Below are 115,343 nucleotides of genomic sequence, written 5' to 3'. Positions count from 1 at the left end.
GAAGATCCAGGGCCAGCCCCACGCCTGGGTGAGGAGACCACCCAGCAGGACGCCGCCCGCCCCTCCCGCACCGGAGACCGCGCCCCAGACCCCCAGCGCTCGGCCCCTCCCGGGTCCGGGTGGGAACAGATCCATCGCCAGGGCGAGCGCGGCCGGGGCGATGGCCGCGGCCCCGAGGCCCTGAAGGGCACGCGCCGCGACCAGCACGCTCGCGGATGCGGCCAGTCCCGCTGCCAGCGACGCCGCCGCGAACAACGCGAGGCCGAAGACCAGCACCCGACGGCGGCCGAGGAGATCGGCCGCCCGGCCGCCCGCGAGGAGCAGCGCCCCGAACGCCAGGCCGTAGGCGTTGACCACCCAGGTGGTCCCGCCGTCCGAGAGCCCCACCCCGGCGCGGATCTGCGGGAGCGCCACGTTCACGATGGAAGTGGCGAGCATGACGGTGAACTGGGCCGCGGCCAGCGCCGCGAGCGTGGCTCCCGGCCGGGGAGCCCGAGCTGCTGCCCGGTCCGTCTGCGCGTGTGCAACGTTCATGCCGCACAGACTGGCTTCGGGTGGTGTCCACTCTCCAGGCCCGACGGGGGCGGGCGCTGTCCACTCCTGTCCGCACCTGTCCACCCGGTCCCGCCGGGGCCGCGCCCCTGCCCCTGCTACCGGGAGCCGTGCAGCTCCTGCTGCCACAGCGCTTCGCAGAGCAGGTCCAGGCCCTGACGCAGGTGGCGGCGATAGGTGCCGTACGGGAGGCCGAGGCGGCGGGCGGCGGCTTCCTGAGTGGGCGCACCGGAGAAGTAGCCCGCCGTCAGGGCCTCGCGGGCGCGCACTCCGCGCGGGTCACGGGCGAGGTCGTCGACGGCCTGGCGCAGCAGGGCACGCAACTCCCCGACAGGATCACCGAAGTCGGCCGCGAGACGCGTGCGCAGCAGGGCGCAGGCCGCGAAGGCGCCCGCGTCGCGCCAGTGGGCCAGCGCTTCACGCACGGCCTGGTCGAACGTGGTACGCGAGACGGGCGACGGTCCGGCCGGCACGGGCGCCTCGGGGGCCGATATGAAGCTCTGGAGCCATGTCTCCACGGGTATCCGGCGCCAGTCGACGCCGAACAGCCCGTAGGTGTGTTCACCGACCCGCGGGCGCGCCCCGGTGTCGCTGAGGGTGCCCTCGACCCGCTCGGCCCAGGTCTCCGCGTCACGGAAGACGGCGAAGCCGTAGGCACGGCCGCGGGCGCGGGTCGCCTCCGCCTGGGCCCGGGAGCTGCTCAGGTCGATGACGCGCGAGGGAACCTGGTACCGCTCGGGGTAGATCGAGAAGCGGCTGACGCCGATGTGCTCGCCGGGGCTCACCGGCGCGGTGGCATCGGTGTACTGCCACGCGGCGGCAACGACGGGATCGGTGGCCAGGTCCCGGGGGTCGGGAGGGGCCGGCAGCGCCAGTCGGGCCGTGAACGCCACGATCCGGCCCGTGTCCACGAGACGGTAGACGCTGAAGGCCTGTGGCTGGCGCTGCGCCCAATAGCGGACCAGCTCCGCGGAAGCCGCTCCCTCGGTCTCCTCTGCCATGCGCAGCACGGCAGGGATGTCGTCCGGGTGCAGAGGGCGGTCGTGCACCTCGTCCTCACGGGACCAGGAACGCAGTCGGGCCAGGGTCTCGCCCTCCCGGAAGAGGTAGAAGAGCTCGTCGGTGACGGTCCACACCCGCTCCTCGGGTGCTTCGCGCAGCAGGCGCAGGTACTCGTCCGCCAGGCGCTGGCGCATCGCCTCGAAGGCGTTGGGCGCTCGCCAGCGCAGGTCGGCGGCCAGCGTCTCGCGTGCGGCGTCGTGCGGGTGGAGCCCCCGGTGCGTGGACTCCATGAAGGGCAGCTCCCGCAGCCAGGAGAAGAGCAGATGGGCATCCTCTCCGGGCAGCACCGCGGCGAGCAGCTCCTCGGACGTCGAGTGGGCCTGCGCCGCCACCTCCAGGGCGCGGCGGTGGACCGCAGTGGGCACCTCCCCGATCAGACCCGCCAGCAGGGTGCGCAGGACGTCCGCCGTGGGGGCCCAGATCTCCTCCCTGCCGCAGCCCGCTGATCCTGCCGCGGCCGCGAGGGACAGGGCCAGCGGATTGCCTCCGGCGAAGCGGAGCACCCGGTCCCGCAGCTCGGGCCGGATCTGCGCCGCCACCAGCAGGCTCCGGGCCTGCTCCTCGGAGAACGGCTCCAGTTCGGTCACGTGCAGGAGCCGGGACCAGGCCGGGTCGGCGGTCCACTGCGGCTGGGGGGCACGCCGGCCGGCCAGGACCACCAGGGTGTCGTCCGCGGCGCGGGGCAGGAAGTGGTGCCACAGCCAGCTCTCCAGCCACTGGCAGTGTTCGAACGAGTCCACGAACAGGACCGTGCCCGCAGCGTCCAGGAACGGGCCGGCGGCCTGCTCGAAGTCGGCCGGGTCCCGGCTGACGAACCGACCGTCGAGTTCGACGAGCTGCCGGCCGGCCGTACGGGCGTGGTCCGCCAGGCGCCGCAGCAGCGTCGACTTCCCGATGCCGCCCGGCCCGCATACGTAGAACGTGAACGGCGCCTGCGGATCGCCGGCCAAGGCCTCCCCGAAGCGCCCGAGTTCCTCGTCCCGGCCGATGAAGGCCCGTACGCGCGCTCTGCTCAGTCTTTCTCCAACGGACACCATGGCGGCTGAGGTCCTCCTTGTGCACCACCCGGATCCGACCGGGCGAACGGAAATCCTAGGGGAGGGGGGCCTTCAGTGAGCAAGGCTCGTCTCGAAGGCCCGCCCGTGTCACTTGACGAGACCGAGGTTCTCGTCGTCGAGCTGACCGGTGATCAGGAGAGTGGTCTCCTCCACGCGTTGGAAGCGGCCGTCGGGGGCGAGTTCGGCGAAGAGGTAGACCTCGGTGCGCGAGGTGTGGCCGTCGTGGTGGCCGAGGGTGACGGTGTGGCGGTCGGCGTAGCGCCGTCCGTCGCGGAGTTCGTCGTGGACCTCGATGTGTCCGCTGCGGATCAGGGAGCGCAGGCGTGTGATGTGCTGCGCGAAGGAAGTCCGGTCGCTCCACACGCCGTTGGTGCGCTGGCGGTAGTCGGGGGCGAAGTGCCGGTCGAGGGCTTCGGCGAGGTCGAGGTCCGGGCTGAACAGCAGGTCGGTGATGGCTCGGGTGATGTCGGTCGATGTCATGGTCGTCTTCACCTGGGGAGAGTAGGGGTATGCGAAGGCCGGGGGAGCGGCGGCCGTCGGTCGTGGCCGTCCGCCTCAGCGGACGGGGGTGAAGTCCAGCGACAGGGAGACGGGGCCCCGGGTGTACAGGCCGGCCTCCCGGTATCGGAAGCCGGGGCTGTAGCGGACCTGGTCGAGCCGGGGCAGGAGCATGGCGGCGACGGTCTCGATCTCGGCGCGCGCGAACGCGGCGCCGACGCACTGGTGGAGTCCGGTACCGAAGGCCAGGTGCTGGGCGGCCGCGGTGAAGGAGCGGGCGGTGCCCAGGTCCGGGCGGTGGATGTCGAAGGCGTCCGGGGCGGTGAAGGCCTCGGGGTCGCGGTTGGCCGCGCCGATCATGCAGAAGACGGTGGCACCTGCCGGGACGGTGGTGCCGGCGAACACGGAGTCCTTCTCGGCCTGGCGGGGGATGAGCTGGACCGGCGGGGTGTAGCGCAGGGTCTCGGCGATCGCGGCGGCCAGCAGTTCCGGGTTCCGGCGGACCTGCGCCAACTGCTCGGGATGGTCGATCAGGTGCTTGAAGAGCAGGGCGAGCGTCTTGTCCGCGGGCTCGGTGGAGGCGGCCAGAACGTTGATGATCAGTGCGGTCACGTCGCGGTCGCTCATGGCGATTCCGTCGAACTCGGCGGTGCACAGCTTCGATATCAGGTCCTCGCCGGGTCTGCGGCGCCGTTGTTCGATGACGGGGAGGAGATAGGCCTCCAACTGCTCGGCGCAGTCCATGCAGTGCCGGCGGCGCTCGGGGGTGAGGGCCAGACTGGTGATGAACTCGGCCACCCCGCTGTGCCAGGCGGCCACTTGCTGCCAGTCCCGTCTGTCCAGACCGAGGACGTCGAGCGTCACGTGGACGGCGAGGGGCTTGCCGAAGTCGTTGACCAGGTCCATCCGGCCCCGGGCAAGGAACGGGCCCATGAGTGCGGCGGCGTTCGCATGGATGGCGCGTATCTGGTCCTGAAGGGCCTGGCCGGTGAAACCCCGTACGACGATCTTTCGCTTGGCGGTGTGTTCGGCCCCGGTCATCTGGGCGAGGACCGGCCCCCGCATGACCGGCTCGGCGCGCACCTGCAGCGTCTCGGTGGTGAATGCCTCATGGTCGGTCAGTACCCGTTTCACGTCCTCGTGGCGGGAGAGGAAGTAGCTGTCGATCGCCGGCTCGTAGTGCACCGGGGCCTGCTCCCTCAGCTGCGCGAAGTAGCGGTGGGGGGCAGCGGCGAACTCCTCGGACAGGACGCTGAAGTGGGGGTGGACCACGGGCATGCGAAGACCTTTCGAAGGGCACAGTGCGCGCAACGGGCAAGAGCCGGAGGGCCCTTGCGTTCGCGCGGGAGCAGCAGGCAGACCCGCCCGGCATGCAGGACGAGAGAACGACGGTGCGGGTTCCGCTCGTGAGCCCGCTGCCTGAGTGAGGCCTGATGAAGCCCTATGCATCACCAGTGCATGAACTCGGTGACTTCTCCGTGGGCAACGTACGCATGGTCCGAAGAGGTGACAGGAAGTGGGGGAGGGCGCTCAGCGTCATGCCGGCTGCTCCGATCCACAAGGTGCTTGCTGCTCCGAACACAGAGCCCGAGGCTCCGCCCAAGAGGGCACCGAGAGGGATGCCGCCCCAGGACACGCATCGCGCTGTTGCGCTCACACGGCCCAGAAGCCGGTCCGGTGTCAGGGCCTGTTGGACGCTTGACTGGGCTACGACGCGGACGACTCCGCCCAGTGAGAGAGCCGCGAGTCCGACCGCAGCCACGTACAGGCTCCAGCCGGGCCGCGCCAACGGCATGAGGGCGGTCAGTGGGCAGGTGGCCAGGGATGCGATCCAGATGACCGGACCTTGCCCGACCCGCTTCGCGACGCCGGCTGCCGACAGCGCACCCAGCAGGGCGCCACAGCCCATTCCCGACAGGATGAGGCCGATGCCGGAGGTCTGCAGGCCCATCTCCCGCTCCAGAAAGACCAGCAGCATGGTTTGATACATGACCAGGAACAGGTTGAATGCCGCGTCCCCCGCCATGATCGCGCGCAGGGTGGGGTGAGAAAGGGTGAATTCCAACCCGTCCTTGATCTCTCGGCCAAGTTGCGGGTGTTCACTCGACTCCGGCCTCTGTTCGCGCCTGCGGATCGCGCTCGCGAGCAGTCCGGACAATGCCATCCCGGCCGAACTCGCCAGAAGCGTTGCAGGGGCTCCGACCATGCCGACCAGCGGCCCTGCCACCGTCGGCCCGCTGATGCTGGTCACCGAGCGCACGGCCGACAGTTTCGCATTCCCCTCCACGAGATTGCCGCGTCCGACCAGGTGTGGGAGATAGCTGACGTACGCGACGTCGAAGAAGACGGTCAGCACTCCGTGGACCAAGGCAACGGCGTAGAGCCACCACAGGGTGAGAAGGCCGGCCCACGACGCCGCGGGTATCGTCAGGAGGACCAGCGCGCGAGCGAGATCGGCACTGATCATGACCGCTCGCTTCCGCATGCGGTCCACCCATGCACCGGCCGGCAGACCGACCAAGAGCGATCCTGCCGTGGTCATGGCGGTGAGCAAACCGACCTGGAACTCCCCGGCGTTCAATGCCGCGATGGCAACCATGGGAAGGGCCAGAAAGGTGATGCGGTCGCCGAGTTGACCGAGCGCGGTAGCGGCGAACAGCCGCCCGAAGTCCCGATCTCGTAAGAGGTCGATCCGAGGGGCTTGTGACATGTGGGACTCCCGCTGTCGTATGTGAGGTGCCGCTCCCGTGGCTTCAACCGCTACGGAGGGTCGACTCCGAACTCGTAGACCACCTCTCGGCGTGCGTCCGGAATGACGATGTCGGCCGTTTCCACCGGTCGGCCGTCCGTGTCGTAGATGGTCCGTTCGATCTGGAGCACGAGGTCCCCCACGCTGATCCCCAGGAGGTTCGCCTCCGCCTGTGTGGCGCGAGCCGGGCGGGGGGCCTCGACCACCCTCGAGACGAGCACGCCGATCGAGCGCATGCGCTCGACCACGCCCTTTCCTGCCAAGGGGCCCCTTTCGGGCAGCAGGATCGGGGTTCCGTCCGTGATGGCCATCGGTTCCCAGGATGCGGAAAGCTGGACGGGCTGCCCGTCGGCGAGGAACTCGTAGTGCGTGTTGACGCAGGGGTCTCCGGTGCTGACGGCGAGCCGCTCGGCGATCGCCTCGGGGGCTGGGGCGCGTATCCGGCTGTGCGCGTCCCATGCGTCGGCCCTGCCGCGCTCCCGCGTGGCGGGGCGGGGGGAAGAAGACCCCTCCCGGCGTTCGCGGTGCTGCGAGCGGACCAGGCGCAGTCGCTCGCGCGGCCTGCGGACATAGGTGCCCGAGCCGGCACGTCCTTCGAGGAGACCGTCGATGATCAAACGGTCCATGGCCCTTTGCATGACATTGCGTCCGACCCCGTACTCCTCGGCGAGTCGCGCCCGGGACGGCACGCGCTCCCCGACTTCCCACTCTCCCGCCAGGATCCGCGCGCGCAGCACGTCGGCCATTGCGAGGTAAGGCGCCTCTCTGGGCACGGGGGATCCTCCGGATGTTCCGCTCTTCGGCAGCTGGTCGTTCCCAGGGGGTTGTCGGCAAGTTACCGGACCGGCGGAAAGCTGCTGGAGTAGAAATGCGCCCGCGTGCGGCCCGGTCGGGGCCGTCGTCTCGAGATCCGGTCGAGTGGGCCCGGTTGATGACGGTGCGTTGGGTGGTGATTTGACCGATCTGTCCTGGGGTGTCGGCGCTCGGGGCCCTGTTCCCGGCAACCAGTGATCGTCGCTCTCTGGTGACGGGACGCTCCTGCGTGTAGCGTCAGCGGCAGCTGTCGTGGTTCGCAGTCCCTGCCCGCGCCCTGGCGTGGGCGTTTTGCTGTGCAGTGCCGGACCAGGGCGATCACCTCCGGGGCCGCGCGGTGCGGCCCCGACATCGACTGAGAGGCAAGACCATGGCAAGCGGAACCGTGAAGTGGTTCAACTCCGAAAAGGGATTCGGCTTCATCGCGCAGGACGGCGGCGGCCCCGACGTCTTCGCCCACTACTCCAACATCAACTCCAGCGGCTACCGCGAGCTCCAGGAGGGCCAGGCCGTGACGTTCGACATCACGCAGGGCCAGAAGGGCCCGCAGGCGGAGAACATCACCGCTGCCTGATCCGCGCAGCCGTTTCCACCGCCCCCGGAGCGTGCGCTCCGGGGGCGGCCTGGCTCTGCGGCCGTGTCCCTGCCGGCAAGAGGGTTGTCTCCTCCCGCGGCCGTAGACCCTGTCGGGGTCCGGCGCGGTGCCACCCGGCGAGACGCCGCACGCGCATCTGCGGCGACGGGGAATGGCCGAACTCTTACGGAATCCGACTGCCGTTCGCCTGGTGTATGCGCCGCGGTCACGCCAGGCTCCCTCTCCGGTACCCCGTGCACGATGTCCTGGGGGCGCTCACGCACTTCTCCACCGAAGCAGAGGTCCCTCCCGCCATGGCAGAACTCAACCGCCGCCGCTTCCTCCAGCTCACCGGCGGCGCCGCCGCCCTGACCATGCTCAACGAGAGCATCGCGCGCGCCGCCGCCATCCCCGCGCAGGGGACGACCGGCACCATCGCCGACGTCGAGCACATCGTGGTCCTGATGCAGGAGAATCGTTCCTTCGACCACTACTTCGGTGCGCTGCGCGGCGTCCGCGGTTTCGGCGACCCGCGCCCGGTGACCCTGCCCAGCGGCAAGTCCGTCTGGCACCAGACCGACAACGCGGGCAAGGAGACGCTGCCGTTCCGGCCGCCGTCCGACGACCTCGGCATGGAGTACCTCCAGGGCCTCAACCACGACTGGGCGGGCGGCCAGAGCGCCTTCAACAAGGGCAAGTACGACAACTGGGTGCCGGCCAAGACGCCGGCCACCATGGCCCACCTGACGCGCGAGGACATCCCGTTCCACTACGCCCTCGCCGACGCGTTCACCATCTGCGACGCCTACCACTGCTCGTTCATCGGCTCGACCGACCCCAACCGCTACTACCTCTGGTCGGGCCACACCGGGAACGACGGCAAGGGCGGCGGCCCGGTCCTCAACAACGCCGAGGCCGGCTACGGCTGGACCACCTACCCCGAACGCCTGGAGGCGGCCGGCATCTCCTGGAAGGTCTACCAGGACGTCGGCGACGGCCTCGACGCCGCCGGCTCCTGGGGCTGGATCAACGACGCCTTCCGCGGCAACTACGGCGACAACTCGCTGCTCTACTTCAACAACTACCGGAGCGCCCAGCCCGGCAACCCGCTGTACGACAAGGCCCGCACCGGAACCGACGCCAGGACCGGCGAGGGCTACTTCGACAAGCTGCGCGCCGACGTCACCGCCGGCACCCTGCCCCAGATCTCCTGGATCGCCGCCCCCGAGGCCTTCAGCGAGCACTCCAACTGGCCGGCCAACTTCGGCGCCTGGTACATCGCGCAGGTGCTGGACGCGCTGACCTCCAACCCCGACGTGTGGGCCCGCACCGCCCTGTTCATCACCTACGACGAGAACGACGGCTTCTTCGACCACGTCGTCCCGCCGTACGCCCCCGCGGACGCCAACCAGGGCCTGTCGACCGTGCCGACCGCGCTCGACGTCTTCCCCGGCAAGGCCGGCTACGTCGCCGGACCGTACGGTCTGGGCCCCCGCGTCCCGATGCTCGTGGTCTCACCGTGGAGCACCGGCGGCTACTCCTGCTCCGAGACCTTCGACCACACCTCCGTCATCCGGTTCATGGAGAAGCGCTTCGGCGTGCAGGAGCCCAACATCTCGCCCTGGCGCCGTGCCGTCTGCGGTGACCTGACCTCAGCCTTCGACTTCGCCCGCACGGACACCGGCGCGGTCCGGCTGCCCGACACCGGCCGCTGGGAGCCGCAGGACCGCGAGCGCCACCCCGACTTCCGGGCCACCCCGCCGGCCGTGGCGGCCATGCCGCGCCAGGAGAAGGGCCTGTGCCCCACGCGTCCGCTCAAGTACGCCCCGTACGTGGACGGCACCGCACTCACCGGCGAGGGCAAGTTCCGGCTCACGTTCAGCGGCGGCCCGGACCTGGGCGCGCAGTTCTACGTCACCTCCGGCAACCGGACCGACGCCCCCTGGACGTACACCACCGAGGCCGGCAAGTCGATCGCGGACGCCTGGAACACCCGCTACTCGGCCGGGGTCACCGACCTGACCGTCCACGGCCCCAACGGCTTCCTGCGCGGCTTCCGCAACCCCGGAACCACCCCCGGCCCCGAGGTCACGGCCCGCCACAACGCCACCACCGGGAACCTGGACCTCACCCTCACCAACGCGGGGGCGTCGACCGCGACGCTCACGGTCACCAACGCCTACGGCGGCGGGCCGAAGCGGCTCACGGTCGCCAAGGGCGCCACCGTCACGTACAGCGTGCCCCTGAAGAACACGCGACGCTGGTACGACGTGACGGTCACCGCATCCGAATCCCCGGACTTCCGCCGCCGCTTCGCCGGCAAGGTCGAAACCGGCGTGGCCGGCCTCTCGGACCCGGCCATCCTGACGGACCAGTCCTCCTGACCCGAGCCCCGTCTGCCGGAGCGGGCCCTCACGGGGCCCGCTCCGGCGTCGGGACGGGACGGGACAGTGAAGGAGGAGTTCGGCGCTTCGCTCGAGGGGGGAGCCCCCGCTCACGGTGACCGCCGGGAGCGCCGGGCCCCCGCCGGGTCCTACGGGGCCTTGCCGCTGTCGCACAGCGCCTGCCGGTACAGCGTCGACAGGGCGTCGTCGATGGGGTGGGGCTGCGGCCTCCCCGCGGAGTCCCGCTCGTTCCACCTGGCGAGGTTGACGGCGACGGACAGCTGGAGCTTGCCGTCCGCGCGGGTCAAGGACATCGTTCCGGCGCCCCAGACCGTACCGTCGTGGCCCCAGAAGGTGCCGCAGTCCGCGATGACGATCTTGTGCAGGCCGAGGCCGTACTCGATCGTCGTTCCGTCCAGGGCGCGGACGGGCACCGTGCGCTGCATCTGCGCCAGCGAGGACCGGCCGACGGTCCTGCCGTCGAGGAGCATGCGGTAGAAGCGGTTGAGGTCCTCCATGGTCGACACCAGGGCGGCGCCCGTCCCCGTCCAGGACATGTCGTAGACGCTGTAGTCGCGCGGCGGGTCGATCAGCCCGTACAGGGACTCGTACATGCGCGGGTGCGGTCCGTCGATGCGCGGGCCGACCGGGAAGGCGGTGTGCCGCAGCCCGGCGCGGTCGATGACGTTCCGGGTGATGCACTCCTCGGCCGTGACACCGGTCACCCGCTCCAGGAGCCGGCCGAGGAGGAGGTAGTTGGTGTTGGAGTACACGCCGGTGGGGCCGCCGGGCTCGCCCGCGGGCGGCGCCGCGAGTCCCAGCTCGATCAGCTCCTCCGGGCTGAACCGCCGGAACCGGTTGTCGTCGAGACTGGCGGGCGAGTCGGCCCGCAGGGACGGGAAGGCGTAGGGGATGTAGTCGGGGATGCCGCTGGTGTGGTTGAGGAGCATCCGTACCGTGATCTTCCTGCCGCGCTCGCCCGGTACCAGCCGGGGCAGGTAGCCGCCGATCGGCGCGTCGAGCCGGATCCGGCCCCGCTCGACCTGCTGCATGACCGCGGCGGCGGTGAAGGTCTTGGTGATGCTGCCGACGCGGTGCCGCATGTCCGCGCTGACGGGGCGCCCCGTCGTGGTGTCGGCGACCCCGGAGGCACCGCGCCAGGTCCGGCCGGCGGCGCGCACCTCGCCGAACACCCCCGGTACGCCGGCGCGGTGGACACCGTCCATGGCGGATTCCAGCCCGGCGGGGTCGGGGCCGGCCGTCGCGGACCGCGGCCCGTGAGGGGTGGGGGCTGCCGTAGCCGTGCCGGCGGGAAGGGTGGGGCTCATCCGGCCAGGGCCCGGCGCAGGACGGCTCCGAGTTCGGCGTTCTGCCGGTGCGAGACCTCGGCGGACAGGATCGCCTGTGACCCGTGGAAGGTGCCGGGCCACTGGTGCAGCTCGACCGACACGCCCGCCTGGAGCAGGCGCAGCCCGTAGGCGAGGCCCTCGTCGCGGTTCGGGTCGAACTCCGCGGTGGAGATGTAGGCCGGGGGCAGGCCGGACAGGTCGGTGGCCCGTGCCGGGGCGGCGTACGGGGTCGGGAGCTGGTCGGCCAGGTAGTGCCGCCACCCCGTGGTGGCCTTGTCGCGGTGGAACCAGGGGGTGTCGGTGAAGTTCCGCGCCGACCACGTGTCCTGGCGGTCGTCGAGACCGGGCTGGTTGAGCAGCTGGAAGCGGACCGGCGGCCCCTGCTCGTCGCGGGCGCGCAGCGCCACGGCGGCGGCGATGTTCGCGCCGGCGCTGTGGCCGCCGACCGCGAGGCGGGCCGGGTCGACACCGAGGTCGGCGGCGTGCTCGGCCGCCCAGGCGAGGACGGCGCAGGCGTCGTCCAGGGCCGCCGGGAAGGGGTGTTCGGGGGCGAGGCGGTAGCCCACCGATATCACCACCGCGCCGGAGCCGGCGGCGATCCGGGAGGCCCACGGGTGCTCGGTGTCCAGGTCGCCCATGAGGAATCCGCCGCCGTGCAGCCAGATGACGGCGCCGTGGGCCCGGTGCGGGCGGTAGATCCGTACCGGAACGCCGGGGTCGGCGGGCACGGTGCGGTCCTCGACCTCCATGCCGGAGGTGTCCGGCGCCGGCACCGAGGCCGCCAGTCCTGCGAAGCTCTTGCGGGCGGCGACCGGGTCGCTCAAGTCCGTCTTGGGGAACAGCGGTACGAATGGCACGAGTTCGGGGTCCATGAGGACCATCCTCACGGGCCGCGCGGGTCGGGGTCGCCCGCCGTCCGTCGCGCTTTGCGCGGCGATCGCGCGCCGATCGGCGCACGTTCGTCTCCTTCCGTCCTTCTATGCTTCTGCCATGGAGGCACTGGCCGTACGGCTGTCGGGACTCGATCCGTACGTCGACGGCGCGCTCCGCATCGTCGCGTTCTACGACACGCTGATGCGCCGCCGGGTGGACCTCCCGGCGCTGGCCCGGGCCTCGGCCGGCCTGGCCGAGTGCGTCGCCGGCATACGGCTCCACGGCACGGAGCGGGCGATCCGCGTCGCGTCCGACGGCACCGCGACCTCCGCCCCGCCCGCGCGCGCATCCGGCACGGCGGTGGTCCTCCTGGACGAGGAGGAGATCGGTACGGTGTGGCTGGAGCGGCCCGGCCCGGCCAACCAGCTCGACGAGGTGCTGCTGGACCGGCTCGCCCTCGCCGTCGCGGCGGCCGTCGAACGGTACGGTCCGGCCCGGACGACCATGGCGGACCCCGCGCTCGTCGAGCTGGTGATCAGCGCCGACGGCGACGAGGCGGCCAGGGCCCGGGCGCTGCGGCTCCTGGGTTTCGCCGCCGGCCTGCCGGTCCGGGTCCTCGCCGTACGGTCGCCGCGGCTGCCGCTCGACCAGGTGGGCGGGCTCGTCTGCCCGGACCGTACGGTGAAGGCCGCGCGGATCGGCGGCGTGGGGGTCGTGCTGGCCGCCGCCGTCGACCCGGACCGGCTCCCGGCGGGCGTGCGCGCGGGGATCGGCGCCGCCGAGAGCCCCGACCGGTCGTGGCGGGAGGCCCGTACCGCCCTCCGCTTCGCCACACTGCGCGAACCCGTCGTCCACTACGCAGACCTGGGCGCGCTGGCGCTCCTGGCGCAGGTGCCCCGGGGCGCATTGCGGGAGAACCCCGATGTCGCCGCGCTCGCCCGCGTGGCCGGCAACCCCGAGGACCTGGACACCCTGGACGCCTACTGCGCCGCCGGGTCCCTGCGCCGGGCTGCCGAGCTGCTCCACCTGCACCACAGCAGCGTCGCCCGCCGGATCGAGCAGATCGGCACGGCACTGGGCATCGACCTCACCGGCCCCGCGGGGCTGAAGCGGGCCGGACTCGCCCTCGCCGCATGGCGCCTGCTCGACGACGAGGCGCCGCTGTGAACGGTGGCATGTCCCTGGCGGGTGAAGGCGACGGGCGGGCACGGCGGTCGGCGGTGTCCCGAGGGCACCACCTGGCATGCCCGGAAGTCGCGTTACAGAATGTCCGATTATCGATCCCCATCGGGGAACACAGCGCGCCTTCCCGTCAGTTCACCGAAGCGAACCGGGGCGAGCCCGCACGACTCGTCCTGGACCGGTAGACCACTGGCAAGGAGAAACCGTGCGCATACTCTTCACCGGACCGGCCGCGGCCGGTCACCTCTTCCCGATGATCCCTACGGCACAGGCACTGCGCGCCGCCGGCCACGAGGTGCTGTTCGCGAGCTCGCAGCCGCTCAACCAGCTGCGCCAGGCAGGTTTTCCGATCGTCGAGATCGGCGACGGCCGCACCATCCGGGACGTGTTCGAGCAGTCCACCGGCGAGGAGGTGCGCTACGTCGCCCCCGACATGACCCAGGACCAGATTCTCGACAGGGCCGCCCACGGCTTCGCGCTCGTCTCCCGCACCACCGTGGACGGACTGCTGGACGTTGCCGACAACTGGGGCGCGGACCTGCTGGTCTACGACTCCTTCCAGGCATCCGCCCCGCTGGTCGCGGCCAAGCTCAAGATCCCGTCGGTGATCCAGAACTTCGGCGTCACGTCCGGCCTCGACATGGTCGGCCGGCTCGCCGCCAACTTCACCGAGGCGTACGAGACGTACCAGGTGGCCGGCCCCGCCGAGCCCACCGCGCTGAACATCGTCCCGGCCTCCCTCGGCGGTGACCCGGGCGGCCTGCGGATGCGCTACGTGCCCTACAACGGCGGCGGGACCGTCCCCGCCGAGCTGCTCCGCCGCGGCACCCGCCCGCGCGTCGCCGTCACCCTGGGCACCGTGCTGACCGAGATGGACGGCGTCCGCGCCATCGTCCGCCTGATCGAGGCCGCCGCTTCGGTGGACGCCGAGTTCCTGCTGGCCGTCGGCGACGCCGACCTCACTCCGCTCGGCACCCTCCCGGACAACGTCCGCCCGCTGCCCTGGGTCCCGCTCGCCGAGCTGCTGACCGCCTCCGACGCGCTGATCCACCACGGCGGCTCGGGCACCCTGCTCACCGCCCTGCAGGCCGGCCTGCCCCAGCTCCTGCTCCCTCAGGGCGCCGACCACTTCACCAACGCCGACGCCCTCACCTCGACCGGCGCCGCTCTGCGTTCCGCCTCCGACGACGTCGATGCCCTGCTCCTCACCCGACTGATCACCGACCCGGCGCTGCGCGAGGCCGCCACCCGCCTCCAGGCGGAGAACGCCGCGCTGCCGACCCCGGCCGAAACGGTCCCCGCCCTCGAGGCCCTGGCCACCTCGTAGAGCGCGGCACGGCCGCCGGTGGCGGCGCGGTCCCGTCGCCCCGCCACCGGCCGTTGTGCGTGCCGTCCATCGTCCGGCGACCCGGTGGCGGCCCCGCCTCCACCCTGGGCGCAGGCTTCCGGTGGTGATCCGACAAGATGGTTCCCGTGCAGCACATCGAGTTCTTCACGTACACCTCCTCCCGGCTGTGGGGTATCCGCGTCGACGGGTCCGACCTGCGTGTCCATGCCGCAGAGGCCACCCGCCCCCTGTGGCTGCAAGAGAAGAGCCACTACGAGAGGACGCCGGAGGACACGGAGAACTTCCTGTTCCACCAGTACGCCGGTTTGGCGGAGTCCGACGTGCGCGATCCTGTTCCCCACTTCCTCGGCGACGCCGCACCGGAGCTCCGGCACACACCGACGGACGCAACGGCGGTACTCGGCTGCCCCTGCGGCTTCTGGGAATGCTGGCCCCTGTTCACCCGCATCACCGCCACCCCTGAGACCGTCGCCTGGTCCGACTTCCGCCAACCCCATCGCCCGGCCTGGGGAGACCTCGCCATGGGACCGTTCGTCTTCCCCAGACCCGCCTACGAGAACGCCCTCGCGCGCACCGTCCACCACGCCGAGGACCCCCTCACGGCCCTGCCTCCCTCCGACGTGGCCGGCGGGGAGTGAGTACGGTCCGCACGGGGCCGGGGGAACGGCGTTGAACGGTGCGGGTGTTAGCTTCTTCCCGTGGTGGAACACCAGGACGAGACCAGGGCGGCCTACGACGGGGTCGTCGAGCTCTATGCGTCGTTGTTCGCCGATCGGCTGGAGACGCGGCCCTTCGCGCGGGCCATGGTCGGGACCTTCGCCGAGCTGGTGCGCGGGACGGGGAACTTGCGGGTTGCCGACGCCGGGTGCGGGCCCGGACATCTGACGGCCGTGTTGCACGAACTGGGTCTGGACGCCTTCGGGCTCGACATCTCCCCGGCCATGATCGACCACGCCCGGCGGGCCCATCCGGCGCTGCGGTTCGACGAGGCGCGGATGGACGTCATGCCGGTCGAGGACTGCGCACTCGGCGGCGTGCTGGCCCACTACTCGATGATCCATACGCCGCCTGGGGATGTGCCCGCTCTGCTCGCCGAGCAGGTGCGTGTCCTTGCGCCAGGGGGCCTGCTCCTGGTCTCGTTCTTCGCGACCGACGGACCGGAGCCGGTCCGCTTCGACCACAAGGTGACGCCCGCCTACAGCTGGCCGGTGGACCGCTTCGCCGAGTTGCTGGCCGGGGCCGGGCTCGCAACGTTCGCCCGGCTGCTCCACGACCCGGCCTCCGAGCGGGGCTTCCTCGACGCCCACTTGCTGGCCCGCCGCCAGTAGAGGGTGCCCGCGGTCTTGGCGGCGGCTGCTGCGGGCGTCGCTGTTGCCGCGCAGCAGGCCGGTCAGGCGGCGCGGCAGAGCTCCGCCGGGCCGGCCGGTGCTGCGGCGCGGGGCACGGTGGGGTGTACCGGACGGGCGGTGCGGGCGGTGGCCGCGGCCTGCGAGCGGTTCCGTGCGAAGACGACGAGGCGCAGCACCGCGAACCGGGCGACTCCGGCGATTGCGGAGGCGGACAGGTAGACGGCCTGCTCGAGCAGCGCACCGGGCGCCGCCACCAGCTGGTGCAGGACGAGCATCGCCAGGCAGGTCCCCGCATACGCGGCCGCCGCGGAACCGGCCGACTGGGCATGCTGGCGCCAGGTCGCGCGCCCGCCCGCGCCGAAGGAGAAGCGGGCGTGCAGCTCGGTGGTGAGCAGTGTGGAAACCACCGTGATCAGGGCGTTGGCCAGGCCCCAGGGAATCCGGACGGCGAGGGCCGCCACCGCGAAGCTGGAGGCGAGTCCCACTCCGCCGCCACAGAGCACGAAGCGCGCGAAGGCGGTGACGGCGCCGGGTGCCGCCTGCTGCCGGCTCTGCAGTGTCTCCATGGTCCGCCCCCTTCGATCGCTCCCTTTGCGAAACGCGTACCTCCGGCCTGCGAGGCCTTCGGGTCCTTTGTTTCTCATGCATGAAACGCTACGTTGCATTCACTGATCGGGCAACTTAATTATTGCGAGTAATTGGCATCATTGCAGGTCGAAGCGGAGAAATCGTTGCAATCGCTGTGAATCTAATGCAACAGCACCTAGCCTGCACGTTGCAATGGAATGAGGGTGAACGCTATGCCCGATGGCGCGGCCTGCGGCGGCGTCGACGCAGCACGCGACCACCACCGGCCCGCGCGTTGCGATGAGTACGGGCTCTTCCGCCGGTCTACCCTGCAGATCCATCGCCTGGGAGGAGTGGCAGATGACCGACACGAGGACGCTAGACCTCGGACCACAAGCCCGGATCGTGGCCCGGCTGGCGGTGGCCGTCCCGGACACCGGGCTCGCCGACCCGACGCCCTGTCCCGAGTACGCGGTCGGCGATCTGCTGGGTCATCTCGCGGGCCTCGCCGTCGCGTTCCGCGACGCCGCCCGCAAGGACCTGGGCCCCACGACGGATACGGCCCCCGGCTCGGCCTCGCCCGCCCTGCCCGCACGCTGGCGGGAGGAACTGCCCAGGGCCCTCGGCGAACTGGCCGAAGCCTGGAAGGATCCGGCCGCCTGGACCGGCATGACCCGCGCCGGCGGCGTGGACCTGCCCGGCGAAATCGCGGGCACGGTGGCTGCCGACGAACTGGTGCTGCACGGATGGGACCTGGCTCGGGCCACCGGTCAGCAATACGCACCCGATCAGGCCGCGCTGCGCGCCTCGCACGCGCTGCTGCTGGCGGCTGCAGAGGACGGGGACCGGGGCGAGGGGATCTTCGGGCCGGTGGTGCCCGTACCCGACGACGCCCCGCTGTTGGACCGGGCCGTCGGCCTGAGCGGGCGTGATCCGGGCTGGACGCTGCCGGCGTCCCCGTGACGTGGGCGATCAGCCGTCCATCCGGAGCGCATCCTGTCCCGGCGAGCGTCATCGGTCCCCGGGCGGAGCCGCTGCCCGCGTGGGGTGGGCCGTACGCGGGGTGGACAGCGCCACCTCCGCCCACACCTGCTTGCCGCCGCTGAGCGGCACCGAGCCCCACGACGCCGTCGTCGCCTCGACGATGAGGATTCCACGGCCCCCGGTCGACGACCAGTCCACGTTCGCAGGCCTGACCGGGCTGCGGGGCGAAGCGTCGTTCACGGCGATCCGCAGCCGGTCCGCGGACAGCGTCAGATCCAGCCGCACCTCTCCCTGCGTATGGGCGATCGCATTGGTGACCAGCTCGGACACCACCAGCAGGGCGACGTCGACCTCCTTCGCCACGCCCCACGAGCGCAGCGTGCGCGCGGTGAAACGGCGAGCGTGGTGGACGGCGTCGGGGAGGCGCCAGACGGTCCAGTGCGTCCGCATCGGCCGGATACGGGTGCCGTCGTAGCGCAGGAGCAGCAACGCCACGTCGTCGTCCCGCCGGTTGACCCGCGCGACCAGCTCGTCGGCCACCATTCCCGGGTCGGACGGGTCCGCCGAGGCCAGCACGTCGCACACCCGGCGCATGCCCTCCTCCAGACGGACGTTGGACGACTCGACCATGCCGTCCGTCAGCAGGGCGAGCATGGTCCCCGGGACCAAGCCGATTTCCGTCATGGGGAATTCGGTGTCCGTGACCACTCCCAGTGGCGGTCCTCCTTCGACCGGCACTTCCTGGGTGCTGCCGTTCGGTTTGCGCAGGACCGGCTGCAGGTGCCCGGCGCGGACGAACCAGGCGATGCCCTCCTCCATGTCCAGGTCCACGTACAGGCAGGTGGCGAACAGGTCCGTCTCCATGCCGACGAGCAGGCGGTTGGCCCGGGCGATGACCACATCGGGCGGGTGGCGCTCCACCGCGTAGGCCCTCACGGCCGTGCGGATCTGGCCCATGATGGTCGCAGCTCCGGCGCTGTGCCCCTGCACATCGCCGATGACGAGCGCCACGTGGCCGTCGCCGAGCGGGATGACGTCGTACCAGTCGCCGCCCACTTCGAGCCCCGCGGTCGCGGGCAGATAGCGGGCGACGGCCACCCCGCCGGGCAGCGAGGGGAGCTTGCGCGGCAGCAGGCTGCGCTGGAGCATCGTGGCGAGTTCGTGGCCGGCGTTCAGCGCGTGCGCGCGCATCAGCGCCTGCCCCACGAGCCCCGCGGTGGCGGTCAGCAGCGACCGCTCCTCCGGTCCGAACCGGTGCTCGCCGTCCCATCCCACGAGGCAGACGCCGACCATCCGGCCGTCCGCCGGCAGTGGCAGGACCGCGAGCCCGCCGGGCCCGATCCCCGCAAGAGCGGGTTCGAGGTCCGCACCCGGCGGCCACAGGCTCACATGGCCCTCTCGCAGTACGGTCTGCAGCGTGGGCAGGTCGTGCATCGAGGCGTCCGGCCATTCGGACCGCCATTCCGAACGCCACATGTCCGGCCACACCTGCGGCTCGGGAGGGTCGAGGACGGTGACCACGAGCCGGTCGGCCTCCAGCTCGGCGACCGCCACCCGGCTCGCGTCCAGCGGGCCGCGCAGGGCGTTGACGACGATGTGGCTGACGTCCCTGATGGTCGTCGCGCCGGCCAGCGTGGCGGACAGCCGTTGCACGATGGAGACCTCGTCGGCACTGGGACGCAGGTAGGAGGCGTCGGCCACCACGCCGAGGACCCGCAGGGGGGTGCCGTCGTCGTCCGTCATCACCCGGCACCGCAGGCCCAGCCAGCGCAGTTCACCTCCCGGTCGGCGGATGCGGAAGGCCAGCTGCTGCGGACCGGACGTCAGCCTGTCGGGCTCCACGACGGCCATCAGCGCAGGGATGTCGTCCGGCACGGCACTCGCGAGCAGTGTCTCCACCCTGCCGTCGAACTGGTCGGGCGGGATCCCGAGCAGCTCGAGTACGCGCGCGTGCGCCTCCATGCGGCCGGAGTCGAGTTCCAGGATGAACGCGCCGCCCCGCAGCGGCACCAACGCGTGTCCCCGCACGGGGCGCGGGGCCGTGCGCCCGGGGGCGTGGGCGGCCACCGACGCGAGTCCGGCGGCGACCTGGTCGGCGTACAGCTCCAGCAGGTTCCGGCGGTCGTCGCTGAACCCGTCAGGGACGTTGCCGGCGACGATCAGGCAGCCCAGCTCCTTGGCGCCGTGCCCGAGGGGCAGGGCGCCGAGCGAGAGCCTGGCGGGAGAAGCCCTGACGGAGTCGTCCCGCACCCGTCCGGGGAAGTGGTGCGGGTCCTCCTCCACGTATGCGGCGAGTTCCTTCGGGTTCAGCCACAGCGGGCGGCCCGAGCGGTATGCCTCGGCAGCCGGGGAGTGCCCGTCCACGGAGAGGACCGCCGGCAGCCCGTACAGCATGGAGCGGTTCCCGGTCATCTCGGCCAGATGGAGTTCCTCGCGGCCGTCGGCGAGCACGTAGACAGCGGCCAGCTCGGCCCCGCAGAACGCAAAGCGCTGCCTCGTCACGGTCTGTAACGCCTTCCTGCGAGGGCAGCCGCGGCCGACCGCCCTCCCTCCATGCTGTCGCGCCGCGCACCGTCACGGCGAGTCGGGAGTCGCAGGGCCCCGGCGAGGCCGATGGGGCCCTTGGCCGGTGGGCACTGCCGGCGGCGGGCGGATACGGCCATGGGCGGGGACCTGCGGCGTGCCGGGCACGCCGGCCGCCGGACAAGCCGGACGAGTAGGAGCGGGTAGGCCACCCGGGCGATGACGACCGGGACCGGCACCGCCTCGGACGGGATGCCGACGCAGGTCCCCACCACGTCCCCGTGGACTGATGCGTTCCGGTGGCGAGCGAGTCCGCAAAACACCGCATCCCCGTTCCGTATTCCCGGACAGGGAGTTCCGGGTGGACCAGTGAGCCATCCACGAGGATTCGTGAGGAATGCACCTAGGTGGCGGCTCCGAATGCCCGTAACGTATTTCTCGTAAGCGACACCCAAACGGGAGGTAATTCCATGATCTCGACCGTCAAGGCCAACGTCGTCACCGCTGTGGTCCACAACCGCGCCGTCGTGCACAACCGTGCCGTCGTGCACAACCGCGCGGTCGTCCACAACCGTTCGGTCGCCAAGTGACGATGACCTTCTGAGGTCTTCCGACCACGGTCCCGGGTTCTCCCGGGACCGTGGCACTTTGCACCAGGAGTCAGTTTCTATGGGGGCTGATATGTCGGCGGACGACACCGCTTTGGAAATCATGGGCGTTGAAATATACGACCTCGAGCAGAATCTGTGCTTTCTTGCCACCCCGAACGGTGGGCAGTTCTACATTTCCGCCCCCACCTCCGAATTCCGTGCATGGTTGGCGCGCTGCGACGGAACCAGGTCCCGCAGCGAACTGCTGGCGGGAATGACCTCCGATTACGCCGAAGTGGTCGACGTGCTGCTGCACGACGGCTGCCTGCGCCCGGCCGGGGCCACCCTGGACGCCGAGCGGGCGGCGCGACTGGCGCGCACCACGGTCCTCGTCACCGGCTCGCCGGAACTCACCGCCCCGCTCGCCCACGCGCTGAGCACCACCGGCTACGTACGTGTCGGGCCGGCCCCGGAAGACCTTTCCGTCGTCGATGTCCGCGACACCGTGCTCGTCGCCGCCTTCTCCCACCCCGCCCACAAAGAACTGAGCCGTATCGACGAGCTGTGCGCCCGCTCCGGCCTGCGCTGGCTGCCGCTGCGCCATGAACGCGGCCGGGCCGTCCTCGGTCCCGCCATCACGCCCGGTACCACGGCGGATTTCGCGGACGTACTGGACCGCCGGCTCAGCGCGGCACAGGACCCGCGGGTCGTCGAGGCCATGCGGGCCGCTCCGGAGCCGGACGGCCACCGGCTGCGCGACGGCGACGTCCGCTGGACGTCCGCCCAGCTCGGCACGTACCTGGAGCGCTGGGTCACGGGCGAGGCCACCGTCGACGAGGTCGAGCTCGATCCGCGCCGGCTCGACCGGATCGAGCGCACCGTCCTGCCGGTTCCGACGCGGCCGCGCCCCGTGGTGCGCGGCGACGCCGAGGCGGACCTGCTCGTCGACGACCAGGTCGGCGTGGTGACCGGCGTCCAGGAGCTCGCCCCCTTGCCGGGCATGCCGACGCAGCTGCGGGTGTGCGCGGTGGACGTCGCCGACATGCGGCGCGTCGCGGACTGGCCCAACGACCGGCAGGCGTTCGGCACGTCCTGGTCCGATTTCGACGCCGCCCGCCGCAGCGCGGTCGGCGAGGCGGTCGAACGCTACTGCGGCAGCCGGCTGCCCGAGGAGCGGCTCCGCTACGGCAGCCACGCCCAGCTGCGCAGGGCCGGGGTGCCCGCGCTCGACCCGCGCCGGCTGCACCTGTATTCGCAGCAGCAGTACCGCAGCGAGGGCTTCCCCTTCGCGCCGCTCACCGTGGACGCGGAGTGCGCCTGGGTCGAGGGCCGCTCGTGGACGACCGGCGAGCCGGTGTGGGTGCCCGCCTTCCTGGTCGCCCACGGAGAGCACGACCCGGTCGCCTACTCCGATCCGCTGGTGGCCGGGGTGGCGTGCGGCGTCAGCGAGGAGCACGCCGTCACCTCCGGGCTGGAAGAGGTCATCGAGCGGGACACCACCATGCTGTGGTGGGCCAACGCCGCCCGCCTTCCCCGCCTGCCGATGACCGACCGGATCCGCGAGCTGGTCGCGGACGCTCTGGACGCCTACGACATCAGCCTGATCCACCTGGACAACGAGTTCGACGTCCCCGTACTCGCCGCGGTCGTACGGGACCGGGCCGCCGGGTGGCTCGGCATCGGCTTCGCCACCCGGCCCGACCCGCAGGAGGCGGCGCAGAAGGCGCTCGCCGAGGGGTTCACCCTGCACCACACCTGCCGCTTCCTCGACGACGACAAGATGCTGGCGGACGGCCTGGCGGAACTGCCGCACCTGGGCAACCTCAAGCCGTACCGCGCCGACCGGCGCTATCTCGACTCCTACCGCCCGGACTTCAGCGATGTCCGCGACCTGCTGTGCCAGCAGCAGGTCCACCTCGATCCGCGGGCGGGGGAGCGGGTCGCACCCTGGGTACTGGACCTCCCCACCCGCACCTGGGACGGACTGCCCGCACTCGCGCAGCGGAGCGTCGAGGCGTACCGCGAACGGGTCGAGGCCCGCGGCTTCGAGGTGATCAGTGTCGACCTGACGACCTGTGACGCCGAAGCGGCAGGGTTCAGTGCCGCCCACACGATCGTGCCCGGCCTCGTGTCGAACTTCCCCGCCGGCATGCCCATGTGGGGCGACGGCAGGATCGGCCGCGCGGGCGTCCGGCTCGGCTGGCGGCCGCAGCCGTTGGCCGAGGAGGAGTTCAACGTCTTTCCACTACCCCACGCGTGAGGGATACCGATGGCTGTCATCGACACACTCGGCCTGCCGAACACCAAAGGCCGTAAGCCTCTGATCGTCGCGCAGGTCGTCGATGCTCTGGGCACCGGGCTCTTCCTCCCGTTCGCCGTCGTGTACTTCCACGCCGCCAAGGGCATCCCCCTGACCACGGTCGGCCTGATGCTGTCCGTCGGGGCGCTGCTCTCGCTGCCCGCGGGACCGCTGGGGGGCCCGCTGATCGACCGGATCGGGCCGCGCCGCGTGCTGATCGCGAGCAACCTGATCCGTGTACTGACCTTCACCGGCTACGTGTTCACCGATACTCCCTGGCAGCTGGTCGTGCTGGTCACGGTCACCCTGTGGGGCGACAGCCTGTTCCGGCCCGCGGTCTCCGCGCTGGTGGCGCAGGTGGCCGACGAGGGGCACAGGGCACGCTGGTACGCGATGGACCGGTCCCTGCGCAACGTCGGCATCGGCGCCGGCGGGCTGGTGGGCAGCACGCTCGTCGGCTGGGGCGGCACCTCGGGCTACACCGCCGTGGTCGCGCTGAACGCGGTGTCGTTCCTCGTTGCGGCCGGGCTGGTCGCGACCTGGCGCCGGACCACCGTGCTGCCGCCCGCGAGCGACGGCGGCGCGGCCCCGGCCGCGGACGCTCCGGGACAGCGGCGCGACGGGTACCGGGAGGTGCTCGCCGACCGGGCCTTCCTCGGGGTCCTGGCCACCGTGTGCGTGTTCGCGCTGTGCGACCTCGCTCTGACGATGCTGCTGAGCGCCTACGTGATCGAGGCGCGCGGGCTCCCGGCGTGGCAGCCCGGGATGCTGTTCGCGATCAACACGGTCATGGTGATGCTGGCGCAGACCGCAGTGGCCAGGGCGGTCGAGCGGTACCGGCGGACCAGGGTGCTGCAGGTGGCGTCCGTCCTGTGGATGGTGTCCTTCGCGCTGTTCGCGGCGGTGTCCGGCGAGCACGTCGAACTGGCCTTCGGCGGGCTGATCCTGGGCATGGTCGTCTTCACGGTCGCCGAGCTGCTCCAGGCCCCGACCAGCAGTGCGCTGACGGTGTCGATCGCCGCAGGGCATCTTCGCGGCCGCTACCTGGGGTTGGAGGAGCTGATGTGGAGCCTGGCCCGGGTGATGGCGCCGACGGTGTTCACCTGGCTGCTGGCGCGGGGGGCGGGCCTGCCGTGGTTCGCGCTCTGCCTGTGTTGCCTCGCGGCGGTCGTGGTGCTCCAGCGACTCCACCGTGTGCTGCCCGCGTACGTCCAGCGGGAGACCGTCCGTGGCTGAGCGCGCGGCCGAGGTCCGCCGCCCGGAGGAGTTCCGCGACGTCTACCACCGGGTCTACCACGAGCCGCCCTACCACGAGGACGCGGCGGCAGCAGACGGCTTCGCCCGGCAGCTGGCCGATCACGCGGCGCTGCCCGGCTTCTCCGTCACCACCGTCCTCGACGGCGGGGTGCTCGGCGGATTCGCCTACGGTGTGCACCGCGAGGAGGGATGGTGGCATCCGCGCGCCGCCGCGCCCGCGCCGCGGTGGCTGCGCCGGCCGCTGTTCTACGTCTACGAGCTCGCGGTCGTCACGGAGTTGCGCGGCCGCGGGCACGGGCGTGAGCTGCTGGACCTGCTGCTGGCCGACCGCACCGAGCCGTTCGCCGTACTGGCCGCCTCGAGCAGGGCGTCGGCGCGCGAGCTGTACCGGCGGTGGGGCTGGAAGAAGGTCGGCGAACTCGCGGGGCCACCGCACGGTGTGGACCTCCTGGCACTCCCTTTGACGCCGTAGCGATGACCGGGGCGCGCCGCTCCCCGGTCTCGCGGTGCGGCGGCCGATGATCAACCGGCATCCCGGTATTCCGGCGTCCACCCCGATGCCCCGGACACCAACCCCCCGCCGGTGATGCGCGTACGGGAAAGCCGATCCGCGAGCGCGACCTGACACAGGCAGCGGATGATTCGACGTCCGAAACACGTCGCGTGCAAGGGTGTTCGGTATGCCCACGACGCCCGGGTCGCGGCCGTCCGGCGGCCGGCCTCCCACAGTGTCCGCCGCCTGCCCGTATACGGGCGGTGCCCACTGGCGTTTTCGTACGCGCACGCTGTCGCTGCATCGTCTCAATTGATCGGGGGATTCGAATGAGTGTCGATGTGATGGTTTACGATGATCTTTCCCTTTCTCGATTCGCGCTCACGGCACTGCTGGAACAGCAGCCGGACATCAGGGTCGTGGGATCCGTCGACAACAGGTATGCCGCACTCGAGTTCGCCGAGATGAATCGGCCCGATGTCGTGATCATCAGTTTCGAAGGCAGGGACGAGGAAACCGTCGACATCGCCGAGAAGATCGCCATCCTTCCGAAGGTCCGCACGCTGTTGGTCGCCACTGCGTGTGTCCGATCGGCCGTCCGCAGGGCCTTCTCCGGGGACATCGGCGGAATGGTGCGGCGCAGTGTCCCGCCGCAGCGCCTCGTCGAGGCCATCCATCTGGTCCACGAGGGTGAGCGAGCCTTCGACGCCGAGCTCGCGGTCGCGGCCGTGGCCAACGGGGACTGCCCGCTGACCCCCCGGCAGTTGTCCGTGCTCGAGCGTCTCGACGGCGGTGACACGGTGGAGGAGATCGCCGCACGGCTGTCCCTGTCCGAAGGGACGGTGCGCAACTACATCTCGTCCATCGTGGTGAAACTGGGTGCGCGCAACCGCATTGACGCGTTGCGCATGGCCCGGAACCTGGAATGGATCTGAACCGCGCCCACGGGTCGCACGACCAGCCGCCCTCGCTCAGGAACGACCACATGTCAGGCACGGCGGCACTGAAATTGCACACGCATCGCACAAGGACGGCTCGCATGCCCAACTCCATCCATCCCGGCGGCGGTCGGCTGCCCCGTCAGGTGGCCGACAGCCATGTCGACGCCCTCGTCGAACTCGACCCGATCGCCGGCACCTTCCTCGGCGTCGCCGAGAGCTCCGGCCGGCTCCCCGACTTCTCGCCGGACGGCCAGGAAGAGGTGACCCGGCTCGCCCGTACGACCCTGCGGCAGCTCGCTGCCGCGGAGGCCGCTCCCGGTGCGGACGACGTCGCCGAACGCCGCTGCGCCCGGCTGCTGCGTGAGCGGCTCACCGCCGAACTCGAGGTGCACGAGGCGGGCGAGGGCCTGCGTACGGTCAGCAACCTCGACTCACCTCTGCACCAGGTCCGCGACGTCCTCACGCTCACCCCCACGGACACGGACGAGGACTGGGCGGCGATCGCGCGACGGCTGCGGGCCGTGCCGGACGCCCTGGCGGGCTACCGGGCCTCTCTGGACGCCGGCCTCGCCCGCGGGCTGCCCGCAGGGCCGCGGCAGGTCTCGGCGGTCATCGGCCAGTTGACCGAGTGGATCGGTACGGACCGCAGCTGGTTCGCGGAGTTCACCGACCCCGGCCCCGAACGGCTGCGGGGCGAGCTCACCACGGCCGCCACCGTGGCCACCGGCGGCCTGGCGGAACTGCGCGACTGGTTCCGCGACACCTATGCCCCGGCCGTCGAGGGCGCGCCCGACGTCGTCGGCCGGGAGCGCTACGTCCGCCTCGCCCGTCACCACAACGGCGCCCATCTCGACCTGGACGAGGCCTACGCGTACGGCTGGAGCGAGTTCCACCGGCTGCTCGCCGAGATGCGCACCGAGGCCGAAAGGGTCTTGCCGGGCGCCGGCACCCCCTGGGAGGCGCTGGCATGGTGCGACCGGCACGGCGAGGCCGTCGAGGGGGTCGAGGAGACCCGGCAGTGGCTTCAGTCACTGATGGACGAGACCATCGACACGCTGAACGGCACGCACTTCGAACTGGCCGAGCGGGTACGCCGAGTCGAGTCGCGCATCGCCCCGCCGGGAAGTGCCGCAGCCCCCTACTACACCGAGCCGTCGCTGGACTTCTCCCGGCCCGGCCGCACCTGGCTGCCGACGATGGGGGAGACCCGCTTCCCGGTCTACGACCTGGTCACCACCTGGTACCACGAGGGCGTACCCGGTCATCATCTCCAGCTGGCCCAGTGGGCGCACGTCGCCGACGACCTCTCCCGCTACCAGACCACCGTGGGTCTCGTGAACGCCAATGCCGAGGGCTGGGCCCTGTACGCCGAGCGCCTCATGGACGAGCTGGGCTTCCTGTCCAACGCCGAACGGCGGCTGGGCTACCTGGACGCGCAGATGATGCGGGCCATCCGTGTCGTCATCGACATCGGGATGCACCTGGAGCTGGAGATCCCGAAGGACTCCCCGTTCCACCCGGGCGAGCGCTGGACGCCGGCGCTGGCGCAGGAGTTCCTCGGCCGTCACACCAGCCGACCGGCGGACTACGTCGAGAGCGAGGTCACCCGCTATCTGGGCATGGCGGGCCAGGCCGTCGGCTACAAGCTCGGCGAGCGGGTGTGGCTCATGGGCCGCGAGGCGGCACGGGCCCGGCACGGCGCGGACTTCGACCTCAAGGCCTGGCACATGGCCGCGCTGTCGCAGGGCTCGCTGGGCCTGGACGACCTGCTGAGCGAGATTTCAGCGCTCTGAGGGAGGCGGGTACCGCCCCGACCTGCCGTCGGGATCCCCCTGCGCCAGGCGCCCTCCCCGCCGCTTCCCGAGGGGGCCGGGGGCCCGTGGTCCGGTTCGCGGGGAAGGAGCGGTGCCGGGTTCTTCAGAGCCGGACGATGACGAGCGCGGTGTCGTCGGTGGCGCCCACAGCGGGGAGCAGGTCGAGGAGGAGTGCGTCGGCGAGCGGCTCGGGGTCGGTTCCGAGGTGGCGCGTGAGGGCGTCGGCGAGGCGGGCAAGGCCGGTGTCGATGTCCTCGCGGCGGCGTTCGATCAGGCCGTCGCTGTAGAGGACCAGGGTGTCACCCTCGGTGAAGGGGGTGGTGGCCTGGGGGCGGGCGACGTGGTCGGGGCGGGCGCCGAGCGGGGGGTCGGTGGCCTGGTCGAGGAATTCGACGGTGCCGTCGGTGCGGAGCAGGGCGGGCGGGGGATGGCCGGCGCAGCTGTAGGTGATGATGTGGGTGTCCCAGTCGATGCAGGTCTCCACGACGGTGGTGTTCTCGGCGCCTTCGACGGAGCGTGCGTACAGACCGAGGACTTCCAGGGCTTGGGCCGGGCCTTCGGCGACGCGGGAGACGGCGCTGAGGGCGCTGCGGAGCAGCCCCATGACGCAGGCGGCGTGCAGGCCGTGGCCCACGACGTCGCCGACGGCGACGCCGATGCGGTCGCCGGGCAGGTCGACGAGGTCGTACCAGTCGCCGCAGACGTTGAGCGTGCCCATTGCGGGCTGGTAGCGCACGGCGGCCCGGTGGTGGCCGACGGGCCCGGGGGCGGGCAGCATCGCGTCCTGCAGGGCGAGGGCGACCTCGCGCTCGCGGGCGTGGGCCTCGCGGAGCCGTTCGTTGAGCGCCTGGAGTTCCCTGGCCCGGGTGTACAGCTCGGCCTCCAGCACCTGGGGACGGCTGCTGCCTCGCGCGCCGCGGGCCTTGATGAGCTCGGTGACCTCCTCGACGCGGTGCACCAGCACCGCCACCCGGCCGTCCGGTCCGAGCACCGGTGCATTGACGGGGCTCCAGTACCGTTCCTCCCACTCACCCGGCCGTTCCGCCGACTCCACGTCGTAGCGCTGCAGCGCCATCGTGTCCCGCTCGCCGGTGGCGATCACCCGCTGGAGTGAGGCCTGCAGGTTCCGCGAGCCGTTGGCGGTGGGGTCGCCGGGATTGTCGGGGAAGACGTCGAACAGGTACCGGCCCACCAGCTGCTCGCGCGTCCGGCCCGCCATCCGCAGGAATTCCTCGTTCACGTCTGCGTACACCAGTTCGGGCGTCAGTAGTGCGACCATGCCGGGCAGTGCCTGGAACACCGCCGCGTAGTCGATTTCCGCCTCCGCCATGGTCGGCCCGCCTCAGTGCTCGATGCCGTCTCTGATCCCCACGATAGAAGCCGCGTGAGGCGAGCGCGGGAATCCGTTGGGCAGGACGGGGGAGGACCGAAGCGGATCGAGCAGGAGCGGAGGTGCCCGAGGACCCGTGGCCCGTCAGGTGCGGCCCGGTGCCGGCTCCGGGGCCGGCTCCGGCTCCGAGGGGAGCGCTGCCGCGCGGTGGGGGAGCAGCAGCGGGGTCGCCAGGAGGAGTACGCCGGCCAGGCCGATGGCCGTACGCGGGCCGAGCAGGACGCCCAGCACGCCCCAGCCCGCCGTCAGGAGCGCGGTCGTGCCCTTGGCCGTCACCGCCCAGGCGGACAGCGTGCGGGCGACCCGGTCGGTCGCGGTGCGCTCCAGGCGGTACGTGGCGTGGACGGGGTTGAAGACCCCGCAGCAGAAGATGAGCCCGAGTTCGACGCCCATCACCAGCAGCAGCCCTCCGGTGCCCGGTCCCACGAAGGCGAGGCCGACGGGCCAGATCGCGCGCAGTGTCCCGGCCACGGTCAGGACCCGGTGCTGTCCGAACCGGGTGACGAGAGGTCGGGCCAGCTGCGCACCGAGCAGCCCGCCGATCGACGGTACGGCGAAGGCGAGGCCGTACTGCCAGGGTGCGAATCCGAGCCGGCCGAGCATCAGGACGGCCAGCAGCGGCTGGGCGGCCATCACCAGGCCGTTGAACAAGGCGGTGTTGAAGAACAGCCGTCGCAGCGTCGCATCGGCGAGGAGGTACCGCCAGCCGTCGAGCAGGTCCCGGGCCCGCATGCGCGGGGCCTCCCGGCGCTCGGGCTGCGGCTCGGGCCCGCCCGTCGCGCGGATGCCCAGGGCCGAGAGCAGGTAGCTGACCGCGTCTGCCGCCACTGTCGCCACCGGGCCGAGGAGCCCGATCGCCGCGCCGCCCAGCGGCGGTCCGACGATCGTGGTCGTCCAGGCCGTGGACTCGAACCGGGCGTTGGCGACGAGCAGGTCCTCGGTCGGCAGCAGCGTCTTCAGGTACGCGCCGGAGGCGGCACGGAAGGTGATGTCGGCCGCCGCGACGACGACCGACACCAGCAGGAGCTGCATGAAGCCGAGCACGCCGAGCGCGAACGCGGCGGGGACCGTCAGCAGCACCGCGCACCGCACCAGGTCCATCGAGACCATCACCGGCCGCTTGCGGCGGAACTCCACCCACGGGCCGAGCGGCACCGCCACGGCCGCGCCCACCGCAGCCCCTGCGGAGGAGAGCGCGGCGACCTCGGCCGGCCCGGCGTGCAGCACCTGGACGGCGATCAGGGGGAACGCGCCGAAGGCGAGCCACGTGCCGAGCGCGCTGGTCGCGTACGCCCCCCAGAGCCACCCGAAAGGCCGCCCCAGACTCCGTCCGCTCCTCATGTCCTCATGTCCGATGCCCCTCGCCCGCACAACCGATCCGTGATCGGAAGCATCAAACCGAGTACCACGACCAGGGATCAAACAACCGCTGGAGCCACGGCCACAACCCATGGTTGTGGCCGTAGGGTAGCGGCATGGACCTCGACGCAGTCCGGACCTTCGTCGCCGCCGCCGATGCGGGGCAGTTCCAGGAGGCGGCCGCCGACCTGGCGGTCACCCAGCAGGCCGTCTCCAAGCGCATCGCCACGCTGGAGCGCAACCTCGGGGTGCGGCTGTTCACCCGTACCCCGCGCGGCGCCGAGCTCACCATCGACGGGCAGGCGTTCCTGCCCCACGCCCGCGAACTGCTGCGCGTCGCCGAGCGCGCCACCGCGTCCGTGCGCACCGGCCGCCGTCCGCTGCGCGTCGACATCATCGCCTCGCGCGGCGCCGCGTCGGGCCTGATGCGAGGCTTCCACCACGCGCACCCCGAGATCGACCTCGACGTGCTCATGCTGCTCGACATCCAGACCGCCGTCGCCGCCATCCGGTCCGGTGAGATCGACGCCTCGTTCCGCGCCGTCGCCGCGCCCGGCCGTCCCCTCCCCGAAGACATCGAGTCCGTCCGGGTCCTCGACGAGCCGCTCCAGCTCCTCACCGGCCCCGCCCACGTGCTGGCGGGCGCCCGGTCGGTGCCCCTCGACCAGCTCGCCGGCCACCGGATCTGGATGCCCGGCATCGTCCCCGGTTCCGAGTGGGCCGCCTACTACGACGTCCTCGTCGCCGAGTTCGGCCTCACCATCGAGGCGACCGGCCCCAACTTCGGCTCCGACGCGCTCCTCGACACGGTCGCCGACACCCCGGCCCTGGCCACCTTCATGGGCGAACACACCCGCCTCGTCTGGCCCGCGGACCACGGCCTGCGCCGTATCCCGGTGACCGACCCGACACCCGTCTACCCGCACTCGCTCCTGTGGCACCGCGACAACCCCCACCCGGCACTGGCCACCCTCCGCGCCCACCTCGCCACCACGGCGGCCGGCCACGACGCCGCCGGGACCTGGGTGCCGAGCTGGGTGATTCCGCGCTGAACGCAGCAGATCATCCGGCTACCGCTCCAGGAGTCCGGCACGCAGTTACGGCGCGAGCGAGGCGAGGAAGCCGTCGAGCAGGGTGACCTGTACGTCCTCGGGGAACCGGTCGGGGTCGAACAGGGCCTGGACGACCAGTCCGTGGGTGAACGCGACGGCGGCGGCGGCGAGTCGGTCGGGGTCGGCCGCCGAGGGGAGCTCGCCGAGGTCGCGCGCGGCCTCGAGGTGCGGGCGGATCGTCGAGCGCAGCCGGGTGTAGCGATCGGCCTGCTCCGTGGTCAGCCCGTGGTCCGCGAGGGAGAGGTCCCAGGAGCTGACCCAGATGCGGTTGCGGGCGATGTCGCCCGGGGTCAGCGGCAGGATGTCCAGGAGCATGGCGCGCACGGTGGCGAGGCCCGCGGCGGGACGGGCGCGGCGCGGTCGCTCCGCGGTGCGTTTCTCCAGCAGGTCCAGGGCGTGCGTGATCAGGGCCCGTTTGGTCGGGAAGTAGTGCATGAGCATCCCGGTCGAGACCCCCATCGCAGCGGCGACGGCGCGCAGGGTCAGTCCGCCGAACCCCTTGTCGGCGAGTACGTGCCACACCGCCTCGGATACGTCCTTGCGGCGGGCTTCACGGTCTCCAGGTGCGGGCGGCATACTGCCATCCTACGTACCGAACGCTTGTTACGCACCAGAGAGTGAGGCTTCCATGTTCACCCTGCCGCTCGGCGACCACGCTCAACTCCGGCCCCTGGAGCCCTGGCAGGCCCCCGAGTTCCTCGCCCACATCGACCGCGCCCGGGCCTCCGTGGACCCGTGGATACCCTGGGCCACGTTCAGCACCGACCTCGACTCGGCCACGGCCACCCTCCAGCGGTATGCCGACCGCCTGGCGTCGGACACCGGCCGCATCCACGGGATCTGGCTGGACGGCACGCTGGTCGGCGGCGTCATGTTCACCCGCTTCGACAGCGCCTCCGGGGTGTGCGAGGTCGGCTGCTGGCTGGAGCCGGCCGGGGAGGGGCGGGGCCTGGTCACCGGGGCCTGCCGTTCGCTGATCGACTGGGCCTTCCGGGAACGCGGTATGAGCCGCGTCGAATGGTGGGCGACGCCGGGCAACACCCGCAGCACCGATGTCGCACGCCGGCTGGGCATGACCCGCGAGGGCGTGCTGCGCCAGCGCTATCCGTACCGAGGCGTGCGGCACGACAGCGAGGTCTGGTCGGTCCTCTCCGAGGAATGGCTGCCGCTCGGGGAAGCGGCGGAGTCCGGGGTCCGGGCCGAGCTCGACCGGCTGATGGGCGTGTTCGTCGGTGCCTTCACCAACACCGGCGAGCGCCGGCCGGACCTCGGCGTCATCCGCGACGTGTTCATTCCGCAGGGCAGGATCATCGCGAACGTCGGGGACGAGCCCGTGATCTACGACCTCGACGCGTTCATCGAGCCACGGCAGAAGATGCTCACCGACGGGACGCTGACGGAGTTCTCCGAATGGGAGGTCGCCGAGCGGACCGAGATCTTCGGATCGATCGCGCACCGGTTCAGCGAATACCGCAAGTCCGGCTTCCACGACGGCACGTGGTTCGAGGGCTCGGGCCACAAGACCACCCAGTTCGTCCGGACCCCGTCAGGATGGAAGATGTCCTCGCTGGCCTGGGACGACGCACCCGCCACCGCCGCCGAATGAGCAGCCCCCGCATGCCCCGAGCCGAGCGGCTGCGGGGCAGTTCCGGTTCGTGTCGTCCGATCCTCATGGTGAGGGTGTGAGTGGGGCCAGTGCTTCGGGCCGTACGGCGTCGGCGGCGACCGAGCCGGCCAGCAGTCCGTTCAGGTCATGGGGCTGTGCGTGTTCGCCGGTCGGGGCTGCTGCTGCGATCCGGTCCAGCCGGAAACCGCGGCCGGCCCGGCGTGTGCGGCACCAGGCGATGAGGTACCAGCGGCCGCGCGCGGTGAGCAGTCCGGCCGGTTCCACGACGCGGTCGCTCTCGTGTCCTGCTGCGTCGGTGTAGGACAGCCGCAGCACCATGTTGCCGGCGATGGCCTGTTCCACCGCGGTACGGATCGCGCAGTCGCCGTGCGTCGGCAGGGTGACGAGCCGGGCGGCGAGTCCTCGGGCCGTTGCCGAGGCGGGGCCGGTCATCGAGGCCATGATCTTCTGGGCCGCCGTGCGGGCCGCGCCGGAGTAGGGGGTGGAGGCGTCGGCCGCGGCGAGCGCGGCGGTCAGCGCCGAGGCTTCATCGGCAGTGAGGTGGATCGGGGGCAGGGTCATCGCCGGATCGATCGACCAGCCGCCGCCCCGCCCGGGTAGGGAGCGAACCGGTACACCGGTCTCCATCAGGGTCTGAAGGTCGCGCTGTACCGTGCGCGTGCTGACGTCGAACCGGGTGGCGAGCGCCGCGACCGTCAGCGGTCGCGGCGCCGCCGCGCGCAACTCCTCAACCAGCGCATACAGCCGGGCAGTACGGTTCATGCCGCCGACGCTACCGTCACGAGGAGGCCAGGAAGTCCCGCTGTCTGTGCAGTTCGCGCTCGGTGACGGTCAGGGGGAACAGGGTGAAGCCGTGCATCGCGCCCGCGACGACGCCGAGCTGCACGGGCGCACCCGCCGCCTGCCACCGTGCGGCCAGGAACATCGAGTCGTCCAGCAGGGGATCCTCGGCGCCGACGACGATCCGGGCGGGCGGCAGCCCGGCCAGGTCCGCGAACAGGGGCGAGACCTCCGGACTGCGGCGCTCTTCCTCGCCCATCCCCGGCGTGAACAGCTCGTAGCCGCCGCGAAGCGCGTCGGTGTTGCTCAGCAGCGGTCGTGAACCGAACCTGCGCTGGCTCGGTGTCATCGACAGGTCGTAGGGACCGAAGAGGAGGTTGGCCGCCCGGAACGCGGCGGTGATGCCGTGCCGGTCGCGAAGGCGCAGCAGCGTCACGACGCTGAGATGGGCACCGGCCGATTCGCCGCCGATCAGCAGCCGTTCGGTACCGAACTCGGACGCGGCGTGTTCCACCAGCCATCGCGCAGCGGCCTCGCAGTCGTCGGGCCCGGCGGGGAACGGGTGCTCCGGGGCGAGGCGGTAGTCCACGCTCACCACGGCCAGCCGTGCCTGCTCGGCGAGCCACCAGAGCCGCTCGTCCTGTCCGTCCGCGGACCCGAACGCCCAGCCGCCTCCGTGGATGTGCAGGTACACGCCGTCGACCTGGTCGGGCACGAAGGCTCGTACCTTCACACCATCCTGAACGACGCGGTCTTGGCCGTGCGGCAGTCTCACCGGTGGTGTGTCGCCGCCGAGCCGGTTGCGCCGCAGGAGCGCCAGCGTGGCTGCGCTCGGCGCTCGCCCGCGAGCCGGACGGCCCGCGGCGGCAGCCTCGAAATGCTCGTTGAACGCCAAGGTCTCGTGGAGGCAGTCCTCATCTGTGATCTTCATGCGCCGACGGTCGCAGCTGCCCGCGACAACGTCCTGTCACCCTTTCCCCGTGAGCTGCGTCACGCCCCTGCCGTCCGGGTGCCACCGGGCCCGACCGGGCCCGAACCGTGGTCGTATGGCGCGAATGCCCTGGTTAAGATCATGGCTTTCGTCCAACGAGGGGAAACCATGCGGAAGATAGTTGCGGGTACGGCTCTGGTGCTGGCCGCCGGGCTGCTGACCGGATGTGGTGGCAGCGGGGGCAAGTCCGAGGACGCGAAGGGCTCGACGGCCCCGGACAAGCCCGCCGCCACCGCGAGCAGCAGCCCGTCGGGATCCGGCAAGCCGGCGTCGGGCGGCGAGGTCAGCCACGAGGTCACCCTGGAGGTGCTGGGCTCAGGACCGGCGCAGGTCTACTACAACCTGGCGTCCAACAAGGGCGAACAGGTGACGCTGCCGTGGAAGAAGACGGAGACGATCACCTTCACCACCGAAGCGGAGAAGCGCATCGGCACGACGGTCTCCGTGGTCCCGGGCTCGGTGCAGGCCGCCGACGGCATGCTCAAGCCGGCATCGTGCGTCATCACCGTCGACGGCAAGAAGGTCGCGGACAACCAGGACGGCAAGGCGCCCATGTGCAGCTACCGCCTGAAGTGACCGCGGCCGGACTTTCCGCGGACCGGAGAGCCACCACCATGTGACGTGAGCCACGGGAACCCTCCCTGCTCGGGCGGACAACTGCTGATGTGAACTACTCATTGCACTCCCGGATACGCGCCGGGGAACCGGAAGCGTTCCGGGAGATCTTCCGCGATCACGCGCAGCTGGTTCACCGGCATGCCGTACGGGTCACAGGGGACTGGGCCGTCGCCGAGGACATCGTCTCGCTGACCTTCATGGAGGCCTGGCGGCTGCGCGCGAAGCTGCGCGACGAGGGGGACAGCCCGCGCCCCTGGCTCATGGGCATCGCCGTGAACGTCCTGCGCAACACGACGCGGGCCGCCCGTCGGCACCAGCGTGCCCTCGGGCGGCTGCCCGCCAAGGAGACGGTTCCGGACTTCGCCGACGAGCTCGTCGCCCGCCTCGCCGACGCCGACCAGCTGGCCGCCGCGCAGCGCGCGCTGAGCAAGCTGCGGCGCAGCGAGCGGGAGGTCTTCACGCTCTGCGTCTGGTCCGGGCTCGGCTACGCGGAGGCCGCCGCCGCGCTCGGGGTGCCCGTCGGCACGGTCCGGTCCCGGCTGTCCCGCGCCCGGACGCGGCTGCGCAGGCTCGCAGAGGAGGAACTGGGAAGAACCGGGGAACCCACCCCCCGCTCCGGACAAGTACAGGGCGGCCGCACTCCTGCGGCCCGGTCGACAGAGTCGCACGAGGAGGAAACCCGATGATCCGCAGGACATGGCGGCGAGACGAGTCGCTGGACCACGCGGAGCTGGGCCGGCTGCTGCCGCCCCCGGGGAGCCCGGAACTGCCGCTCGACCGTCAGCGCCTTCTCGAGGAGCACCTGATGAACGAGTTCCAGAGTTCCGCCCCGGACACCGCCCCCGGAACCCCGTCCCGCCGCCCGGTGCGCCGGGCCCTCGTGGTCGGCGTACCGGTCACGGCCGCCGCGCTGGCCGCGGTGGTCGCCTTCAACACCGTCGCGGGCTCCGCCGGTCCCGGCCGGGCGGCGCCGGTCGAGGCGCCGGTGGTCGCCGTGGAGGCGGCCAGCGCGGAGCAGGTGGCCACCACCGTGCGGCAGATCGCCGCCGCCGCTTCGGCGGGGCGGCTGCCGGAGCCGGGGCCCGGCCAGTACGTGTACGTCAAGAGCCAGGTCTCGTACCTCGCCCTTTCGCACGACGTCGACGAGAACGAGTCCAAGACCTGGGTGCAGCCGCTGCACACGCGGGAGGTCTGGAAGTCCCCCGACGGCACGAAGGGCTGGCTGGACGAGCCCGGGCAGCAGCCGAAGGGCGGGATCACGCTGGACAAGGACGGCCCGCTGGCCAAGCCGAAGAACGGCCAGGACGTAGCGGGCGAGGCGCCGAACGTCTCGTACGACTGGCTGAAGGCGCAGAACGCCGACCCGGACTCCCTGCTGAAGGCGGCGTACGCGGCGGTCGGCGAGAGCGGGGACCGCGACCAGCAGGCGTTCCGGGAGATCGGCTCCATGCTGCACGAGCAACTGGTCCCCGCGCCCATCGCCGCAGCCCTCTACCAGGCCGCCGCCAAGATTCCGGGCGTGGTCGTCGTCCAGCACTCCCAGGACGCGGCAGGGCGTGACGGCATTGCCCTGGCCCGGCTCGACGAGCGGCGCGGTGAGCGCACCGAGTGGGTCTTCGACCGCTCGACGTACGCCTACCTCGGCAGCCGGGGCGTGCAGGTCAGGGAGACGGACGGGATCAAGGCGGGCACGGTGGTCGAGCGCACGGCGGTGTTGGAGCGGGCCGTGGTGGACGGGCCGAAGAAGCGGCCCGGCGCCACGCAAGGCACCGCCTGACGCGTCCGGTCCGCCCCTCGCGGGACGGCCCCGGCCGCCTCCGCTCTCGCAGCGGAGGCGGTGCCCGGTGGCCGGGTGAGCGGGCGGCGACCGGGCCCCCGGTCGGGGCCGATCAGGTTCCACCGCCCCGACCGGGTGGCGGGTCCCCTCACCCGTGGCAGCCCCGGTGGGCAGGTGTCGGCGACTCATCGGCGGTGCGTGCGGTCCTGCCCGGCGCGTCGCCCCCGAGCCTCGGCCATGCGGTTCCCGCGTTCGGTATAGGTAGCGGCATGGGAGTCAACAGCTACGACGAATGGTCTCCTCTGCGCGAGGTGATCGTCGGGTTGCCGGCCGGCTACGCCGAACACGAGCTGGATCTGTCGTTCCGGCTGTTCTTCGAGGCGTTCGACGAGTTCCCCGATCGACACACCCTGGAGATCGCCGCCCGCTACACGGAAGAACTCTGCGAGGACGTCGAGGAGCTTGCCGGCGCACTGGCCGATGCCGGGGTGGACGTGCACCGCCCCCGGGCCAGGCCCGCGCCCGTAGAGGTCCGTACGCCCTGGTGGCGCAGCACGACCACGCCCGCTCTCAACATCCGCGACCAGGCGCTCATCATGGGGAACGAGATCGTCGAGACCGCGCCCCAAGTCCGTGCCCGCTACTTCGAGAACGAGCTCCTCAAACCGCTCTTCGCACACTACTTCGACCGCGGGGCGCGCTGGACGGCGATGCCCCGGCCGAGCATGTCCGACCGCTCCTTCGACCTCTCCCACGCCCGCACCCGGGACCCCGGCCTCGTCCCCACCGACGACGATCTCGCCGCCGACGACGCGGGCGCAGGGGTGGAGATGATGCTCGATGCCGCGCAGTGCCTGCGATTCGGCCGCGACATCCTGGTGAACGTCGCCACCGCCCACCACGCTCTCGGCGCGCGGTGGCTCCAACGCCACTTCGGCGACGTCTTCCGCTTCCACGTCATGCACCGCCTGGACAACAACCACATCGACACCCAGCTCCTCCCGCTCCGGCCCGGCACCCTCCTGCTGCGCGGCCCCCAGGTCCTGGATCACCTCCCGGCACCGCTGCACAGCTGGGACAGGATCTACGCCCCTGAACCCGACTTCGGCGAGTTCCCCGACTACGGCCCGCTCGACCTGACGCTGACCGGCCCGTACATAGACATGAACGTCCTGTCCGTCGACGAACGCACCGTGATCGCCAACTCCCAGGCGCCCAGGCTGGTGAAGACGCTGGAGGCGCACGGTTTCAACGTCATCCCCGTACGCCACCGCCACCGGCGCCTGTTCGGCGGCGGCTTCCACTGCTTCACGCTCGACACCGTCCGAGCGGGATCCGGACCTGAGGACCACTTCGGGTAGGCGCCCGGATCTCCGCCCACCGGCGCGAAACGCCTCCTTGACGCGGGGCGCCTGGGATAGTGTCCATGTCTTGCGTAACCGCGTGCTGACGGTGAGTGCGCAGCGACGGGCCCGGGGGCGAGGGGACATGGCAGAGGCGGCGGCACGGGCCGCGCGGCGGAGTGCGGCGCCGCGCAGCGGACGCGAGCCCGCGGGGCAGGCGGTCCTCACCGAGTACTTCGCCATCGGCGACAGCCTGGTGGCCTTCGTCATGCGGCCGGAGTCCGACCACCCGGAAGTGGTCGAGTTGCCCATCGGCCGCCGGCGTGTCGCGGCGCTCGTGCACGACTCGGTGGTCGCTCCCGGGCCCGACGACAGGCCCCTCGGGGCCGCCGAGGAATGGGCACGGGCCGCCGGCGCACTCGTCGAGCCCGCGCTGCGTTTCAGCCGCCCGGGAGAGGTCCTCTGGTTCGTCGGCCACGACGTCCTCCACCTGCTGCCCCTCCACGCAGCCCCCCTGCCGGGAGGCGAATGGCTGCTGGACCGCAACCCGGTGTGCTACGCCCCCAGCGCCACGGTGATGCGACACTGCCGCAGCAAGGTCCGCGGCCACGGCCGTGGCGCCCTGGTCGTGGGGGACCCCGGAGGGAACCTGCCCCATGCCGGGGAAGAGGCCAGGGCCGTGGGGAGCGTCCTGGGCACCGTTCCGCTGATCGGTGCCCGGGCGGACCGGGAGAAGGTGCTCGCCCACCTCGAGCGTGAGGATCCCGCGCTGCTGCACTTCGCCTGCCACGGATACTTCGACGCGACCGACCCGATGTCCTCCGGGATCGAACTCGGGGCCGGCGACGGCGCCCGGCTGACGGTCCGGGACCTGCTGACCGTACGACTGCACTCCGATCTCGTCACCCTCAGCGCCTGCCGCACCGGACTGCACCGGCTCGCGCCGGGCGACGAACTGATCGGCCTCTCCCGGGCCCTGCTCCACGCCGGCGCCCGCGCCGCCGTACTGACCCTGTGGAACGTGTCCGACTTCTCCACCCGTCTGCTCATGGAGCGGTTCTACACGGCGCTGCGGACGGCCGCCGTTCCTCCGGAGCCCACCGCTCCCCACCGCTCCCCGGCCGAAGCCCTGCGGGAGGCGCAGCTGTACGTGAAGTCGCTGACCGCGCAGGCCGTCATCGACGGGATCGACGAGGAGCTGGCCCGGACGACCGACGATCCGGAGCGACAACTGACCGCGCTGCGCGCACGGGCCCGGATGCAGCTCGCCGCTGGGGACCCGGCGCAGGCCCTCACCAGCCACCAGGCGGCGCTGGACCTCCTGACGGCCCTGCCGCACCCGGCGGATCCGTCCCTGGCCGCCCGGCTCTCCGAGCAGGCCGCCCTCCTGCGCGTCCGTGCCCGCGTCCGCGCTCGCGCCGCGCCCGACTACGGACGGTGCCCCTTCGCCCACCCCTACCACTGGGCGCCGTTCGTCCTGCACGGCGACTGGTCCTGACTCCTGCTCCGGCTGCAGAGGTTCCCGATGATCCAACTGACCGACAGAATCCGGCCGCTGGCCGTCCTCGCCCCGGACAGCGACCGTGCCGCGGCCCTGGCCGCGCTGGATGCCGCCGGGGCGCGATGGGCCGTACTCGACCACCGCGGACGCTACTTCGGGACGCTCAGCCGGACCCAGCTGGCCGGCCTGCCCGACGCGGCCACGGTGAGCGTCCTCGCGGACCGGGCGCAAGCCTCGCCCCGTCTCCACATCGACGAGCCGTCGCAACTGCACGCCCTCTCCGTCCGGGAGGCGGAAGCCCTCGCCCTGCTGGCCGCCGTCGACACGGAGGGCCTGGTCCTCTTGCAAGGCGGCCACCCGGTGGGCTTCGTCCCGTGGGACGACCTCGCGGATGTGCTCCCGCTCGCGATCGACGAGCCCGAACGGTCCGGCGGACTCGGCGGTACCCCGATCACACCGGTCCGCTGCTACGTCTGCCGGCACTGCGATCCACCGGTGCGCCGGCTGCCCCGGTCGGGACGGGAACTCCCGGTGTGCCCCCTGGACCTGAGACACGGACTGATGGAGCGTGAGGTCCCCCGGTGCTGACGACGATCCTGGCCCAGGGACCTTCGGTGTTCGACCGCAGGACCCTCCTCTCCGCCTTCCTGCCGGCCGTCGTCTTCTGGGGTCTCACCGCGGTCGTGGTGCTCGACGTCGCGGTGGGACGGCGGGCCGCGCTCCACAGCTGGCAGGCCGCGGGCGGTGTCGCCCAGGGGCTCGCTCTGGCGGCGTTCCTCGTGTGGTCCGCCCTGTGGGCCTTCCTGACCGCCGCCATGAGCACCCGGTCCATCCGCTTCCTCGAAGGCTACGGCCCGCGGCGGGGCGCGGCGGCGCCGGTGCGCGCCGGACTCCGGAACCGGCACGTCGCCGCGGTGGACGCGCTGGAAAGGGCCGACACCCGACTCGAGATGCGCCACGTGGCCCTGCTGGAGGCCGGCCGCCTGCTGGTGCCGCCGAGTCCCGGGGAGGACGGCGACGGTCCCCCCGGGGCCGACGGGGAGCTGGACCGGCTGCTGAGCCGGGCGGAGCCGGCCGTGGCCGACCTTCGCGACGAAGACGTCCGGGACCTGCCGGGCCGGCTGCGTGCATGGTGGCTTTGGTCGGCCGCCCAGCCGTCCGCCCCCGGTGCGGGCGGAGCGCAGCAGGAGCGCCAGCGGCGGCTGGACTCCGTCCTGCGGGCCTTCGCCGACCGGGTCGCCCGGGCGGAGCGGGCGGTCGAAGCGGAGCGCGCCGAGCTTCTGGCGCAGCTCGCCGTCTACCCCGCCGACCGGTCGCTGATCATGCCCACCCGTCTCGGCAACGTCGTCCGTGCCGCCGAGGGCTACGGAGCCGAGCGGTACGGAGTGGACACCGTGCTCGTGTGGCCCAGGCTGCATCCGCTGCTGCCGGACGCCGCCGTGAAGGCGGAGACGGACGCGCGCACCGTCCTGGACCTGCTGCTGAACGTGTGCCTGTCCGTCGTGCTGTTCGGGCTGCCGCTCTCGGCGCTGCTCGCGTTCGGTGGCGCCCACCCGCTGCCGTGGTGGACACCGCTCCTGCCGCTGCTCGCTGCGGTGGCGATGCACTGCGCGCCGGCCGTCCTGCTCGCTGCCGCCGCGTTCGCGCTACGGGCCCCGGGCCTGCCGGCGAGCTGGTCCGACGGCCGGGCCGGCGTGGGGCTCCAGCTGGCGCTGACGGGCTTCGCGGTGGTGGCGCTGCTGTCCGCGGCCACGTATCGCGCGGCGGTGGAAAGCGCCGTCGCCTGGGGCGAACAGCTGAAGTCCGCGGTGGACCTCTACCGGTGGCACCTGCTGGACCAGCTGAACGTACGGCGCCCGGCCGACCCGGAACAAGAGCGGCTCATCTGGGGCGAGGTGACCGGGGTACTGCACCGCGGCTACCCGCCGGACGCGGCCCTGGTCGGCTACGCGGGTGCAGGCCAGGCGTCCGCCGCCGGTTCCGCGGCGCCCCGGATGTTCCCCGTGCCCGTCCGGCCGCTGCCCGCCTTCCACCCGGTCGGGCCCGGCGACGTCCAGCCGCGATGGATCTGGCAGGACCTGCCGGACGAGCGGTGCGCGGCAGCCGCCGAGGACATCGTGGGGCGGTCCCCGCTGCAGCCCCTGGAGCCCGGCCGCCCGGTCCCCGCCCGACTGCTCCTCGGCCCGGACGCCCCGGGCACGACCGGCCCGCTGACGGAGGTGGGGATCGCCATCGCCGGGCCGGACGCGCTCGGCGGCACACTGCGGCCGGGCGACCGGGTCGACCTCACGCTCTTCTCCGCCGACCACGGCATCGCCTCGGAGTTCCCCGGGGTCCTCGTACTGCGCTACGTGCCCGGACCCGCCGCCGCTCCGCCGGACCCCACACCCCCGGACACGCTCGTGGTGGCGGTCGAACCCGTCCTCGCCGCAGCCCTGATGAGAGCCGCCCGGAACACCACCGCCGTGGCCACCAGACCGCTGCCGCCCACCCGACCAGCCCTCACCGCACGGAGCACCGGAGGCGCGGCGACGTGACCCGGCCACCCCGGTTCGAACAGTGCCTGAAGGATCTCCTCGCCGACCCGCGCTCCGACGAGCGGGCACTGCGGCGGTGCCTGCGCCGGCTGCCGCCGGTCGGCATCGCCGAGACCGTGGTCCTGCGCGAGACCGGACTCCGGCTCATCAACGACGTGTCGGTCGAGGCGACCTGGCCGCTCGGCCGGCTGCGCAGGCTCGCCATGACCCTCGCCGAGAGGGGCGATCCGGTGACACGGGCAGGACTGTTCGTGGTCGGGCGGGAGATCGAGCTCGCCGGAGCCGCCCCTGCCGGGACGCCTGCGCAGGTCCTGAACTACCGCGGCTGCGTGCTGGCCGAGTACGAACAACTCCACCCGGCCGTCGACCACTTCTCCGCCGCGCTCGGCGCCGACCCCGGCTTCGTACCGGCCCTGGTCAACCGTGCGCTCAGCGCCATGGAACTCGGCAGGACGCTCGACGCCCGGTCGGACGCCGCCGAGGCGTTGGAACGGGGCCGCGACTACCCGCCGGCCCGGTTCGCCGACCGGCTGGTGCGTACCCTGCTCCCCTTGGCGGAACGCAGTCCACTGCCCGTCAGCCTGCTGGCCGCCGAACACGGCGTGCTCGACTTGCTCCGCACCTACGACCGTGCTGCGCGCCCGCTCGAACCACGCGACGCCTCCCCATGGGACGAGGAGGCCATCACACCGCCTCCGAGGCCGCCGGCCTCCGCGGACGCGGCGGAGCACAACCACTACGGAGTCGTCAACGGCCGGATCGGCCGGTACACCGAGGCGATCCACGCCTTCGAATCGGCGCTGGCACGGGATCCGCATTTCGCCCGGGCCAGGTTCAACTTGGCGAAGGCCCACCAGATGGCCGGTGACCACGAGCGGGCCCTGGCGGAACTCCGGGGCAAGAACCTGCCGCGCCGCGAGGCCTGTACCGTCCGGGCCCGGTCGCTGAGGGCCCTGTGGCGCATCGACGAGGCCCGGGCCCAGGACGCGAAGGCGGACGGCCTGGAACGCCGGCAGCGCCGCACGTCCGCCCCACCCGGCCTCCCCGACCTCTCGGACCTCCTCCGGGCCGTGGCCCGGGAGCCGGTGGGCCTGGAACCGTGGAGCCCCGAACGCATCCGGTCGGCGCTCGCACAGCTGACCCGGATGTCCGCCCGGGGACGCCACGGCGAGGCCATGCAGCTCCTGGTCCGCATGGCGCAGCGGCCGGCACCGACGCCGGGGCTCCAGGCCCGACTGCACGAGCGGCAGGCGGTCGCCCTCGCGGGGCTCGGCCGGGCGGCCCGCGCCCGCGAACAGTACTCCGCGGCCCTCGCACTGCTGCCCGAGGGCTGCGACGAGGACCTCCGTTCGCGCTGCTTCGAGGGCCGGGCGGCCTGCGCCGCGGACGGCGCCGGGAAAGCGGGGAAAACCGGGACGGCGGGGAAGACCGGGAAGGGTGGAAAGGCCCGCACGGACGACCTGCACGCGGCGCTGACCTCGGCCCTGCGCGCGTCGGACCGGGCGGCCGAGGCGCGGCTGAGGAGCCTGCTGGGACGCGCTGCGCAGGCGAGTGGACACCCGCATGCGGCAGCAGCGTGGTACCGCTCCGTGCTGGTGCCCGCCCGCGAGGCCGAGGACTGGCAGACCGAGCTCGACGCCCTGCGCCGCTGCGCCGAACTGGCGGACCGACTGGGCCACGCCGACCGGTCGCGCACGTACGGGGACGAGCTGAGCCGCGCCCGGCACAGGGCCGGCGACCTCGCCCTGTGCGTGGACGAAGACCCGGAGGCCGTGGTCCAGGCGTCCCGGCGGACCCTGCTCGCCTGCGCGCCCGCCCGTCCGGCCGCCGTGGGAAGCAGCAGCCGGGAACTCGAAAGGCTCCTCGACCACGCGGACGGGCTGCGCGGTGCGCAACGGCGCCCCGCCGACGCTCTGGCCTGCTACTACCCGGCGCTGGCCGTGTGTCTGCAACGCGAGGACCCGGGCGAGACGGAGAGGTGCCTCACCGGGATGGGCACGGCCTACGAGGGCCTGGCGGGCGAGGCCGCACTCCGGGCGCTCACCGAACTGGCCCGGGCGCTCGGGGAGGACGGCCGGGCCGACACCCTCCGGAGCGCCTCGGGAACCCTCTCCGACGCCGCCGGGGTCATGACCGACGGCGAGGCGGGCGAACTGACGGAATGCGCCCGGGCGGCGTTCCGGTGGGCACTGGCCCTGGGGAGCCGCCGCGGAGACCAGGTCGCACAGGCCGCTGCCGTGAGCAACCTCGCCATGACCGAAGCGCGCCTCGGGAACCTCGACACGGCGTCCCGGTACGAGCGTTGGGCCTTGGACGTGCATCTGCGGGCCGGGGCCGACGACCGTGCCCGCATCGGCCTGGGGCACCTGGTGAGGATCGCGGAACGGCTCGGTGACGAAGAGGGTGCTGCCCGACTGCGTCGCCGGCGGGAGGAGTTGGACCAGCGTGGCGAGCTCTGATCCGGGCCGCGGGCCCCACCCGTACATTGTGGACCGGCTGACGGCCGTCGTCGGCGAGCACTCCGACGCGCAGGACGCCGTCGCCGAACTCCGGACCCTCCTTCGAGAGCTTCCCGCCGACTCTGCCGAGGCCCTGACCGAACAGTTCGCCGAGCTGGCCCGGCTCACGCATGACTCCGCGGACGACCGGCCCGCCACGGACACGCTGCTGGCTCTCCTGGACGCCGCCGCTGCCGTCACCGGGTCCCGTGCCGCACGCTTCACAGCGGAGCTGGAGCGTGGTCTGTACCTCCTGCGCGCCGGAATGCCGGGGGGCTCCCTCCCCAGGCTGGCCGCCGCGCTGGAGCTGGCGCAGACCCCGCAGGAACGGTGCCGCGCCGTCTTCCACAGCGCCGTGGCCCGGATGGAGCTGGGAAACGCGGCAGACGCGGAAGCCGGGTTCCGCACGGCCCTGCACCTGGCGACCGAGGCCGGCGACATCGAGGGACTCGTGCAGGCGGCCAACCGGCTGGCGGTGCTCGCGGTCTGGCGCAACGCGCCCGGCGAAGCGGACGGGATCGTGAGCGCCGCCCGATCGCACGCCGAGCGGGTGAACCGTCCCGACCTGGTGCTCTACCTGGTGATGGTTTCGGGGGTGCGGTTCGCGGGCCGCGGGGAATTCGACAGGGCCGAGCAGGAGTACGTGCGCCTCGCCGAACTGGCGTCAGCCCCGGGGGCCGGCACGGACACCGACCAACGCCACCAGGCCGTGGCGGCCTCCCTCGCGGGCCGGATCACCCTGCGGCTGCGACGCGGGGAGCCGGCCGAGGCCGCCCGGCTGGCCCCGCGACTGCGTGCCCTGCTCGACCGACTCAACGTGGGCGAACGGGTCAGGGACTTGGTCACGCTCAGCCTGGTGAGCCTGCAACTGGGCAACCTGGACGAAGCGATGGAGGACGCCGTGCGAGCCGTGGGGCTCTCCGAGGGGGAACGGCTGCGCCCCGAGCAGGCAGAGGCCCTGGGCCAGCTCTCCAGCGTGTACCTGATGAGAGGAGCGTTCGAGCCGGCGCACCGCACGTGCCTCGCCGCGCTGCGCCTCATCGAGGACAGCCGCACGACCGTGGGCGATGCGCAGGCACGGGTGGCCTTCGTGGAGGACCGGTCGGAGCTGTACCAGCAGGCGGTGCGGCTCTGCCTGATTCTGGCGAAGACCCACCGCGACCCGGCCTACCGCACCGAAGCGCTCACCTGGGTGGAGCGCATCAAGTCGCGCACGCTCGGCGAGCTGCTGGGCCTCGGCAGCCTGGCCGCCCCCGCAGGCATCCCGGCGGACATGCGGGAATCGGAGCAGGTACTGCTGCGGCGGATCCGGAGGCACGAGTCGGCCGGCGGCATGTCCCGTGACGAGTACCACGAGGCGTGGCGGCGGCTGGAGACGCTGTGGAAGGCGATGGAGGACGAGGCACCCGAGTACGTCGCGCTGCGCCGCGGGCTCACCGCGAGCCCCGACCAGATCCGGGACCTGCTCGGCGCCGTCGCCCGCCTGCCCGCTCCCCGTACGGCCGGGACCGGAGCCGCCGTCGGGTCCCGCTGCGCGGCGGAACGGACACAGACCCCGCCCGGGTTGCACGAAGCCGCACGCGAGGTCGACCTCGAGCTGCCGGAAGGCGGGCACCGGCGGGTGTCGATCCTCGCCGGGACGCAAACGGACAGCCGCCGCCGACTGCTCGACCGCATCACGCGACCCGCCCCGGTCGGCGACCGGCTGGTCGACCTGGTGCACAACCTCGCGGCGGTGGACACCGCCTGGTGGCCGCTGTACGGGGATGCCCTGGACGGCGGTCGCGTGCCGCAGGCGCAGCAGCTGGGAGAGCGGCTGCGGCGCTGCGTGGCACAGTGGGGTTCGGACGACCAGCGCCGGGCTGCCGAGCACTGGTGGAACGATCGGCTGGTGTCCCTGCTGTGCCGCACGCTCACTCCCGTGCAGCCGGACGATCCTTCCTGGGCGGCCGTGGGTCCGGCCCTGCGGAAGGACCGTACGGCCGCCGATGCCTGCCGCGCCCTCCACGCCCGCGGTCTGCTGCCCGGGGAACCCGCTGTCGACGAACGGCTCGCCCGGGAGGAGGACTGGCTGGCCGGGCATTTCTTCGAGGCTCTGGCCCACAGGGTCCGCGCCGCCTCCCGGAGCGGCCCCCCGGGAGCCGCGCTGGCCCGCTTCCGGCTCGGCCTGCGCGCGGCGGTGCTGCTCGTGCCGGGCGACCCCCGCCTGCTCGCCGCGGGCGCCGCGTTCGTCGACGAGTTCCCCGAGTACCGCTACATCTGACCCTGCCCCGGAGAACGCGCCGGGGGCGGCAGGTCTCGTCACGGGGGAGGTGCGGTGGCGTACCCCCTCTGACCAGGTGTTGTCACACACCGGCCCGTTCCCTGCTTTATCTGCCGGAGGCGGGCACTTCAGCACCGCCGTAGTGGAGGAGTGCAGCAGATGGATCCCGCCCTGATCGTCTCGGCAGTGCCCCTGGTGCTCGGTTTCTCGGTGAGACTGCTCCGCCCTTGGATCACGGCGCGCTCGGACATCCGGAAGGCCGAGCTGGCCCAGGACGGGCTCTCGGAGCGGCTGCGTTCGCTGCCGCCGGGGAGCCGCCTGGTGGAGAAGGACGGCGACCGGCAGGTCGAGATCGTGGTCGGCGGGCAAGGCCGGACGGAGCGGAGCGAACGGACGTGACCGAACTGCCGGTGACCGCCACGACGGCCGGACTCCATTCGGCCGGACGCCGGTCGGGCGAAGGCCCCGATGCGTTACCGCGGGACGACTTCGATGCCCTGTACGTCCAGGAGATGCGTGCGGTGACCGTGCACCTGATCTACCGGGGTGCGACGCCCTACGAGGCCGCCGATGCGGCGCACGAGGCCTTCATCGCCCTCCTTCCGGACCGATGGCGGACCATCGAGTATCCGGCGGCGTACCTCAGGAAGGTTGCATGGACGAACTATCTCCGCCAGGCCCATCACCGGGAGTCGCCCACGGATCCGGTCCCCGACCGCCCCGGGGGAACCTGCCCGATCGGTGAGGTCATGCTGACCGAGGCCCAGCGACGCATCGTGCACGCGATCCAGCAGCTGTCGCCGGCACAGCGGGAGGTCCTGGCATGGCGACTGGACGAGTTCGAGTACGCGGAGATCGCGGATTTCACGGGCAAGACCGAGGAGGCCCTGCGTACGAATGCCAAGCGAGGCAGGGCAAGGCTGAAGGACCTCCTGCTCGTCGCGGAAGCCGGCCGGAACGAGGGAGGTGCTTCGAATGAGTGACCAGTGGGACGACCACGGTGAGGCCGACGGCCTCCTCGACGCGCTTCTCTTCGCCCACACGAGGAGGCTGCGCGATGCGATCGGCGACGCCCTCGACGTCGACTCCGGACTGGCGAACCTCCGGCCCCTGAGGGAGCCCGTGCGGCAGACGGGGGAGAACTCGGGGGGAGGGGAGAGCGCGGCAGTCCGGGCGGCGCCCGCGAGGCGTACGAACATCGCCGGCGAGGGCACCGCGGTGGAGCGGCTCGTTGCCACCCTGCGCCACGAGAAGCGTCAGGTCGCCGGGCTGCGCGAGAGGTTCCAGGCCGTCGGACCGACCGGGTTCAGCGCCGTCCGGTCCAGGCACATCTCGAACAGCCTGCTCACCTACGGCTCCTACCTCGGAGGTCTCGCAGAGGATTTCGGAAGCCGTAGGGGGTCGATGGACAGGGACACGGTCCTGCACGGCCTCACCACGCACCAGCAGCGCCTCGGTGGAATCCGGGTGCAGTTCGCGGGCGCGGCCGCCGGTACGGATCAGCAGACACAGGGGGAGTGGAAGGTCTTGGTGCTCCTCGTGGAGGAGCGTGCGGACGTCCTGCTGGACCTGCGCGGGACCATCGAGTGGCTCTTCGAGGACTCCGACTCCCTGCAGGAGGTGAACTCCTGATCCCGAGCCGGCGTCATGCACCCCGCCCCGGCGGGTGGACCGTGAGGGTTCCCTCCGGGGTGCGGGTGATGTGGGTGCCGAAGGCACGGCTGGTGCGGGCGAGGACCTCGTGGACCCGCTCGGCGTCCTTGCGCGAGGCGTGCCGCAGGCGCATCCGGTGGGCCTGCAGGGGAACGAGGCGGGCGTGGTCGAGCCGCCCCGTCTCCGGCTCCAGCGAGACGAAGTACAGCAGCCGCAGATCGTCCCTGTACTGCTCGTGGCCGCCGATGCCCTCGTAGTCGTCGATCAGGTCGCCGCAGCCGTACAGGACCGGATGCCCCCGGTACACCTCGAGCGGACGCGGATGGTGCGAGGAGTGCCCGTGGACGGCGTCCGCCCCGCCGTCCACGAGTGCGTGGGCGAACCGGATCTGGTCGCCCGGGACGGCGTAGCCCCAGTTGGAACCCCAATGGATCGAGACGACCACGAGGTCGCCGGAGCGTTTCACCTGCCGGATGCGGCCGACCACCTCGGCCGCGGCCGCATCGGATGCCTCGTCGCAGAAGTCGATCCCGCTCCGCTGCGCAGTGGCCGCCCAGGTGTGGGGGATGCCGCTCGACGCCATGCCCAGGGAGAAGACCAGCAGGCGCCGGTGCCCGGGGAGGGGGACGGCCGCGGGCCGCCGCGCCTCGTCGAGGTCGCGGCCCGCTCCCGCCGTCCGCAGCCCTGCCGCGGCGAGCGCGTCGAGGGTCTCGGCGAGCCCTTTCCGGCCGTAGTCCAGGACATGGTTGTTGGCGAGGACGCAGACGTCGGGACGGGCGGCGGCCAGGCAGGGCAGGTTGGCGGGGTGCATCCGGTAGTGGACCGCTTTGCCGGGGGCGATGTCGTCGCTCTGGGTGACGGACGTCTCCAGGTTGAGGATCCGGGCGTTCGGCGCGGCCGTGTCGAGGACGGCCAGCGCTTCTCCCCAGGGCCAGGAGAAGGCTGCCGGACGCGGGATCGTGCCGTTCGCCGCCTGCGCCAGCTCGACGTACGTGCGGGCGTCGGTGACGTAGGCCTCCGGCAGGGACGCGTCGCCGGGGTGCGGAAGGATCTGGTCGACGCCGCGGCCGAGCATGACGTCCCCGGCGAGGAACACCTGCACGAGTTCACCGCCCATGCCTCCAGGCTAGCGAGCTCGTGCAGGTGGCCGGCGAGCCGCCGTTCCGGCGACTGCCGGCCCGGCCGCCCCGGCACGCAGGGCTCAGGGCCCCTCCGTCGACTCGGCGATGCGCTTGATGCGCGCAAGGCGCCTGTCCCAGTCGGCGGCGAGTGCGGCCATCCAGCGGGCCGTCGCGTCCAGCGCCGCGGGACGTACCGCGTACCGGACCTCGCGTCCGACCCGGCTGCCCGACACCAGACCGGCGGCGTCCAGCACGGCGAGGTGCTTGACCACGGCCTGGCGCGAGACGGGAAGCCGGTCCGCGAGCGCCGTCGCGGAGGCCTCGCCCTGCGCCGCGAGCAGATCGAGCAGTCGCCGTCGCGTGGGGTCGGCCAGGGCGGCGAGGACGTCGTCGACGGCCTCCGCCCCGCCGCGGTCTTCGTCCGTCACGCGGAGGACTGCTCGGTGCGCTTCTTGAGGGCGTCGAGCACCTGGGGCCAGCCTCCGGTGTTGTCCTTCACGGCCTTGGCGCGCAGGTCCTCGGGCCCGGCCAGGGACGCGAATCCGCTCTCGACGACGCGGAGCCTCGTCTTGTCGCCTTCCGCGGTCAGCGTGAACTCCACGAGGGTGCTGTTGTCCTCGCGCAGCTCCTCTCCCGGGAACGCGCTGGCCCAGCGGTACGCCAGGTAGGTCTGGGGCTCGACCTTCTCCACGCGCACCGGGAAATCGCCGTACTCGGGGTTCCGCGCCACGAGGGACTCTCCTTCCCGCGCCTGGGTGCCGGACGCGCTCGCCGGGTCGGCGACCCAGAAGCCGGGCTCCGCCACCAGTGGCCAGACCCGGTCCACGGGTGCGTCGATCAGGGTTTCGCGTTCGATCCGGTCTTCGCTCATGACGGAACTCCTTCATCCGCGATCCAATGGTGCAACTCCAGGGTTGCACGTCAGTCTTTCAGGTGCAACCCGGAGGTTGCGTCTGGGGCCTCGCGTCGGGGAGCGCCCCGCCGCCTACGCGGGATCGTCCCCGCTGCGGCCCGGCTCGGAGAATTCCGCCTTCCCGGGGAGGAGGGCGACCGCCGCGGCCGCCGTGACCAGCACGGCTGCGCCCACGTAGAACGCGGCCGAGACGGCGGCGGTGACCGCAGCCTTGAGAACCGGGACCAGGTCGGCGGGGATCCCGGCGGGCAGGGGTGACCCCTGCTGTGTCGCCGCCACCGTCTTCCCGATGGACCGCTCGACCTGGTCGAAGCGGTCGGCAGGGATACGGCCGTCCCGTTCGAGGAGCTGACTCAGCCGCGCGCCCTGGAGGTTCGCCACGGTCGCGCCCATGACCGCCAGGCCCAGCGCTGCACTGATCTCCCGGGCGGTCTGCAACACCCCCGCCGCGGTGCCCCGCATCCGCGTGGCGGTGCCGCTCAGTGCAGTGACCCAGGCCGGGCTGACGCACAGCCCCATCCCGATGCCCATCACGCAGTAGAAGGGCGCCAGCCAGCCGTAGTCCTGCCGATGCACCTGCGCCGCCGCACCGAGCAGAGCCCCCACGCACAGCACCATGCCGATTCCCAGGGGGACGCGCGGCCCCAGGCGGTCGTACAGCCTTCCGCCGAGGGGCGCGCACACAGCCGTGGGGAGGGTGAGCGGCAGTACGGCGAGGCCGGCTTCGAACGGGGACATTCCCACGACGTCCTGCAGCCAGATGACCCCGAACACGGCGAATCCCACGAACGCGAAACGCACCGTCGAGATGACGGCCGCTCCCACCGAGAACTCCCTGTTCGCGAACAGCTCGAGGTGTACGAGCGGATCCGGACGCCGCCGTTCGCGTACCACCAGGAGCGTCATCAGAACGGCTCCGGTGGCGAGCAGTGAGACGACGGTCGCCGAGGACCATCCCCAGTACCGTGCCTGCATGAGCGGGAGGACCACGCACACCAGGCCGCCGATCAACAGGGGTGCGCTCGCCCAGTCGACCCGCTCGCGCCGGGGTGGCCCGCTCGTGAGCAGGAAATGAGCGAGGAGCAGCGCGCCGATGCCCAGGGGCGGGTTCACGAAGAAGATCGCGCGCCAGGAGAACGCCGTCGTCAACGCGCCCCCGATCAGCGGAGCCGTGCCGTACAGCAAGGTGGAGACGCTGGAGGCGATGCCCATGGCCTGGCCCCGCTCCCCGCGTCCGAATTCCTTGATGATGAGCACCTGGGAGGCGGGCCGGAGGATCGCTGCACCGGCACCCTGGGCGGCGCGCGCGGCGATGAGCCAGGCGTCGGACTGGGCCAGACCCGCCCCGATCGAGGCGACGACGAACACTACGGTTCCGAAGCGGAAGGCGCGTTCGGGCCCGAAGACGTCGCCGATCCGCCCGCCGAGCGGGCTCATGCAGGCGAAACTGAGCAGATACGCATTGATGATCCACTGCGCTCCGGTGGTCGAAGCGTCCAGATCCCGCTGGATGGTGGGGAGGGCGACCAGTACCACCAGTGCATCGATCGCGATCATCGACGAAGCGCAGGTCATCACGCCCAGGACCCACCAACGGTGACGCTCGCTCATGAACTGCTGTCGCCGCTTCACGCGTTCCCTTCCGGTGGGTTCCGAGCGACGGGGACCAGAGCCTGGAGGGAGTTCGGCCTGCTTCGAGAAGGGCACAACGGTAACAAGACGGGCTGACTCCGCCCGTCCGGACACTCTGACGAAGGGGCGTCGGCTGCCTCTCGAGAGACCTTCAGGCATCCCCGCCGGGCCCTCGTCGCGGCCAGTCGGGGGCGGGGTCCTCGGTGAGGAGCGGCCGGAGGGCGCCGATAACCGATCCGATGCAGACGTCGCGCAGCTGGTTGCGGGTGCAGGTCTCGTGGGTGAGCCAGTCGACGCAGAGGATCTGGACGAAGACCAGCCAGCTCTTCAGGACGCCGTTCACGGCCTCGCGGGCGCTCTCGTCCACGAGGAGGAGGGCGGTCAACAGTCGCGCACGGAGCGCGTCGAGCTCGTTCGTCATGATCGTCTGGATGACCGGGTCGCCCGCGAGGACCCGGTTCGCAGCGAGGACGGCGTTGCGGTTCGCCACGAAGTAGTCGAGGTGGACGTCCATGCCCTGGATGAGCTGTTCCACGAGGGAGTCGGCGGGGGCGAGCCGTGTCTCGGCGAGCAACTGGTCCGCCGCCTGCTGGTACACGGCTGCGAAGAGGGCGTGCTTGCTGGGGAAGTGACGGTAGAGCAGGGCCCGTGAGACGCCGGCTTCTTCGGCGACGTCCTCCATCAGTACGTCGGCGTACGGGTGGACGGCGAAGAGCCGTGCGCCGACGGCGAGGAGCTGGGCGCGGCGGTCGTCGGGGGCGAGTCGCTGGCGGGGAGACATGGACACAGTTTAGTTGACATGTGTCTACTACTGCCTCAAGGTGTTAGTAGACACATGTCAACTAGGCTCCACCAAAGACGGGTCGGAGGGACCATGGTCAGGGCTCTGCGCGTACTCACACGGTCGATGGGCTGGGCCTGCGTGGCGATCGGCCTGCTCCACGTGGCCCTCGGCAACGCCGCTGTCCCCGGCGCCGGTTCCGCCGGCGCAACGGTCGACAGCTGGGGCAGGTTCATGGGGGCCGCCTTCGTCGGCTACGGACTGGCCTGGCTCTGGGCGGCACGCCGGCGTCCGATCCCGGCTCCGGCGGTGCGATGGCTCGCCGGCGTCTTCCTGCTGGGTGGCGTGGCGCGGCTGCTCTCGCTCGCCGTGCACGGCTGGCCGCAGTGGTTCCAGATCGCCCTGGCGGCGATCGAGCTCGGCATGCCTCCCGTCTTCTTCTGGCTCGCCGACGCCGAGGAGCGGGCGCTGCGCGGCAACGCGGAGGTCGTGCCCGCCGGGTGATGAACACGGCCGCGCCCGTGTGCGGGCGTGCCCGGGCCCGGGACGCTGATCCGCGGCTTCTCCACCGGCAAGGGCTGCGCGGCGGCCTTGGTGCACGTGCTCGCGGAGCGGGCTGATCGACTACGAGGCTCCGGCTCGGTGCTCGCCCGGCCGCCCTTCCTGCGGTACCAGCCGCAGGATGTCCCCGCGCTCGAGGGCCGTGTAGAGGGCCCCGTCCGGGCCGAAGGCCAGCCCGTGCGGCTCGCAGTCCGGTGCGGGCAGCGGGTACCGCGTCAGCTCCCCGGCCACGGTCAAGCGGCCGATGTGCGAAGTGGCCCACTCCGTGAACCACAGGGCGCCGTCCGGTCCCGCCGTGATCGCGTGGGGACGGCACAGCGGATCGGGCAGCGGGTGACCGGTGATCTCCCCCGACGTCGTGATCCGGCCGATCCGGCCCGCTCCGATCTCGGTGAACCACAGGGCGCCGTCCGGCCCCGCGGTGATCCCCACCGGTCCGGCCGTCGCGGTCGGCAGGGGGTGGACGGTCACCTCGCCCGCCGTCGTGATCCGGCCGAGGGCATGGGCCCGGTTGAGCGTGAACCACAGCGCGCCGTCACCACCCGACGCGATCATGGAGGGGAAGGCGCCGCTGAGCCCGGGCAGCGCGAACTCCCTTACGGTGCCGTCCACTTCCATCCGGCCGATCCGGTCCGAGTTCATGCCCGTGAACCACAGTGCCCCGTCCGGGCCGGTGGTCATGCCGTACGGGCCGCTGCCCGGCGTGGGGACGGGGTACGAGCGCGATGTGCCGTCGGTGGTGATGCGTCCGATCCTGTCGTCCCGCATGCGGGTGAACCAGAGCGCGCCATCGGGTCCGGCGGTGATCTGGGCGGGCCCGCAGTCCGGCGAGTCCAGCGGGAACTCGGTCACGGGCGTCCGGCCGACGGGGTCGAGGCGGGCGATGCGCCCGGCGTGGACGAGGGTGCACCACAGCGCTCCGTCGGGGCCTGTGGTCAGGGCGTAGGGGCCTGATGCGGCATCGGCCACGGGGAAGGAGCGGCCGGTGGTGAGGGACACGTCGCGGGGCATGGGGTCCTTTCGGCACAGCGGGACGGGACGGGACAGGGCGGGGCGGCGCGGGGCGCCGTTGTCAGGCGGCAGCGGGGGCAGGCGTGTGACGCGTCGCCGGCTGGAGGTCCAGGACGCTCCCCTGCCAGCGCGAGCGCAGCATGCGGTCGTGGCTGACGACGACCACCGCGCCGGGGAAACCGGTCAGCGCGGCCTCCAGCTCCTCCACCAGCGCGGGGGAGAGGTGGTTGGTGGGCTCGTCCAGCAGCAGGAGGTCGTACGGCTCGCTCACCAGCCGGGCCAGTGCCAGGCGCTGCCGCTGTCCTGCCGACAGGCTGCCCACCGGGAGGTTCACCTGGTCGCGGGTGAACAGGTCCAGGGAGAGCAGCTGTTCGGCATGTTCGCCGGGGCCGCCGGCCCGACCGTGCCCGAAGGCCGCCAGGACGCTGCGGCCCGACGGGACGGGGTCGGGCGACTGGCGCAGCCGGCCGGTCCGTCCGCGTCGTACGAGGTGTCCGCGGGCCGTCGGCCCGGCCGCCGCGGCGTCCCCGGCCAGCAGGCCCAACAGGGTGCTCTTCCCCGCCCCGTTGGGGCCGCCGACCAGCAGCCGGTCACCGGCGGAGAGGGTCAGGCCGACCGGGGCCAGCCGTCCTGGGACCTCCAGCGCCGCTGCCGACACCAGCAGCCCGTGCGTCCGGCCCGAACGCGGGGCGGCGGTGAAGCGCAGCGGCTCGGGCGGCGCGGCCAGGGGGTGGGCGAGCAGCCGCTCCAACCGTTCCCCGGCCTGGCCACCCGCCCGGCCACGGACTGCTGGACCCTGCCGGCAGCCCGGTCGTAGGCCATCTTGTTGCCGTCCTTGCGGGCCCGGCCCGGCGCCACCCTGCGGGCGCCGTCGGCCGCGCGCTCCCGCAGCGCCTCGACCTCGGCCTGCCAGGCGGCATGGGCCTCGGTGCGGCGCTGCCGGTCGGCGGCGCGCTCCGCGAGGTATCCGGCGTACCCGTTGCCGTGGCGGACGACGCGGTGGGTGTCCCCGTCCACGTCCAGCAGGACGGTGGCGACGCGGTCGAGGAACACTCGGTCGTGGGAGACGGTGACCGTGGTGCCCGCCCGACTGCGCAGGTGCTCCTCCAGCCAGGACAGGGCGCCCTCGTCGAGGTGGTTGGTCGGCTCGTCCAGCAGCAGGACCTCGGGCGCGGCGGCCAGCAGGGAGGCGAGCCGTAGCCGGACCTGTTCGCCGCCCGACAGGCCGCCGACCCTGCGGTCGCGGGGGACGTGGACCAGTCCGAGGCCGTGCAGGGCGCGCTCGACGCGGGCATCGGCCTCGTAACCGCCGCGGAGTTCGTAGCCGGTCAGCAGGTCGGCGTAGGCGGTGAGCAGGGTGGGGTCGGTTGCGGCGGCGCCGTCCGCCATGCGCTGCTCCATCAGGCGCAACTCCGCCTCGACGGCGCGCAGTCGGGCGAGGGAGCGGTCGATGACCTGCTGCACGGTCAGCTGCCCGGGCAGCTCCTCTTCCTGGGGGAGGTACCCGATGCCCCCGTCTGCGCGGGTGATGATCCGGCCCCGGTCCGGGCGCTCGACGCCCGCGAAGAGGCGGAGCAGGGTCGACTTGCCGGAGCCGTTCTCGCCGACGATGCCGATCCGGCCGCCGGGCGGGAGGGAGCAGCTGACGGAGTCGAGGACGAGGCGGCCCTCGTAGGCCTTGGTGACGTCAAGCGCGGTGAGCTGTGCGGTGGTTGCGGTCATACGGAGACTCCTGGGGGTGGGCGGCGAGGGGGAGGGCGGCTCGGGCGGCGGAACGGATGCGGATGAGCATCGAGGACTCCTTAATGCGACGACTGTTGCTTTAAGATGGTGCCATGATGACGACGCCGGCTGCAAGCGATCTTCCGGACCACGACGCGGGTGGGGGACGGCCCGCCTCGGCCGGAACCGCCGGGACCCGGCGCCGGACCGGAGGTCGCAGTGCCCGGGTACGCGCCCAGGTCCTGGCGGCCGTCGGGGAGGTCCTGGTCGCCTCCGGGTACGACGCGCTCACCGTGGACGCCGTGGCCGAACGGGCGGGAGTCCACCGCACCACCGTCTACCGGCGCTGGCGTGACGTCGGCGGACTGCTGGCCGACGTCCTCGACGCGGCGGCCGACGACACCTGGGAGCCCGCCGACACCGGGTCCCTGGAGGGCGACCTCACCGCTCTCAACCAGGAGGTCTACGACGCCCTGCATCCGGGACACCCCGGCCCGGGCGGCAGCCTCACCACGGCGTTGATCGCCGCGTCCTTCCGCTCCGCCGAAGCCGCGGGGGCGCTGACCCGCTTCTGGGAGGGCCGCTACGCCCGCTGCGCACCGGTCGTCGCCCGGGCGGTGGACCGCGGCGAGGTCCCGCCCGGTCCGGATCCCCGGGCCCTGCTGGTGGCTGCCACGGCCCCGCTCTACCAGGAGCTGCTCCTGCTGCGGGCCGCCCCCGATCCCGCCCTGCCGCGCCGTGCGGCGTGCGCCGCACGGGCCGCGGCGGCCGCGGGGGCCTTCACGCGGGCCCCGGACGAGCCGCCCGCGGTGTGATGCGGCCTGACGCGGCAAAGGCCCCTGCCCCGTGGGGCCTTCGCCCCACTTCGGCGTGACGCGCATCACCGTCGCGGTGCTTCGGGTCCGGCATGCGTGATCATGACCGGATGGACGCTCGTTTCGTTGGTATCCCCGAGCTGGCCGAAGCCCCGTCCGTGGCGGTCGTGGTCGACGTCATGCGTGCCTTCACGGTGGCTGCCTGGGCCTTTGGCCAGGGGGCGGAAAAGATCGTCCTCGCCGAGTCGCTGGACGACGCCCTGGCACTCAAGGCCCGCCACCCGGATTGGGTGGCGCTCAAAGACGGTCCGCCCGCGCCCGGATTCGACACCGTCAACTCACCCGGCCTGCTGCGGTCGATCGACCTCGGCGGACGGACCGTCGTGCAGAAGACCACGGCAGGGACGGTCGGCGCCCTTGCGGTCAAGGAAGCGTCGCTGGTGCTGTGCGCCGGCTTCGTGGTGGCAGGGGCAACGGCTCTGCTCCTCCGGGTACGCGAGTGTGACAGCGTCACGTTCGTCGTCACCGGCGAAGACGGGCACGCCGACGAAGACCTGGCGTGCGCCCAGTACATCGCCCGGAGGGCCGACGACGCCGGGACGGACGCAGCCGAGTTCCTCCGCCGCGCCGGCGAGTCGCGCGCCGCGGCCGAGCTGACGGAAGGCGTGCGGCAAGGAACCCATCCCGATGACGTCGCACTCTGCCTCGAGCTCGACCGCTTCCCCTTCGCCATGGTGGCGACCTTGGAAGACGCGCTCATGGTCCTCCGTCCGTGCACCGTGCCGTCGCCGACCGGCTGATCCCATGCCGGGCTCGCCAGGGCCGGTTGTTGCCATTCGATCGCGCAAAGGGGTTCACCAGGCGCGGCCGCTGGGGTAGAGAGAGCGGGGGCTCACGCGGCGGGGACGGGGCCCGTGCGAAGGGACGGGCATGTCGTTTCTGGTGGAGTTACCTGTGGGCGCGGCCGGCGAGACCTCCGATGTGGTGCGGGTGCAGATCTCGGAGGCGGAGGAGGGGCTGGTCCGGGTCGCCCGACCGGGTCAGGTCGTGGCCCGGGCCACGCGGTCCCTGGGGGAGATGCTGTCCGGGGTCCGGCCGGTCGCCCAGCGGTTCGTCGAGAGCTTTCGCGGCATGGCTGACGCCCCCGACGAGATCGTGGTCGAGTTCGGGTTGTCGCTTTCCGCCGAAGCCGATGTGGTGATCTCCAGCACGGCGGCCGAGGCCAACTTCAGCGTATCGCTGACCTGGCACAAATCACCGCCCACCGACTCCGGTTCCCCTTCGGCCGCGCCCGCCGCGTCCGCCGGCTCGGAACAGTGAGCTCGCCGCCCCCTGATGCCGCCGGGGCGGCGGGTCCGAGGGTCTTCGACGCGGCCGTGCTGCGCATCCGCGATGGCCGCGGCGACACCGTGGGCCTTGGCTTCCTGGTCACCGCGGATCTGGCCCTCACCTGCGCGCACGTGGTCTCTGCGGCGCTGGGCCTTCCCGAGGACGTAGAACCGGACGCCTCCGCCCGGCTCGACATCGGCCTGCCACTACAGGCGCCGGCCGCGGGGGACGGGCCGGGTGCGACGGCGAGCGTCGAGTCCTGGTTGCCGCCACGGTCCTCGTCCGGTACCGGGGATGTGGCCGTGCTCCGGCTGAGCGCTCCCCTGCCCGGCTCGCATCCCCTCCGGCTGGTCGAGGCTCAGGACGTGTGGGGCCATCCCGCACGTGCCTTCGGCTTTCCCCACGGCCGCCCCGGTGGGGTATGGCATTCCGGCGTGCTGCGGGCCCGGCAGGCCAACGGCTGGGTACAGGTCGACCTGGCCGCCCGCGGCTATCGGGTGTCACGAGGCTTCAGCGGCGGGCCCGTCTGGGACGACAAGCTCGCCGGCGTGGTCGGCATGATGGCGGTGGCGGAGACCGGCGATCCTGCGGCGAGTTACCTGATCCCCACCGACGGACTGCTGTCGGCCGTGCCGGAACTGCGGGATCTCGTCCTTCCGCCCTCGCCGTACCGCAGCCTGTCACCGTTCCAGGAGGCCGATGCGCAGGTCTTCCACGGCAGGGAGCCCGAGACCGCCGAACTCGTCGCGATGCTCGCCCGCAATCGGTGGACCACCGTCGTCGGTCCCTCCGGATCGGGCAAGTCCTCGCTGGCCATGGCCGGAGTCCTGCCGCGGATCCGAGCGGCCGGGGACATCACCGTGGTCCTGCGCCCCGCTTCCGGCGGAAACCCGCTGTCGGCCCTCGCCGCCGCGCTTCTGCCGCTGCTGGAGCCCGAACTGTCCGAGACTCAACGCCTCGAGCGGATTCCCGCCATGGCGGGCCTGCTCCGCCGACGGGGACCGGCCGACATGGTGCGCCGCCTCCTCGAGTTGCACGGGGGCCAGCGGCTCCTCGTCCTGGTGGACCAGTTCGAGGAACTGCTCGCACTCGCCCCCGCGGCCGTCGACGAGCTCGCCGAGGTCCTCTTCGACGAGGCGCTGCCCACGACGGTCAGGGTGCTGACCACGCTGCGCGCCGATTTCCTGGAGGCGGTCCTCGCCCACCCCCGCCTCGGGCACGTCCTCAGCCGACAGGTCTACGCGCTCGGCCCGATGAGCGGCGGACAACTCAGGGAAATCGTCACGGCCCCCGTCGACGCCATCCCCGGCGTGTACTACGAACCCCACCTGGTCGACCGCATCCTTGCCGACACCAGCAGCGAGCCGGGCGCCCTGGCACTCCTCGGGTTCACCCTGGACCTGCTGTGGCAGCAGCAGGGCGGCGGAGCCCTGACGCACCAGGCGTACGAACAACTCGGCGGTGTCCCCGGCGCTCTCGGGGCCCATGCCGACCAGGTCTGGGGGGAGCAGGTGGCTCCGGAGGACGAACCGGCCGCCCGGCGCCTTTTCACCCAGCTCATCCGTGTGCCGCTCGAATCGGCGGCCGCCACACGCCGGACGGCGCTGCGGAGCGAGCTGGGGGAGGACGAGTGGCTGATCGCCCAGCGGCTCGCCGCCACCCGGCTGCTGGTGGCGGGCCGCAGCCCCGAAGACTCCGAGACGGTCGAGCTCTCCCACGAGGCGCTGATCACCGGCTGGAGCAAGCTGGGCGCATGGGCCGCGGAAGACCGTTCCTTCCTGGTCTGGCGGGAGACGCTGCGGCACGACCGGCAACGCTGGGAGCACGGCGGGCGCGCCGTGGAGCTGCTGCCCACCGCCATCGCACTGGACGCTGCCCGGCATTGGCTGAGCGAGCGCGGCAGCGATCTGACGGAGGCCGAACGCGGCTATCTGGATCTGGGGCGCGGCCTGCTCCGGTCACGCAACCGCAAGCGGAAGGCGCTGTTGTCCGGCATCGGGACGGTCGTCGCCCTCGCGCTGGTCCTCGCGAGCCTGTTCTTCTCCGCCCAGGAGCAGGGCCGCCGGCAAAGGACGCTGGCCCTCTCCCGCGGGCTGACCCAGATGGCACAGGGCGAGAAACCCTACGACGCGACCCTTTCGGCGATGCTCGCCCTGGCGGCGTACAAGACCTCCCCCACCCAGGAAGCACGCAACGAGCTGCTGCAGCAGTACATCGCGTACTCGGGCTCCAGCCGTGAACTGTCCGGCGTGCCGGGGAAGATCAGCTGGATGCAGACCAGCAGTGACGGCAACGTCGTGATCGCCGTGTCGGACCTCAGCGGGGCATTCGTTTTCGTCCACGCACTGAACGGACAGGTCCGCAGCGAGAGAGTGGCGGCCGACCTGAAACTGGACGACGCCCAGGTGTCCGCCGACGGCAGGCGGGCCGCGCTCGTCCGACATGACGGCACCGTCCTGTGGTTCGACATCACCACGACCGGCGGCACGATCGCCGGTCCCCTCCACGAACTTCCCAGGGTCGAGGACATGGGCCCGGGCTCGCACGGCGGCAGCCGGGCAGCCTTCTCCGCGGACGGCCGGATGATCGCGACCCGGGTGATGAACGGCACTCCGTCTGCCACCGCGACGGGCCGGCTGGTGTGGTGGAACCTGGACAGCGGCTCCGTCGCCGGCACCGTACCCGCCCCGTTCTACATGGCCACTCTGCTGCGCTTCGGTGCGGACGGCCACTCCTTCCTGGTCGACACCTTCCACGACAAGGCCGGACTGGAGGCCGTCGACATGGCCACGGGTACGGCCCGGACCGTGGTGGACCAGGTGGGCGGCACGAAACCCTCCGGCGACGGGACCGTGGCCGTGGTCTGCAACGTGGAGGGCGGCGCGGAGGGCGAACAGACGGCGGTCTACCACCGCGTCAGGATCTCGGACGGCTCCGCGCTGGGAAGCCCGTACCGAGTGAAAACGTCCGTCTGCCTCATCGGGGGCGTCGACGGATCGGGATCCAAGGTGCTCCTCGGCCCGTCCCTCCTGCGGCTGGTGGACCTGGACCGGGGCGCCATCGCTGCCGAGGCACCGGGACCGAAGGGGTCGTACGTCTACATCGACGGTCTGATATCCGCGGGCGGCAAGTTCACCGCCGTGGGCTGGTCGGACGCCCGCATCACCTACACCGAAGTATCGGAACCCATTGCGGTCCTCGACGTCGCCCAGCAGGTTCTCACCGCCGACGCCACCAAGACGATCACGGTCCTGGGCGGCGGCTCGGGCCTGCAACTGCGCCGCACACCCGGAGACCAGCTGCTCGCCGAGGTCCCGCGCCCCGAACCCTTCTGGGACACCACGAACAGCCCCCTGCGCCAGACCCGCGACGGCACGCTGTTCGCCGACCGCGACGGCAAGAACACCGTCTCCGTCAGGAACGTGTCCGACCTCCGGCAGGTGGTCCGGATCGCTGCTGCCATGCCACCCACGGGAGATCCCAAGAACCTCGACTTCACCTTCTTCTTCGACATGGACAACCACCTGGTGACCCTCTCCGGTACGAGGATCCAGCAGTGGGACGCGCGTACGGGCCAGCAGCTCGCGCAGTTCGACACCGCAGCGTTCCACCCCAGGAACGACAGCAAGGGCAAGGGCATACCGCAGGTGGTCGTCACCGCCTTTCCAGCGCCCAACCAGGTCGCCGTACTCGTCCTGGACGATCCCGTCGTCCGCATCGTCGACATCGTGACGGGCAGCACGGTCACGACCGTACGGACCGCCGCCGACGCCGTCTTCATCCGTTTCGACACCAGCGGGCGGTACTTCGCACTGTCCCGCGGCCAGAGCCATCTGGAGCTGTGGCAACGCGAACCGGCCCGCAGACAGATCAGCCCGCTGCGCAGCGTCTCGGAAAGCGCCGACACTCCGGTGGCCGGCGCGTTCATCGACGGCGGGGGCACGTTCCTGATGGCCGCCAACGGGTCGGTGCAGATCTTCGACGTCGCCCATCGCACCCTCCGCGACAGCTACGTCTTCGGCCGACCCGGCGACAACGGCAGGGGTGTCCTGTCCCGGGGGGCGTTCTCCTTCATGGACGTCTCCAGGGACGGCCGCACGGTCATCTACGCGGACGCCGACGGCAAGGGCGGCCCCCTCGCCCTGGACCCCGACCGGTGGCAGCGCGAACTGTGCGGCATCATCGGCTACCGCGAGTTCACGGCCGAGGAAAGGGGCAGCCTCCCGGTCAAGCCCCCGGAACGCCGGGTCTGCACGGCTCCCTGACCCGGGGAGCCCGACGCCGTGGACGAAGGTCCGGTCCCGGCAGGGTGTGGGTGAGCCGTCGATCTCTGCGCCGCTCTTGCTGAAACAGAGTCCCTCGACCTCCGCGTCGGCCGGCAGTTGCAGGGTGCCGTCACCGGTGTGGCAGGTGTCCACAGAGGGACGCCTCACCTGCGAAGTTTCCTGTTTCGACGGGGGAGTCGGGGGCGGACTGCCTGGCCGGCGCAGCCGTGGTGTCGGCGGCATGTCGGGGGACTGTCGGTCCGATGTCGGTGGGGCCCGGCACATTTCCAGGGGTACGGCCGGGTGTCCATCCGGCTGTTGGTCTGGGAGGGGATTTCTCGTGCATGACGTAGTGATCGTGGGCGCAGGCCCGGTCGGTCTGTTCCTCGCCTGCGAGCTCGGCCTCGCCGGCTGTTCCGTCCTGGTGCTCGAGCGGGAGCCGGAGCCCGGCTCCCCGTGGAAGGCGGAACCACTGGGGACGCGCGGCCTGTCCGCCGCCTCGCTCGAGGCGTTCTACCGTCGCGGGATGCTGCACCCGCTGCTGTCGGCGGTGGGCGCCGACGGCGATTTCGCCGCGGACCCCGACGCGGACGAGGTGTCACCCCCTCGCTGGGCGGGCCACTTCGCCGGCATGATGCTCGACCCGGCCAAGGTCGACGTCACCGCCCTGCCGTTCCGGCTGCCCACCCCGGCACCGGACGTCCTGCTGACGCACCTCGAAGCGGTCGAGGCGGTACTGGCCGAGCAGGCAGCCAAGCTCGGAGTGGACATCAGGCGCGGCGTCACCGTCTCGGCCATCGCCCAGGACGACGAGGGCGTGGTCGCGCACGCCGCCGCGGACGCGTACGCGGCGCGCTGGCTCGTCGGCTGCGACGGCGGCCGCAGTACGGTGCGACGGCTCGCGGGCTTCGACTTCGTCGGCACCGAACCGCAGTTCACCGGCTACACCATGCAGGTGACCGTCACCGATCCCGAAAAGCTGCGGCCCGGGTTCAATCTGACGCCGACCGGCATGTACATCCGCATGCCCTCGGAAGGGCACTTCGGCATGATGGACTTCGACGGCGGCGCGTTCGATCGCTCGCAGCAGCCGACCCGCGACCATCTCCAGGCGGTTCTGCGCCGCGTGTCCGGCACCGACGTGACGGTGAGCGACGTCCGTCTCGCCTCGAGCTTCACCGACCGGGCGATGCAGACGACGACGTACCGGCAGGGACGCGTCCTGCTCGCCGGAGACGCCGCCCACATCCACTCCCCCCTGGGCGGCCAGGGACTCAACACCGGTATCGGTGACGCCATGAACCTGGGCTGGAAGCTCGCGGCGACCGTGCACGGGCACGCGTCGGACGGGCTCCTCGACACGTACACCGGCGAGCGCCATCCGATCGGCGCAGCGGTACTCGACTGGTCGCGCGCCCAGGTGGCGGCCATGCGCCCGGACCCGCACGGCCAGGCGGTGCAAGCAGTGGTTCGCGACCTGATCGCGACCCGTGACGGAACGACCTACGTGTTCGAGAGGCTCTCGGGAGCGTGGGTCCGCCACGACCTCGGCGGCGAGCATCCGCTCGTCGGCCGCAACGCCCCGGACCTTCGTCTCGAGGACGGCACGCGCCTCGGCGACCTGATGCAGGACGGACGGGGCGTGGCGCTCGATTTCAGCGTCGACCGACGCCTGCGCGGTTCAGCGACGGGCTGGCAGAGCCGCATACGCTACGCGGCCGGTCCTGCGAGGAACGACCTCGGACTGGGCGCCGTGCTCGTCCGGCCTGACGGCACGGTCGCCTGGGCGGGTGATCGCATCCCTGACCGCGAAGCGTTCGAGCAGGCCGCGAGCCGCTGGTTCGGTGGCCGGGAGATCTCCTGATCGCCGGAACACCGACGTTCCCATCCGCTTTCCCCTCCTCACCCTGGTTCAAGGAGCGCACATGACGATCACCGTCCGGCCGGGAAGCACCGTGATGTTCACCGGCGATTCGATCACCGACTGCCAACGGCTGGAGAGCGAAGACGGTCTCGGGTTCGGCTACCCGCTGCGCATCGCGGGGGACTGGGGACTGCGGCACCCGGACCGGACCGTGAACTGGCTGAACACCGCGAACGCGGGCGACAAGGTGACGGACCTCGAAGCCCGCTGGCAGACGGACGTACTCGACGCGCGCCCGGACGTGCTGTCGATCCTCGTCGGGGTCAACGACATGGGCTGGCACACGCTGGACCCGAAGGGGCGCGTGATCCCCGCGGAGGAGTTCGAAGCGGGGTATGACCGCCTGCTCGCGCCCCTCGTGGAGACGGGTACGAAGCTGATCCTCATCGAGCCGTTCCTCCTGCCGATCCCCGGCGTCGTCGAGGCAGGCGCCGCGCTCATAGGCGAGAAGGAGCGGGAGGAATGGCGCACCGACCTGGACCCGAAGATCCAGGTCGTGCGCAAGCTCGCCCGCACGTACGGGGCGCATCTGCTCGCCGCCGACGGCATGTTCGCCGAACTCGCCGCGCGGACCGGGCCGGAGTACTGGGCCGCGGACGGCGTCCACCCGACGCCGGCCGGTCACGCCGCACTCGCGGCGGCCTGGCTGCGAATGGTCGAGTGACGAGCCCCACGGGCTCGGGCCGCCGTTTCGCTCACGGTTCGCGGACGAACGCCGAAGCCTTGTCCACCGTCGGACCGGTCCGCGCCGCGGAGTCGAGCCCGCCCACGACCCACGGTGCTGCGCAGTGACACGTTGGCCTCCAACGCCCGTGGCCGTATTGCTCGAGCACCATGACCAACGGGAGGACGAGCCCTGTGTGTTGACCGGACCCGAGGTGCTCGGCCGCGCCCACCAGGTTGCACTCCTCGGTGCCGCACTCGGACGCCGCCTGCGCTTCCGAGCGCTCCCCGCCGACCTCGCGCGGTCACGACTGCTCGCGAAGTGGGCCATCGACCACGCGGCCGAGTTCGGCTGACGGAAGACCGCGACGCGGACGGAAAACGTGACCGGCCCGCACGACCTAGCCCAGAGACACCCCTCGGCCGGCGAAGAACCGGGCGAACTCCGCTACGGGCAGGGTCGCGCTGCGCGCCTGCCCGGTGTGGCCGGACGGGTTGCGGAACTGAACCGTGCCGCCCCGGCGGCCGGTGACGAGCACGAGGTGCCCGCCCTTGCCCGGGGCGGGGTTCTCGGGGCGCCGGATCTCCTTGTGGACGGAGGCGATCACCAGGCGACCGGTGTCGAGCAGCGCGAGGAGCTCGGGCACCGCCAGGTGCGGGTGCACCTCTGCGGCCAGCGCGTGCACGTCCCGTACGTACTGGGCGAACGGGGCGTAGATCAGGCCGTGGATCGCTCCGGTGTCCGGGTCTTCGGTGTAGGCCCCGTACTTCCGGGCGCCGTCGAGGAGCTCGAACAGACTGGGCGCGTCACTGTTGCGCGCGAGGAGCGCCATGCGCAGGCAGGCGATGCCGCACATGTGGCCGCACCACCGGCGGTACGTGTCGAGGTCGGGGGCGCCGGACTCGGCCCAGCGGGGGTCGTCCGCGCTGTCGCGGCCCTCGTAGACGATTGCGGCGATCAGGTCCGGGCTGGCGTACTGCGTGATGGTGGGGAAATGCGGTTCGGACACGTGCGGCTTCCTTCCGGTGGGCGGGCTGGGTCATCGGGCGATGGAACGCGGGCAGGTCCACGCCGCCGCCGGAGATCACCACCCCGATCGTGCCCGACTCGCGCCGGCGCGGCCACGGAGGACGTCGTCAGGCGGCGCTCCTGCCACTGGTTTGCGGATGGCCCGGGCCGGTCTCGGCGGCTCCGGAGCTCGCAGGCGCTACGGTCGACGGACGGACCGGGCGGCCCTCTGCCGCGCCGGGCGAGCGCTGCCGATGCGGAGTACGCCGTGATCCCCCTTTCGCTGGAAGCCGTCGCGGCCGCCGTCGGCGGCCGTCTGTGCGACGTGCCGGACCCGTCCGCGCTGGTGACCGCACCTGCGGCCGTCGACTCGCGCGCGGTCGAGCGCGGTGGTCTGTTCGCCGCGCTGGCCGGTGAGCATGCCGACGGGCACGCCTTCGCGGCGGACGCCGTGAAGGCCGGGGCGGTGGCGGTCCTGGCCGGCCGGCCCGTCGGCGTTCCCGCCGTGGTCGTCGACGACGTACTGGACGCGCTCGCCGCGCTCGCCCGCAGGCTGCTGGCCGAGGTGCCGCAGGCGATGGTGATCGGGCTGACCGGCTCGGCGGGCAAGACCGGTACGAAGGATCTCATCGCACAGGTGCTCCCCGGGCTCGGGCCGACGATCGCGACGGTGAAGTCGTTCAACGGGGAGATCGGCATGCCGCTGGTCGTGACCCACGTGGACCGGGACGTGCGGTACATCGTGCTGGAGATGGGCGCTCGCGGCATCGGCCACATCTCCCACCTGACGCGCATCGCCCCACCCACGGTCGGCCTGGTCCTCAACGTGGGAACCGCGCACGTCGGCGAGTTCGGCGGACGTGAGCAGATCGCCCGGGCCAAGGGCGAGCTCGTCGAGGCCCTCCCCGCCAAGGGGCTGGCCGTCCTCAACGCCGACGATCCGCTGGTGGCTGCCATGGCGCAGCGGACCCGCGCCCAGGTGTTGACCTTCGGCACCGACAGGAACGCCCACGTACGGGCGGTGGACGTCACGCTCGACGCGTCCGGCCGGGCCTCGTTCACCCTCGTCGCCGTCGGCAGCGACGCGCGCGTCGAACTGTCCCTGCACGGCGTGCACCACGTCTCCAACGCGCTGGCCGCGGCCGCCGTCGCGATCGGGCTGGGCGCCGACGTGGAGAAGACCGCGGACGCGCTGTCCCGCGCGGTCCTGGTGGCATCCGGCCGCATGGAGGTCACCGACCGGCCCGACGGGGTGCGGGTCGTCAACGACGCGTTCAATGCGAACCCCGATTCGATGAAGGCGGCGCTGGCGGCACTCGAGGCCATGGCCGACGGACGGCGGACCGTCGCGGTCCTGGGCGAGATGAAGGAGCTCGGAGACGCCGGCGGCGAAGGACACCGGCAGGTCGGCCGCCTCGTCGCCGCCTCCGGCGTGAACGTGCTCATCGCGGTCGGCGGAGCCGACGCGCAGGCGATGGCCGAGGCCGCACGGGAGGACGACCCGCGCCTGCAGGTGGTCAGCGCCCGCGACAGGGAGCACGCCCTGACCCTGGCCCGGAACCTGATCGAGCCGGGGGACATCCTCCTGGTGAAGGGCTCCCACAGCGTCGGGCTGGAGCACACGGCGGTCTGCCTGGCCCAGCCCGACACCACGGCGGACCACCGCTAGACGGCGGTCAGGCGGTGGGCGTACATTCTTATTGCGACATATGTTCGATTTACCTTGCCCTCGGGTCGACCTCCCGAGTCGGCAGGCCGGCGGGCGGGTGTGTCGCGTGCAGGCAAAGGTCGATCAGTGACCGCGGGGTTTGAGGGGCGCGGACCACGGGCGGCTCATCGCCCGTGGAACGGGAAGGGCGGGCGGCCGACCCCGCTCGCCGGAGCGCTGCGCCCTGATTGCGCACATATCATGTGAAGTGTGATCGAGTCTGGACGGCCGCGGCTGCCTCGGCGCTACGGCCGGGGGAGGCTTGTGCGGCTGTCCCCGGTCATTCTGACCGTCGTGATCGCCAGCCTGGCCTACGCCACTCCGCCGGAGATGGCCTTCAGCCGCCTTCTGCCCGCGGCGCCGGCCCTGGCCGCTGCCATGTGGCCGGTCCTCCCCACCGTCCTCCTCGGGACGGTCTGCCTCTGTCTGATGATCGGCCTCGGCTTCGTCTTCCCCGATCTGGGAACGTGGTGGACGGCCGCGGGGATCATCGCGGTCACCGTGGCCGCCGCGTACGGCAGCCACCTCCGCCTCCAGCGGGAGCGCACCCTCCTCCAGGTACGGCTCGTCGCCGACGCGGCGCAACAGGTGGTGCTGAGCCCGATGCCACGCCGGATCGGGAACGTCGAGATCGAGTCGCTGTACCTCGCGGCCGCGGCGGAGGCCAGCATCGGCGGGGATTTCTACGAGGTGGTCGACACGCCGTACGGGATCAGGCTGCTCATCGGTGACGTGCGGGGCAAGGGCCTGCCGGCGGTGGGAGCGGCCGCGGCGATCGTCAACGCCTTCCGGGAGGCGGCCTACGGCGAGACCGACATGGTCAACGTTGCGCGCAGGATGGACGCCAGCAGCACCCGCTACAACGCCGCGTTTCCCCCCGACGGGCCGATGGAACGCTTCGCCACCGCCCTCCTCGCCGAGATCCCCCACGAGGGCAGACGTATCAAGATCCTCAACTGCGGACATCCCCCGCCACTGCTCCTGAACCGCAGGAATCTCCGTTTCCTCGAGCCCGCCACCCCCTCGCCGCTGCTCAGCCTCGCGGAACTGATCGGCGACCACTACAGCGTCGACACGTTCGACTTCGCCCCTGGTGACCTGCTGCTCCTCTATACCGACGGGATCGCCGAAGCCCGCGCCCGCAACGGCGAGTTCTTCCCGCTCGCAGCTTGGATGAGTGGACAGCCCCCGACACCGCCCCGCGAACTGCTGACGGCTCTCCACCGCGACCTCCTGCGCTACAGCAGGGGACGGCTCGACGACGACATCGCCGCCCTCGCCGTACGCCTGGGCGACCCCGAGGCAAGGAGTCCCGGCGAACTCAGGGACGCCATGGAGACGGGGGAGTGACGGAGACCGGGGGAGAGGAGCGGCAAGGGTGTGGTGCCCGCCCGGCCGGTCGCCGTGCTGGCAGGATGGCGGCATGGAACGTGTGCTTGGCATCGGCGGGTACTTCATGCGGGCGGCCGACCCGGCGGCCCTGAGCGCGTGGTACCGCGACTGCCTGGGCCTGGACGCCGATGAGAACGGCCTGTGGCGTCAGGGAGCCGGGCCGACCGTGTTCGCGACGTTCGAGTCCGGGACCGACTACTTCGGGTCCCCCGCCCAGCGGACGATGCTCAACTTCCGGGTCCGCGACCTGGACGCGATGCTCGCGCAATTGCGTGCCAAGGGGGCGGACGTGGCCGAAGAGACGCAGGACATGGAGGGCGTCGGTCGATTCGGCTGGGTCACCGATCCCGAAGGCAACCGGATCGAGCTGTGGCAGCCCGCCTGAGGACGACGGCGGCCCGGGTGACGGGAGCGTCGCCGTGCTGTACGACTCCGGGCGCGGTCGGTCAGCCGCTGGCGTGACCCGCCGCCACCAGGCCCGATTCGTACGCCGCGATGACTGCCTGGGCACGGTCGCGGACGCCCAGTTTGGTGAAGATGCCGGTGATGTGGTTCTTGACCGTGGAGACGCTGATGTCCAGGTCGCCGGCGATCTCCGCGTTGTCGAACCCCGTCGCCAGCAGAAGCCAGATCTCCAGCTCGCGCGGTGTGAGACCGGCCGGAGCCGTCGCCGCCGGGCGCGGCCGGGCGGAGGCCCGGACGTAGGTCGAGATCAGCCTGGTGAGCAGTCGGGGCGCGACGGCGGCCTCACCGGCGTGCACGGTGTGCACCGCGGCGATGAGCTCCTCCGGGGAGATGTCCTTGGGGAGGAAGCCGTACGCGCCGGCGCGCAGGGCGGCGACCACGTACTCGTCCATGTCGAAGGTACTGAGGGCCAGAACGCGGGATTCCGGTAGTGTCCGGGCCAGCTGCTCGGTGGCCTGGACGCCGTCGAGGACCGGCATCCGGATGTCCATGACGACCACGTCGGGCCGCAGCTCGTGGGACAGGGCGACGGCCCGGGCGCCGTCCTCGGCCTCGCCCACCACCTCGAACGCCGGGTCGGGCGCCAGGATCAGGGCCAAGCCCCTCCGTACCAGCGGCTGGTCGTCGGCTATGAGCACACGGATCATCCGCGTCGGTCCTCTCCCCGTCCCCCCGGGTCGCCCGCCGGGAGCCTGGCCGCCACCCTGAACCCGCCGCCGTCGCACGAGCCGGCCTCCAGGGTGCCGCCTTGCAGCGCGACGCGTTCCCGCATTCCGATCAGACCGTACCCGCTGCCGGAGCCCGGCCGCGAAGCCCCCGGCCTGGCGGCGCCCTCGCCGTCGTCCCGTACCTCCACCTCGACGCCGTCCGGACCGTACGTCAGCCGTACGCGGGCCCGCGCGCCGACCGCGTGCTTGCGGGCGTTGGTCAGGGCCTCCTGGACGATCCGGAACACCGTCAGGCCGACGGTCGGCGGCAGCGGGCGGACCGTGCCCCGTACGGTGAACTCGGTGGGCGTGCCGGCCAGCCGGGACTCGGTGATGATCCGGCCGAGGTCTGCGGTGCCGGGCTGCGGCGCCGGCGGGACCTGCTCCGGTTCCTCCCCGGCCCGCAGGACGTCGAGGAGTTGCCGCATCTCCCGCAGCGCCATCCGCCCGGAGTCCTCCAGGGTGACCAGCGCCTCGCGGGCCGCACCCGGGTCGTGCGCCAGGTTGGCCCGGGCGCCGCCGGCCATCAGCTGCATGGTGGTGATGTGGTGCGCGACGATGTCGTGCAACTCGCGTGCGATCCGGCGGCGTTCCTCGGCCACCGCCCGGTCGGCCAGCAGGATGCGCTTGGCCTCGGCCTCCTGCTGCCAGCGCCGCACCACCAGTCCGGTGCCGACGACGAGCACCACGGCGACCGTGTTGCCGAGCAGGCCCGGCAGGACGGACGAGTCCCCGTGGCCCCCGCTGATCATCGTGAGCGGCACGGTCGCGACGGCGGCCGCCGCCGTGACCGCCGGGCCGCGCAGGCGGGTCACGGTGTACAGCGCGACCATGTAGGCGGCGGAGAAGTGCGGGCCCTGCGGCGTGGTCAGGTTCAGCGCCACGCCGAGGACGAGGACGGCGCCGAGCACGGTCACGGGCCTCGCCCGGCGGGCCAACAGGCAGGGCGCGGCCAGGACCACGAGAACGAGAGCCGGCACGGTGACGGGCCGGCCGTCGTCCGCCGCGCCGAGCGAGTAGCCGATCAGGTCGTTCACCGCCGCCCCGATGGCCACCAGCGCGTCATTGCGGGTCCAGTCGAAGACCGGCCGGCGCGCCTTCGCCCTGCCCTCGCCGGAAACGCCCTCGCCGGAAACGCCCTCCCCGACACCGCCCACGACCGGATCGTCCCCGCCGGTCCGGCTCCCGCTGCGTATCGGCATGCCCGCCGGTCCCCCTCCGTCAGCGGCCCGCCGGACACCTACCGGGGCACCGCAATGCGCGTACGGAACATCATTCTCGCAGCGGCTGTACGGCGGGCTCCCGACCCTGAGGGGGAGGCCGGACCAGGACTCCGGTCCTAGTCCGGCGAGTACGCCGGACCCCGGTCCCGGGCGCGGGTTCCTCCCCGGCAACGACGTTTCGCAGCGCGACCGCTGATGAGCTGGACAACGTCCGGGAACCCCCGGTCGATCGAGCTACGGAGGACCCTGTGATCCGCGCCCTGACCGGCTTCGCCACCCGAAGTCCCTGGAAGGTCATCGCCCTCTGGGCGGTGCTGGGCATCGCCACGACCATCCTCGGCCAGGCGTTCGTCTTCCGCGTCACACAGCCCAGTACGGGCGAGTTCCTGCCCGCCACCTACGATTCGGCTGCAGCCCTGAAGGTCGCCGAGGAACACTTCGGGGTCGAGCCCGACGCCAATCCGCTCACCATGCTGGTCGCCCGGGCGGACGGGGCGAAGCTGTCCGCTTCCGACGAGCTGCTGATCGACGCCGAGGCAGCGAAGCTCGCCCGGCGCGAGGTGGCGATGCCGAAGACGAAGGAAACGCCGCCCTTCACGAAGGACCACTCGCAGGTCCCCCGGGTCAGCCCGGCGATGACGGCGCCCGACCGGAGCTTCCGGCTGCTGTCGGTCGAACTGACCGGCAATCCCCTGGACCCCGGGATGCAGGACCTCTACCGGGCCTTCCGCGACCAAGCCCGGGCCGAGTTCAACGAGGCGGGAATGCGGACCGGGTTCACGGCCGGGCTCGCGAACAGCGTGGACACCGCCGATGCCGAGAAGACCCGGTCGACGGTCGTCGGGATCGCCATGCTCGCGGTGATCGTGCTGCTGCACGTCCTGGTGTTCCGAAGCGTCCTGGCGGCACTGCTCCCGCTGCTCGTGGTGTCGGTCATCGGCGGCGCGGCCTCGGGCGTGGTGGTCGGCGCCTCGCTGCTCACCGGAGTCCGACTCGATGCCTCCACACCGCAGTTGATCGGCGTGGTGCTCATCGGGATCGGCATCGACTACTTCCTCTTCCTGCTGTTCCGGTTCCGTGAGCAGCTGCGCAGCCGGCCCGAGCAGACCGGTCGTACCGCGGCGGCCGAGGTCGCCGGCCGGGTGGGTACGGCGGTCACCTCCGCGGCGCTGACGATCGTCGCCGCGTTCTCCACCCTCGGGGTCGCGTCCTTCGGCCAGTTCCGGGTGCTCGGCCCGGCGATCGCCGTGTCCGTACTGGTGATGCTGCTGGGCAGCCTCACCCTGATGCCGGCGCTGCTGGCCGTCACCGGGCGGAAGATGTTCTGGCCCTCGCGCGGCCTGCGCCGCGAGGGGCCCGAGGGCATGGCCGGGCGTACGGGCCGGCGGGTGGCGAAGCGTCCGGTGACGATGGTGCTCGCCTCGCTGGCGCTGCTCGGCGCGCTGGCGGCGGGTCTGACCGGGATGCGGACGGACTACGGGCCGGGTGGCGCGGGCGACACCGGTACGGCGGCGGCCCGCACGGCGGCCGAGATCTCGCGCGCCCTGCCCGCCGGGGTGTCGGACCCGACCACCGTGTTCGTCACCGCCTCCGACGGCGGCAGCCTCGACGCCGCCGCGCTGGGCGGACTGTCCAAGGCCCTCGCAGCGGTCGAAGGCGTCGGCCAGGTCGCCCCGGCCGTACCCAGCGAGGACGGCAGGGCGGCGCGGATCGACCTGTTCCTGACCGCCGATCCGCAGGGACAGCAGGCCCGTGACCTGGTGTCCGGACCGGTCCGGGACGCGGTGGCCGGGCACCGGCCCGACGGCACCGAGGCGCACGTGGGCGGCACGGCCGCGCTCTTCGCCGACATCTCGTCCGCCGTCTCCGGCGACCTGAAGGTGGTCTTCCCGGTGGCCGCGGGCCTGATCTCGCTGATCCTGGTCCTGCTCCTGCGCAGCCTGCTCGCACCGCTCGTCCTGATGATCTCCGTCGGCCTGGGCTTCGCGGCGACGCTCGGCGCCTCGGCACTGCTCTCCCAGAACCTGCTGGACCGGCCGGGGGTCAACTTCATGCTGCCGCTGGTGCTGTTCCTGTTCGTGGTCGCGCTGGGCACCGACTACAACATCCTGATCGGCGACCGGATACGGGAGGAGATGGAGAAGCCCGGTCCGGCCCGGGCGGCGGTGGCCCGGGCGGTACGGCACACCGCTCCGGCCATCGCAACGGCGGGCCTGGTCCTGGCCGCCTCGTTCGGGAGCCTGGCCGTCAACCCGAACCCGGGCACGCAGGAGATCGGATGCGCGACGGCGCTCGGGATCATGCTGTCCGCGTTCGTCCTGTCCATCGTGCTGGTTCCGGCGCTGGCCGCGCTGCTGGGCCGGTCGATGTGGTGGCCGGTCCGGCCGCGGCGCACGGACCGCACCGCCGTCCACAGCGGCGAGAACCGGCACGACGGGCACGACGGGCGCGCCGAGGACGAGGAGCGGGCCGTACCGGTGGGCTGATCGGGCGCCGGACGCACGAACCCGCCGGCGCGCGGAGGACCGTACGGCCCTTCCGCGCGCCGGCGCGGGCAGGACCGGTGCCGCCGGGAACCCGTCACCTTTCCCGCCGCACGAAGGCCCCTGCACGCTCGGCACGTCACCGTGCGGGGCGGTGGCCTACAGCACCACGATCCCCAGGGGCCGTTCGCCCGCCGCGAGTCGGCGCGTCGTACCGCTCGGCAGGTCCACGACGGTGATCCCGTTCCAGTAGCCGTCCCGGGTGAAGCCACCCGTGACGTATGCGGTGCGGCCGTCCGCGGTGACCGCGACGTTCTCGTGCGGCCCGGTCAGCGGGACCGTGCGCTCCGTCCCGTCGGGGGACCGGACCGTCAGCGAGGCCGCCCCCTCGCCCTCCGCCGCGCCGACCACGAGCAGCGTGCCGTCGGGGGCGAGGGCGGCCCCGTGCTGGTGGATGTCCGCGGTCATCGGCTCGACGGAGACCCGGCCCGTACCGTGGTCCAGCACCGCCAGCCTCTCGCCCTCGAACGGCAGCAACAGCCGCCCGTCGGAGGGCCGCACCACCGCGTAGTGCGGTTTCAGCCAGGAGCCGAGGCCCCGTTCCCCGTACGGGGCGACCACCAGCCGCCGCGCCGCGAGGGTGTCGGCGCGCACGGCCGTCACGTCGTAGGAGTCGTGCCCGGTCGCGTACACCTCGCTGCCGTCCGCCGCGACGTCCACGTCGAAGGGGCGGCGGCCGACGGGCACGGTGGCGGTCACCGTACGGGCAGCCGTGTCGATGACCTCGAGAACCCCCGGGCCGCCGGGCACGTTGACCCCCACGTACAGTCGCCGCCCGTCGGGCGCGAGCGCGATGCCCATCCCGCCGCCCCGGTACTCGCCGGTGGTCACGGGCCCGCTGCGGGTGCGGTACGGGATGCGGCCCAGGCCGGTGCGGGTGGCCGTGTCCACCACCGCGACCCCCTGCGCCGTCGCGACCCAGGCCCGCCCGTCCGCGCCGAGTGCCAGCCCGTACGGGGCGGTTCCCACCTCCACCGAGCCGACCGGGCCGCGCGCAGGATCCACGAAGGTCACCGTCGAACCGCCGAAGTCGGTGACCAGGAGCGTGCCGTGCGCCGTGGGCACGGCCGCGTCGGCTGCCGATGCGTCGACCCGTGGTGCCGCCGCTGCCCCGGCCCCCTCCGGGCCGCTCGTACGACCTCCACCGCCAACGCCACCGCCAAGGCCCGCCGCGCACCCGGCGAGCACGGCAACCCCGGCCAGGACCAGCGCCAGCCGATGCCCTGCGGCCCGGTGTACGCGGGGCGCGCTCACCGCAGCAACTCCGCGATCTCGGCGTACCCGCGCCGCTCCGCGTGCGCGAGCGCCGTCACCCCGTCGCCGTCCGCCAGTTCCCGGTCCGCCCCGGCGGCGAGGAGCAGCCGTACGATCTCCTGGTGGGCCGGACCCCCGTCGCCGAGGATCACGGCCTCCAGCAGGGCGGTCCAGCCGAGCCGGTTGACGTGATCGACCTCGATGTCCGTGACCGCCAGCACCTCCCGTACGTACGCGACGTGCCCGCGCTCGCTCGCCGGGATGTGCGACACGCCGCCGAACCGGTTGGTGCGCCGCAGGTCCGGATCGGCCGGGAGCAGCACGCGCAGCATCGGCACGCTGCCCGTCACCCCGGTGACCAGCCAGGCGCTGTCCTGGCGGGCATCCTGGGCGTCGACGTCTGCGCCTGCCGCCACGAGCACCCGGGCCACCTCCACATGGTTCCCGAGGGAGGCGAGGAGCAGCGGCGTGCGCAGCTCCTCGTCGCGCACCTCGACGTTCGCGCCCCCTTCGACCGCCGCCCGTACGGCAACGGCGTCCCCGGCCCGCGCGGCGTCCAGCAACCGGCGATCGATGTCGTACATCCCGTACCCCTCATCCGCTCCACGGCCCCGCGGCCACCTGTCCTGACCCCGATCCTCTCCCCGTGTTCCGGAGCGTCCCGCCCCCGGACCGGCTCGCGCTCGTCATCCGATCGGCTGATGCGCAACGGACCGCTGTCCGCTCATCCGCGACCGGTACCGTCAGGCGCCCTCCGGCCCCGCGAAGCGCAGGCACGAGCCGACGTCGCGGCGGAGCGAGCGGACCGCGGGCGGTGGGGCGTACGACAGCCGGACCAGTATCAGCTCGGCGTTGTCGGGGCGGTGCGGCAGGATCTCGGCCAGCCTGGTGCGCAGGGCCCGCAGCGTCGCGATCTCTTCGGTGTCGAGCCCGGCTCCACCGCCCCGTTCGACGCGCGCGAGGAGGTAGAGCAGCGCGGTGAGCGGCTGCACCGCCAGGCCGCGGGAGGTGGCGGTCAGCCACAGCCGCTGGAGCGCCCGGCCCCCGCGCGCGTAGGCGTCGGGCGTCGTGCCGGGAATGCTCAGGACGCCGATCGCCGAGGACGCGGCGACGAGTTTGCGGGCGCCCTCCTCGAACGAGGCACCGCCGCCGATCCGCCGGATGAAGGCGAGGTTCGGCCAGTGCCGGGCGATGGAGATGCCGGCCAGGTCCGTCCGGTCGAGCTGGAGCGTCGCGACGTCGATGCCGTCCCGGGTGCGCCGGACCTCCTCGTCGTCCCAGCGCATCTCGGCCATCATGTCGCGGTGCAGCGCCGGCGACATGATGCGCAGCCGGTCACCGGCGCCCAGGATGCGGCCGGCGTCTTCCAGCCCGTCCCGTTCGGTGACCAGGTCGAGCAGTGCTCCGCTCTCCTGCGCGCACCGCGTCAGCGCGTCGGCGTCCGGACCCGCGAGCGGGGTGTCCGCTCCCGGGGCGCGATTGGTCGTACGGTGCCCGATCCAGTCGGCGAGCGGCACCCGCGGGCCGTCCGCCGCGCCCGGCCCTTCGAGGTCGAAGGAGAGTGCGCAGACCAGGCCGGGATCGGCCGGATCCGGGAAGAGACGGGCCCGACAGGCCCACCCGGCCGCGCGGGCGGCCAGGTCGATGTTCTCCACCGCCGCACCGATCGCCAGATGACTGGCCGACCGCTCGAAGTCGAGCAGTGTCGGCGCCAGGTCCCCGGCGATCCGGCACTCCAGCACCCGTCCCCGCGAAACGAACCGCCACGGTTGGACGTTGCCGCCGGACGGGGCCTGTATCCCGTACGAGACGAGACGGCGCACCGCCTCCTCGTCCAGCGGACGTCCGGACTCGGGGAGACGGAGGGGCGCGGTGACCTCCCGCGCGGCGACCTCCCGCGCAGCCCCGGCCGGGGGAGGCTCCTCGGACCGCAGAATCGTTTCTGTTCCGTCGCGGACCAGTTCCCCGGGATCGACGAACCAGCGCCCCGACGCCGTGAAGGTCCCCAGGAGCAGACGGCGTGCCGTGTCGGTGACCAGCGCGGCGCCGAGCGCCACCCCCGAGGCGAGCTGCGGCCAGGAGGAGATGGTCTGCCCGATCTCGACCAGCGACGGTACGAACCGCTCCGACGGCCGTTCCTGGTCGAGGATCCGCAGGACGTACGGCACCTTCTCGCGCGTGGACAGCGTCTTGAGTTCGGCGGCCGTCACACCGCTCAGCAGCCCGTGCAGCAGCGGGCGGTGCGGTTCGCGGTCGAACCGCTCGACGTCCACCATGCCCCGCTCGTTGGTCTCCATCAGCACGGGGATGCGGTGCGCGCGGGCCCGCTCGCGGGCGTACACCTTGATGTACAGGTCGTCGCACTCCTCCACCAGGAGATCGGCGCGCCCGCCGCCGGTCAGGAACGCGTCGACGTTCTCCTCGGTGAGCCCCTGCGGCCAGACCTCGATGTCGAGATGGGGGTCGATCTCGTACATCTGGCGTGCGGCGATCACCACCTTGGGCAGGCCGACATCGGCCACCGAGGCCCGCAGGCGGTTGAGGTTCGACAGCGACAACCGGTCGAAGTCGGCGAGCCGGAACCGGCTGCCCACACCCTCCTGGGCGAGCGTGACCGCGCTGGCCGCCCCGACCGAGAGGCCGATCACGGCGATCGTGCGGCCCGTCAGGAGCTCCTGCTCCGCTGCCGTGATCTTGTACCGGTTGCGGGACTGCCGCAGCTCGCGGTACTCGTCCCGGGGCAGTACGTGGACGAGTTGCCGCGACCACGGATACCAGGCCCAGGACCCGTACGCGCTCGCCGGCCGCCCGCCCAGGTGCGCCTCCACGGCGGCGGCGAGCCCGTCCGCGTCCGGGGACCAGTCCGGCCTGCGTGCGGTCAGCAACTCCGCCACCTGCTCGCCGAGCGCGTCCCGGACGGCGGTCACCTCGCCGCGCTCCAGCAGCGCACCGAGGGCCGTACGGTGCACGGGGTCGTCGAGCGAGTACAGCGTGGGCCGCAGCGGGGCGCCTTCGCCGGCGGTGGCGGTGGTGCGGGAACTGATCAGTGTTTCCAGGCTCATGGGCCACTTTCCGTGAAGTCCCGTGCGGACACGGGCGACGGGCGCCGCCGTCGGCTGCCGTCAGGCGGGTACGGGTACGGGTACGAGCCGGAGCCTACGATCCGGCCGTCCCGTACCGCGGCGGTTTCGTCGGCTCCGGCCAGGCCTGCGACCGGGGTGTGCGCCCAGGCGTGTGAGCGCCCGTGCGCGCCTGGCGCGCACCACCGTCCGGCCGCGGACACCGCTCCCGGCCCCGGCGTCATGGGCCCGAAACGTCAAGGGTGATTGTCACTCTATTACCGCCTATGGATGGCTTGCGTAGGTTCATCGATCTTCGCGTGCTTATGCTTCACGCGCTATGACGGAAAGTCAGAACTCCCGCGCTTTACGGGAATCAGCCGACGTGATCGTCCTCGGTGCCGGTCCGGCCGGGCTCGTTCTCGGAATCCTGCTGCACGCAGCAGGGATCGACTGCGTCCTCCTCGAACGCGCCTCCCGCACCCATGTCCAGACCAGGGCCCGCGCCGGGTTCCTCGCCCCCAACACGGGGCGGATCCTGGACCGCCACGGCCTCGCCGACGGACTGCACCGGCACGGCCGCCGCCACGGCACGTGCGAGTTCCGCACCGAAGACGGCCGGTTCCGGCTCGACTACGGCGCCCTCGGCCAGAGCGGGCAGCACCACGTCTACCCGCAGCAGAACCTGGTCACGGACCTCCTGACGCACTACCTCGACCGCGGCGGACGCATCCGTTTCCAGACGGAGGCGCTCGCCGTGCGCGACGCCGACGGCACCCGCCCGTACGTCACGACGCGCGAGCCCGACGGCCGTCCCACCCGGTGGACCGCCCGATACGTCGCCGGTTGCGACGGCCGGCACGGGGCGGCCCGCCGCTCCTTGCCGCCGGGCGCCGTCCGCCGCCACCACCACGACCACGGTGTGACCTGGCTCGGCCTCCTCGCCGAGGCCCCGCCGAGCCTCGACGCCGTGGGCTACGCCATCCACGACCGAGGCTTCGCCGGCCACATGGCCCGTACCGCGGACGTCACCCGCTACTACCTCCAGTGGCAGCGCGGCATCCCCGCCGACGCCTGGTCCGAGCAGCGGATCTGGGACGAGCTGGACCTGCGGATGCGCGCCGCGGACCACGGCCCGCTGCACCGGGGCACGCTCCTGGAACGCGGGATCTTCGACCTGACCTGCGACGTGATCGAACCGCTGTGCCACGGCTCGCTCTTCCTGGCGGGCGATGCGGCGAGTCTGCTCGCCCCGGCCGCCGCGAAGGGCGCCAACCTCGCCGTCCTGGAGGCCGAGATCCTGGCCGGAGCCCTGACCGACGCCCTCACCCGGGGCGACACCGCAGGCCTCGACGGGTACTCGGACCAGTGCCTGGCGCACATTTGGCGAGCCCAGGAGTTCACCGGGTGGATGACCCGGCTGCTGCACACCGCACCCGACGGGAACCAGGGTGCCGGATCGTTCTTCCACGCCGCCCTGCGGCGCTCCCGGCTCGCTTCGCTGCGTACCTCGCGCATCCACCAGGAGTGGTTCGCCGAGAACTACGTCGGCATGTGACGGCTGCTGCACCCCGCCCCCCCGCACCGCTGAACCGGCCCCGCGCCCTCCACCCCGCCCCACCCGGCCCCCCTGCTTCGCCCTGCCCTGCCCAGCCCCTCAACGGCCCGAGGAAACCCCCACGATGACGACGACGCTCCCCGACGAAACGATGCTTCTGGACGACACGGCCCGCCTGCGCGCGGCAGCCGAGTTCGTCCGCGAGCACGACAGCGCCGCCCTGCTGCCCCTCCTCCTGCCCGGACTCGGCGGACCGGACCTGCGGGCACTCGCCGGACACTGCCGGTTCGCCCACGCGGGGCTGCTGCTCTTCCCGCCGGACGCGGACAGCCTGCGGACCCAACTCGCCGACTGCGGGCTGGCCGCGGACACTCCCTCCCACCCCAGCGTGGTCGTACGGGAACGCCTCGCCCGGCGCCACCGGCGCGATCCGGCCGAGCTCGACGTACGCATCCTGCGCCCGCAGGTGCCCGGCACTGCCGGGGAGCGCCGCGCGGTCGAGGTGTTCGCCCTGACCGTGCCGCCGCAGTCCGGCCTGGAGCGGATCGCCGCCTACGAACGCACCCGCCGGCACGAGGCCCACCTCGCCTTCGAGATCGAGCACTCGGACCCGCTGGCGCTGCGCGGCCTGTGCGCGATCCTCGTCCGCCACGGCGCGCGCCCCGACGGCGGCGGCTACAACCCGCACGAGGACGGCACGGTCCTGTACTTCACCACCCCCGCGGATCCGGTCTGCGGCTACCGGCGGCTGGAGCTCTACGTACGCGGCGACCACCGCGCCGCCCTCGCCGCCCACCTGGACCACTCCGACGAGCACCACGACCCGCACCGCACCGCAGGGCAGCCCGCTGAAACGCTCCTTCGCCTCCTCACCGGCGCCTGGACCACACAAGCACTCGCCGCCTTCGCCCGGTTGTGCCTGCCCGACGCCATGGACACCCGCGCCGCGCACCGCACCGAGGACCTCGCCCGGATGACCGGAACCCACCCCAGGAGCCTCGCCACGCTCCTGCGCTACCTCGCCATGCTCGGCGCCGTCACCCGGGACCCGGCCCGGGAACAGGACCAGGACCAGGACCCGGAACAGGACGGATTCCGGCTGACCGAACTCGGCGCCCTGCTGCGCGCGGACGCGCCCGGGTCGATGCGGCCGCTGGCCCTGATGTACGGCGGCCCGTTCTACCGCTCCTTCGGGGAACTCGACCATGCCGTGCGGACCGGGCAGCCGGCCTTCGACCGCCTCTTCGGCGAGAACCACTTCGACCACTTCGCCCGCGACCCCGAACTCGCCGCCCTCTTCGACCGGTCCATGGCCGCGAGCTCACGGATGTTCGAGCCGCTCCCCGACCACCCGGTCATCACCGCCGCGGCCCAGGCGCCCGCTCCCGCGACCGTCGTCGACGTCGCCGGCGGGAACGGGGAGCTCCTCGGCCGCATCCTCACCGAACACCCGCGCCTGCGCGGCGTCCTCCTCGAGCGCCCGCACGCCGTCGAATCCGCCCGCCACCTGCTCGACGCCGCGGGCTGCGGCGCCCGCTGCGACTACCGCGCGGGCGACTTCGCCGACGTACCGGACGGCGGCGACGTGTACGTCCTCTCCCGCGTCCTGCACGACTGGGACGACGACCGCTGCCGGGAGATCCTGCGCCACTGCGCCCGCGCGATGCCCGCCCACGCGGACCTGCTCGTCGTGGAACGGCTCCTGCCCGCCGACGGTTCCCCCTCGCTGGCCACGGCGTGGGACCTGCACATGCTGTGCAACGTCGGAGGCCGTGAACGCAGTGCCGACCACTACGCGCGCCTGCTCGCCGACGCCGGCCTCCAGCTCATCGGCCACAGCCCGCTGCCCCTGGACGCGCATGTGCTGCACGCCCGCAGGGCGGCCGTCCCGGACCCCACCGCCCGACGGAGCTGAGCCCGGCGGCTGTCACGCCGACGCCGACGCCGAGGACCAGCGCCAGGACGAGGAGGAAACCCCGTGGGGATCCGTTGAGCCCGCTGCGTAGGCTGGGCGGATGCCCCGCTCTTCGAAGAAGGCCCGCCGGATGGTCGCCGACGGGCGAACGTACATGTGGACGGTCCGCCACGGTCACCACGTGCTGGAGAACGGCGGCTGCCGCAAGACCCTCACCCTGAACTGTCACCCATCGGGCACCGGCGGCCGGCTGCGCCTCGTCTTCGACGAGGCCCCCGGCCGCTACGTCTCGGGTTTCACCACGGGCTCGGGGGAGGTGGGAGCGGTCGGCGTCGGCGCCTTGAACCTCCACGAACCGGGCACGGTACGGTTCTTGCTCGATGCGGCGCTGGCCCGCGGATGGGAACCGGGGGAGCGCCGGGAGGTGAAGGTCGACGGCTGGACCTTCCTCGCGGAGGCGGTCGCCTCGGGCTTCTGACCGGGTCGACGGCCGCGTCTCTCGATCCCGGAGTGGTGACGGCCAGGCCGTGGCTAGGCCGTCGGGTGGGGTGGCGGTGGCGGGATGGCGGCCGTGCCGGGTGCCGTCTCGGGCCAGACCAGCAGGACGGGGCAGGGGGCGTGGTCGACGATGAATCGGCTGGCGGGCCCGAGGCTGCGGGGTCCGAGGTGGGTGCGGTCGCCGTCGCGGGCGAGGATGAGCAGGTCGGCGCCGTCGACGGCGGCGACGACTTCCCGTTCGATGCGGCCCGAGCGTTCTTGCCGGGTGCACGGGCGTCCCAGTCGCTCGGCAGCGTCGGCCAACAGCCGTTCGGCGGAGGCGGCGGCCAGGTGTTCCACGGCGGTGCCGGGGTCGCGGTCGGGGCGGGCGCGGCCGAGCAGTCCGGCGTAGGCGCCGTGTGCGGCGCCCGACACCTCGTGGCCGGTGACGTGGAGCAGTACCAGGTCGGCGTCCTCCGACGTATGGGCGCGCGCGGCGTCGACGACGGCGGGCCAGGTGCCCTCCACGATCCAGACGATGACGGTCACGGTGTTCAGCCTCCGATCGCTTGGAGCGAGACCCACAGTGCCACCACGGAGAGCAGCAGGGCGGCGGGCACGGCGAGCAGGCCGAGCCGTGTGAACTCGCCCAGCTCCACGTCCGTGTCGTGTTCGTGCACGATACGCCGCCACAGCAGGGTGGCCAGGGAACCGGCGTAGGTGAGGTTCGGGCCGATGTTCACGCCGAGGAGCACGGCCAGGACGGCGCCCGGGCCGGTGGGGGCGGTCAGCGGGAGCAGGACCAGCACGGCGGGCAGGTTGTTGATGACGTTCGCCAGTACGGCCGCCAGTGCCGCGATGGCGAGGAGGGCCGGGAGATCGCTGCCTCCGGGAACGAGGTGGCCCAGGGCGTCGGCGAGGCCGTTGTCCACCACCGCGCGGACCACGATGCCCAGGGCCAGAACGAAGGCGCAGAACGGCAGGGCCGCGGCCCGGACGATCGCCGTGGGGGTCGTGCGGCGCCGGGCCAGGGCGCGGGCGGCCAGGACGGCGGCGCCGGCGGCCGCGGCCCAGGCCGGGTTGATGTCGACCGCCGAGGTCAAGACGAAGCCCGCCAGGGTGCCCGCCACCGTGAGGAGGGCGAACAGGGGCAGTTCGCGGGGCTCCTCGGTGGGCGGGGCCTCGGCGCCCGCGTCCAGGTCGGTGGCGAAATAGCGGCGGATCACGACGTACTCGGCGCCGATCGCGACCAGCCAGGGCAGCGCCATCAGGGCGGCGAAGCGGGTGAAGGTCAGGCCGCTGGCGGCGAAGGCCAGCAGGTTGGTGAGGTTGGAGACCGGCAGCAGCAGCGAGGCGGTGTTCGACAGGTGGGTGCAGGCGTAGACGTGCGGCTTCGCGCGGGCGCCCAGCCGGGCGGCGGTGGCGAACACCACCGGGGTCAGCAGCACCACCGTGGCGTCCAGACTGAGCACCGCGGTGATCAGCGAGGCCGTCACGAAGACAAGGCCGAGAAGACGCCGGGGCCGGCCGGCCGCCTGCCGTGCCATCCAGGCACCGCAGGCATGGAACAACCCCTCGTCGTCGCACAGCTGGGCCAGGACCAGGACGGCCGCGAGAAATCCGATCACCGGGCCCAGCCGGACGGCCTCGTCCGCCGCATGGTCGAGGGAGATCGCGCCGGTGGCGATGACGATCCCGGCGGCGGGGACGGCCACGACCGCCTCCGGCCAGCCCCACGGCCGGATCACCGCGCAGGCCAGTACTGCCAGAAGCAGGATGACGGAGAGTGCTTCGGCGAACGAGGGGTTCAGGGTCTGGGCCTTTCCGGGGTGGAATCCTGGCGCAGCGGAGGGCCGCACCAGGGTCGACAGCGGCTGGCGCGGACGCGGTGCAGCCCCTGGGACCGGAACAGAAACTACCGGTATGCCGCCGGCCCTCGTGGACCTGGGGCGGCGACCACCGCGCGCCCGCCGGCCGCAGGCGGGAGGCGTCGAGGACACCGATGCCGTCCCGGCCGGGAGCCCGCCGTCGGGGGCCATCGTGCTCGATCGGGAATACCTCGGGGGCACTCCCCGTTCCCAGGTATAGTTGAATCGTAAACAATCCTGGGAAGGGGAGCCATGCAGTTCGGGATCTTCACCGTCGGCGACGTCACGGCCGATCCGACGACCGGACGCGCGCCGGGCGAGCACGAGCGCATCAAGGCGATGCTCGCGATCGCGCAGAAGGCCGAGGAGGTCGGCCTCGACGTCTTCGCGACCGGCGAGCACCACAATCCGCCGTTCGTCCCTTCCTCGCCGACGACGATGCTCGGCTACATCGCCGGGCGCACCGAGAACCTGATCCTGTCCACGTCCACGACGCTGATCACCACGAACGACCCGGTGAAGATCGCCGAGGACTTCGCGATGCTCCAGCACGTCGCGGACGGCCGCGTCGACGTGATGATGGGCCGTGGCAACACGGGACCGGTCTACCCCTGGTTCGGCAAGGACATCCGCGACGGCATCGACCTCGCCATCGAGAACTACGCGTTGCTGCGCCGCCTGTGGGACGAGGACGTCGTCACATGGAAGGGCAAGTTCCGCACGCCGCTGCAGTCCTTCACCTCCACCCCGCGCCCCCTCGACGGCGTGGCGCCCTTCGTATGGCACGGCTCCATCCGCTCCCCGGAGATCGCCGAGCAGGCTGCGTATTACGGCGACGGCTTCTTCCACAACAACATCTTCTGGCCGGCGTCCCACACCCGGCAGATGGTCGACCTGTACCGCCGGCGCTATGCCCACTACGGGCACGGCACCCCCGAGCAGGCCATCGTCGGACTCGGCGGCCAGGTCTTCATGCGCAAGAACTCGCAGGACGCGGTGCGCGAATTCCGTCCGTACTTCGACAATGCGCCGGTGTACGGTCACGGCCCGTCCCTGGAGGAGTTCACCTCCCAGACCCCGTTGACCGTCGGCTCGCCGCAGCAGGTCATCGAGCGAACCCTGTCCTTCCGGGACTACGCCGGCGACTACCAGCGCCAGCTGTTCCTGATGGACCACGCGGGCCTGCCCCTGAAGACCGTCCTGGAACAGCTCGACCTGCTCGGCGAGGAAGTCGTGCCGGTGCTGCGCAAGGAGTTCGCGAACCTGCGCCCGGCCGGCGTCCCCGACGCCCCGACGCACCCGGCCCGCGTCGCGGCCGCCCGGGAGACCGCGAAGGAGGAGACGCAGGCATGAAGCTCGTCGTCGTATCGGCAGGACTGAGCTCGCCCTCCTCGACACGGCTGCTCGCCGACCGGCTCGCAGCCGCGACGCTGCGCCACGTGGACGCCGAGCCCGAAGTGATCGAACTGAGGGACCTGGCGACGGAGATCGCCCAGCACTTCGTCACCGGATTCCCGCCCGTCCGGCTGGCCGCCGCGCTCGACGCGGTGGCACTCGCAGACGGCCTGGTCGCCGTGACTCCCGTGTTCGCGGCCTCGTACAGCGGCCTGTTCAAATCGTTCTTCGACCTCATCGACAAGGACGCCCTCACGGGGAAGCCGGTGCTCGTCGGCGCCACGGGTGGCACCGCCCGGCACTCCCTGGTCACCGAACACGCCCTGCGCCCGCTCTTCAGCCACCTGCGTGCGCTCGTCCTTCCGACCGCCGTGTACGCGGCCTCCCAGGACTGGGGCGAGGAGGGCCTGGCGCAACGGATTGCCCGTGCGGGCTCCGAGCTGGCACGTTTCATGGCGCCCGCCACCCGGGACGTCGTCCCCGACGTCGACACCACCACCGCGATCGCACCCCGTTCCCTGACGGGGGCGATCACGTCGGTGCATCCGGCCGAGAGCTTCGAAGTGGTGCCGTTCGAACAGCGACTGGCCGCGCTACGGGCCGAGTAGCCTCAGCCGGTCGGGGACCGGGTGCCGACTGCCCGCCGGGCGAGGGCCCCGCATGCCGTCATGTGCCGTCCTTGGCGGACAGCACGTCGTGGTCGCCGGGCGGCTGGGCGGGGAGGGGGGCGTCGAAGGCGGCGGCCTGGACGAGGTAGGCGTCGCGGAAGTCTCCGGTGCCCGTCTTCTCGTCCATCAGCTCGGCGAAGGTCCCCGACTCCGCGACCCGGCCGCCCTTGAGCACGTGGATGAGGTCGGCGTGCCGTACGGAGTGAAGTCGGTGGGTGATCAGCACGATCGTCTGCCCGGTCGTGGCGGCCAGCGCCCTGATCTGGTCGAAGACCCGCTGTTCGGCGACCGCGTCCAGCGCGCTGGTGGGCTCGTCCACGATCAGGATCTCCGCCTCCCGGTACTTCGCCCGGGCGATCCCCACGCGCTGCCACTGCCCTCCGGAGATCTGGTGCCCACCCCGGTAGCCGCGCGCCAGCAGCGTCCCGAGCCCGCGCGGCAGGCCGGCCAGGACTTCGTCGGCGCCGGAGTAGACCGCCGCCTCCTCCACCGACCGATCGTCGATCGGCCGGCCGGGCTGCCCGATGCCGACGTTGACGCGGAACGTGAAGGGCCAGTGGTAGAAGTTCTGCGACATCAGCGCGACCCGGGAGAACACCTCGCGCCGGTCCGCCACGCGGGCGTCCACCTCGTCCCAGCGGATCGTGCCGCCGTCCGGGTCCGGCAAGTACAGGCCCGCGAGGAGCTTGACCAGGGTGGACTTCCCCGAGCCGTTCTCGCCCACCAGAGCGATGATCTTGCCCGTGGGGAAGGAGAGGCTGACCTCCCGCAGCGTCGGTTCCGGCTGCTCGCCGCCGCTGCCCGGATAGGTGAACGTGACCTTCTCGAAGCGGACTTCCCGGAGCTGCTCGGGCAGTGCCTCCCCGGAGGCGGGGATGGCCCGGGCCTCCGCCTCACGGCACAGGCGTTCGTAGTCGGCGACGAAGAGACTCTCCTGGTGCAGCTCGGTGATCTGCAGGACGAGGGAGTCCAGACTCGACGCGCCCGTACGGATCGCCAGTACGGCAGTACCCGCGACCGCGAGCTCCATGGCCCCGCCCCACAGCAGCAGTCCGAGCGCGCCGTACGTGAGCAGGGTGGCCAGGCCGCCGGCGCCGTCGGCGACCAGGCCGATCCGGGCGGCCCGGTGTGCGAGGCGGGTCTGTTCGCGTTCGCTGGTCTCGGCCATGTTCTTGAAGTGGCCCAGGAGGAACGGACCGACGTCGTGGACGCGGACCTCGGCCGCAGCCTCCTGCTGGGTGAGCAGCTCCCCCAGCATGTGGCCGGCCCGGGCGTGCTGGACGAAGGTATGGAAGGAGACGTATCGCTGTTTGGAGATCGTCAGCGAACTCCAAGCGCTGGGCAGGGTCATCAGGACCAGCAGCGGCAGCAGCAGGGGATGAAGGACCGTGAGGACCCCGGCTGCGGCGATCAACGAGATCACGGAGTTCAGGGTGTTGGTGCAGTACCGGATCATCCGGCGGGCGGAGTCGGCACCGTAGCGGGCGGCGTCCAGGAGCCGGTGGAACTCGTCGTCCTCGACCGCCGCGAGCTCGACCCGGTGCACCAGGCCCAGATACCGCTCGGTCGCCACCCGCTGGACCTTCGGCTCCAGGGTGCCGGTGGCCGCCGTGGACGCGGACCGCAGGAGCGAGCCCAGCAACGCGGTCACGGCCACGATGACGAGCGCGGGCACCGCCCGCACGAGCCGCTGGTTGGTCGTGCCTTCCGCGAGGATGTGGCCGAGCACGCTGTTCACCGCGACCAGGCCGACGGCCTGGGCGACGCCGCGGCCCAACTCGGCGCCGAGGACGACGTGCAGGGCGCGGGCGTCGGCGAGGCGCGCGAGCCGGATGCCCGTGCCGACGAGCCGGGGCAGGCCCTTGGCCATCTTCCACAGCCCGAGCTTCAGCCAGGCGCCCTCGTGCCGGTCCCAGCCGATGTCGTACGCGAGTTCGCCGCCGAAGAGCAGCCGCTCGGAATCCGACACCCCCGCAGCGCCCGATAAGGACTCCGCACCGTTGCTCATGCGTCCGACTCGAGGCCGATGCCGACCGCCCAAGCACCCGCGGTCAGCACGGCCGCGAGCACGGCGGTGAGGATTCCGCCCCAGCCCACCCACTGCCCCCAGAACGTGCTGTAATCCAGCAGCGGGCCCTTGAGCACCAGGGGAGAGGCGTCCTGGAGCGGCCGCACGACACTTCCGAGTCCCATTGCGTCCCGGAGGCCGTGAGCGGCACCGAGCCCGAGGACGCCGGACAGCACCGCCAGGACCGCAACACCCGCCGGCCGGAACCGGGCGGGCAATGCGATCAGGGGCAAGGCCAGAAGCACGATCAGCGGAACCGCACGGCCCGTCCAGTCGGCCGCGATCCTCCCCGCCTCGATACCGCCCGCCCTGCCGAAGTCCAGCCCCGTCGTCGCGGCGAACAGCCCGACGGCCAAGGCCCAGGTGACGGAGCCGAGTACCGCGGGAATCACGGTGGCGGCTCCCGTGAGCACCTGACGCGGCCCGAGATACGCCGCAGCGTGCCACGGCCGGGCGCCGGCGGTGCCTGCCGAGCCCCGCCCGGCCGTTCGCGCAGGCGGACGGGGTCCGGCCAGTGCCGCAGGCGGTCCGGCCGGTACCGGGGCGGTCGGCTGGTGGGGGAGAGGACGCTCAGGGCGGCCACGCCGGACGGTCGCCGTGGCGGCGGTGTCCGACACCGGCGCCGTCACCACGCGCCCCGGCGGACGGGGAGGCGGCACCCCATCGGAGGACGACCGCCCGGCGAGCAGAGCGGTCAGTTCGCCCGCCACAGCGGCCGAGGTCGGCCTGTCGGCAGGATCCTCGGCCAGCAGCGCCGAAGCGAGACCCGCGACATCGGGCGGCACCTCCCGAGGGAGTCTGCGGCCCACCGGGTCCGGCAGGCTCCCGGAGAACAGCTCGAGCAGCACGACACCGAGCGCGTACACATCGCTCGCCGGTGTCGCGCGATCACCACGCAGCACCTCGGGCGCGATGTAGCCGCGCGTGCCGCGGACGTGCCAGCCACTCGTGGCGGGCCGGGCGTCCGGCACGCTGTCCGGCCCGTCGTGCAGCGCGATGCCGAAGTCGCACACCTTGGCCACCTCGGGGTGGTGCGGTCGCCGGTCCAGCAGGACGTTGTCCGGCTTGATGTCACGGTGCACGATGCCCAGCCGGTGAGCGGCGGCCAGGGCCTGGGCGACGTGCCCGGCCCATCGCAGCACCTCGTCCCGACACGGCCGCTTCCTGGCAGCCACGTGGGCGAGGGACTTCCCGTGCACCAGCTCCATGACGAGGTACTGCTCGTCACCGTCGGCGTTCCTGTCGTACACGGCCACGATGTTCGGATGGTTGAGCCGCCCGTTGATGAGGGCTTCCCGTTCGAGACGCGCCCCGGTCTCCGGGCTCTGCTGCGCCGCGTCGACGACCTTCACCGCCACCTCGCGCTGGATGCGGGTGTCGAAACCCCGGTAGACGACGCCCATGCCCCCACGGCCCAGCTCGTCGCCCAGCACGAACCGCCCGTCGCCGATCGCCCTCACCCGCGCCCTCCCCGGCTCACGGCGCCCCCGCAGCACCCGCCGGGGACCACCCTCTCGGTCCGTACGATACGAGCCCGCTCCGCTGACGGGGGCGGATATCCGCACAACCTGCCCCCGACGAGGCGCCGCAGAGCCGGACCGGCCGGCCGGCTCCAGGTCAGGCGTGGTCGCGCAACTGCTCGGCCTGCGCGGTCAGCCAGGCCGGGCGGACCATCTCCACGTTGCCGCCGGCGCCCTGCGCCGCCCGGTCCAGGGCATCGGCCGCCGTGCGCGCAGCGGGCACCATCCTGGCGCGGGCCGCTTCGCCGAGCGCCTGCGCCGCCACGGCCTCCGCGGCCCCGGCGCGGTGCAGGGACGCCGCGGAGCGCTCGGCCGCCTCGGCTGCCTGCCCGTACCGGCCCAGGGTCCACTGCGCCCAGGCGGTGTTGTAGAGGCAGACTCCCTCGGTCCGCGGATTCTCCATGGCCGACGCCGCGCGCAGCGCCTCCTCCAGGCAGGCCAGGGCCTCCTCGGGGCGGCCCAGGGCGAGCAGGGCCACGCCCTTGGCGTTCAGCGCGTAGTCCGTCGCCTCCTGGACGCCCGCGGCCGCGTAGGCGCGTACGGCCCGGTCGCCCGCCGCGACGGTCTCCTCCCAGCGGCCCAGGGCCAGCAGAGCCGTGAAACGGGCGTTCCAGGAGCGGGCTTCGGTGAGCCGGTCCCCCGAGGCCGCGGCGAGTTCGCCCAGCCGGTCGGCGCCCGCGAGGGCTGCCTCCCCGTCGCCGAGGGTGCTGTGGGCGAGACTGAGACTGAGGGCGGCGTGGGCCTCCGCTTCGGCATCGCCGTTCTCCCGGGCCAGTGCCCCGGCCCGGGCCAGCGGCCCCGTCGCGTCCTCCAGGCGGCCCAGCTGCCGGTGCGCGTCGCCGAGGCCGAACATGACCTCTTGGAGCGCACGACGGTCCTCGATGCGCTCGGCCACCTCCGCGGCCTCGGTGAAGAGCTCGAGCGCGTGCGTCAGCGGGCCGCCGCTCAACCGGGCGTGCCCGAAGCCGATGAGGTGGGCGAGACGCGCCCGGTCGTCGTTCACTTGCTCCTCCAGTGTCAGATGCATGGAAATCGCCGCGAGCACGGAGCCGTGCGACACCATCCACGGCCCGATGGCGCCGATGATGAGCGCCGCCTCGTCCATGTCCCCGGCCCGCACCCGGTGGTCGAATGCACGCCGGTAGGCCTGTACGTCGTCCAGCGTGCGCCAGTCCCGGCGGGGTGGGGCGGTCCGCGCGTACCACTCGGCCGCCCGCCGCTCCAACGCAGGCCGCCCCAGCGGGCCTTCGGCCGGCAGGGCACCGTACGCGAGGTCGGCGTCCATCGGGTGCAGCGCATAGGTGCGGGTTCCCCGGTCCACCGACAGCATGCGCATCCGCGGCAGCCCGGACAGGGCGGCTGCGACATCGAGGGCGGGATCGAGGCCGCCGGCGATCCACTCGACCGCCTCACGCGGCGCGGGGGTGCGCAGCACCGCGAGGACGTTCAGCACGCTGCGGCTGTCGGCGCCCAGGCGCTGGTAGCGGTCCTGGGCCAGGCCGGCGACCACGTCACCGCGCAGGGTGAAGTCCTCGAGAACGTCCTCCAGCGTCGGCAGCATCAGGGTGTCGTCGGCCAGGGCGCCCACCAGCAGTTCCAGTGCGCGCGGCACCCCGTGGACGCGGACCGCCGCCTGCAGCAGTTCCTCGTCCGAGAGCTGCGCCACACCGAGGGTGCCGTCCAGGTCGAGTTCGCGCAGCAGCGCGACGGATTCGGCGGGCGGCAGACCGTCGGACAGCTCGACCTCGGCGGCGAACCGGCGCAGCTCGGGCGGCAGGCGCAGCGGCAACTGCGAGGTGACCAGGAGCCTCGGTGTGCCGCGGGCCCGGAAGAGGCAGTCGAAGAAGGTGTCGAGTTCCTCGTCGTCGAGCCGGCCGTCGTCCGAGAGCCGGTCCTCCAGGTTGTCGACCAGGATGACGAAGAGCCGGTCCCCCATCGCGGCGAACAGCTCATCGATCTTGTCCGGCACGGGCCGGCCGGCGGCCCAGACCTCCAGCAGGCGGGCTTCGTGCGCGGGACCCAGGGCGCGGGCGCAGTCGAAGTAGAGGCGTTCGAGGGAGACCCCGGAGGTGCGGGTGCTCAGGTTGACCAGGGCCGCCGGAAGCGGCGCCCGGGCGTGGCCCGGCCACTCGCCGCGTTCCAGCAGCTCCATGACCTTGGCGGCGACCGCGCTCTTTCCCATGCCCCGGCGTCCGGTGACCGTGACCATCCGGATGCCCGGGTCCGCGAGGTGGCGGCCGATCCGGTCCCGGGCCTCGGCCCGGTCCTTGAACAGCTCCAGGCCGTGCGCGACCGGCAGCCCGATGACCGTCGAGGAGGCCGGCGGGCCCGGGGCGTTCGGGCCGTCCGGCTCGGCACCGACGTCCGGCAGCGCCGCGTGATCGGGGAGGGACAGCAGCGCGGCCAGCTCCGCCCGGGGGCCGTCGGCGACCCGCTGCAGGGTGTGGTCGATGCGGACCGCCGTGAGCCGGCCGAGGCCTTCTCCGCGGTGGTGTTCGGCGACGACCCCGACGAGGTACGGCCCCGCCCACACGGCTGCCCCGGACATCCCCGACCAGGGTGACACCGCGGGGTCGGGGTCGGCGGCCGCCGCGGGGACCGTGATCTCCAGGGTTCCGGTGCGCAGGTTGGACAGGGCGGCCACGGTCCCGTCGGCCTGGTGCAGTTCCCGGAACTGCCTGCCGTCGGCGCCGCGTCGGCGCTTCCACAGGGGGAAGCCCGCTGCGTGGACGTCGATGACGGCGTGGCGGTCGTCGCCGATGCGGCCGAACCGCGCGGACGGGACGGGAGCCGCGCCGGGCGGCGCCGCGAAGGTCAGCACCGCGACGTCCGTTCCGGGATCCGACCAGGCGAGCTCCGCCGTCGCGGCCCACTGGCCCGGCCGGTCGGCGTCGAAGCGCACCAGCACCTCCGCCGCCCCCGCCACCACGTGGAAGGCGGTCAGTACCGTCGTGTCGCCGACCCGGTACCCCGAGCCCCGCCGCCCGCCTCCGGCGGCGGTGGTGACGATGACCTCGGCGATGCGGTGCGGGTCGAGTCCGCCGCGTCCGGCGGCCGCCTCAGCGCTCACCGACCAGCTCGTCACCGGAGATCAGGGCCATCTGCTCGGGCGCGTCCGCCCGTACGGGCTGGAGCGTGAGGGTCAACTTCTGGGTGACGGTGGCCGAGCGCTTCGCCGAGGCGCCGGCGTCGAAGACCCAGAACCGCACCTTCACGCCCGGTTCGCTGGTCCGCTCCACTCCCACGGTCAGTTCCAATTCGACGCGCTCCGCCTTGAACTTCAGGTCGGATTCCTCGCCGGCGGACATCGCACGGCTCAGCTCCCGGCGCAGCTGCGCAATCATGTCCGCCAATTCGACCGCATCATTCACAGGAGCCCCCAGGCCGTTCCGCATGTCAACTACCCACGATGGTAGTCAACATCATCACCCATCACCGCACGCCGATGGCTCTGGTGCGCTCGCTCTCACCAAGGCAAGCCGTTGCCCCGTAGAACGAGCTACGGAGCAGGCCGGCTGGCTACGGGTCGGGTCCGAGCCTTGATCCACCAGGGCAAGGAGTCGAAGGCTGCTGCAACGGATGATCCCGGTGTGCTGCGCGACTTCGACCGCGGATCCAAGGCAAGAGCAGTGTGTTCCGTGCCCCTGCTGATCGCCCGGTCCCCGATGACCGTGCGTGAGAGACTCGGCGGTCAGGTCACCGAGACAGAAGGGGCGCTTCGCCATGTCGGACGCTACGCCGCTGCCGGTCCATCTGGGCAAGGTGTTGGAAGGGCTCGCGGGGAACCCCGCACTGCCGCCCGAGCTCGTACGTCGCCTTATCGCCTATCGCAAGGGCCTTGGCAGGGTGGCCAAGCGGCCGGACTTGAGCGACGAGGTGATCGCCGAGATCATTGCCGCCGATGATCTCTGGCTCACCCACTCCCTCGCCCTCAACCGCAGCCTCCCGCACGCCTTCCGGATGACACTCGCCGAACACCCGGAACCCGCGATACGCGCGGCTGTGGCGATTGCCACGGGCGACGCACCGCGCGGGCTCTTCGAGCGGCTACTCGATGACGCCGACCCGCAGGTGCGCGAACAACTGGCGGAGAGCGATGACGTACCTCCGGACCTGCGGGCCCGGCTCGCGGCTGACTCGGACCCGAAGGTCCGAGCGACGCTTGCCCAATCGTGGACGCAGGCCCCGGAACCGGTGCGCCGGCTCCTGCTGACAGACCCCGACGACTCGGTACGCGCAGGCGCCTGTGCGACCTACTACCGACGGATCCCCCATCCCGTGCCGCCGGCGGACCTGGTCCCGGCGCTGCTGGCCGACCCGGTCACGCGCGCCGGGGCGGTGCGCCACTGCACGTTGGACGCCGACACCGCCCGTCGGCTCGCCGACGATCCGGACGAAGAAGTACGCCAGGAACTCGCGGAGCACCCCGACCTCCCACCGGCAGTGCGCGACAAGCTCGCCGAGGACCCCAACCCGCGGGTCACGCTCCGCATCTTCGCCCGTCAGGACACCCCGGACCCGACCCGCGCTGCGATCCATGCGCAGGTCCTGTCCGACGTTCCTCCGCCGGACTGGCTCGCGAACCAGCAAGCCCTGGACGGCGACGCGTTCGAACGGGCGCTCACGGGCGAGATGGCGCATGCGGAGCTTCGAGGACTGCGCCTGCCGTGGGTGACAGCTGACCCCCTGCGTTATGCGGGCTCGCCGTATGTCTGCTTCCGTGCCTCGGCAGCGATGTCCGACCACCTCCCTGCACCGGTCGTGGCCCGGCTACTCGATGACGAGGAAAGCAGCGTCCGCACGACGATGGCTCTGCACGCCCGAGACCGGATCGATCCCGGCACCGCCGAGCGCATCGACCGGACCTACCGTCCGGACAAGATGGTCCCATGGCGTCCGGCCGACGACTTCCCCCTACCGACGGACGTACTTCGACGTCTGGCCACTGACCCTGACCCGAGAATGCGACAGTTGGCCCCGCGCGACCTCGACTTGCCCGTGGAATCCGCGCGTCGCCTTGCAGCCGATCCCGATCACATGGTGCGCCGCACCATCGCGGCCCATCCACGACTCCCGTCCGAGGTCCTGCTGCGGCTGCTGGCCGATCCGTCGGAATCGGTCGCGACCACCGCGGCGGCAAACCCCAACCTGCCATCCTCGGGCATGCACAGGATCCTCGCCCTCGCAGGCTTGTGAGAATCAAGTGCGCGTCGCCAGCAGCAGGTGGAGGACACCGAGGGCCGCCGGGTGCACGCTGATGCCGGTGCTGGGGGAAAGCGTCCTCCCACCTGCGGAAGGGCACCATGCCGGACCCTACGGAGAGGACGTCTCTTTCAAGAACGGCCGCAGCCGATTCTTCAGGGACGGAACGGACGCGGCGTCGCACTGCATCACGACTACGAGCCTGCCCAGTTCGATGCCCTCGGGCTTCTGCACGTAGGACCATCGCTCTCCGGCCGTCAGCAGGGTCCGGAAGAGCAGCCGCTGTCCGGTGGCATCGCCGGGCAGGGCCTCGTCCGCGGCCTCGATGATCAGTACGTGGTGGTCCGCAGAGAGCCACTTCAGATCGCGCAGGCAGTCGGAGAGGGCGTTCCAGTTCCAGCCGAAGTGGTCGGGCAGCCGCAGGCCGTCGTAGAACTGCTGGAACACTGCGTCCGTGTCGCGCATCTCCCGGCCGTCGAGGCGCGCCACGTACGTCCTACCGGTCACGGGAAGGAGCAGATCGACAGGTAGGGCGCCTCGCTCCGAAGTGACGTGCAACCAGGGCACGTTGTCCACCGCCGCCCGCCCGCCCTCCCGTGACCCAGGCCGCCGGGCACCGTCGGCCGCAGAGCTGCACAGTCCAGGTTCCTGGAGCTGATCACCTCACGATTATGACCGGTCAGGGGTGTCGAGACGTTCCGTGGGGCCGGCGAAGGACAGGGAATGGTCCGGGTGGCGAGCAGCCAGGTGTCTTCCACCTTGCGGAACGTGTCTTCGTGGTGCCCCACCTGAGCCGGCGGCCGGGGCGGCACGAGGCCCTCGGAGTAGCCGTCGACCCGGTACGTGGTGAAGTAGGCGCGAAGGGCATCGTGACCCGCTGTGCGGCGATCGCCCGCGGGCCATTCCCAGATCCCGTCCTGTGTGAACAGGTCCGCCACCGAGCGAGCAGCCGCTCCATCGGGTCAACGCAGGAAACGGGTTGCGGTGGTGCTGTCCTCACAGCCCGTGCCGGTCAAGCGTCGCCATCAGCTTCCGCTTGCGTTTCTGGTCGGTGCGCAGGGCGGCCAGGTAGGTGGCGAACTCGGACTCGGTGCCCAGGGTGCGGTGGCAGGCGCGGGCGCCGAGCAGCAGCTCCGCCATGCGTTCGTACGTGCGGTCACCGGTCTCCTTGCGCAGCGGCTCGATCCAGCGCAGGTAGACGGTCAGCGCGTCGGCCGGTCGCTTGTCACGGATCCGGTCGGCCAGGACCAGCCACTGCTGCTGGCCGGCGTACCCGTCGGCGGCGGCCTGCCAGGCGGCCTCGAGGTCGGCGTCGTCCATGAGCGCGTCCACCAGCACCGAGCCGCCGTACCAACGCCCCTTCATCGGCTGGTCGGAGGCCTTCAGCATCTCCAGGGCGCCCGCGCGCTCGGTGCCTTCCCAGGTCCCGGCCGTACGGGCCGCGGTACGAAGATGCCGGTAGGCGGCCAAGGAGGGACGGGCCCGCAGCGCATCCCGGCGGATCGTGACGACATCGGCCGAGCGGCCGGTCCGCGCGTACCGATCGCAGACGAAGGCGACCAGCTCGTCATCCGGCCCCCGGTCGGACTCGGCCTCCCGCAGCCCGCGTTCGGCCCACTCCAGGGCCTCGGCCGTGCGGCCGGCCCCCTCCAGCTCCCGGGCGATCACCAGGTGGGTGTGGCCGTTCGGGGCGAGGTCTGCCGCGTGGACGGCGACCAGCGCGTCCACGCTGCCGCCGTCCGCCTTCAGGAGCCGCTCCATCAGGTACTTCTCGGTCCACGCCTTGGGGTTGCTCCGCCAGGCGGCCACGACCGGTTCGCGTGCCCGAGTCATGCCCGGCTCACCCAGGACCTCCCGGTAGTCGAAGAGGTCGATGTCCGTGATCTCGTTCTCTGCGTCCAGCAGGTGGTGCACCAGCCACTCGGCGGTCTCGACCGGGTCGGGGCGGGCGGACAGGCAGGCCTCCAGGTGGGCTTCGGCCAAGCCGGTGGCGACGTCCCCGATCAGGCCGTCCGAGTCGTCGATCTCCCCGTACGTACGGCCCAGAGCCCGGAGGGCCTCGCGGGCCGCCTCCACCGCGTCGGCGGCCCGGCCTCCGGCCGTCAGCGCCCGCAGGGCGGTGACCGCCTCCGCCGCCTGCTGCGCGTAGGCGTGGGCGTCGGCGTACTCGACGTAGCCGTAGCGGGCGAAGGAGCGGGTGTCGAGGAGGCTCAGGATGCGCTCGCGGACGACTGCGGTGTCCTCCCCGGCGGTGGCCGCGCGCAGCTCGAGTCGACGGCGCAGGCCACGGTCGCCGGCGAGCTGTTCCCTCACCAGAGCAGCCAGTTCCTCACGGGTGCGGGACTCCAGCCACGCGTCGAGCAGGCGGCTGCGCGAGGCGGCGGCCGACCGCTGCTGCGGCGCAGACTCGGCCCGTTCCAGGACGGCCAGGCCCACGGCCACGCAGTGCTTGCAGAAGTTGCCCTCCCGCCCGTACGGGCAGTCGCACCAGCCGCCGAGTCGGCCGTCCCCGTCCTCGGCCAGCTCGACCTCGTACGCGTCGCCGCCGTGCACGATTGCAGTGATCGACTCGTACCCGATCTCCAGCCGGGACACCGCCGGCAGACAGCCGACCCCGCGCTCGAAGGAGCGCGTCCCCGCCAGTCGGCGCAGGTCTTCCTCGGTGAAACCCAGAGCATGCGTCACGGTGTCCATTCAACCGGACCACCCCACGTGCGCGCGGGGTCAACAAGAGGCGTGCGGTGGGTGTTTCCCGGGCCGGGTTCACCACGTTGGAGCTGTGGTTGCGTACCGCGTGCCGGCCGTTGATTCCCATCGGCGTGGCCAGGGCGAGGAGTTCTTCTTCCTCGGCCTGCCGGGCCCGCTCGACGCCCGTTTCGTCTTTCGCCCGGGTGCGAGAGTGCCTCTGCCGGCCCGGACGCGTCCTCAACGATCGCGATCGGTGCGGGTCGCGCGGGCGTGGACACGGTGATTGAACGCGTTCAGTCCTAACGGTCGTGTTGGCTGCCGGTGCAACCGGCTCGCTGTGGGTCGCCGCGTCTCCCCCCGGGGAAGATACTGAAGGTCACGGTGCGTGGAGGCGACATGCGTGGACCCGAGCATCGTGGCCCGAGGCCGGCCTCGGTGCCCGTCAGTGAAACGGCAGCGGTCGTACTGGACGACGCAGGCGTGGTCGTCGCCTGTTCGCAGGGGGCTGTGACGCTGCTGGACTGCTCGCCGGGTCGGACCTGTGCGTCCCTCCTCGGGCTGATACCGCGAGCCGGAACGGGTGCAGGGCCGGCCGCACACCAGGTGACCATTCCGGGTGGTGATCACGAGGGCCGAGACGTCCCGCTGAACTGCACCGTCGTCCGGCTTGCAGCTCGTGCCCCCGGCGGTCCCGGCGCCGACGCGCAGTGGCTCGTGCTGGTCGCACCGGCGGAAACCGCAGGGCAGGCAGCCGAGCGCGATGCGTGGCGACTCCGGACGGGGCTGTCCCACGCCGCCGCCGCGGGCATCGGTGCCTCCCTGGACGTGACCGAGGTGGCCGAGACCCTCGTGAACCTGCTCGTCCCCGATTTCGCCGACCTGGCGACCGTGGACATCGCCGAGCAGGTGCTGGTGGGCGACGAGCCGCCGCACCTCGACACCAGCGGCGACGTCCGCCTGCGCCGGACCGCTGCCGCGCAGAGCCCGGAGATTTCCGCCGAGGACCTGCTGGCGGTGGGAGAGGCGATTCCTCCCGTAACGGACAGTACGCTGATGCGTCCCCTCATGAAGGGGCTGCCCGTGGTGGTGCCGGACGTCGCCATCCTGCAGGCGAAGCTCGGGGTGGACCCGGCGAGCCTGCCGTTGTTCGTCCCGCGCGGGGCTCACTCCTCCATAGCGGTACCACTCTACGCGCGAGGTCTGATCCTCGGCTGCGTCACGGTCTGGCGCAGCCAGTTGCCTTCCGTGTTCGGCGAGCAGGATGCCGCCCTGCTGCAGGACATCGTCTCCAGGGCCGCACTCGGCGTGGACAACGCCCGCCGCTACACCAAGGAGCACCGGTCGGCGGTCGCCCTGCAGCGAAGCCTGCTGCCGCGCTCAGCCGCGGACTGTGCCGCCGCGGAGACCGTGGGCCTCTACCAGCCGGCGGGCGGCGGCCTGGGAGTCGGCGGGGACTGGTTCGACGTGATCCCCCTGCCGTCGTTGCGCGTCGCGTTCGTCGTCGGGGACGTCGTCGGCCACGGCCTCGATGCCACCGCGGCCATGGCGCGGCTGCGGACTGCGGTGCAGACCCTCGCCGACCTCGATCTGGATCCGGGTGAGCTCCTCACGCACCTGGACGACCTGGTGCTCGGTCTCTCCGGCGAGGTGACGACCGCCGATTCCCGCTCCGAAACGGCCGTGCTCGGAGCGACGTGCCTGTACGCCGTCTACGACCCGGTGACACGGGAATGCACCGCCGCCTCGGCGGGACATCCGCCGCCGGCCGTGGTGTCGCCCGGTGAGCAGCCGGTCTTCGTCGGCGTGTTGCCGGGACCGCCCCTGGGAGTCGGCGGCATGCCTTTCGAGGTGACGGAGTTCGGTGTGCGGCCCGGCAGCATGCTCGCGTTCTACACGGACGGACTCGTCGGGAGCCGCGGCGGCGACATCGAGGAAGGAATGGACAGACTGAGGAGCGCGCTCGCCGGCGCGAACACGAGCCGGTCCCTGGGAGAGATCGGCCAGAGCGTTTTCGACGGCGTGCTTCGTCAAGGGCCCTCCGACGACGTCGCCCTGCTGCTCGCCCGCACCCACGCCCTCGCGTCCGACCGGGTCGCCGAGTGGGAACTCGAAGCCGACCTGTCCCTCGTCGCGCAGGCCCGCGAGCTGGTGGTGGGCCAGCTGTCCGGCTGGCAGTTGGACGAACTGAGCTTCGTGACGGAGCTCGTCGTCAGCGAGCTCGTCACGAACGCGATCCGATACGCGGGCGGACCGGTCGGGCTCCGGCTGATCCGCGACCGGGTGCTCGTCTGCGAGGTGTCCGACCCCAGCAGCACTCAGCCGCGCCTGCGTCGCGCACGGGAGACGGACGAGGGCGGGCGCGGCCTGTTCCTCGTCGCCCAGCTCACCGACCGTTGGGGCTGCCGGTTCACCCGTACGGGGAAGACCATCTGGACGGAGCAGCCCATCGGCGGGCCGCTCCTCTAGCGTGAAACGGCCCTGGTGACGGTGTCGAAGCGCATCGTGGAGCGGGACGGCCCGTCGTACCGGTCCCAGCGCGGCAGAGCCGGGTGGTTGGGGTCGCCGGTGCGTACGAACGAGATCCACGCCCGGTGCATGGTCCTGGCGAGGCCGTCCCTGATCCTGGTGTCCATTCCCGCCAGGAACGGCGCGTGCGACCACTTGTCGAAATTGTCGAAGACGAACGGCAGGTCCAGGCAGTGCGGTGCGCCCAGGCGGCCGTCGTGCGCGGGGGTGGGGAAGCCGAACTCGTACGCCCATACCGGGCGGCCCCGTGCCGCCCGCGCCTCTGCGAACGCCAGGGTGGGCTTCCTGAACAGCTCGTCGGTGGACAGGTCGATGAGCACGTCGATCGGCCGTGCGCCCGGGCGGGCAGCCTCGTACGCCGCGTACGCTTCGGCCGCGCCGTCACCGAAGCTGTCCCGTGCCCGGCGGATCACCTGTTCCTTCGTCGCCGACGCGTACGTCTCGCCCAGCGCGAAGGTGAAGGCGGACTCTTCCCCCGTCCAGCCGACGAGGACGTCGATGTCCGCGCCCGGACCGTCGAGCAGGTTCAGAGCGGGCTGCTGCGCCGCCGTCCCGCCGTCGAGCACCGGCATGAACGGCGCGGTCCAATGCCCCCATTCCATGGTGGCCGTGAGAAGTCCGGCGGTGGCCCCGACCAGTCGCGGCCACGGCATCGCGCGCAGTTCGTCCTCGTCCTCTGCGCCGACGATCTCCAGATAGGCGGCGGTGCGGGCGAGGGACTCGGCAGGCGTGGCGAGGGGCATGGCGAGCGGGACGCTCTGCAGGATGGCCCGGTGGAAGAGACGGCCGTCACCTGCGTGGGCAGCGAGTGCCGCGGTGGACAGCGCGCCGGCGGACTGACCGGCGACGGTGACGTTGCCGGGATCCCCGCCGAAGGCGGCGATGTTGTCCCGGACCCAGCGCAGCGCGGCGAGTTGGTCCGTGAGCCAGACGTTGCGGCACTCGGCGCTGCCGTCCGATGCGAAGGACAGCAGGCCGAGCGGTCCGAGCCGGTAGTTGAGGTTCACCACCACCAGGTCGCCGTTGCGCGCGAAGGTCTCGCCGGAGTAGTGGGGCATCGCCGCGGACCCGGAGATGAAGGCGCCGCCGTGTATCCAGACCAGGACGGGACGGCGTGCGTCGTCGGTGCCGGGCGTCCAGACGTTGAGCGTCAGACAGTCCTCGTCGAAGGGCGGGAAGCCGTGGCCGCCCAGGACCGGGTCGCCCTCGCGGACGGCCTGTGGCGAGCTGGGGCCGTGGTTCGTCGCGTCGAGGGTGCCGCTCCATCCTGGATGCGGCTGCGCGGGGCGCCACCGGAGGGGTCCTACGGGCGGCGCCGCGTACGGCACGCCCTTGAACACGGTCAGGTCATCTTCGACGACGCCGCGGATCATGCCCGAGTGAGTGTTCACGACGGGCGCGGTGCGGTCCTGGGCGAAACCCATCCAGTGCGTCCTTCCAGACCGGGATCGAGGATCTTGGGCACTCCAAAATATTGCGAACTTGTGTCGATCGTCAATATTATTCGATTCCCGGTTGGTGTGGAGGGTCCCACCTGGTCACACGAGTGGACGGCCTACGCTGAACCGTGGACTTCCGGCAGCTGACGTACTTCCTCGCCATCGTGGACCACGGTGGATTCACCCGCGCGGCCGCAGCGCTCTACGTGACGCAGCCGTCCCTGTCGCAGGCCATCCAGGCCCTCGAACGCGACGTGGACGGCCACCTGTTCCATCGGATCGGCAGGAGGGTGGTCCTGACCGACGCCGGTGCCGCACTGGTTCCGCGGGCGCGGGAAGCCCTGCACGCGCTGGAGCTGGCCAGGGCCAGCGTCGGCTCCGTCCGAGAACTGCGCGGTGGGCGCCTGGAGATCGCCGCGATGGCCTCACCCACCATCGAACCCCTCAGCACCATGGTCCAGCGCTTCACCGAGCGCTTCCCCGCGGTGTCGCTCAGCCTGCGCATGGCCCTGACCCGCGAGGCCGTGGTCGAGATGGTGCGCACCGGAGCCTGCGAGCTCGGACTGCTGATCACCTCGTCGCCGCTGCAGAGTCGGGACGTCGTCCCGCACCCCGCCGGAGACGACAGGCTCGTCCTGGTCACCCCGATGGACGGCCCCTTCCCGCCCGGGCGGGCGGTGCAAGCCGAGCAGCTTCGGGGGCGCCGGCTGATCGTGGGACAGCGGGGGACCGGGATCCGTGCGTACGTCGACGATCTGCAGGCACAGGGCATCGACGTCATCGTCGCGGTGGAGACCGAACACCGCATGGCCTTCCTGCCCCTGGTGCTCAGGGGTGTCGGACTGGCGGTCGTGACGGAATCCTGGGCCGACCTGTCCGAGCGGGCCGGAGCCCTCGTCCTCGACCTGGAACCGGCCTGCGTCCAGCACAACGTCCTGGTGAGCCGCAAGGGACAGCTGACGCCGGCTGCCCGTGCCTTCCTGGAGATCGCCGGCCCATCGATCGATAGGGCCGGCCTATGAGGCACATCGGGGATACGTGTTGGACCCGGACGACCCCTGATTGCTGGAATTCGGGCCATGACGAACCACAGCATCGCCCTCATCCCCGGTGACGGCATCGGCGCCGAAGTCCTCCCGGCGGCACGCGAGGTCCTCGACGCCGTCGGGGCGCGTCACGGCATCACGTTCACCTACGAGGAGTTCGACTGGTCCTGCGAGCGCCACCTCCGCCACGGATCGATGATGCCCGAGGACGGACTGGAGCAACTCCGACGCCATGACGCGATCCTTCTCGGCGCCGTCGGCTACCCGGGTGTGCCGGACCACGTGTCCCTGTGGGGGCTGCTCATCCCGATCCGCCGGGCCTTCCACCAGTACGTCAACCTCCGCCCCATCCGCGTGTTCGACGGTCTTCCCAGCCCGGTGCGCGCGGCGGTGCCCGGCGAGGTGGACTTCGTGGTCGTACGGGAGAACACCGAAGGCGAGTACAGCGAGATCGGCGGCCGGATGAACCGCGGAGGGCCCGATGAAATGGCGGTGCAGCAGGCCGTGTTCACGCGCAAGGGAGTGACCCGGGTCCTGGACTACGCCTTCGGCCTCGCCGAACGGCGTGGCGGCCCCCTCACCTCGGCGACGAAGTCCAACGGGATCGTGCACACCATGCCGTTCTGGGACGAGCTGGTGGCCGAGCGCGCCGCCGAGCACCCCACGGTCGAGTGGAACCAGGAGCACATCGACGCGCTGGCCGCCAAGTTCGTCCTCGACCCCGCCCGCTTCGACGTCGTCGTCGCCTCCAACCTCTTCGGCGACATCCTCAGCGACCTGGCGGCGGCCGTGGCCGGCGGCATCGGCATCGCTCCGTCCGCCAACCTCAACCCGGAGGGCGAGTACCCCTCCATGTTCGAACCGGTCCACGGATCGGCCCCCGACATCGCCGGGCAGGGCATCGCCAATCCGATCGGCGCGATCTGGTCCGCCGCCATGATGCTCGACCACCTCGGCCACCCCGAGGCCGCGACAGACATCACCGACGCCATCGCCCGCGTCCTGGCCACCACCCCGGTACGCACCCGCGACCTCGGCGGCAGCGCCTCCACCGCCGAGTTCACTTCCACGATCCTCCGGCACCTCTGACGGGGCGCGCAGGCCCGGCACCGCGGACACGGGGCCGGCTGCGATCCCGTCGGCGAGGGATGCCGCGCCGTCGGCATGCCGCGCCGTCCCCGACGCCGGGCGCCGTTACCGTCGGCGGCATGGACGGTGATCGCAGACGCTGGCGCCAGTGCCTCCTCGGCGGGGCGGTGTTCGCCGTGTGCATGGCCGGCACCACTCTGCCCACCCCCCTCTACGGCCTCTACCAGGAGAAGTTCGGATTCTCCGAGCTCCAGGTGACGGTCGTGTACGCCGTGTACGCCTTCGGCGTCATGGGGGTCCTGCTGCTGGCGGGCAACGCCTCGGACGTCGTGGGCAGGCGGCCCGTCCTGCTGGCGGGCCTCGCGCTCGCGGCGGCGAGCGCCGGCTGCTTCCTGTGCGCCACCGGGCTGGGCTGGCTGTACGCGGGCCGCCTGCTGTCGGGCCTGTCCGCCGGTCTGTTCACCGGGGCTGCCACGGCCTACGTCATCGAACTGGCACCGCGGGACGGCTCCTCCCGCGCCACGTTCGTGGCGACGGCCGCCAACATGGGCGGCCTGGGCTGCGGCCCCCTGCTCGCCGGCGTGCTCGCCCAGTACGCTCCCTGGCCGCTGTACCTGCCGTTCGCCGTGCACCTCGTCCTCGTGGCCGGTTCGGCCGCCGTCCTGCTGCGGCTCCCCGAGACGGTACGGGAGCGGCAGTCGCTCGCGGCGGTACGGCCGCAGCGGCCCGCTCTGCCCGCGTCGGTGCGGCAGGTGTTCGTGCCCGCCGCCACCGCCTCGTTCGTCGGGTTCGCGCTCTTCGGAGTGTTCACGTCGGTCAGCCCGGCGTTCCTCGTCGAGTCCCTGGACGTGCACAACCGGGCCGTGAGCGGGCTGATCGTCGCGCTGGCCTTCTTCGCGTCGACCGCCGGACAACTGGCCGTCGGCCGCATCGGGGTCGGCCGGTCCCTGCCGCTGGGCTGCGCGGCACTCCTCGCCGGGCTGGTCCTGCTCGCGGGCGCCCTGTACTGGGACCTGCTGGTGCTGGTGGTCCTCAGCGCGCTCGTCGGCGGCAGTGGGCAGGGCCTGGCCTTCCGCGGGGCGCTCTCCGCGGTGGCGGGGGCGTCTCCGGCCGACCAGCGCGCTGCGGTCATCTCGATGCTGTTCGTGGTGGCGTACGCGGGCATCTCGGTACCGGTGATCGGCGTGGGCGTACTGACGGGCCCTGTCGGCCTGGAGGGCGCCGGACTGGTGTTCCTCGCCTGTATGACCGCCCTGGTTTCGACCGCGGCCGTCTATCTGCTCCGCCACCCGGTGCGCCAGGGGCCCACGTCCCGGTGACGCCGCACCTGATACCCAGTCCGTCTGAGCCGGCCGGAGTCAGAGCGTACGGAGCGCGGCCTCGGAGGGCGAGCCGGGTTCGACGGGGTACAGGCCGAGGGTCTGGTGCGGGGCGCCGGACGGGGTGAACGCCTCGAAGCCCAGCGTGAGTTCGCCGGCGAGCGGGTGGCGGTAGCGCTTGTCGCCGTACGTGGGGCGGTACACGTCCTGCTCCGCCCAGAGGCGGCGGAAGTCGGGGTCGGTGGTCAGGGCCTCGACGAGGTCGGCGAGCCGGGGGTCCTGCGGGTGGCGTCCGGCGTACAGGCGCAGCATGCCGACGTTCTCGCGGGCGGTCTCGGGCCACTCCACGTACAGCTCGCGGGCCGCCGGGTCCAGGAACATGAAGGAGGCCATGTTCCACTCGCCCGCCGGGACCTCGTCGAAGCCCGGGTAGAAGGCGCGGGCCAGCCGGTTCATGGCCAGCACGTCGAGGCGGTGGTCGAGGATCAGCGCGGGGATGCCGGAGACGTTGTCCAGGACGTGCAGCAGGCCGGGGCGCACCGACCCGGGCGCCGGGCGGGACTGCGGCCGGCCGGGCTTGGCGAGGGCGAAGAGGTGGTCGCGCTCGGCGGGGTCCAGCCGCAGTGCGCGGGCCACGGCGTCCAGGACGGCGGGCGAGGCGTGTGGATTGCGGCCGCGCTCCAGGCGTACGTAGTAGTCGACGCTCACGCCGGCGAGCTGGGCGACCTCCTCGCGGCGCAGGCCGGGGACGCGGCGCACGCCGGGCGGCCGGGGCAGGCCCGCCGCCTCCGGGCTGATGCGGGCGCGGCGGGAGCGCAGGAAGGCCCGGAGATCGTTCTCGGTCATGGGTCGGGACCCTAGCCGAAGGGGTCGGCGTGAGGGGGGTACGCCGTACCCCCCGTACGCCGTGCCGGGGGTTCGGTTCCCGTCTGCCACGGGTTTCGCGGCGGTGGTGCTCTGGATGTGTCGCACCGACATCCACCTCTTGCGAATCCCGAAGGGATCGAACCATGAACACATCCAAGATCGTTCTCGTGACCGGCGCCTCCAGCGGCATCGGTGAGGCCACCGCCCGTCGTCTCGCGGCGGCCGGGCACCACGTCGTCCTCGGCGCCCGTCGGGTGGACCGTCTCGCCCGGCTGGTCGCCGAGCTGAAGGAGGCCGGCCACGACGCCGAGTACGCGGAGCTGGACGTCACCGACCTCGCGAGCGTGCGCGCCGTCGTCGACGACGTCCTCGCCCGGCACGGCCGGGTCGACGTCCTGGTGAACAACGCCGGCATCATGCCGCTGTCCCTGGTCGAGGACCTGCGCGTCGACGACTGGAACCGGATGATCGACGTGAACCTGCGCGGGGTACTGCACGGCATCGCGGCGGTGCTCCCTTCGATGCGCGAGCACCGCTCCGGGCAGATCATCAACGTCGCGTCCACTGCGGCCAACCGGGTGGACCCGACCGGGGTCGTCTACTCCGCGACGAAGTACGCCGTGCGCGCCGTGTCCGAGGGCCTGCGCCAGGAGACCCCCGACGTGCGCGTCACCGTCGTCTGCCCCGGGCTCACGCGGACCGAACTGACCCACTCGGGCGGCACGGACCGGCTGCAGGACGCCGTGCGCGACGCGGTCGGCGAGGTGGGTCTCGACTCCTCGGCCATTGCCGACGCCATCTGCTACGCGGTCGACCAGCCGGAGGGCGTCGACGTCAACGAACTCATCGTGCGCTCGACCGCCTCGCTCCAAGGCTGACGTCCGGCGACGGCGGGCGCCGGATGCGACCGGTGCCCGCACACGACTCGGCTCACGGAGCCGCACACGGAAGGAAGAAGGACCATGACGCAGCAGCTCGCGGGGAAGGCCGCCCTCGTCACCGGCGGGGGCAGCGGGATCGGCCGGGCGAGCGCCCTGGCCCTGGCGGCCGAAGGCGCGGTCGTCACCGTCGCCGGCCGCACGCAGGAGAGCCTGAAGGAGACGGTGCGCCGCATGGAGGCGGCGGGCGGCACCGCGCGATGCGTGCTGGCCGACGTGACGCGGGAACCCGACGTGGAGCGGGCCGTCGAGGCCGCGGTCGAGGGCGTCGGCCGTCTCGACATCACCCTGAACAATGCCGGCTACGACGGCGAGTTCCAGTACACCTGGGAGTACGACGCCGAGATGCTCGACCGGATGATCGCCGTCAACACCCGCGGCGCGTTCCTGTCGATGAAGCACGAGCTCCGGCACATGGTCGCGCAAGGGTCCGGCGTCATCGTCAACATGGCCTCGGGCGCGGGGCTGGTCGGCGTCACCGGAGCGGTGATCCCGGTCGACGGGGGCTACACCGTGCCGTAGCCGCGCCTCCCGTCGCCCGCCCGCGCGGCGGCGGGCGGGCGACGGGCCGAGTGCCAGGAGCGGGAGCCGCTCCTGGCACTCGGCTGATCGCGGCCTCGCCGGTCAGTCGCCGGCCGCCTGGCGGGGCCCGGAACCGCGGGCATGCACGGGGAGCAGCAGCGCCGAGTCCGCGTGGAGCGTGATGCGTACCGGTGTGAAGGTGGTGGCGTCCACCGCCGACTCCCCGTTGCCGGGATTGCGGGCGTATCGCGGATGGGCGCCCCCGCTGATCTGCCAGCGTATGCGGTGGCCGGCGGCGAAGCGGTGGGCGGTGGAGCTCATCGGCACGGTGATCTGCGACGGCTCCCGCCCGTCCGTCCGCAGGCGGCCCAGCCCGTCGCAGACGTTGACGGAGCGGCCCTGGGCGTCCACGTCGCACAGCCGGGTGAAGACGTCGGTGTGTCCGGTGTCCGTGGAGATGCTCAACCGCGCGGAGACCGGCCCGAGGACGTCCACGGGCTCGGTCAGCGGGGGACCGGTGAACGTCAGGACGTCCTCCCGGACCTCCAGGGTGCCGTTGTCGCGCGGACCGGCGGTACGGGAGAGGAGGGGGCCGCCGAGGGAGGGGGTCGGGTCCTGCGGGTCGTAGCGGAACGACGCCAGTGGCGCGGAGTCCGTTGGGGTCTGCCGGGTGAGATGCCCCTGGGGGGTGGGGAACCACGGGCCGGTGTGCGCGGCCGGCGGCCAGTCGTCGAGGTCGCGCCAGGCGTTCTCGCCGCCGACGTGCAAGCGCACCCTCGTGGGACGCAGCCCGGAGGGATCGCCACCCAGGTGGGCGCGCAGCCAGGCGAGGCTCTCGGCGAACACCTCTGGCCATCCCTGTTGCAGGGCGGAGGTGTGCGTCCAGGGGCCGACGAGCAGGGCGGTCTCGCAGCCGGCCGCGCGCAGCCGCTCGTACTGCTCGAAGCTCTGGTCGGCCAGTGCGTCGTGCCATCCGGTGATCAGACTCGTGGGCACGCGGAGCCGCTGTGCCGACTCCGCCAGGGACGCGCCCCGCCAGTACGGGTCCTCGGCGTCCGGGTGTGTCATCACCTCGTCCAGCCAGGGCACTTCGCCCCCGAAGGCCGGGGCGTACGCGCCGCGCAGTGGCTTCGCCGTGGTGATCTCGCGCAGCCGGCGCTGCAGGCGCAGCGTCGCCTTCACGAACGGGCCCATGCCCTGGTGCTGGTAGGTCATGCCCAGGCCGGACACGAGGGCCGTCTCCAGGTGCAGCGCGCCGCCCGAATGGAACAGTGCGTGGGGATCGTGCAGGCCCACCTGCACCACCATCGCCTTCAGCTCCGGCGGCGGGTCCAGGGCGAGGGCCCACTGTACGTAGCCCAGGTAACTGGGCCCGACGGTCCCGAGCGTTCCGTTGAACCAGGGCTGCTCGCGCAGCCAGGACACCGTGGCCCGGCCGTCGGCGGGCTCGTTGCGCCACAGGTCGAACGCACCCCCCGAACCGCCGGTGCCGCGGCAGCTCTGCAGGACCACGTGAAAGCCCTGTTCGGCGAAGAGCAGGCCGTACATGGGGGACCACGGCAGGCCCCTGCCGTACGGGGAGCGCACCAGGAGGGTGGGGAAGTCGCCCTCGGTGCGCGGGAAGTAGTGGTCCGTGATCAGCGGGCTGCCGTCGGCGGCCGGCACCACCAGCCCGGGCTCCCACCCCACATCGTGCAGCTTCGGCGGGAGACGGCGCCATGTCGCCCTCATCATCCGTGCGGTCAGCGGCGGTTTCCCGGCAGGCGGTGCCCAGGTAGGCCTCGACACGGGACCGTGCGTGGGTGACGTCATCGCTCTCCTCCTAATTTCCGTACGCTGTACGAGAATAGGGCATGCTTGACTGAGGCACGCAAGGGCCGCCGATCAAGGAGAGGAGCGTGGGCCGTGTCCCGCGAAGGAAGCGCCGGCGCCCCGGGCGTCGACCCCGAGCAGCTCTGGCTGGGCTCTGACCAGCCCCGCAGGGGCCGCAAACCCGCCTACAGCCGAGAGGTGATCACCGCGGCGGCCGTGGCCCTGGCGGACGCGGAGGGGCTCGAGGCGGTCACCATGCGGAAGGTCGCCGCACAGGTCGGAGCCGGCGTCATGTCGCTCTACAGCTACGCCCCCGACAAGGAGACGCTGCTGCACCTGATGGTCGACCACGTCTGCGCCGAACTGCCGACCGCGCACCCGCTCACCGGCGACTGGCGCGCCGACCTGAAGGCGATCGCCCACCTCCAGCGCGCCCACATGCTGCGGCACCCCTGGCTGCCCGCCGCCCTGACCACCCGCCTCGTCCCCGGACCCCACACCCTGGCCTTCCTGGAGCGCGTGCTCGCCGCCCTGCGGCCCGCCGGAATGGACGGTGCGGCGAAACTGGAGGTCTTCGCCCAGCTCACGGCGTTCGTGGCCGGCCACGTCGCTCACGAGGTGGCGCAGGCCGCTATGACGCAGTCCCCGGACCGGGCCGCAGCCGAAGCCCGCTACCTGGCGGTCGTCGCCGCAGACGGCCACCACCCGGAACTCGCCGAGGCCCTCTCGGCCCCTGGACGCCCCCTGGCTCCCGAAGCCACCTTCAGCCGGTTCCTCAACCGCCTCATCGACGGCCTCGACACCGACTGATCCCGTAGGCGTTCCCGGTCGGACTCCGTACGGCGACGGACCGTCAACCGCCATCCATGACGCCGGCCGGGCCGGGCTGAGGACCACAGACCCGTGCGGGTGCAGCCCCGCTCGGGGCCGGCCGCGGGCTGTACCTGAGAACCGGCGAGGGCCAGTCGCGCGAGCTCGCCGGATGAGGCGGGTACCTGCCGGGCGGTCGGATGGAGCTGGGTGAGCAGGGCCCGGTCCTCGTCGTCGGCGTCTTCGCTGTCGACGAGGGTGAGTACGGGCGCGTACTCCAACTGCCGCGCCCAGGTGTCTGCGACGGTGCGCTGGTCGGTGGCGGCTGCCGCGAGGCCCACCTCCGCCAGGTCATCGCCGTTGACGAGGTACGGGAGTACGAGCGCGGCGTCGACCGCTGTGATCACGGCGGTGAGGTCGAGTACGCCGGCGCCGTGTGCGGTGACGACCTCGGCCGTCGCCTTGGGCTCGACCGAGTCCCAGAGCTCGACGACGGCCAGCCGGGTCGGGCCGCTGTCGGCCAGTCGATCCAGTTCGGGGACCAGGTCGTTGCAGTGGAGCCCGCCGACGAGGATTCCCGCGTCCGCATGCGAGAACAGGCGCACGCCGGCTGCTTTCCCGGAGTCACCGAGTCCTCCTGGTAGCGCCCATTGGTGTCGTCAGGACCGACGTGTCGGCCCGGCGGCCGTGCCGCTGTCCGCGGCCACGCGGAAGCCGATGTTGCCGGTGGAGCTGTCGGGCGTGTTGGAGCTCCGGGCAGCGACGCGGTAGCGGTTGCAGTACGAGTCGTGGCAGAGGTAGGAGCCGCCGCGCATCACGCGGCCGGCTCCGGGTGCGAACCGGTCGGCGCACCATTCCCATACGTTGCCGACGACGTTGTAGAGCCCGAAGCCGTTGGGGCGGAAGGACTTCGCCGGTGCCGTGCCCTCGTACCCGTCCTCCGCGGTGTTGCGGGTGGGGAAGTCGCCCTGCCAGATGTTGCACATGTGCCGGCCGCCGGGGGTGAGGTCGTCGCCCCACGGGTAGCGCCGCTGCTCGAGCCCGCCGCGGGCCGCGTACTCCCATTCGGCCTCGGTGGGCAGGCGGGTGCCGGACCAGGCGCAGTACGCCTGGGCATCGTTCCAGGAGACGTGGATGACGGGGTGGTTCTGGCGCGCGGTGACGGACGAACCGGCGCCCTCGGGGTGCCGCCAGCTCGCGCCGGGCACGGCCCGCCACCAGGGGACGGCCGCCACGGGTGCGGAGACGGCGGCGACGTCGTCGGCGAGGAAGCCCCCGAAGACGAAGGAGAAACCGAAGTGTTCGGCTTCGGTGACGTGGCCGGTGGCTTTGACGAAGGTGGCGAACTGGGCGTTGGTCACCGTCGTGGGCGCGATGCGGAACGGGTCGACGGCGACCTCGCGTACCGGCCCTTCGCCGTCGGCCGGGAAGGAGTCCGGGTCGTCGGTGCCCATGAGGAAGCGCCCGCCCGGCAGGTCGACGAGCCGCCGGGCGGCCCGCTGGGCTGCGGCTGCGGGTGGCGGCGGAGCGAGGGAGAGCGCGACGGGGGTGGCGTCGCCGTGTCCGGGGGTGCAGCAGGAAAGCATGGCGGCTCCGTCGGTGTGAGTTGGGGGGCGGGTGCCCGCGGGGCATGCCGCGGGCACCCGGCCCGGTACCGCTAGGCGGTGCGGTCGGCGGCGAGTTGCGCCGCCAGGGCGGGGATGCCCAGGTTCTGCTCGTCCGCCGGGGTGGCCTGGTACAGCTTGTTCGTCAGCTGGTACGGGTCGCCCGCCAGGTCGTAGTACTCGCGGAACTTCACCTGCCCCGTGCCGGACACGGTGCCGTTGCCGTCGGTGGTGAGGTCGTAGTACTCCGTGTACTGCTTGTCCTGGGATACGTACGAGGCCCAGGTGGGCGGGCCGCCCGCGGTGGTGCCCTGCTGCCACCACTCGACGAGCAGGTGGTCGCGGCTGTACGAGGACAGCAGGGACCTGCCGTCCACCGAGTGGGCGGGTGTGATGCCGACCGCGTCGAGGACCGTGGGGGCGATGTCGATGTTCGCGGTGATGCGGCTGTCGGTGGTCCCGGCACTCAGGCCGCCGGCCGGCCAGGAGAGGTAGAACGGCACCTCGTGCGCCGGGCGGTAGGGGACCGACTTCTTTGTCCATCCGTGGTCGGCCCAGGTGAAGCCGTTGTCGGCGATGTAGATGACCAGGGTGTTGTCGAGTTGTCCGAGCGCCTGGAGCTTGTTCTTGAACGCCTGGACCGTGTCGTCGACGGTGAGCAGCGTGCGCAGCTGTTCGGCACGGATCTGCTTCCCGTCGGCCAGGGTCCCGGTCGCGTTCCGGATGTAGGCCGGTTTGTCGCTGCGGTCGTTCTCCGGGACGGAGGGCCTGCCGCTCCACTCGGGGACGGCCGTGCCGGCGTACTTCGCCTCGGGCGTGCGCGGGCCGTGGGAGGCGTACGGGGTGACGTACGCGAACCAGGGCCGGGAGTCGGCCGCCGCCTTGTCGAGGAAGTTCAGGGCGCGGTTCTTGATGATGTTGGTGGTGTAGCCGTTGATCGTCTGTACCGTGCCGTTGACGTTCCACTGCGCGTCGACGTAGCCCGGCTGGAGCAGGGCGAAATCCTCGAAGTGCGGCGGGTTGTCGGACAGGGTCCAGGAGTTGAGCCACTTGCCGAACAGGCCGGTGCGGTAGCCGGCCTGCTTCAGGTACCGGGGGAGGGTCGTGCTCTGGTCGAGCTGGTACGAGGCCTTGTTGTTGCGGACACCGTGGTGATGGGCGTAGCGGCCGGTGAGGACCGACGACCGGGAGGGCGAGCAGAGCGGGGTGGTGACGTGCCCGTTGGTGAACTTGACGCCCTGGTCTGCCAGCCAGGCCATGGTCTTCGGCAGTGCCCATTCGGTGTGCTTGGGCTGGTCGTCCGTGACGATGAGCAGGATGTTGGGACGGGTCGCGGCAGCGGCGGGAGGCGCGGCCGCCACCTGGGCGATCGCCGGAACCGCCGCCGCGGCCGCGGCGGCCGCCGTGCCGGCGAGGAATCCGCGGCGGCTCACCCGCGGTCTGCTGTTGTCGCTCATGGGATGTCTTCTCCTGGTTCCGCAGCTCGTACGGGAACGGCAGGTCAACTGCCCTGAAGGGGTGGAAGAGAGACGAGGATCAGGCATCGGCCGGTCGGCCCCTTCGGGGCGGACCGGTGCGAGGTGCCAGGTGGGGATCCCGTGCGAAGAGGCGACGCGTGGTTACCGTCGCGCCGGGGCGATCGGACACAGAGCGCTCGCCAGCCTGCCCAGATCGAGGTGGCGGCGCGCGGTGAGAGGGCTTCCAGCTGCCATGCCGATGAGGTTAGGGGCGGCGGTGAAGCCGGTCCATGTACGGCATGTGAAAAGTGGCCGGTCGATGAGCTGCTCGGCGCACGACACCGTCCGGCGTCTGCCGGACGGTGTCGTGGCTGGTCAGTGCCGAGCGCGGCCTGCCGGTCAGCTCTTGACCAGCAGGCCGCGGCTGCGCAGGACGTAGCGCTCGACGGGGCTGAAGATGAGCAGGTCGATGGCGATGCCGACGACGAGGATGAGGATGATCGCGAGGAACACGCCGGGCAGGTCGATGTTGTTGCGGCCGTTCTCGAGGAGCTGGCCGAGGCCGAGGCCGAGGTCGGGGGAGCTGGCGATGATCTCGGCGGCCATGAGGGAGCGCCAGGAGAAGGCCCAGCCCTGCTTGAGGCCGGCGAGGTAGCCGGGCAGGGCGGCGGGCATGACGACGTGGCGGGCGCCGCGCAGGCCGGTGGCGCCGAGGGTGCGGCCGGCGCGCAGGTGGAGCGGGGGGATCTGGTCGATGCCGGAGACGAGGCCGTTGGCGATGGAGGGGACGGCGCCGAGCAGGATCACCGTGTACATCATGGCGTCGTTGAGGCCGAACCAGAGGACGGCCGGGGGTACCCAGGCGACCGAGGGCAGGGACTGCAGGCCTTGGAGGATGGGGCCGATCGCGGCGCGGACGAACTTGACGCGGGCGACGAGGAGGCCGAGCGGGGTGCCGATGGCGAGGGCGAGGAGGAAGCCGAGCAGGCCGCGGGAGACGCTGGTCCAGACGACTTCCAGCAGGGTGCCCTTGAGCCACATGTCGGACAGGCTGTCCCAGACTGCGGACAGCGGGGGCAGCTTGGTCGGGTCGGTGACCTTCGCCGCGACGAGGACCTGCCAGACGAGGAGCACGAGGCCGACGGCCAGGAGCGGCGGCAGGGCCTTCTTGACGAGGACCTCCCGGACCGGGGTCCGGTGGGTCTGGACCGCGTCGAGGGCGTCGAGTCCGGCTTCCAGGCCCGCCAGGTCGTCGGTCTTGCCGTTCGGCGCGACCTCGGGGATGGTGTCAGTGCTGGCCATGGCGGCGGATCTCCCCACGCAGGTGTTCGGTGATCTCGACGGACAGTTCCGCGACGTCTGCGTCTTCGATGCGGCGGGGCTGCGGGATGTCCACGGTCCATTCCTTGGCGACCCGGCCGGGCCGTGAGGAGAGCAGGACCACGCGCTGGGCGAGGCGGACGGCCTCGCGCACGTTGTGCGTGACGAACAGCACGGACAGGTTCGTCTTGGCCCAGATGCGGGTGAGTTCGCCGTGCAGGACGTCGCGGGTGATGGCGTCGAGCGCGGCGAACGGCTCGTCCATCAGCAGCAGTCGGCTGTCCTGGGCGAGTGCCCGGGCCAGGGCCACGCGCTGGCGCATGCCGCCGGACAGTTCGTGGACGCGCTTGCCGTGTGCGCCGCCGAGGCGGACCAGTTCCAGCAGGCGTTCGGCCTCCGGCTTGCGGTCGGCTTTGGCCACCCCGCGCAG

Annotated in this window: 93 protein-coding genes and 3 pseudogenes (1 of these 96 running past the window's edge); 51 read left to right on the top strand and 45 right to left on the bottom strand. The window is 72.2% G+C overall.

The annotated features are described in order from the left end of the window. The 6 genes from ACFYXK_RS09985 to ACFYXK_RS09960 all read right to left on the bottom strand — a co-directional run. Window positions 1-534, bottom strand: partial view of an MFS transporter gene (locus ACFYXK_RS09985; RefSeq protein WP_389410653.1) — the 5' portion only. It extends 963 nt beyond the left edge of the window; 534 of the gene's 1,497 nt are visible here — the first part of the coding sequence; its start codon is at window positions 532-534; its stop codon lies beyond the left edge, outside the window. 116 nt (window positions 535-650) lie between these two features. Next, entirely contained in the window at window positions 651-2,651 is a 2,001-nt protein-coding gene (locus ACFYXK_RS09980) for an ATP-binding protein (RefSeq protein WP_389410652.1), read from the bottom strand. A gap of 108 nt (window positions 2,652-2,759) precedes the next feature. After that, window positions 2,760-3,152, bottom strand: coding sequence for a nuclear transport factor 2 family protein (locus ACFYXK_RS09975; protein ID WP_389410651.1), 393 nt, complete (start codon window positions 3,150-3,152; stop codon window positions 2,760-2,762). A 75-nt stretch (window positions 3,153-3,227) separates the two neighbouring features. Then, entirely contained in the window at window positions 3,228-4,448 is a 1,221-nt protein-coding gene (locus tag ACFYXK_RS09970; protein WP_389410650.1) for a cytochrome P450, cyclodipeptide synthase-associated, read from the bottom strand. 163 nt (window positions 4,449-4,611) lie between these two features. Continuing rightward, entirely contained in the window at window positions 4,612-5,880 is a 1,269-nt protein-coding gene (locus ACFYXK_RS09965; protein ID WP_389410649.1) for an MFS transporter, read from the bottom strand. Between the two features lie 50 nt (window positions 5,881-5,930). Then, window positions 5,931-6,692: a GntR family transcriptional regulator gene (locus ACFYXK_RS09960; protein WP_389410648.1), complete on the bottom strand. Its 762-nt coding sequence runs from the start codon at window positions 6,690-6,692 to the stop codon at window positions 5,931-5,933. A 410-nt stretch (window positions 6,693-7,102) separates the two neighbouring features. Here ACFYXK_RS09960 and ACFYXK_RS09955 point away from each other — a divergent pair, with 410 nt between their 5' ends. Together ACFYXK_RS09955 and ACFYXK_RS09950 are read left to right on the top strand one after the other, a co-directional pair. Further along, window positions 7,103-7,306, top strand: coding sequence for a cold-shock protein (locus ACFYXK_RS09955; RefSeq protein ID WP_030299749.1), 204 nt, complete (start codon window positions 7,103-7,105; stop codon window positions 7,304-7,306). Window positions 7,307-7,620: 314 nt separating this feature from the next. Beyond that, window positions 7,621-9,690 (top strand): phosphocholine-specific phospholipase C, encoded by a 2,070-nt coding sequence (locus ACFYXK_RS09950; protein WP_389410647.1) that lies wholly within the window; start codon window positions 7,621-7,623, stop codon window positions 9,688-9,690. Window positions 9,691-9,839: 149 nt separating this feature from the next. Here the strand turns inward: ACFYXK_RS09950 and ACFYXK_RS09945 are convergent, their stop codons facing one another. Further along, on the bottom strand, window positions 9,840-10,916 hold the full coding sequence (locus tag ACFYXK_RS09945) for a serine hydrolase domain-containing protein (protein WP_389410646.1): 1,077 nt from the start codon (window positions 10,914-10,916) through the stop codon (window positions 9,840-9,842). Window positions 10,917-11,014: 98 nt separating this feature from the next. Continuing rightward, window positions 11,015-11,911 (bottom strand): alpha/beta hydrolase, encoded by an 897-nt coding sequence (locus ACFYXK_RS09940; protein ID WP_389410645.1) that lies wholly within the window; start codon window positions 11,909-11,911, stop codon window positions 11,015-11,017. 118 nt (window positions 11,912-12,029) lie between these two features. Here ACFYXK_RS09940 and ACFYXK_RS09935 point away from each other — a divergent pair, with 118 nt between their 5' ends. The 4 genes from ACFYXK_RS09935 (at window position 12,030) to ACFYXK_RS09920 (ending at window position 15,770) form a co-directional block, all read left to right on the top strand. Beyond that, complete coding sequence (locus ACFYXK_RS09935) at window positions 12,030-13,079, top strand: helix-turn-helix domain-containing protein (protein ID WP_389410644.1); 1,050 nt, start codon at window positions 12,030-12,032, stop codon at window positions 13,077-13,079. A 220-nt stretch (window positions 13,080-13,299) separates the two neighbouring features. Beyond that, complete coding sequence (locus tag ACFYXK_RS09930) at window positions 13,300-14,421, top strand: nucleotide disphospho-sugar-binding domain-containing protein (protein ID WP_389410643.1); 1,122 nt, start codon at window positions 13,300-13,302, stop codon at window positions 14,419-14,421. Window positions 14,422-14,567: 146 nt separating this feature from the next. Continuing rightward, window positions 14,568-15,080, top strand: coding sequence for a hypothetical protein (locus tag ACFYXK_RS09925; RefSeq protein WP_389410642.1), 513 nt, complete (start codon window positions 14,568-14,570; stop codon window positions 15,078-15,080). 60 nt (window positions 15,081-15,140) lie between these two features. Beyond that, entirely contained in the window at window positions 15,141-15,770 is a 630-nt protein-coding gene (locus ACFYXK_RS09920; protein ID WP_389410641.1) for a class I SAM-dependent methyltransferase, read from the top strand. Window positions 15,771-15,832: 62 nt separating this feature from the next. Here ACFYXK_RS09920 and ACFYXK_RS09915 read toward each other — a convergent pair whose 3' ends face one another. Next, complete coding sequence (locus tag ACFYXK_RS09915; protein WP_389410640.1) at window positions 15,833-16,357, bottom strand: hypothetical protein; 525 nt, start codon at window positions 16,355-16,357, stop codon at window positions 15,833-15,835. A 361-nt stretch (window positions 16,358-16,718) separates the two neighbouring features. Between ACFYXK_RS09915 and ACFYXK_RS09910 the strand changes: the two genes are divergently transcribed. Then, window positions 16,719-17,321: a TIGR03086 family metal-binding protein gene (locus ACFYXK_RS09910; RefSeq protein WP_389410639.1), complete on the top strand. Its 603-nt coding sequence runs from the start codon at window positions 16,719-16,721 to the stop codon at window positions 17,319-17,321. Window positions 17,322-17,369: 48 nt separating this feature from the next. Here the strand turns inward: ACFYXK_RS09910 and ACFYXK_RS09905 are convergent. Further along, a pseudogene (locus tag ACFYXK_RS09905) lies at window positions 17,370-19,868 on the bottom strand (SpoIIE family protein phosphatase); the annotation flags it as partial. An 861-nt stretch (window positions 19,869-20,729) separates the two neighbouring features. Between ACFYXK_RS09905 and ACFYXK_RS09900 the strand changes: the two are divergent. The 5 genes from ACFYXK_RS09900 (at window position 20,730) to ACFYXK_RS09880 (ending at window position 27,238) form a co-directional block, all read left to right on the top strand. Then, window positions 20,730-22,715 carry a YcaO-like family protein gene (locus tag ACFYXK_RS09900; RefSeq protein ID WP_389410638.1) on the top strand — a complete coding sequence of 662 codons (1,986 nt, stop codon included), beginning with the start codon at window positions 20,730-20,732 and terminating at the stop codon, window positions 22,713-22,715. 9 nt (window positions 22,716-22,724) lie between these two features. After that, window positions 22,725-23,990 (top strand): MDR family MFS transporter, encoded by a 1,266-nt coding sequence (locus ACFYXK_RS09895; RefSeq protein ID WP_389410637.1) that lies wholly within the window; start codon window positions 22,725-22,727, stop codon window positions 23,988-23,990. Continuing rightward, window positions 23,983-24,483: a GNAT family N-acetyltransferase gene (locus ACFYXK_RS09890; protein WP_389410636.1), complete on the top strand. Its 501-nt coding sequence runs from the start codon at window positions 23,983-23,985 to the stop codon at window positions 24,481-24,483. The genes ACFYXK_RS09895 and ACFYXK_RS09890 overlap by 8 nt, the downstream gene beginning before the upstream one ends. A 350-nt stretch (window positions 24,484-24,833) precedes the next feature. After that, on the top strand, window positions 24,834-25,439 hold the full coding sequence (locus ACFYXK_RS09885) for a response regulator transcription factor (protein ID WP_389410635.1): 606 nt from the start codon (window positions 24,834-24,836) through the stop codon (window positions 25,437-25,439). A 104-nt stretch (window positions 25,440-25,543) separates the two neighbouring features. Beyond that, the gene (locus tag ACFYXK_RS09880; RefSeq protein ID WP_389410634.1) at window positions 25,544-27,238 is read left to right on the top strand and encodes a DUF885 domain-containing protein; all 1,695 of its coding nucleotides are present in this window, start codon (window positions 25,544-25,546) and stop codon (window positions 27,236-27,238) included. Window positions 27,239-27,362: 124 nt separating this feature from the next. On the opposite strand, the gene ACFYXK_RS09875 is transcribed toward ACFYXK_RS09880, so the two are convergent. After that, a complete protein-coding gene (locus ACFYXK_RS09875; RefSeq protein WP_389410633.1) occupies window positions 27,363-28,589 on the bottom strand; it encodes a PP2C family protein-serine/threonine phosphatase in 1,227 nt (408 codons plus the stop codon). Window positions 28,590-28,733: 144 nt separating this feature from the next. Then, complete coding sequence (locus ACFYXK_RS09870; protein WP_389410632.1) at window positions 28,734-29,990, bottom strand: MFS transporter; 1,257 nt, start codon at window positions 29,988-29,990, stop codon at window positions 28,734-28,736. Window positions 29,991-30,124: 134 nt separating this feature from the next. Here ACFYXK_RS09870 and ACFYXK_RS09865 point away from each other — a divergent pair, with 134 nt between their 5' ends. Further along, window positions 30,125-31,060 (top strand): LysR family transcriptional regulator, encoded by a 936-nt coding sequence (locus ACFYXK_RS09865; RefSeq protein ID WP_389410631.1) that lies wholly within the window; start codon window positions 30,125-30,127, stop codon window positions 31,058-31,060. A 45-nt stretch (window positions 31,061-31,105) separates the two neighbouring features. Here the strand turns inward: ACFYXK_RS09865 and ACFYXK_RS09860 are convergent, their stop codons facing one another. Further along, window positions 31,106-31,696 (bottom strand): TetR/AcrR family transcriptional regulator, encoded by a 591-nt coding sequence (locus tag ACFYXK_RS09860; protein ID WP_389410630.1) that lies wholly within the window; start codon window positions 31,694-31,696, stop codon window positions 31,106-31,108. Between the two features lie 52 nt (window positions 31,697-31,748). Here ACFYXK_RS09860 and ACFYXK_RS09855 point away from each other — a divergent pair, with 52 nt between their 5' ends. After that, a complete protein-coding gene (locus ACFYXK_RS09855; protein WP_389410629.1) occupies window positions 31,749-32,726 on the top strand; it encodes a GNAT family N-acetyltransferase in 978 nt (325 codons plus the stop codon). A 63-nt stretch (window positions 32,727-32,789) separates the two neighbouring features. Here the strand turns inward: ACFYXK_RS09855 and ACFYXK_RS09850 are convergent, their stop codons facing one another. Both ACFYXK_RS09850 and ACFYXK_RS09845 read right to left on the bottom strand, forming a co-directional pair. Continuing rightward, window positions 32,790-33,509, bottom strand: a complete 720-nt coding sequence (locus tag ACFYXK_RS09850) for a helix-turn-helix transcriptional regulator (RefSeq protein WP_389410628.1) — start codon at window positions 33,507-33,509, stop codon at window positions 32,790-32,792. 16 nt (window positions 33,510-33,525) lie between these two features. Then, window positions 33,526-34,458, bottom strand: coding sequence for an alpha/beta hydrolase (locus ACFYXK_RS09845; RefSeq protein WP_389410627.1), 933 nt, complete (start codon window positions 34,456-34,458; stop codon window positions 33,526-33,528). A 168-nt stretch (window positions 34,459-34,626) separates the two neighbouring features. Here ACFYXK_RS09845 and ACFYXK_RS09840 point away from each other — a divergent pair, with 168 nt between their 5' ends. The 12 genes from ACFYXK_RS09840 to ACFYXK_RS09785 all read left to right on the top strand — a co-directional run bounded on the left by ACFYXK_RS09840 (window position 34,627) and on the right by ACFYXK_RS09785 (window position 48,687). Further along, window positions 34,627-35,094: a hypothetical protein gene (locus ACFYXK_RS09840; RefSeq protein WP_389410626.1), complete on the top strand. Its 468-nt coding sequence runs from the start codon at window positions 34,627-34,629 to the stop codon at window positions 35,092-35,094. Between the two features lie 89 nt (window positions 35,095-35,183). Further along, complete coding sequence (locus ACFYXK_RS09835; protein WP_389410625.1) at window positions 35,184-35,822, top strand: RNA polymerase sigma factor; 639 nt, start codon at window positions 35,184-35,186, stop codon at window positions 35,820-35,822. Further along, window positions 35,819-36,913, top strand: a complete 1,095-nt coding sequence (locus ACFYXK_RS09830) for a CU044_5270 family protein (protein WP_389410624.1) — start codon at window positions 35,819-35,821, stop codon at window positions 36,911-36,913. The genes ACFYXK_RS09835 and ACFYXK_RS09830 overlap by 4 nt, the downstream gene beginning before the upstream one ends. A gap of 269 nt (window positions 36,914-37,182) precedes the next feature. Beyond that, a complete protein-coding gene (locus tag ACFYXK_RS09825) occupies window positions 37,183-38,274 on the top strand; it encodes a glycine amidinotransferase (RefSeq protein WP_389410623.1) in 1,092 nt (363 codons plus the stop codon). A 127-nt stretch (window positions 38,275-38,401) separates the two neighbouring features. Then, entirely contained in the window at window positions 38,402-39,754 is a 1,353-nt protein-coding gene (locus ACFYXK_RS09820) for a CHAT domain-containing protein (RefSeq protein WP_389410622.1), read from the top strand. 27 nt (window positions 39,755-39,781) lie between these two features. Next, window positions 39,782-40,345 carry a hypothetical protein gene (locus tag ACFYXK_RS09815; RefSeq protein ID WP_389410621.1) on the top strand — a complete coding sequence of 188 codons (564 nt, stop codon included), beginning with the start codon at window positions 39,782-39,784 and terminating at the stop codon, window positions 40,343-40,345. Then, a complete protein-coding gene (locus ACFYXK_RS09810; RefSeq protein WP_389410620.1) occupies window positions 40,339-42,294 on the top strand; it encodes a hypothetical protein in 1,956 nt (651 codons plus the stop codon). Before ACFYXK_RS09815 ends, ACFYXK_RS09810 begins: the two co-directional genes overlap by 7 nt. Further along, the gene (locus ACFYXK_RS09805; protein WP_389410619.1) at window positions 42,291-44,753 is read left to right on the top strand and encodes a tetratricopeptide repeat protein; all 2,463 of its coding nucleotides are present in this window, start codon (window positions 42,291-42,293) and stop codon (window positions 44,751-44,753) included. Before ACFYXK_RS09810 ends, ACFYXK_RS09805 begins: the two co-directional genes overlap by 4 nt. Continuing rightward, window positions 44,740-47,055, top strand: a complete 2,316-nt coding sequence (locus ACFYXK_RS09800) for a hypothetical protein (protein WP_389410618.1) — start codon at window positions 44,740-44,742, stop codon at window positions 47,053-47,055. Before ACFYXK_RS09805 ends, ACFYXK_RS09800 begins: the two co-directional genes overlap by 14 nt. A 159-nt stretch (window positions 47,056-47,214) precedes the next feature. After that, window positions 47,215-47,454, top strand: a complete 240-nt coding sequence (locus tag ACFYXK_RS09795) for a hypothetical protein (RefSeq protein ID WP_389410617.1) — start codon at window positions 47,215-47,217, stop codon at window positions 47,452-47,454. Then, a complete protein-coding gene (locus tag ACFYXK_RS09790) occupies window positions 47,451-48,038 on the top strand; it encodes an RNA polymerase sigma factor (RefSeq protein ID WP_389410616.1) in 588 nt (195 codons plus the stop codon). The genes ACFYXK_RS09795 and ACFYXK_RS09790 overlap by 4 nt, the downstream gene beginning before the upstream one ends. After that, on the top strand, window positions 48,031-48,687 hold the full coding sequence (locus ACFYXK_RS09785; RefSeq protein ID WP_389410615.1) for a hypothetical protein: 657 nt from the start codon (window positions 48,031-48,033) through the stop codon (window positions 48,685-48,687). Before ACFYXK_RS09790 ends, ACFYXK_RS09785 begins: the two co-directional genes overlap by 8 nt. Before the next feature lie 13 nt (window positions 48,688-48,700). Here ACFYXK_RS09785 and ACFYXK_RS09780 read toward each other — a convergent pair whose 3' ends face one another. The 5 genes from ACFYXK_RS09780 to ACFYXK_RS09760 all read right to left on the bottom strand — a co-directional run bounded on the left by ACFYXK_RS09780 (window position 48,701) and on the right by ACFYXK_RS09760 (window position 53,155). Then, entirely contained in the window at window positions 48,701-49,825 is a 1,125-nt protein-coding gene (locus ACFYXK_RS09780) for a CapA family protein (protein WP_389410614.1), read from the bottom strand. Window positions 49,826-49,909: 84 nt separating this feature from the next. Beyond that, window positions 49,910-50,257, bottom strand: a complete 348-nt coding sequence (locus ACFYXK_RS09775) for an ArsR/SmtB family transcription factor (RefSeq protein WP_389410613.1) — start codon at window positions 50,255-50,257, stop codon at window positions 49,910-49,912. Then, a complete protein-coding gene (locus tag ACFYXK_RS09770; RefSeq protein ID WP_389410612.1) occupies window positions 50,254-50,700 on the bottom strand; it encodes an SRPBCC domain-containing protein in 447 nt (148 codons plus the stop codon). Before ACFYXK_RS09770 ends, ACFYXK_RS09775 begins: the two co-directional genes overlap by 4 nt. Before the next feature lie 114 nt (window positions 50,701-50,814). Further along, window positions 50,815-52,353: an MFS transporter gene (locus ACFYXK_RS09765; RefSeq protein WP_389410611.1), complete on the bottom strand. Its 1,539-nt coding sequence runs from the start codon at window positions 52,351-52,353 to the stop codon at window positions 50,815-50,817. A 172-nt stretch (window positions 52,354-52,525) separates the two neighbouring features. Further along, the gene (locus ACFYXK_RS09760) at window positions 52,526-53,155 is read right to left on the bottom strand and encodes a TetR/AcrR family transcriptional regulator (protein WP_389410610.1); all 630 of its coding nucleotides are present in this window, start codon (window positions 53,153-53,155) and stop codon (window positions 52,526-52,528) included. A 93-nt stretch (window positions 53,156-53,248) separates the two neighbouring features. Here ACFYXK_RS09760 and ACFYXK_RS09755 point away from each other — a divergent pair, with 93 nt between their 5' ends. Continuing rightward, window positions 53,249-53,659 carry a DUF4345 domain-containing protein gene (locus ACFYXK_RS09755; RefSeq protein ID WP_389410609.1) on the top strand — a complete coding sequence of 137 codons (411 nt, stop codon included), beginning with the start codon at window positions 53,249-53,251 and terminating at the stop codon, window positions 53,657-53,659. Window positions 53,660-53,779: 120 nt separating this feature from the next. On the opposite strand, the gene ACFYXK_RS09750 is transcribed toward ACFYXK_RS09755, so the two are convergent. Together ACFYXK_RS09750 and ACFYXK_RS09745 are read right to left on the bottom strand one after the other, a co-directional pair. After that, window positions 53,780-54,727: a virginiamycin B lyase gene (locus ACFYXK_RS09750; RefSeq protein WP_389410608.1), complete on the bottom strand. Its 948-nt coding sequence runs from the start codon at window positions 54,725-54,727 to the stop codon at window positions 53,780-53,782. A gap of 61 nt (window positions 54,728-54,788) precedes the next feature. Beyond that, window positions 54,789-56,449: pseudogene (locus ACFYXK_RS09745) on the bottom strand (ABC-F family ATP-binding cassette domain-containing protein). 116 nt (window positions 56,450-56,565) lie between these two features. On the opposite strand from ACFYXK_RS09745, the gene ACFYXK_RS09740 reads away from it, so the two are divergent. From ACFYXK_RS09740 to ACFYXK_RS09710, 7 genes are all read left to right on the top strand, one after another. Continuing rightward, window positions 56,566-57,264 carry a TetR/AcrR family transcriptional regulator gene (locus tag ACFYXK_RS09740; protein ID WP_389410948.1) on the top strand — a complete coding sequence of 233 codons (699 nt, stop codon included), beginning with the start codon at window positions 56,566-56,568 and terminating at the stop codon, window positions 57,262-57,264. A gap of 110 nt (window positions 57,265-57,374) precedes the next feature. Then, the gene (locus ACFYXK_RS09735; RefSeq protein WP_389410607.1) at window positions 57,375-58,064 is read left to right on the top strand and encodes a 2-phosphosulfolactate phosphatase; all 690 of its coding nucleotides are present in this window, start codon (window positions 57,375-57,377) and stop codon (window positions 58,062-58,064) included. Window positions 58,065-58,194: 130 nt separating this feature from the next. Then, window positions 58,195-58,584, top strand: coding sequence for a CU044_2847 family protein (locus ACFYXK_RS09730; protein ID WP_389410606.1), 390 nt, complete (start codon window positions 58,195-58,197; stop codon window positions 58,582-58,584). Then, complete coding sequence (locus tag ACFYXK_RS09725) at window positions 58,581-62,858, top strand: trypsin-like peptidase domain-containing protein (RefSeq protein WP_389410605.1); 4,278 nt, start codon at window positions 58,581-58,583, stop codon at window positions 62,856-62,858. The genes ACFYXK_RS09730 and ACFYXK_RS09725 overlap by 4 nt, the downstream gene beginning before the upstream one ends. 340 nt (window positions 62,859-63,198) lie before the next feature. Then, window positions 63,199-64,722, top strand: a complete 1,524-nt coding sequence (locus ACFYXK_RS09720) for an FAD-dependent oxidoreductase (RefSeq protein WP_389410604.1) — start codon at window positions 63,199-63,201, stop codon at window positions 64,720-64,722. Window positions 64,723-64,783: 61 nt separating this feature from the next. Further along, the gene (locus ACFYXK_RS09715) at window positions 64,784-65,446 is read left to right on the top strand and encodes a GDSL-type esterase/lipase family protein (protein ID WP_389410603.1); all 663 of its coding nucleotides are present in this window, start codon (window positions 64,784-64,786) and stop codon (window positions 65,444-65,446) included. A 196-nt stretch (window positions 65,447-65,642) separates the two neighbouring features. Continuing rightward, window positions 65,643-65,801 carry a hypothetical protein gene (locus ACFYXK_RS09710; protein WP_389410602.1) on the top strand — a complete coding sequence of 53 codons (159 nt, stop codon included), beginning with the start codon at window positions 65,643-65,645 and terminating at the stop codon, window positions 65,799-65,801. Between the two features lie 45 nt (window positions 65,802-65,846). Here ACFYXK_RS09710 and ACFYXK_RS09705 read toward each other — a convergent pair whose 3' ends face one another. After that, window positions 65,847-66,455, bottom strand: a complete 609-nt coding sequence (locus ACFYXK_RS09705) for a C39 family peptidase (protein WP_389410601.1) — start codon at window positions 66,453-66,455, stop codon at window positions 65,847-65,849. Between the two features lie 267 nt (window positions 66,456-66,722). Here ACFYXK_RS09705 and murF point away from each other — a divergent pair, with 267 nt between their 5' ends. The 3 genes from murF to ACFYXK_RS09690 all read left to right on the top strand — a co-directional run bounded on the left by murF (window position 66,723) and on the right by ACFYXK_RS09690 (window position 69,939). Next, window positions 66,723-68,123: a UDP-N-acetylmuramoyl-tripeptide--D-alanyl-D-alanine ligase gene (gene murF, locus ACFYXK_RS09700; RefSeq protein ID WP_389410600.1), complete on the top strand. Its 1,401-nt coding sequence runs from the start codon at window positions 66,723-66,725 to the stop codon at window positions 68,121-68,123. 249 nt (window positions 68,124-68,372) lie between these two features. Further along, the gene (locus tag ACFYXK_RS09695) at window positions 68,373-69,512 is read left to right on the top strand and encodes a PP2C family protein-serine/threonine phosphatase (RefSeq protein ID WP_389410599.1); all 1,140 of its coding nucleotides are present in this window, start codon (window positions 68,373-68,375) and stop codon (window positions 69,510-69,512) included. A gap of 73 nt (window positions 69,513-69,585) precedes the next feature. Then, window positions 69,586-69,939: a VOC family protein gene (locus ACFYXK_RS09690; protein WP_383518497.1), complete on the top strand. Its 354-nt coding sequence runs from the start codon at window positions 69,586-69,588 to the stop codon at window positions 69,937-69,939. Between the two features lie 61 nt (window positions 69,940-70,000). Here ACFYXK_RS09690 and ACFYXK_RS09685 read toward each other — a convergent pair whose 3' ends face one another. Then, window positions 70,001-70,666, bottom strand: a complete 666-nt coding sequence (locus ACFYXK_RS09685; protein ID WP_389410598.1) for a response regulator — start codon at window positions 70,664-70,666, stop codon at window positions 70,001-70,003. Then, a complete protein-coding gene (locus ACFYXK_RS09680) occupies window positions 70,663-71,928 on the bottom strand; it encodes a sensor histidine kinase (protein WP_389410597.1) in 1,266 nt (421 codons plus the stop codon). Before ACFYXK_RS09680 ends, ACFYXK_RS09685 begins: the two co-directional genes overlap by 4 nt. Before the next feature lie 269 nt (window positions 71,929-72,197). Here ACFYXK_RS09680 and ACFYXK_RS09675 point away from each other — a divergent pair, with 269 nt between their 5' ends. Continuing rightward, on the top strand, window positions 72,198-74,435 hold the full coding sequence (locus tag ACFYXK_RS09675) for an MMPL family transporter (RefSeq protein WP_389410596.1): 2,238 nt from the start codon (window positions 72,198-72,200) through the stop codon (window positions 74,433-74,435). Window positions 74,436-74,591: 156 nt separating this feature from the next. Here the strand turns inward: ACFYXK_RS09675 and ACFYXK_RS09670 are convergent, their stop codons facing one another. From ACFYXK_RS09670 to ACFYXK_RS09660, 3 genes are all read right to left on the bottom strand, one after another. Further along, the gene (locus ACFYXK_RS09670) at window positions 74,592-75,680 is read right to left on the bottom strand and encodes a hypothetical protein (RefSeq protein WP_389410947.1); all 1,089 of its coding nucleotides are present in this window, start codon (window positions 75,678-75,680) and stop codon (window positions 74,592-74,594) included. Window positions 75,681-75,742: 62 nt separating this feature from the next. Continuing rightward, window positions 75,743-76,330, bottom strand: a complete 588-nt coding sequence (locus tag ACFYXK_RS09665) for an ankyrin repeat domain-containing protein (protein WP_389410595.1) — start codon at window positions 76,328-76,330, stop codon at window positions 75,743-75,745. Window positions 76,331-76,489: 159 nt separating this feature from the next. After that, complete coding sequence (locus tag ACFYXK_RS09660; protein ID WP_389410594.1) at window positions 76,490-78,808, bottom strand: Rv1355c family protein; 2,319 nt, start codon at window positions 78,806-78,808, stop codon at window positions 76,490-76,492. 382 nt (window positions 78,809-79,190) lie between these two features. Between ACFYXK_RS09660 and ACFYXK_RS09655 the strand changes: the two genes are divergently transcribed. From ACFYXK_RS09655 to ACFYXK_RS09645, 3 genes are all read left to right on the top strand, one after another. After that, window positions 79,191-80,363 carry a 4-hydroxybenzoate 3-monooxygenase gene (locus ACFYXK_RS09655; RefSeq protein ID WP_389410593.1) on the top strand — a complete coding sequence of 391 codons (1,173 nt, stop codon included), beginning with the start codon at window positions 79,191-79,193 and terminating at the stop codon, window positions 80,361-80,363. A 124-nt stretch (window positions 80,364-80,487) separates the two neighbouring features. Further along, window positions 80,488-82,278, top strand: a complete 1,791-nt coding sequence (locus ACFYXK_RS09650) for a methyltransferase (RefSeq protein WP_389410592.1) — start codon at window positions 80,488-80,490, stop codon at window positions 82,276-82,278. Between the two features lie 100 nt (window positions 82,279-82,378). Next, window positions 82,379-82,756, top strand: a complete 378-nt coding sequence (locus tag ACFYXK_RS09645; protein ID WP_389410591.1) for a hypothetical protein — start codon at window positions 82,379-82,381, stop codon at window positions 82,754-82,756. A gap of 53 nt (window positions 82,757-82,809) precedes the next feature. On the opposite strand, the gene ACFYXK_RS09640 is transcribed toward ACFYXK_RS09645, so the two are convergent. After that, window positions 82,810-83,304, bottom strand: coding sequence for a universal stress protein (locus ACFYXK_RS09640; protein WP_389410590.1), 495 nt, complete (start codon window positions 83,302-83,304; stop codon window positions 82,810-82,812). A gap of 5 nt (window positions 83,305-83,309) precedes the next feature. Further along, window positions 83,310-84,566, bottom strand: a complete 1,257-nt coding sequence (locus tag ACFYXK_RS09635) for an SLC13 family permease (RefSeq protein ID WP_389410946.1) — start codon at window positions 84,564-84,566, stop codon at window positions 83,310-83,312. A gap of 309 nt (window positions 84,567-84,875) precedes the next feature. Here ACFYXK_RS09635 and ACFYXK_RS09630 point away from each other — a divergent pair, with 309 nt between their 5' ends. Next, window positions 84,876-85,976, top strand: a complete 1,101-nt coding sequence (locus ACFYXK_RS09630; RefSeq protein WP_389410589.1) for an LLM class flavin-dependent oxidoreductase — start codon at window positions 84,876-84,878, stop codon at window positions 85,974-85,976. Next, entirely contained in the window at window positions 85,973-86,626 is a 654-nt protein-coding gene (locus tag ACFYXK_RS09625; protein WP_389410588.1) for a CE1759 family FMN reductase, read from the top strand. Before ACFYXK_RS09630 ends, ACFYXK_RS09625 begins: the two co-directional genes overlap by 4 nt. A 58-nt stretch (window positions 86,627-86,684) precedes the next feature. Here ACFYXK_RS09625 and ACFYXK_RS09620 read toward each other — a convergent pair whose 3' ends face one another. The 4 genes from ACFYXK_RS09620 to ACFYXK_RS09605 form a co-directional block, all read right to left on the bottom strand. Continuing rightward, window positions 86,685-88,694 (bottom strand): ATP-binding cassette domain-containing protein, encoded by a 2,010-nt coding sequence (locus tag ACFYXK_RS09620; protein ID WP_389410587.1) that lies wholly within the window; start codon window positions 88,692-88,694, stop codon window positions 86,685-86,687. Further along, on the bottom strand, window positions 88,691-90,214 hold the full coding sequence (locus ACFYXK_RS09615) for a serine/threonine-protein kinase (protein WP_389410586.1): 1,524 nt from the start codon (window positions 90,212-90,214) through the stop codon (window positions 88,691-88,693). The genes ACFYXK_RS09620 and ACFYXK_RS09615 overlap by 4 nt, the downstream gene beginning before the upstream one ends. Window positions 90,215-90,371: 157 nt before the next feature. Further along, entirely contained in the window at window positions 90,372-93,344 is a 2,973-nt protein-coding gene (locus tag ACFYXK_RS09610) for a tetratricopeptide repeat protein (RefSeq protein ID WP_389410585.1), read from the bottom strand. Next, on the bottom strand, window positions 93,334-93,627 hold the full coding sequence (locus ACFYXK_RS09605; protein ID WP_389410584.1) for a trypco2 family protein: 294 nt from the start codon (window positions 93,625-93,627) through the stop codon (window positions 93,334-93,336). The genes ACFYXK_RS09610 and ACFYXK_RS09605 overlap by 11 nt, the downstream gene beginning before the upstream one ends. 370 nt (window positions 93,628-93,997) lie before the next feature. Between ACFYXK_RS09605 and ACFYXK_RS09600 the strand changes: the two genes are divergently transcribed. Further along, window positions 93,998-95,470: a hypothetical protein gene (locus ACFYXK_RS09600; RefSeq protein WP_389410583.1), complete on the top strand. Its 1,473-nt coding sequence runs from the start codon at window positions 93,998-94,000 to the stop codon at window positions 95,468-95,470. 117 nt (window positions 95,471-95,587) lie between these two features. Here the strand turns inward: ACFYXK_RS09600 and ACFYXK_RS09595 are convergent, their stop codons facing one another. After that, window positions 95,588-95,983, bottom strand: a complete 396-nt coding sequence (locus ACFYXK_RS09595; protein WP_389410582.1) for a barstar family protein — start codon at window positions 95,981-95,983, stop codon at window positions 95,588-95,590. Window positions 95,984-96,472: 489 nt separating this feature from the next. Then, complete coding sequence (locus tag ACFYXK_RS09590) at window positions 96,473-98,161, bottom strand: SWIM zinc finger domain-containing protein (RefSeq protein ID WP_389410581.1); 1,689 nt, start codon at window positions 98,159-98,161, stop codon at window positions 96,473-96,475. A gap of 606 nt (window positions 98,162-98,767) precedes the next feature. Between ACFYXK_RS09590 and ACFYXK_RS09585 the strand changes: the two genes are divergently transcribed. Next, window positions 98,768-100,630: a SpoIIE family protein phosphatase gene (locus tag ACFYXK_RS09585; RefSeq protein ID WP_389410580.1), complete on the top strand. Its 1,863-nt coding sequence runs from the start codon at window positions 98,768-98,770 to the stop codon at window positions 100,628-100,630. Here ACFYXK_RS09585 and ACFYXK_RS09580 read toward each other — a convergent pair. Beyond that, entirely contained in the window at window positions 100,627-102,114 is a 1,488-nt protein-coding gene (locus tag ACFYXK_RS09580; protein ID WP_389410579.1) for a carboxylesterase/lipase family protein, read from the bottom strand. The two genes, ACFYXK_RS09585 and ACFYXK_RS09580, sit on opposite strands and share 4 nt — an antisense overlap. A gap of 143 nt (window positions 102,115-102,257) precedes the next feature. On the opposite strand from ACFYXK_RS09580, the gene ACFYXK_RS09575 reads away from it, so the two are divergent. From ACFYXK_RS09575 to ACFYXK_RS09565, 3 genes are all read left to right on the top strand, one after another. Beyond that, window positions 102,258-103,151, top strand: a complete 894-nt coding sequence (locus ACFYXK_RS09575; protein WP_389410578.1) for a LysR family transcriptional regulator — start codon at window positions 102,258-102,260, stop codon at window positions 103,149-103,151. 57 nt (window positions 103,152-103,208) lie between these two features. Next, complete coding sequence (locus ACFYXK_RS09570; protein WP_389410577.1) at window positions 103,209-104,264, top strand: tartrate dehydrogenase; 1,056 nt, start codon at window positions 103,209-103,211, stop codon at window positions 104,262-104,264. Between the two features lie 119 nt (window positions 104,265-104,383). Next, window positions 104,384-105,583 (top strand): MFS transporter, encoded by a 1,200-nt coding sequence (locus ACFYXK_RS09565; protein ID WP_389410576.1) that lies wholly within the window; start codon window positions 104,384-104,386, stop codon window positions 105,581-105,583. Window positions 105,584-105,622: 39 nt separating this feature from the next. Here ACFYXK_RS09565 and ACFYXK_RS09560 read toward each other — a convergent pair whose 3' ends face one another. Beyond that, window positions 105,623-106,429 carry a helix-turn-helix transcriptional regulator gene (locus ACFYXK_RS09560; protein WP_389410575.1) on the bottom strand — a complete coding sequence of 269 codons (807 nt, stop codon included), beginning with the start codon at window positions 106,427-106,429 and terminating at the stop codon, window positions 105,623-105,625. Between the two features lie 164 nt (window positions 106,430-106,593). Here ACFYXK_RS09560 and ACFYXK_RS09555 point away from each other — a divergent pair, with 164 nt between their 5' ends. Together ACFYXK_RS09555 and ACFYXK_RS09550 are read left to right on the top strand one after the other, a co-directional pair. Then, complete coding sequence (locus ACFYXK_RS09555) at window positions 106,594-107,328, top strand: SDR family oxidoreductase (RefSeq protein ID WP_389410574.1); 735 nt, start codon at window positions 106,594-106,596, stop codon at window positions 107,326-107,328. Window positions 107,329-107,412: 84 nt separating this feature from the next. Continuing rightward, window positions 107,413-107,910, top strand: a complete 498-nt coding sequence (locus ACFYXK_RS09550; protein ID WP_389410573.1) for an SDR family NAD(P)-dependent oxidoreductase — start codon at window positions 107,413-107,415, stop codon at window positions 107,908-107,910. 102 nt (window positions 107,911-108,012) lie between these two features. Here ACFYXK_RS09550 and ACFYXK_RS09545 read toward each other — a convergent pair whose 3' ends face one another. Continuing rightward, window positions 108,013-109,641 (bottom strand): CocE/NonD family hydrolase, encoded by a 1,629-nt coding sequence (locus tag ACFYXK_RS09545; protein WP_389410572.1) that lies wholly within the window; start codon window positions 109,639-109,641, stop codon window positions 108,013-108,015. Between the two features lie 174 nt (window positions 109,642-109,815). On the opposite strand from ACFYXK_RS09545, the gene ACFYXK_RS09540 reads away from it, so the two are divergent. Beyond that, the gene (locus ACFYXK_RS09540) at window positions 109,816-110,532 is read left to right on the top strand and encodes a TetR/AcrR family transcriptional regulator C-terminal domain-containing protein (protein WP_389410571.1); all 717 of its coding nucleotides are present in this window, start codon (window positions 109,816-109,818) and stop codon (window positions 110,530-110,532) included. Window positions 110,533-110,651: 119 nt separating this feature from the next. On the opposite strand, the pseudogene ACFYXK_RS09535 reads toward ACFYXK_RS09540, so the two are convergent. The 6 genes and pseudogenes from ACFYXK_RS09535 to ACFYXK_RS09510 all read right to left on the bottom strand — a co-directional run. Further along, window positions 110,652-111,137, bottom strand: a pseudogene (locus tag ACFYXK_RS09535) (cobalamin biosynthesis protein CobW); the annotation flags it as partial. Between the two features lie 54 nt (window positions 111,138-111,191). Continuing rightward, complete coding sequence (locus ACFYXK_RS09530; protein ID WP_389410570.1) at window positions 111,192-112,118, bottom strand: formylglycine-generating enzyme family protein; 927 nt, start codon at window positions 112,116-112,118, stop codon at window positions 111,192-111,194. Window positions 112,119-112,189: 71 nt separating this feature from the next. Beyond that, window positions 112,190-113,593, bottom strand: coding sequence for a sulfatase (locus tag ACFYXK_RS09525; RefSeq protein WP_389410569.1), 1,404 nt, complete (start codon window positions 113,591-113,593; stop codon window positions 112,190-112,192). A 162-nt stretch (window positions 113,594-113,755) separates the two neighbouring features. Continuing rightward, on the bottom strand, window positions 113,756-113,848 hold the full coding sequence (locus tag ACFYXK_RS09520) for a putative leader peptide (RefSeq protein WP_389410568.1): 93 nt from the start codon (window positions 113,846-113,848) through the stop codon (window positions 113,756-113,758). A gap of 144 nt (window positions 113,849-113,992) precedes the next feature. Beyond that, window positions 113,993-114,895, bottom strand: a complete 903-nt coding sequence (locus tag ACFYXK_RS09515) for an ABC transporter permease (protein WP_389410567.1) — start codon at window positions 114,893-114,895, stop codon at window positions 113,993-113,995. Next, window positions 114,882-115,343: ABC transporter ATP-binding protein (locus tag ACFYXK_RS09510; protein ID WP_389410566.1), on the bottom strand; the 462-nt coding region annotated here is incomplete at its 5' end. The genes ACFYXK_RS09510 and ACFYXK_RS09515, both read right to left, overlap by 14 nt.

The sequence above is a fragment of the Streptomyces sp. NPDC002209 genome (assembly GCF_042890265.1).
Classification (GTDB): domain Bacteria; phylum Actinomycetota; class Actinomycetes; order Streptomycetales; family Streptomycetaceae; genus Streptomyces.
The sequence above is the reverse complement of the archived record's forward strand: the minus strand, read 5'-3'. Positions and strand labels throughout refer to the sequence as shown.

What these genes read in the sequence shown, in the direction of transcription:
- ACFYXK_RS09815 (WP_389410621.1), top strand. Translation starts at nt 39,782, where the DNA reads ATGATCCAACTGACCGACAGAATCCGGCCGCTGGCCGTCCTCGCCCCG.
- ACFYXK_RS09955 (WP_030299749.1), top strand. Translation starts at nt 7,103, where the DNA reads ATGGCAAGCGGAACCGTGAAGTGGTTCAACTCCGAAAAGGGATTCGGC.
- ACFYXK_RS09900 (WP_389410638.1), top strand. Translation starts at nt 20,730, where the DNA reads ATGACCTCCGATTACGCCGAAGTGGTCGACGTGCTGCTGCACGACGGC.
- ACFYXK_RS09840 (WP_389410626.1), top strand. Translation starts at nt 34,627, where the DNA reads ATGCGGAAGATAGTTGCGGGTACGGCTCTGGTGCTGGCCGCCGGGCTG.
- ACFYXK_RS09935 (WP_389410644.1), top strand. Translation starts at nt 12,030, where the DNA reads ATGGAGGCACTGGCCGTACGGCTGTCGGGACTCGATCCGTACGTCGAC.
- ACFYXK_RS09970 (WP_389410650.1), bottom strand. Translation starts at nt 4,448, where the DNA reads ATGCCCGTGGTCCACCCCCACTTCAGCGTCCTGTCCGAGGAGTTCGCC.
- ACFYXK_RS09565 (WP_389410576.1), top strand. Translation starts at nt 104,384, where the DNA reads ATGGACGGTGATCGCAGACGCTGGCGCCAGTGCCTCCTCGGCGGGGCG.
- ACFYXK_RS09690 (WP_383518497.1), top strand. Translation starts at nt 69,586, where the DNA reads ATGGAACGTGTGCTTGGCATCGGCGGGTACTTCATGCGGGCGGCCGAC.
- ACFYXK_RS09570 (WP_389410577.1), top strand. Translation starts at nt 103,209, where the DNA reads ATGACGAACCACAGCATCGCCCTCATCCCCGGTGACGGCATCGGCGCC.
- ACFYXK_RS09870 (WP_389410632.1), bottom strand. Translation starts at nt 29,990, where the DNA reads ATGAGGAGCGGACGGAGTCTGGGGCGGCCTTTCGGGTGGCTCTGGGGG.
- ACFYXK_RS09915 (WP_389410640.1), bottom strand. Translation starts at nt 16,357, where the DNA reads ATGGAGACACTGCAGAGCCGGCAGCAGGCGGCACCCGGCGCCGTCACC.
- ACFYXK_RS09620 (WP_389410587.1), bottom strand. Translation starts at nt 88,694, where the DNA reads ATGAGCAACGGTGCGGAGTCCTTATCGGGCGCTGCGGGGGTGTCGGAT.
- ACFYXK_RS09555 (WP_389410574.1), top strand. Translation starts at nt 106,594, where the DNA reads ATGAACACATCCAAGATCGTTCTCGTGACCGGCGCCTCCAGCGGCATC.
- ACFYXK_RS09975 (WP_389410651.1), bottom strand. Translation starts at nt 3,152, where the DNA reads ATGACATCGACCGACATCACCCGAGCCATCACCGACCTGCTGTTCAGC.
- ACFYXK_RS09600 (WP_389410583.1), top strand. Translation starts at nt 93,998, where the DNA reads ATGTCGGACGCTACGCCGCTGCCGGTCCATCTGGGCAAGGTGTTGGAA.
- ACFYXK_RS09645 (WP_389410591.1), top strand. Translation starts at nt 82,379, where the DNA reads ATGCCCCGCTCTTCGAAGAAGGCCCGCCGGATGGTCGCCGACGGGCGA.
- ACFYXK_RS09910 (WP_389410639.1), top strand. Translation starts at nt 16,719, where the DNA reads ATGACCGACACGAGGACGCTAGACCTCGGACCACAAGCCCGGATCGTG.
- ACFYXK_RS09875 (WP_389410633.1), bottom strand. Translation starts at nt 28,589, where the DNA reads ATGGCGGAGGCGGAAATCGACTACGCGGCGGTGTTCCAGGCACTGCCC.
- ACFYXK_RS09855 (WP_389410629.1), top strand. Translation starts at nt 31,749, where the DNA reads ATGTTCACCCTGCCGCTCGGCGACCACGCTCAACTCCGGCCCCTGGAG.
- ACFYXK_RS09865 (WP_389410631.1), top strand. Translation starts at nt 30,125, where the DNA reads ATGGACCTCGACGCAGTCCGGACCTTCGTCGCCGCCGCCGATGCGGGG.
- ACFYXK_RS09860 (WP_389410630.1), bottom strand. Translation starts at nt 31,696, where the DNA reads ATGCCGCCCGCACCTGGAGACCGTGAAGCCCGCCGCAAGGACGTATCC.
- ACFYXK_RS09940 (WP_389410645.1), bottom strand. Translation starts at nt 11,911, where the DNA reads ATGGACCCCGAACTCGTGCCATTCGTACCGCTGTTCCCCAAGACGGAC.
- ACFYXK_RS09760 (WP_389410610.1), bottom strand. Translation starts at nt 53,155, where the DNA reads ATGTCTCCCCGCCAGCGACTCGCCCCCGACGACCGCCGCGCCCAGCTC.
- ACFYXK_RS09820 (WP_389410622.1), top strand. Translation starts at nt 38,402, where the DNA reads ATGGCAGAGGCGGCGGCACGGGCCGCGCGGCGGAGTGCGGCGCCGCGC.
- ACFYXK_RS09650 (WP_389410592.1), top strand. Translation starts at nt 80,488, where the DNA reads ATGACGACGACGCTCCCCGACGAAACGATGCTTCTGGACGACACGGCC.
- ACFYXK_RS09525 (WP_389410569.1), bottom strand. Translation starts at nt 113,593, where the DNA reads ATGAGCGACAACAGCAGACCGCGGGTGAGCCGCCGCGGATTCCTCGCC.
- ACFYXK_RS09845 (WP_389410627.1), bottom strand. Translation starts at nt 34,458, where the DNA reads ATGAAGATCACAGATGAGGACTGCCTCCACGAGACCTTGGCGTTCAAC.
- ACFYXK_RS09530 (WP_389410570.1), bottom strand. Translation starts at nt 112,118, where the DNA reads ATGCTTTCCTGCTGCACCCCCGGACACGGCGACGCCACCCCCGTCGCG.
- ACFYXK_RS09520 (WP_389410568.1), bottom strand. Translation starts at nt 113,848, where the DNA reads ATGGCAGCTGGAAGCCCTCTCACCGCGCGCCGCCACCTCGATCTGGGC.
- ACFYXK_RS09895 (WP_389410637.1), top strand. Translation starts at nt 22,725, where the DNA reads ATGGCTGTCATCGACACACTCGGCCTGCCGAACACCAAAGGCCGTAAG.
- ACFYXK_RS09580 (WP_389410579.1), bottom strand. Translation starts at nt 102,114, where the DNA reads ATGGGTTTCGCCCAGGACCGCACCGCGCCCGTCGTGAACACTCACTCG.
- ACFYXK_RS09830 (WP_389410624.1), top strand. Translation starts at nt 35,819, where the DNA reads ATGATCCGCAGGACATGGCGGCGAGACGAGTCGCTGGACCACGCGGAG.
- ACFYXK_RS09980 (WP_389410652.1), bottom strand. Translation starts at nt 2,651, where the DNA reads ATGGTGTCCGTTGGAGAAAGACTGAGCAGAGCGCGCGTACGGGCCTTC.
- ACFYXK_RS09785 (WP_389410615.1), top strand. Translation starts at nt 48,031, where the DNA reads ATGAGTGACCAGTGGGACGACCACGGTGAGGCCGACGGCCTCCTCGAC.
- ACFYXK_RS09945 (WP_389410646.1), bottom strand. Translation starts at nt 10,916, where the DNA reads ATGGACGGTGTCCACCGCGCCGGCGTACCGGGGGTGTTCGGCGAGGTG.
- ACFYXK_RS09965 (WP_389410649.1), bottom strand. Translation starts at nt 5,880, where the DNA reads ATGTCACAAGCCCCTCGGATCGACCTCTTACGAGATCGGGACTTCGGG.
- ACFYXK_RS09780 (WP_389410614.1), bottom strand. Translation starts at nt 49,825, where the DNA reads ATGGGCGGTGAACTCGTGCAGGTGTTCCTCGCCGGGGACGTCATGCTC.
- ACFYXK_RS09795 (WP_389410617.1), top strand. Translation starts at nt 47,215, where the DNA reads ATGGATCCCGCCCTGATCGTCTCGGCAGTGCCCCTGGTGCTCGGTTTC.
- ACFYXK_RS09825 (WP_389410623.1), top strand. Translation starts at nt 37,183, where the DNA reads ATGGGAGTCAACAGCTACGACGAATGGTCTCCTCTGCGCGAGGTGATC.
- ACFYXK_RS09765 (WP_389410611.1), bottom strand. Translation starts at nt 52,353, where the DNA reads ATGAGCGAGCGTCACCGTTGGTGGGTCCTGGGCGTGATGACCTGCGCT.
- ACFYXK_RS09685 (WP_389410598.1), bottom strand. Translation starts at nt 70,666, where the DNA reads ATGATCCGTGTGCTCATAGCCGACGACCAGCCGCTGGTACGGAGGGGC.
- ACFYXK_RS09880 (WP_389410634.1), top strand. Translation starts at nt 25,544, where the DNA reads ATGCCCAACTCCATCCATCCCGGCGGCGGTCGGCTGCCCCGTCAGGTG.
- ACFYXK_RS09950 (WP_389410647.1), top strand. Translation starts at nt 7,621, where the DNA reads ATGGCAGAACTCAACCGCCGCCGCTTCCTCCAGCTCACCGGCGGCGCC.
- ACFYXK_RS09630 (WP_389410589.1), top strand. Translation starts at nt 84,876, where the DNA reads ATGCAGTTCGGGATCTTCACCGTCGGCGACGTCACGGCCGATCCGACG.
- ACFYXK_RS09850 (WP_389410628.1), bottom strand. Translation starts at nt 33,509, where the DNA reads ATGAACCGTACTGCCCGGCTGTATGCGCTGGTTGAGGAGTTGCGCGCG.
- ACFYXK_RS09625 (WP_389410588.1), top strand. Translation starts at nt 85,973, where the DNA reads ATGAAGCTCGTCGTCGTATCGGCAGGACTGAGCTCGCCCTCCTCGACA.
- ACFYXK_RS09545 (WP_389410572.1), bottom strand. Translation starts at nt 109,641, where the DNA reads ATGAGGGCGACATGGCGCCGTCTCCCGCCGAAGCTGCACGATGTGGGG.
- ACFYXK_RS09715 (WP_389410603.1), top strand. Translation starts at nt 64,784, where the DNA reads ATGACGATCACCGTCCGGCCGGGAAGCACCGTGATGTTCACCGGCGAT.
- ACFYXK_RS09755 (WP_389410609.1), top strand. Translation starts at nt 53,249, where the DNA reads ATGGTCAGGGCTCTGCGCGTACTCACACGGTCGATGGGCTGGGCCTGC.
- ACFYXK_RS09550 (WP_389410573.1), top strand. Translation starts at nt 107,413, where the DNA reads ATGACGCAGCAGCTCGCGGGGAAGGCCGCCCTCGTCACCGGCGGGGGC.
- ACFYXK_RS09770 (WP_389410612.1), bottom strand. Translation starts at nt 50,700, where the DNA reads ATGAGCGAAGACCGGATCGAACGCGAAACCCTGATCGACGCACCCGTG.
- ACFYXK_RS09665 (WP_389410595.1), bottom strand. Translation starts at nt 76,330, where the DNA reads ATGTACGACATCGATCGCCGGTTGCTGGACGCCGCGCGGGCCGGGGAC.
- ACFYXK_RS09660 (WP_389410594.1), bottom strand. Translation starts at nt 78,808, where the DNA reads ATGAGCCTGGAAACACTGATCAGTTCCCGCACCACCGCCACCGCCGGC.
- ACFYXK_RS09680 (WP_389410597.1), bottom strand. Translation starts at nt 71,928, where the DNA reads ATGCCGATACGCAGCGGGAGCCGGACCGGCGGGGACGATCCGGTCGTG.
- ACFYXK_RS09750 (WP_389410608.1), bottom strand. Translation starts at nt 54,727, where the DNA reads ATGCCCCGCGACGTGTCCCTCACCACCGGCCGCTCCTTCCCCGTGGCC.
- ACFYXK_RS09885 (WP_389410635.1), top strand. Translation starts at nt 24,834, where the DNA reads ATGAGTGTCGATGTGATGGTTTACGATGATCTTTCCCTTTCTCGATTC.
- ACFYXK_RS09560 (WP_389410575.1), bottom strand. Translation starts at nt 106,429, where the DNA reads ATGACCGAGAACGATCTCCGGGCCTTCCTGCGCTCCCGCCGCGCCCGC.
- ACFYXK_RS09740 (WP_389410948.1), top strand. Translation starts at nt 56,566, where the DNA reads ATGACGACGCCGGCTGCAAGCGATCTTCCGGACCACGACGCGGGTGGG.
- ACFYXK_RS09730 (WP_389410606.1), top strand. Translation starts at nt 58,195, where the DNA reads ATGTCGTTTCTGGTGGAGTTACCTGTGGGCGCGGCCGGCGAGACCTCC.
- ACFYXK_RS09735 (WP_389410607.1), top strand. Translation starts at nt 57,375, where the DNA reads ATGGACGCTCGTTTCGTTGGTATCCCCGAGCTGGCCGAAGCCCCGTCC.
- ACFYXK_RS09515 (WP_389410567.1), bottom strand. Translation starts at nt 114,895, where the DNA reads ATGGCCAGCACTGACACCATCCCCGAGGTCGCGCCGAACGGCAAGACC.